Here is a 114,153-nt window from a genome sequence, read left to right on the forward strand (position 1 = left end):
CGGTCCACTCGGCCGTCGTGCCGACCGGGAGCGCCCGGTCGCCGACGAAGTCGACCGTCCTGTCCTTCTTGTCGTTCGTTCCGCCGCCCTTGCGGGTCAGGCCCTGGGGGAACGCGGAGGCGGGGACCGCGGTGCCCGTGAGGTCCACGCCGACCTCGTAGGAGATCTTCCCCTTGGTGCTGCGGCGCAGCGCGTCGAGGGGGCTGACCAGGCGGTCCTCGAAGCCGTACGCGCGCTCGCCCGACACTGATGTGGCGACCTGGCCGGCGGTCGGGCCGATGAGCGCGAGGTCGCGCAACGCCGGGCGGGACAGCGGGAGTCCGCCGTCGTTGGCGAGCAACACCGCGCCCTGGGTGGCCACTTCGCGGGCGACGCGGGCGCCGGCCTTGACGTCGATCTTCTTACGGGCGGGGACCCGGCTGCCGTCGAGCATGCCGAAGGCGTCGTAGCGGCCGAGGATGCGGGAGACGGCGGTGTCCAGGGCCGCCTCGGGGATGGAACCGTCCTTGATCGCCTTCTTCAGGGGCTCCCCGTAGAACGAGCCGTCCCACATCTGCATGTCCTGGCCCGCTTCGAGTGCGGCCGTGGAGTGGGTGGCGCCCCAGTCGGAGGTGACGAAGCCCTTGAAGCCGAGTTCGCCGCGGAGGATGTCGGTGAGGGTGGTGCTCTGCTCGGAGTTCCACTCGCCGTTGAGGTGGTTGTACGCCGACATCACCGAGGCGACTCCGGCGCGGACGACGGCCTCGAAGGCGGGCAGGTACAGCTCGTGAAGGGTGCGGTCATCGACGATGAAGTCGTACGAATTCTCCGGCTTCTCGCGGTCGAACTCGTGCAGGCGCTGGTTGTTGGCGAGGAAGTGCTTGGCCTGGGCGAGCATGCCCTGCGCCTGGACGCCCTCGACCTGGGCGGCGCCGATCAGGCCGTTGAGGTAGGGGTCCTCACCGGACTGGTCCTTGTTGCGGCTGAAGAAGGGCGTACGGGAGAGCTCGATCTGCGGGGCGAGCAGTACGTCCATGTCGAGGGTGCGGCCCTCGCGGCCCATGACCTCGCCGTACTCGCGGGCGAGTTCGAGGTTGAAGGAGGAGCCGAGCGTGGCGACCGGCGGGAGGCCGGTCGCGGACTTCGTGACGTTCACGCCCGCGGGGCCGTCGCTCAGGCGCAGCTCCGGTATGCCGAGGCGCTTGACGCCCGGCAGGTATCCGGCCTGACCCAGTCTTCGCGGATCGGTCGCGCCGTGCACGAGGCTGATCTTCTCGTCGAGGGTGAGGCGGGCGATGAGCCCCCGGACGCGGCGCGTGGCGGCGGCCGCGCCCGGGGAGGCGAGAGCTTGTGTTCCTCCGGCGGCGGTGGCGGGCGTCGCCGTGACGAGCGGGCCGGCGGCGGCCACGAACGCGAAGGCGGCTGCGGTGCCGCCCAGTTGCTTCATGAGTTCACGACGTGTGGTGGCAGACATGGCGAGATGGCCTCCGAACGCGGCTCTGGGCATGCCGAACTGGGTCGGCGACGCCAAGAGCTGAATGCGTCATCCGCGCCAGTGCGGTGTTGTGGGGCCTGAGTCTTGATTGGTTGAACGGTGAAGGTCAAGGCTCGTGCCAGCAAAACTTTGTGGGTCGTTCAGTTTTGTGGTGATGGGTGGGGAGCAGGGGTGGGCGGCCATGGCGGTGCGCGTCGGTGCGCGTCATTGCGACCTCGTGAACGCTGTGTCGCACGGGGAATAGGGGGGTGATCATGGCGGTCGTTCAGAGTGACGCGGATGCGGATCACGGTTCGAAGCGAGGGAGCACATGTCCAAGGCGTACGTATTCACGCGGTTCGGCGGCCCTGAAGTGGAGGCCTTTGTCGAACAGGACCCACCGGAGCCCGGTCCTGGGCAACTCCTGGTCGCCGTGCGGGCGGCGGGGGTCAATCCGGTCGACTGGAAGCTGCGCGCGGGCAAGCGGAGGCCGGGGTCGCCGACCGCCGAGTTCCCCGAGGTGCTGGGGAGCGAGGTCGCGGGCGTCGTCGTGGCGGTCGGTTCGGAAGTCGAAGGCTTCGCGGTCGGCGATGCGGTGTTCGGCAACCCGGACACGGGCGGTTTTGCCGAGTACACCCTCCTGCCCGCTTCCCTTGCCGCGCACAAACCGGAGGGCCTGACGTTCGCCGAGGCCGCCGCGCTGCCGGTCGCCGTGGCGACGGCGTACGACGGGGTGCGCCAGCTGGATCTGCCTGCTGGGGCCACCTTGCTGATCACCGGGGTCGGCGGCGGGGTGGGCGTGGCCGCGGCGCAGTTGGCGAGGCACCTCGGCATCCAGGTCGTGGGCACGGCGAGCGCGGGCAAGAAGGACTTCGTCGAGTCCCTGGGTGCGGTGCATGTGCCGCCGGGTCCCGACCTGGCGGAGCGCGTGCGGGCGGCGGCGCCGGGCGGGCGCGTCGACGCCATCTTCGACCTGGTGGGCGGCGAGGATCTCGTGGCCGTGGCATCCCTGCTGCCGCTCCCTGACCGCGAGGGGAAGCTGATCACGGCTGCGGCGAAGGAGACGGTCGGGGAGTTGGGCGGGGAGGCGGTCGCGCGGGCGCGGACCAGCGAGGTCCTGGACGCGGTGGCGCGGCTCGCCGTCGATGGGGTGCTACGGCCGCAGGTGACCGTCACGTACCCGCTGGAGCGGGCCGGTGAGGCGCTCCGTGCGGTGGAGGACGGGCATGCGCGGGGCAAGGTGGTCATCGAGGTGGGCGGGTGAGCGGCGTGACGGACCCCGGACTCGCGGCGCCGGGCCGCCGCGCCGCGGCCCCTGCTCCTGCTCCTGCTCCTGCTCCTGCTCCTGCTGTGATCCCTGCCTCCGCGGTCTCGCCTGCCGCACCCCCGCAAGGGCCGCATCCCTTGGACAACCCCGCCTACGCGGCGCTGAACGGGCCGCACGCGCGGTTCGCCGAGCGGCGGGGGCGCGTGGTGCGGTATCAGCGGGACGTGTCCCCGTGGCTGGGTCTGCCCGACGCTCCCGAGCCTGACGACTGGGCGGATCTCGCCGCGCTCGCGGGCCCTGGCGTCGAGGTGCCGCTGCCGGGTGTGCGGGTGGCGCTCCCCGCGGGATGGGAGTTGACGTTCGACATGGAGGGCGTGCAGCTGGTGGATGACGGGGTGGCTGCCGCGCCCGATCCGGAGGCCGTGCGGCTCGGGGCGGATGACGTGCCGGAGATGCTGGATCTGGTCGAGCGCACGCAGCCCGGCCCCTTCCTGCCGCGCACCGTCGAGCTCGGCACGTATCTCGGCATACGGCGTGGGGGCGCTCTCGTCGCGATGGCCGGGGAGCGGTTGCGTCCGCCGGGGTGGACGGAGATCAGCGCGGTCTGCACGGATCCGGGGCACCGGGGAGAAGGGCTTGCGTCGCGGCTGGTCCTGGCGGTGGCAGATGGGATCCGCTCCCGCGGGGAGACGCCGTTCCTGCATACGTCGGCGCGGAACACCGAGGCCATCCGCTTGTACGAGTCACTGGGCTTCCGGCTGCGCCGCAGGACGCGGTTCGTGGCGGCTCGGGTGCCGGGCTGAGGGTGTGGGGGGCGGGCGGGGCCGGGACGGGGGTGCGGTACTGGCCCGGGTGGGGGCGCGCCGGGACGGAAGGGGCGGTTCCGGCGGCCCTCCGCGTGTGCTGCGAGGCCCGTGGAACGTACTGGCACGGCCCGTGGAAAAGGGGAGGACGGAAGGGCGGTGGCGTTGGTAAATTCCGGATCATGGAACCCATCGGCGAGAAAGAGATTCGCGCGGCCTTCGTCAACTGCTCCAAGGGCGAGGCCCGCAGACTCACGCTCCCCGCGGGCTTTCCGGAGACCCCCTGGTCAGACCTGGACTTCCTCGGGTGGCGTGACCCCAAGGCCCCGGACCGCGGCTACATCGTGACGGAGCGGGACGGCGAGTACGTGGGCATCGCGTTGCGTGCCTCGACCGGCGCGCGCAAGAGTCTCTTGAAGTCCAGCATCTGCTCGGTCTGCGTGACCCCGCAGTCCGGCTCGGGCATCACCCTGCTCGTGGCGCCCCTCTCCGGCCCGGCGGGCCGGCAGGGCAACTCGGTCGGCATCTACATCTGCGCGGACCTCGCCTGCTCCCTCTACGTACGAGGCAAGAAGACCACGGCCCTGGCCCGCCGCTTCGAGGAGAGCCTCACGCTCGAGGAGCAGAACGCGCGCACCGTGGCGAACCTGCACGGCTTCCTCGACAAGGTCCTCGAGGGCTCGAGGTCGGCGGCCTGACCCTCAGGTCTGCCTGGGATCGACCACCTGCAGCGTGAGCGCTGCCGACGGTGCTGCGATCCCGGGGCCGCCCGCCTCGGCCCAGGCGATTATCTCGTCGACGGACTCGTCGTCCATGGCGAAGCCGATCCAGACGGCTCGCCCGCCTCTGCGGCGCCCTTCTCGTGAGGGCTGTACGACGATGATGTTCGCCTGACCGCAGGGCCCGAGGCACTCACTCGTCCGCACCGCGAACCGCCCCGCCGACTCCGCGGCGGCGGCCCGCATCCGCGCCAGCTGCCAGTCGTGGTCCGTGCCGGGGTGCTTGCGTACGTTGCCGCAGCAGCAGCCCCGGCATACGACGAGTGTGCAGGGGCGGGCGGCGGCGGATCCGATGGAGATGACGGGGCTCATCCATTGATCATCTCAGCCCTGTTGTCAGACCCTTGTGCCACGCTCGATCCATCGCGCCCGAGCAGGGGCACGGCAGAGGCACGCAGGAGAGGGAGAGCGCTCATGGCCATCCAATGGACCGTCACCATCGACTGCGCGCAACCGGGCGAGCTGGCCAAGTTCTGGGCCCTGGCGCTCGGTTACGCGGAGAAGCCGCCGCCGGCCGGCTTCGACAGCTGGGAAGCCTGGTTCGCGCACCACGACGTCCCCGAGGAGGAGTGGGACGACGGTGCCTATCTGTCGGACCCGGACGGCCATGGGCCCACCTTCTCCTTCCTCAAGGTCCCGGAGCCGAAGGTGGTCAAGAACCGGCTGCACCTGGACGTGCGGGTGGGCGGCGGCCGCGAGACGCCCCATGATGTCCGCTGGCCGCGGGTCATCGCCGCGATGGAGAGGCTGACCGCGGCCGGGGCAACGGTGATCCGGCTGCACGAGATGCAGGGAAAGCCCGACCACGTGGAAATGGCCGACCCTGAAGGCAACGAGTTCTGTTTGGTGTGACCCACGCCGCAGCATCACTGCCCGCCGCTTCGACTCACCCCAGGTACGCGAGCCCCGGGTGCACCGCCCCGTAGCCCTCCACCAACCGGCGCGCCACCGTCACGGAGTCCACCAGCGGGTGCAGGGCGAACGCCTTTACCGCCGTGGCGCGTGAGCCGCTCTCCGCCGCCGCGAGGATCTCCCGCTCCACCGCCTTCACCGCGCACACGAGTCCTGTCGCGTGACCCGGCAGCGGGTCCACCGCCATGGGATGGGCGCCGTTGGCGTCGACGGAGCACGGGACCTCGATCACCGCGTCGGCGTCCAGCGCCGAAAGGGTCGTGCGGTTGCGGACGTTGAGGATCAGCGTCGTCCGCTCGTCCCGCGCGATCGCGCGCATCAGCGCGAGGGCGACCTTCTCATAGCCACCGGATTCGAGGTCTTCGGCCGCTCGCTCGCCGACGCCCGCGGCTTCCCGGTTCTCGGCCATGTACGTGGCCTCCCGCTCCGCCCGCGTGGCGTCCCAGGCCTTCAGTGCCGAGGACACCTCCTCGTCACGGCCCAACTGCTCGTAGAAGCGCGCCTGCTGGTCGCGCAGGAACGCGCCCCTCGTCCGCTCCGCCTCCTGGTAGGCGCGGACCGCCTCACGGTTGAAGTAGTAGTAGTGCAAGTACTCGTTCGGGATGGCCCCCAGTGACTGGAGCCATTCCGCGCCGAAGAGCCGCCCCTCCTCGAACGACCCGAGCATCCGCGCGTCGGCGAGCAGTCGCGGCAGCTCGTCGCGGCCCGCGATCCGCAGGCCGCGCAGCCAGCCGAGGTGGTTGAGTCCCACGTAGTCGATGAACGCCTCGTCGGGGTTGCCGCCCAGCATGCGTGCCACGCGGCGCCCCAGGCCCACCGGCGAGTCGCAGATGCCGATGACGCGGTCGCCGATGTGCCGGGACATCGCCTCGGTGACCAGGCCCGCGGGGTTGGTGAAGTTGATGACCCAGGCGTCGGGGGCGAGCTGCCGCACGCGGCGTGCGATGTCCACGGCGACGGGCACGGTCCGCAGGCCGTACGCGATGCCGCCGGCGCCGACCGTCTCCTGGCCCAGGACACCCTCGGCGAGTGCCACCCGCTCGTCGGCCGCTCGTCCCTCCAGGCCGCCCACCCGGATCGCCGAGAAGACGAAGTCCGCGCCCCGCAGGGCTTCGTCGAGGTCGGTGGTGGCCGTCACGGCGGGCGCGTCCGGCACCCCGGCAGCCTGCTCGGCCAGCACACGGGCGACCGCGGAGAGCCGTCCCGCGTCCAGGTCGTGCAGGACGACCTCCGTGACCCGGCCTTCGGCGTGGTCGCCGAGGAGCGCGCCGTACACGAGCGGAACGCGGAATCCGCCGCCACCGAGAATGACCAGCTTCACGTCTCAACCACCTTCTGTCGGAACAGCCGTCGCCGGGACGTCGCAGCCGCCACCGGAACATCTGTCGACCTGTCAGAACTCACCCGTCGACAGAGGTCACGTTACGTACGATTGCCCGGCAGCGATCGACCCCCCACGGAGGTAGCGCACCGATGACACCCCTCAAGACGTCCGCGAAGGCATCCGCGGCCCTGCTCGGCGCCCTCGCGCTGACAGTGGCGACCGGCTCCGCGGCATCGGCCGACACAGGTCCCGGATCCCCCGGCGGCTGGCAGGAGACCGGCGTCTCGTCCGTGAACTCCCTGACCGGCAGCCAGGGCCTGGCCAGCCGCGCCGACGGCAGTCTCCTCTACCGGGGCCTCGCCTCGATCCCGCTCGACCTGCGGGCCAAGGGCTGGGGCCACGTCGGTGACCCGGACATAGCCGCCGGCCACACCGTCGACGCCTACCAGGGCGGCGACGACGCGAAGTCGAAGATGTTCGCGGTCACGACGCCGGGCGGGAAGCGCTACCTCTACGAGCACCAACTCGACGCGGGCGAGAAGCTGAACAACTCCTTCGCGGCCGTCGCGCCCGGAAACCAGTGGCTGGTGTCGGGCGAGTGGGGCGACCAGAACCGTCTCCAGGTCTTCCCCGCCCCGCTCCTCAACTCCTCGACCCCGCCCACCGGCGGCGCGCTCCCCCAGGCCGGTCAGATCTCGCTCGACAAGCCGGTGCGTGACATCCAGGGCTGCGACTTCGTCTCCGGCACCCGCCTCGTGTGCGCGTCCAACGACGCGTCGAAGGAGCTGTGGCCCGAGGACCGGCCCGTTCTCCAGGTGGACCTGGAGCGTGCGCTCGACGGGAAGCCCGTGACGGGCAAGGTCACGAGCCTGTTCGCCGTCCCGCAACGGAGCCTGTGCCAGGGCACGTTCGAGACGGAGGGCGTCGACTACGACTCCGAGCGTCGCACGCTGCGCGCCCAGGTCGTGCCGCCGGTGCCGTGCCTGGTGACGACGTCGGTCTACTCGTACAAGCCGACGACCGGCTGACCTGCACACACCCTCGACATGCCGGACGTGTGCGGAGGGGCCGGGCGGGGGATGGTCGCGATCATGACACAGCAACACCGGCACGAAGCCGTGTCCGAAACGCGCCCCGCCCAGCCCCGCCGCCCCCTACGGCAGCTGCTCGCCGCGTCGGTGGGCAACGCCGTGGAGTGGTACGACTGGTACGCGTACACGTTCCTCGCCACATACATCGCCGACCAGGTCTTTCCCAAGGGTTCGGGCAACTCCCTCGTACCGCTGCTCTCCACGTTCGCCGTCTTCGCCGTGGGCTTCTTCATGCGTCCGGTCGGTGGTCTGCTCATGGGCGCGGTCGCCGACCGGCGCGGCAGGCGGGCCGCGCTGACCGTCACGATCCTGCTGATGGGCGGGAGCAGTCTGCTGGTCGGTCTGACGCCGACGTACGCGTCCGTCGGGGTGCTCGCTCCGATCGTCCTGGTCCTGGCCCGACTGCTGCAAGGCCTGTCCGTGGGCGGTGAGTTCGCGGCGTCGACGACGTTCCTCGTGGAGTCCGCCGGGCCCGGCAGGCGCGGGCTCTTCTCCAGCTTCCAGTACGTGTCGACGAGCGTGGGCCAGCTCGCCGCGTCCGGCATCGCCGCGCTGCTCGTCGGCATGCTCTCCGAGGGGCAGATGGACGGCTGGGGCTGGCGGCTGCCGTTCGTGATCGGCGCGCTGCTCAGCCTGGTCGGCTTCTGGATCAGGCAGGGCGCCCAGGAGACCCATCAAGCACCCCAGGACGCGTCCGAACGCCCCGGTCTGTTCGACGCGCTGCGGAACTATCCGCGCCAGTCGCTGCTGATCTGCGGCATCACGGCCGGCGGCACGATCGCCTACTACACGTGGACGTCGTACCTGCCGACGTACGCCGAGCTGAACACCGACATCAGCAAGAGCCAGGCGCTGCTGTCCGGCACGCTGTCACTGGCGTTCTTCGCCTTGCTCCAGCCGCTCGGCGGGCTGCTCTCCGACCGTTTCGGCCGAAGGCCGCTCCTGCTCTTCTTCGGCATCGGCTTCGCCGTCCTGAGCGTGCCGCTGCTGCGGTCCCTGAACGGCTCGTTCGGCTCGCTCCTGATGGTGCAGTGCGCGGGCATGGTGCTGCTCACCGGTTTCACGTCCATCTCGGCGGCCGTGAACGCGGAGGTGTTCCCCGCGCACGTCCGCGCGGCGGGGATCGGCTTCCCGTACTCCCTCACCGTCGCCCTGTTCGGCGGCACGGCCCCGTACATGGGCACCCTGTTCAAGGAGATCGGAAGTCCCGGCCTCTTCCCCTGGTACGTGGCCGTGCTCTGCCTCGCGTCATCGGCGGTGTATCTCAAGCTCCCGGAAACAGCCCACAAGGAGCTGGAGCGCTAGTCACGGATCCATCACCACTCACGCGAACAACCTTCACAACTGGCCTTGCAGGACTAGCGTCGTGCCTCATTCCCGCATCAAGGGGGGCACCATGACCAACCCGTATCCCGCGCCACCGCCGATACCCAGGCCCACGCCCAAGTGGGCACGCAAACGCTTCGTGCTCCCCGCCCTCGCGCTGACCTTCATCATCGGCCTCGGGGCCGGTCTCGGTGACGACGGCGGCACCGGCACGAAGGCCGCCGCGAAAGAAGCACGCCCGACTTCCACCGTCACGGCGACGGCCACGGCCACGGCGACCGAGACGGCGAAGCCGAAGCCCGCCCCCACGGTCACCAAGACCGTCAAGGCCACGAAGACGGTGAAGGCCACCGTCACCGCCCAGCCGGAGGCGGCCGACCCCGGGTCGGGTGGCAGCGACTCCGGCACCGGCGGGGGCGGCAGCGTCTCCTACGGGAACTGCACCGAGGCCCGCGCCGCCGGAGCCGCTCCCGTGCACCGTGGCGATCCCGGCTACGGGCCTCACCTCGACCGTGACGGTGACGGGGTCGGCTGCGACACCTGAGGGGCCGTGCGGTCAGGCCGTGCGGGGCACCTCGGCGATGGAGCGGCCCGCCCACTCCGGGGCCGGTTCCGTAAGGGCCGTCAGGTGGGTGTGGATCGCCTCCGGGAAGGGGGCCGACCTGCCCGCGTTCTGGTCGACGTGGAGGGCGAGGAGCTCGGTGGTCGCCACGGGGGTCGCGTCCGGGGTGATGTCCGCTTCTGGCTCCTCCACCACGTACAGCTCGTGGGTGAAGCGGACCTTCTTGGCGTCCGCGCCCAGGACGCGGGAGCGGACGGCGAGGTGGGCGCCCTCCGCCACGTCGTCGAGGTAGCGGATGTGCGCCTCGACCGTGTAGAGGGAGCAGCCCGTGGACTCACGATAGCCCTCGTGCAGGCCCGTCTCGATCATCATGGCGTCGGTCGCGTAGCCGAAGACGAGGACGTAGAACGCCTCGCTCATATGGCCGTTGTAGTCGATCCACTCGGGCCGTACGGTCCGATGGAGCAGCGGCAGCGGCTCGACGGGCGTGGACTCGCTCACTTGGTGTCCTCCTTCGTGCGCTGCTGCGGCAGGCGTCCCGTCGCCCGCAGTACGTCGATTACTCCCTGGTCACGCTCGGCGACCAGGTCGGCGATGGTGCGGCCGTCCGCCGCGTCGTCGCAGCCGGCCACCACGGCGTCGTACAGCTTCTTGTCCAGCTCGGGTGCTTCCAGGCGCGTCCACGGCGACTTCAGGGACGGGCCGAAGTGGTCGAGCATGTGGGCCATGCCGCCCTCGCCGCCCGCGAGCGCGAAGGTGAGCATGGGGCCCATGAATGCCCAGCGCAGGCCGGGGCCTTCGGTGATCGAGTCGTCGATCTCCTTCACCGTGGCCTCGCCGTTGGCGACCATGTGCAGGGCCTCGCGCCAGAGCGCTTCCTGGAGGCGGTTGGCTATGAAACCGGGCACCTCGCTCGCCATGGTGATCACGGACTTGCCCGCGACCTCGTAGAAGCGGGAGGCCCACGTCACCGCGTGTGCGGCTGTCTTGTCACCGCCCACCACCTCGACGAGCGGGATGAGGTAGGGCGGGTTGAAGGGGTGTCCGACGACGAGGCGGCCCGGGTCCGCGGCCGTGGTCTGCATGTCGGTCATCGGGTAGCCCGAGGTGGAGGAGGCGATGACGACTCCGGCGGGCGCGGCCGCGTCGAGCTGAGCCAGCAGATCGCGCTTCAGCTCCAGCTTCTCGGGGGCACTCTCCTGCACGAACTGGGCGTCGGCGACCGCCTCTTCGAGCGTGGAGGTGACGGTGAGGCGGTCCGGTGACGCGGCCTCCGCGAGGCCCAGTTGCGTCAGCGCGGGCCAGGCCGCGTCGACCAGGCGGCGCAGTTTCTGCTCGGCGTCGGGGGCGGGGTCCCAGGCGGTGACCTCGTAGCCGCGGGCGAGGTAGTGGGCGACCCAGCCGCCGCCGATCACTCCGGCGCCGACACAGGCGATACGGCGTACGTCTTCGGGGGCGCAGGGGGCGGGGGGTGTGGTGACGGTGCCAGTCATGAGGGTGAAGGTCCTTGTATGTGGGGGGAGTTCAGGCGCGGGACTTGAGGCCGAGCTTCTGGCGCGCCTCGTCCGGCGTGGCGACGCGCGAGCCGAGGTTCTCGGTGATCTGCACGGCCCGCTCCACGAGTTGAGCGTTGCTGACCTTGTTGCCCTTGCCGAGGTAGAGGTTGTCCTCGAGGCCCACACGGACCTGACCGCCGAGCAGGATCGACTGGGCGACCCACGGCATCTGCATGCGGCCGAGGGCGAAGCTGGCCCACTGGGCGCCGTCGGGCAGCATGTTGACCATCGACTGGAGCACGCCGGGGTCGGCCGGGGCGCCCCACGGGATGCCCATGCAGAGCTGGAAGACGGTGGGGTTGTCGAGCAGCCCTTCCGCGAGCAGCTGCTTGGCGAACCAGAGCTGCCCGGTGTCGAAGATCTCCAACTCGGGCCGTACACCCAGCTCCTGGATGCGCTTGGCGCCTTGGCGGAGCATGTCGGGGGTGGAGATGTAGAGGTTGTCACCGAAGTTGAGGGAGCCGCAGTCGAGGGTGCAGATGTCGGGGAGCAGGTCCTCGACGTGCGGGAGGCGGTCGAGGCCGCCGACGAGGTCGGTGCCCGGCAGCTCGCCGAGCTCCTTCAGCGGCTCGACCGGGTCGATGACCAGGTCGCCGCCCATGCCCGCGGTGAGGTTGATGACGACGTCGGTGCCGGTCTCCTTGATGCGCTCGACGACCTCGCGGTACAGACGGGGGTCGCGCGAGGGGTCACCGGTCTCGGGGTCGCGTACGTGGATGTGCACGACGGCGGCGCCGGCCTCGGCGGCCTCCACGGCGGAGGTGGCTATCTGCTCGGGGGTGACGGGGACGTGGGGGCTCTTGCGTACCGTGTCGCCCGCGCCGGTGAGCGCGGCGGTGATGATGACGTCTTGGTTCACGGGCATGGCGAACTCTCCCTCAGGGGTGGGGTGTTGGAGGTACGGAGGTGCGAAGGAACTGCTGAGTTGCTGAAAGGAGCGGGGGTGCTTACGCGGGTCTCGGCGCGGCGAGTGTCGCGTCCACGTAGACGAGCAGTGCCTCGTGCATGTCGTCGGGGGTCGTGCCGTCGTCTCCCGGGGTCGAGGCGAGCACCTGGGTGGCGAGGCCGTCGATCAGCGCGGTGAGCCGGAGCGCGGCGGACTGCGGGTCGACGAGGCGGAACACGCCCTCGTCGACGCCACGCCGGATGACGTCGGCGACCGTCGAACGCCACTGCCGGTAGTAGTCGGCGTGCAGCCGTCCCACGGCGGTCGACCGGGCGGCCTCCGCCCACAGGTCCAGCCAGACGCTCCACTGCCAGCGCTGTTGCGGGGTGCGGGGCGTCTGGAGCTCGATCAGCTGGCGCAGTTCGTCGGCGGCGTCGCCCGCGTCGGCGACGCGGGCCGCCCGGCGGGCGGTGTCCTCGTCCATGCACCAGCGGACGGCGGCCTCGAGGAGGTCGTCGCGGCCGGGGAAGTGGTAGTGGATGGCGGCGGTGCTGGTGGCGCAGGCTTCGGCGATGTCCGCCACGCGTACGGCATGGAATCCGCGCTCGGCGATGAGCCGTACGGTCTCGCGGACGATCTGGAGCGGGCGCCCGCCGTCCGGAGCCGCGGCGGTGCGTTCCCGGCGGGCGGGGACTACGGCGCTCTGAGCACCCGGAAGCTGGGCGCCCGGAAGCTGGGTGCCCAGGAGCCAGCCCGCGTCCACGCCGCCGGTGTCGGCGATGCGGGCGAGCTCGGCGGCGGTGAAGCGGCGGGTGCCGCCGAGGGAACGGGAGAGCTTGGAGGGGTCCATCACGATGCGGCGGGCGAATTCGCGCTGGGTCGCTCCGGCGTCGGCGATGACCTTGCGGACCCTGTCCGCTACCTCGGGGTCTTGCTGCATGGGCGGTCACGCTACCCGGACGTTGCGGTGATCGCAATCTCCGTAGGCAAGGTTTCTGCAGGCTGGCTCGGGAATTGCGATACTGACTGACGTCTCAGTCACCACACGCTTCCCCAAGAGGAGCGAGCATGAGAGCGAGCAGCCGGAAGCACGCTCACCCACCCGCTCCCCCTGCGTTGCGGGGTAGACGGGTGGGTGAGCGGTCAGATCAGGTCCGGTCCTGCACCCCGGAGACGAACTCGTCCAGGTAAGGATCGGCGATCTTCACCGGCCCCAGCTGATGATGCTCGGCCGGATCCACCGTGATCGCGCGGGCCCGCTTCACGAGGGACTCCATCGCGGCCCGTTCCCGCGCGGCCCCCGCATCGTCCCCCTCCTGGGCGAAGGACAGCGCCGCGAGGCCGTGCCCCAGCGCGGCACCCCACAGCTCCGTCGCGTCCAGCCACTGCTTCGCGTCATGCATGAACAGTTCGTCCGGCACCCCGGAACGCAGTACCGCGGGGACCTTCTCGATCTCCCGGGCGGTGGGCCGCAGCGCCCGTACCGCCCCGGCGGGGTCACTCTCGTACCGCTTCCAGAACGCGTCCAGCTTCGGCCCGAGAACCGGGGACTGCGGCTGCCAGTTCGTCTCGCCGAAGGTGGGCGCCGCGTGGTTGAGGTCCACGAACGTCCGCACCGCGTCGGCGACCCGCTCGTCACCCCCGGCGAGATACAGCGCCGCCTGCCGGCCCGACCTCGCCCGCTCGTACCCGTGGTCGTTCCACGAGAAGTCGTTCATGGTGAAGACGGCGAGCTTGCTCGCCCCCTCCTGGTTCATCGGGTTGGACACGACCCCGCTGAGGTGGCCGGACAGACCGGGCTCGCGCTTGTCGTAGGGCGCGAGCAGCAGCCGCCCCGCCGTCCGCGCGAAGTCGTTGACGGGGTAGTTGTCCCAGACGAACACCTTGCGCCCGAAGAGCTCGGCGGCCTTCTCCGCCTGGGAGTTGGTGATCTCCGGCGGAACCACGTCCGTGCCCGTCCACATCACCTCGACGGCGCCGTCGAGCTCGGCGCGCATCGTCTGCTTGTACGCGGTGTCCGTGAGGTCCCCGTACTCCGTGGGCACCATCTGCAGCGGGTTGGCGTCCTCGTGCCGCGCGATGAAGTCCCGCTGGATGGCGTTGAGCAGCCCCACCTGGGCCTTGGCCGCCGGCCCGCGGCCGGGCTCGCCGAACGCCGCCTTGTCGGCGTCGCAGTTCCACTTGGTGTAGCTGATGTCGTCGAGCGGCACGGAGAAGGACCGCACCCCGAGGTCGTACATCGCCTGGAGCTTGGCCGTCAGTGCCTTGACGTCCGCCGGGTCCGAGTAGCAGATGGAGCCGCCCGGCGAGACCGCGAACGTGAAGCGGACATGGTTGGCCGTGGCGCGGTCGATCAGCCTGCCGAGTTCGGTGAGCTTGTCCGCCGGGTACGGCTCACGCCACTTCTCCCGGTGGTAGGGGTCGTCCTTCGGCGCGTACACATACGTATTGGCCTTGGTGTCGCCGAGGAAATCCATCTGGTCGAGCCGTTCGGCCTCGGTCCAGGGCGGTCCGTAGAAGCCCTCGATGCTGCCGCGCAGCGGCATGGAGGGGAAGTCGGAGACCTCGGTCCCCGCTATGCGCCCCTTGGTGATGAGCTGGCCGAGGGTCTGCGCCGCGTAGAACTGCCCGGTGGCGTCCTTGCCGCCGAGCACGACGGTGCGGTGCCGCGCCAGCAGCGCGTAGCCCTCCGCCTGCTCCGGCACCTTCGTCCCGCCGAGCGCCTTCGCGATGTCCGGCCGGGAAGCGGAGCCGAGCAGGATGGTCAGCGGCGCGCGGCCCGACGCCTTCGCGCGTACGTCGATGTCACGCACCCCGTGGGCGCGCAGCGTCTCGGTGACGCGGTCCCGAGCCGCCTCGTCCGTGTTGTCGGTGGCATCGCCGACGACGAGTTCGGCGCGCCGGGCGAGCGGCACGTCGCCACCCGCCCGGGCCATGTGCTGCGGGGTCGGGGAGACGACGGGGAGCGTGCGCGACACGGATTCCTCCTGCGTGGCCTTTCCCTGGGCCGGGGAAGGCGCGGCGGCCGCGGAGGCCAGCGGAACGGCCAGGACGGCCAGCGCGAGGAGCGCTGTTCGCGGTCTGAGCGTGCGAGAGGTGCGGGGCATGGGACCTCCGGGCTTCGGGGTGGGGTGCGGATGGGGTGCGGGGTGCCGACGGGGCTTCGGGGGGCGGTTCAGTCGCGCGTGTGCGCGCGGTACAGGTCGAGGTCGCCGTCGAGTTCCAGGGCGATGACCGTGCACAGCGGATCGAGGTGGTCGTCGGTGAGGTGGACGTACTCCCAGCCCGGTACGTCGCCGAGGCCTCCGACGCGCTCGTGCCTGACGGCGGTGTCCGTCCCGAGCACGCGGGCGGACATCACGCCGTTGCACACGCCCCGCAGCACCACGTACTCGTTGGGCCGGTCGAAGAGGAACAGATACAGGGTGCGACGGTCGGCGGCGAGCGTCGAAGGACCGTAGAAGTGGCCGTGCGGAAGGCCGCGTACCGTCCCGTAGACCGCTTCGGCGTGCCGCCCCGTCCACTCCCCCAGCGCTTCGAGGCGCCCGATCTGCTCGGGGAGCAGCGTGCCGTCCTCCTTCGGGCCGACGTCTAGGAGCAGGTTGCCGCCGCCTCCGACGGTCTCGACGAAGATGCGGACCAGTTGACGCGGTGACTTGTGGTGCGTGTCCTGCGGCTGATACCCCCAGGAGTCGTTGACCGTAAGGCACAACTCCCAGGGCTGGCGCGGAGGTTCGATCGGGACGCCCTGCTCCGGGGTGGCGTAGTCGCCGTGCCCGGTGAGGCGGCCGTTGACGACGGTGTGCGGGGACAGCGCCCGGATCTCCTCGGCGAGTTCCGCCATCCGCCACTGCTCGGGGCTGCGCTCCCACTCGCCGTCGAACCACAGCAGGTCCGGTGCGAAGCGTTCGAGGAGTTCCCGCACCTGTACGCGGTGGAAGGCGAGGAAGTCCGCCCACCTCTCCTCGGACTCCTCGCCGACGGCGGGCATGGAGTAGCGGTTGCCGCGTTCGGTGACGTCCTGGCCGTCGGGGCGCACGGTGGCGTAGTCGGGGTGGGACCAGTCCAGGTGCGAGTAGTAGAGGCCGACCTTGATGCCTCTGGCGCGCAGGGCGGCGACGTACGGGGTGATGAGGTCGCGGCCCGCAGGGGTGCGCTTGACGACGGAGAGGTCGTTCGCCGCCGTGTCCCAGAGGGCGACACCGTCGTGGTGCTTGGCGGTGAGGACGGCGTAGCGGGCCCCCGCGCGGACGAAGAGATCGGCCCACGCCTCGGGGTCGTAGGCGGACGCGGTGAAGCCGTCGAGCTGCGCCATGTACCGGTCGTAAGGGACCCGTCCGTCGAAGAACGACCAGGACTCGGCCACTCCGTCCACGCTGTAGATGCCCCAGTGGAGAAAGATCCCGAGCTTGGAGTCCGTGAACCACGGTTGCGTCATGGGCAGTTCTCCTCGTGGTGCGTGCGCGTCGGGTTGGCAGGTCGGCGACGTCGGCAGCGTTGGGGGCACCGGCGACGTTGGCAACGTTGGCAACGTTGTCTACGGGGCGGGGAAGGTTGCCGACGGTCGACGGCCACCGAGCTGAAGCGCTTGAGCGCCAGCAGGCTAGATCGAGAAAGATGCCGTATACAAGGGGGCGTCGGACGCCAAATTCCAGTGACGTCAAGGGCCTTGACCGGGTGGTGTTTCTGCTTCATCCTCCCCGCCGGCCGAGCGAGTTTGAACCGCGAGCATCACGCAATGGTGTGACGCTCCGGCGGTCACCGCATCGGTCACCTCCGCTCGGGTAGTGCTCCGCTGCCCGTAAGCGACCGTCGCGAGGAGAACGCCGTATGTCGCAGCCCTTTGAACTGCCCAGCTTCTACATGGTGCATCCCGCCCGTCTCAACCCCCATGCGGAAGAGGCGAGGGAGCACTCCGGGAAGTGGGCACGTGACATGGGGATGCTGGAGGGGTCGGGCGTCTGGGAGCAGCGTGACCTGGACGCCCATGACTACGCGCTGCTGTGCGCGTACACCCACCCCGACTGCGACGGCCCCGCGTTGTCCCTGGTCACCGACTGGTACGTGTGGGTGTTCTTCTTCGACGACCACTTCCTCGAACTGTTCAAGCGGACCCATGACCGTGAGGGCGGCAGAGCCTATCTGGACCGGTTGCCCGCCTTCATGCCGATGGACCTGTCCACGCCCGTGCCGGAACCGACCAATCCGGTCGAGGCGGGTCTCGCGGACCTCTGGGCGCGGACCGTGCCGTTCATGTCCCGTGACTGGCGGGCGCGGTTCGCCGAGAGCACGGAGAATCTGCTCAACGAATCCCTGTGGGAGCTCTCGAACATCAACGAGGGCCGGATCGCCAACCCCGTCGAGTACATCGAGATGCGCCGCAAGGTGGGAGGCGCACCCTGGTCGGCGGGGCTGATCGAGTACGCGACAGGCGCGGAGGTCCCCCCGGCCGTCGCCGGGTCCAGGCCGCTGCGCGTCCTCAAGGAGACGTTCTCCGACGCCGTCCACCTGCGCAACGACCTCTTCTCGTACCAGCGGGAGATCGAGGACGAGGGTGAACTCTCCAACGGCGTCCTGGTCCTCGAGAAGTTCCTGGACTGCTCCACGCAAGAGGCGGCTGATGCCGTCAACGACCTCCTGACGTCGCGGATGCAGCAGTTCGAGAACACGGCGCTGACCGAACTCGCCCCGCTCTTCGTGGAGACGGGGCTGCCCCCGAAGGAGTGCGCCGACGTCCTCGCGTACACCAAGGGACTCCAGGACTGGCAGTCCGGCGGCCAGGAGTGGCACATGGTGTCCAGCCGCTACATGAACAAGGGCGGCGCCACGCCTACGCCGCTGGACGGGCCCACCGGACCCGGCACGGCCGCCGCCGGGATCAAGGCGCTGATCGCCGCCACGGGCGCGGAGCGGCTGCGCGGCTACACGCACGTCCCCTTCCAGCGGGTGGGTCCCTCCGTGCTGCCCGACTTCAACCTGCCGTTCGAGACCCGCCTCTCGCCCCATCTGGAGGCGGCACGCCCCCGCGCCGTGGAGTGGGCGAGCCGGATGGGCATGCTCCGGCCCCAGCCCGGCGTGCCGAGCTCGGACATCTGGGACGCGCACAAGCTGCACGGCTACGACTTCCCGCTGTGCGCGGCCGGCATCCACCCGGAGGCCGACCTCGAAGCCCTCGACCTGGGCTCGCAGTGGCTGACCTGGGGGACGTACGGGGACGACTACTTCCCCGTGGTCTTCGGCAGGCCCCGCGACCTGGCGGGCGCGAAACTCTGCAACGACCGGCTCTCGCTCTTCATGCCGCAGGACTTCGCCGACATGCCGGCGGCGGCGAACGCGATGGAACGTGGCCTCGCGGACCTGTGGGTACGCACCGCAGGACCGATGGACGACGAGGCGCGCCGCACGCTGCGCACCGCCGTCGAGGTCATGACGGCCAGCTGGCTCTGGGAACTGGACAACCAGGCGCAGAACCGTATCCCCGACCCCGTCGACTACATCGAGATGCGCCGCCTCACCTTCGGCGCCCCGCTCACCCTGAGTCTGTGCCGCCTGGGCAACGGCCCGCAGGTCCCGCCGGAGGTCTACCGGAGCGGCCCGATCCGGAACCTGGAGAACGCGGCGATCGACTACTCGGCCCTGATGAACGACGTCTTCTCATACCAGAAGGAGATCGAGTACGAGGGCGAGATCCACAACGCCGTCCTCGTCGTCCAGAACTTCTTCGGCTGCGACTATCCGACGGGGCTCGGCATCATCGACGACCTGATGAAGTCGCGGCTGAGCCAGTTCCAGCACGTCGCCACGCACGAACTCCCCGTCCTCTACGACGACTTCGACCTGCCGCAGTCGACACGGGACATCCTCGACGGCTATGTGCGCGAACTGGAGAACTGGATGGCCGGCATCTACATCTGGCACCGGGACTGCCGCCGCTACCGCGAGGAGCACCTGTCGCACGGCCCGCTGCGCAGCCCGTCGGGATTCGGCATGGCGGCCGTACGACCGGACTGGCTGCGGGAGTTCGGGCTCGCCGTCGACCGGCAGACGGAAGGGGCAGCGGGCCCGGGGCAGGGCTGAGGCGGCCGGCCCCGGACCGGCGGAGGGTCAGGCGTCCCGCGGCTCCGGCAGGATCTGGCGCAGCCGCGGGTCGGGGTGATGGTCGCGGCGCCATTCCCGGGGGTAGCCGACCGAGACCTCCTGGAAGCGGACGCCGTCGTGCCAGGTGGTGCGGGGGATGTGCAGATGGCCGTAGACGACCGCCGCCGCCTCGTACTTCACGTGCCAGTCGGCGGTCAGCTCGGTGCCGCACCACAGGGCGAACTCGGGGTAGTGCAGGATCCGGGTGGGGTCGCGCACCAGCGGCCAGTGGTTGATCAGGACCGTGGGCAGGCCGGGCGTCCGCCGGGCGAGCATCTCCTCGGTGAACGCCACGCGGGCGCGGCACCAGTCGTCGCGGCCCAGATAGGGGTCGGGGTGCAGGAGCACCTCGTCGGTGCAGACGACGCCGGCCGCGTGCGCCGCCTCCAGCGCGTCCCGCTTCGCGTGCGTGCCTTCGGGACGGAACGTGTAGTCGTAGAGCAGGAACAGCGGGGCCACGGTGACGGGGCCGCCGTCGCCGCGCCACACAGGGTAGGGGTCTTCGGGGGTCACGGCGCCCAGGGAGCGGCACAGGTCCACGAGATGGCGGTAACGGGCCTCGCCGCGCAGCTGGTTCGGGTCGTCGCGTGGCGTCCACAGTTCGTGGTTTCCCGGTGTCCACACCACCTTGGCGAAACGGTCGGTGAGGGTACGCAGCGCCCATTCGACGTCGGCCATGCGCTCGGCGGTGTCCCCCGCGACGATCAGCCAGTCCTCGTCGGTCTCCGGGCGCAGGGACTCGAGGAATTTCCGGTTGTCGTCGTACGCGACATGCAGATCGCTGATGGCGTACAACTTCGGTTTCCTCTCGGGTACTTGTGTCACTCCGTGAGGCTAACCGCAGGGCTGACGCCGTGTGGCGTGATCAATGGTGTCCGTCCCCGCCGCCCTGCTGGATCTCCAGGTACTCCTCGGGTGTCGCCTTGGGCACCTGGGCCGTGGGACCGTACATGGCCCGACCCAGGCGTGCCCGCAGCCGTTCCCCCCTGGTGACCTTGCGGATCACGCCGTTCGCGTCGACCACGGGGCCTATCTCGTACGGCTTGGGCTGTTCGTGCGCGGTCAAGGTGTACAACTCGCCCTGGCTGAGCGGCACATGGACCTCCACGTACTCGCCGTGCGGCAGGCGTTTGATCGTGCCGCTCTCCCTGCCGTGCAGCGCCTTCTCGCGGTCACGGAGCTGCAGCCCCATGCACCATCGATGGGTCACGAAGAAGGCGAGCACCGGCCCGACGAAGACAGCGACCCGCACGAACCAGGTGATCGCGTTGATGGACAGATGGAACTGCGTGGCCCAGATGTCGTTGCCGCCGCCGACCATCAGGACGCCGAACAGCGTCAGCCACGCCACGCCGAGCCCGGTGCGCACCGGGGCGTTGCGCGGCCGGTCCGCGATGTGGTGCTCGCGTTTGTCACCGGTGACCCAGGCCTCGATGAACGGATAGACGGCAATCGCCGCCAGGATCAGCGGGAAGAGCATGAACGGGATGAAGACGCCCAGTTCGGCCGTGTGCCCCCAGGCGTTGATCTCCCAGGTTGGCATCACCCGGATCAGGCCCTCGGAGAAGCCCAGATACCAGTCGGGTTGGGCGCCCGTGGAGACCAGGTCGGGGCGGTAGGGCCCGATCACCCACACGGGGTTGATGGTGGCGATCGCGCCCATGAGCGCCAGGACACCGAAGACGAGGAAGAAGAAGCCGCCCGCCTTGGCGACGTAGATGGGCATGAAGGGCGCCCCGACCACGTTCTTCTCGGTCTTTCCCGGCCCGGCGAACTGGGTGTGCTTGTGGTAGAAGACCAGGATCAGGTGGGCGACGACAAGACCCAGCATGATCCCCGGCAGCAGCAGCACATGCACGCTGAAGAGCCGCGGAATGATGGCGTCGCCCGGGAACTCCCCGCCGAAGAGGAAGAGGGAGATGTACGTCCCCACGACGGGGATGGACAGGATCGCACCCTGCGCGAAGCGGATGCCGGTGCCCGAGAGCAGGTCGTCCGGGAGCGAGTAGCCGGTGAGGCCGGTGATGATCCCGAGGAACAGCAGCGTCCAGCCGAACAGCCAGTTGACCTCGCGCGGCTTGCGGAACGCGCCGGTGAAGAACACCCGCATCATGTGCACGAGCATGGCGGCCACGAAGACGAGCGCGGCCCAGTGGTGGATCTGCCGGATCAGCAGGCCGCCGCGCACCTCCATGCTGATGTCGACCGTGGACTCGAAGGCCTTGGTCACCTGGATGCCCTTGAGCGGGGTGTAGACACCGTCGTAGATCACCTCGGAGCCGCTCGGCTCGAAGAAGAGCGTCAGCCAGACCCCGGTGAGGATCAGGATCAGGAAGCTGTAGAGGCAGATCTCCCCGAACATGAACGACCAGTGATCGGGGAAGATCTTCCGCATCTGGCTCTTGGCCAGGGTATGGATGCCCAGGCGGCCGTCCGCCCAGTCGGCGACCCGCTCCCCCTTGCCGGCCGGAGCCGTGCGTTTGCTGTCCCGGGTGTGCTCGACGCTTCCACTCATGCGGCTACCCCCTCAGGCGGCTCCCAGGTTAGATCAAGGGGTTGCCGGAGCCAACAGGGCCTCGAACACCAGTAGTTGACGATCTAGGGGGCCGCAGGTCAGGCCCCCGCATGCGGCGGAGGTCACCTCACCGCGGCGCCTCCAACTCCACTTCCCGCACCAGATCCATCGCCCGCCCCAGAGTCGCGAGCCGTGCCTCCAGGCTCTCGCCCGCCGGGTAGAAGCGGACCGTGTCCACGCCCGCGTCGCGCCACACCCTCAGCCGCTCGCGGACCATGTCCTCCGTGCCGATGAGGGTGGTGGCGAGGACCATGTCGTCGGTGACCAGGGCGGCGGCGCCATCGCGGTCTCCGGACTGCCAGCGCTCGTGCACCTCGGCGGCGATGTCGGCCCAACCCTGCCTGCTGTAGGCGTTGTTGTAGTAGTTGGTGGTGGCGGAGCCCATGCCGCCCAGGCTGAAGGCGAGCTCCTTCTTGCGGCCCGCGACCATCGCGCGCAGGGCGTCCTCGTCGTCGGCGAAGGCCACTTCGGCACCCTGGCAGACGTTCAGTGCACCGCGGGTGCGGCCGGAGGCGGCCAGGCCCGCGTCGAGGTGGTCGAAGTAGGCCTCCTTCGCACCCTCGGGGACGAAGCTGGTGCCCAGCCAGCCGTCGGCGATCTCGCCGGTCAGGCGGAGCATCTTGGGCGAGAGCGTGGCCAGGTAGACGGGCAGTTCGTGCTCGGCGCGCATGGACAGACGCATGGGCCTGGCCTCGCCGTCGGGCAGCGGGAGGGTGAACTCCCGTCCCGCGTACGAGATCTTCTCCCCCGAGGCCGCCAGGCGGACGATCTCCACGGTCTCCCGCATGCGGGTGAGCGGCCGGGCGAACGGCACCCCGTGCAGGCCTTCGATCACCTGCGGCCCCGACGGACCGAGCCCGAGGATGAACCGCCCCTCGGAGATGTTCGAGAGGGTGATCGCCGCGCGGGCGATGGCCGCCGGGGTCCGGGTCGCGAGCTGGATGATGCCGGACCCGAGCAGCATGCGTTCCGTGCGCGCGGCCAGGTAGCCGAGCGGGGACGGCGCTTCGGAGCCCCACGCCTCCGCGACCCAGCAGATGTCCATCCCCAGCTTCTCGGCCTCGGTGACGAAGTCGACGGTCTCCCGCCAGTTCGCCCCGGACGCCTCGATGGTCGTCGACGTACGCATCAGGCGTCCGCCTTCCCGGCAGCCGCGCCCTCGGCCAGCTTCTTGATCGCGTCCAGCGTGGCCGCCATGTTCTGCTCGAACTCCCGCATCCGCACGTACACGATCTTCTGCTCCTTCTCCGGCATCCGCTCGATCGCGTACGACAGACCTGAGCGGCCCGGTCCCATCTGCATCCACTGGGTCAGTTCGGTGCCGCCGTCGTCCGCCGCCGTCAGGCTGAACCGCCAGACGGCGCTGGGCCGTTCGGGGTCCTCGACCGCCCAGGCGAACACGCGCGGGGCCTCGTGCTCCACGACGTACGACGTGGTCTCCCAGGCGCCGAACGACGCGTGCTCGCTGCGGCCGACGAACCGTGCGCCGAGCGCGGGCCGTGTCGTTCCGTCCAGCCAGTCGACCGACCGCAGTTCCGCGCTCAGGGCGGGCATCAGGGCGATGTCGGAGACGAGCTCCCACACGCGTTCCGGTGCCGCGGCTATCCGTGTGCGCACCTCGACCGTCGGCTTGTCCGCGTAGCGCGCACCTGTCCACTCCATCGTGGCTCGCCTCTCTGCTGTCATCTCTGTCTCTACCTCTGCCTCGCTGACCACGAGAGTTGCGTAGATAGACTCACTCGTCAAGGGTGAGCGGCCCGGTAGCGCGACAGGGGTTCAGCGGTTGAAGCGGTCCCGGATGTCCGGCCGTTCGGCGAGCCGTGCCGGGTAGCCGGGGCCGAGGCGTGGGTGCGTGTCCGCGGCCGACATGGGCTCCTTGCAGTGACCGCAGACCACCTCGGCCGCAGCCTCGTGCCCGCAGCGGTCGTGCTCGAAGACGACCGGCGGCCCTTCGTCACCGCTCAGCCAGCGGTTGCCCCAACTGTTCATCACGGCGAGCACACCGAAGAAGTCGCGGCCCTTCTCGGTCAGCACGTAGTCGTAGCGCACGGGCTCGCTCTGGTACGCGCGCTTCTCCATGAGCCCCTCGTCGACCAGGCGGCGCAGCCGGTCGGTCAGGGTGTTGCGCGCGATGCCGAGCTCCTGCTGGAAGGAGTCGAACCGCTTGATCCCGTAGAACGCCTCGCGCAGCACGAGCGGCGTCCACCAGTCGCCCAGCAGGTCCATGGTGCGGGCGATGGAGCAGGGCCAGTCGGCAAAGGAGGTCCGCCTCATGCCGCAAGGATACGAGAGGACGCCGTGGAGCCCGGTGGGTCTCGGAACCGGACCCAGCAGGCCGCGGCCGGTGCGGGGCCCTGGCGTCGCGCCGCACGTGACGTTCGACGCAAACGCGGCGGCAGCGTTGTGGAGGGGCCCGGCGGACTGATCAGCTGGCATAAGCAGACGCTTACCCGCCGGACCCGCTCATGCGCCCAGACCGCGCGGACCGCTCACCCGCACAAGCCGGAGGCCCCGATGCTCTTCACATCCGTGGACGATGTCGCCACGCGGCTCGCCGAGACGGGCTATCTGGCCTCCACGGCTGTCGCCACCACCGTCTTCCTGGCCGACCGCCTGGGCAAGCCGCTGCTCGTGGAGGGGCCCGCGGGCGTCGGCAAGACCGAGCTGGCCAAGGCCGTCGCCGAGGTCGCGGACGCCCGTCTGGTCCGGCTCCAGTGCTACGAGGGCGTGGACGAGTCCCGCGCGCTCTACGAGTGGAATCACGCCAAGCAGCTCCTGCGCATCACCGCGGGCCGCGACGAGTCCTGGGACGAGACGCGCACGGACATCTTCAGCGAGGAGTTCCTGCTCCCGCGCCCGCTGCTCACCGCCATCCGCGGGGACGAGCCGAAGGTGCTCCTGATCGACGAGACCGACAAGGCGGACGTCGAGGTCGAGGGGCTGCTCCTCGAAGTCCTCAGCGACTTCCAGGTCACGGTCCCCGAGCTCGGCACCATCACCGCCACCCGCCGCCCCTTCACCGTCCTCACCTCCAACGCGAGCCGCGAACTCTCCGAGGCGCTGCGCCGCCGCTGCCTCTTCCTCCACATCGGCTTCCCCGATGAGGAGTTGGAGCGACGCATCGTGCGCCTGAAGGTGCCCGGACTCGACGAGTCCCTCGCGCGGTCCGTCGTACGCGTGGTGGGCGCGCTGCGCGCGATGGACCTGCGCAAGGTGCCGTCGGTCGCCGAGACCATCGACTGGGCGCGTACGCTCATCGCCCTCGGCGCCGACTCCCTCGACGAGGACGTCGTACGTGACAGTCTCGGCGTCGTGCTCAAGCACCAGGACGACGTGCTGAAGGCTGCGGCCAAACTGGACCTGGACACCGTGTGACCGGGCCGGCCACCGGGGTTCCGGAGCGCCTCACCGCGCTCGTGCGGGCGCTGCGTGCGCACGGCATCCGGATCGGCACGGGCGAGACGGTGGACGCCGCCCAGGCCATCGAGGCGCTCGGCCTCACCGACCGGGAGCGGGTACGGGAGGGGCTCGCCGCAGCGCTGCTGCACGGCGAGAGGCAGCGGCCGGTCTTCGATCCGGTCTTCGACCTGTACTTTCCGCGCGGGATCGGAGCGCCGAAGGTGCCTGACCGCTCCGGGCAGGGCTTCGACAGGGACGACCTCCGCGACCGCCTGGCAGCCGCGCTCGCCGCCAACGACCGTGCCCTTCTTGCCCAGTTGGCGGCCGAGGCGGTCGACGGCATGGGCGGATACGGGACGCGGCCGGGTTCCGGAGGGACAGGTGGCTCGGACGGATGGTCCTCGCACCAGACGCTCTCCCGGCTCCGTCCGGAGACCCTGCTGGCCCGCGTCCTGGCCGGTGTCCGCCAGGGAACGGCCGAGGGCGAGTTCGCCGACCGGCTCACCGCCGACGAGATCCGCCGCCGCATCGAGGGCTTCCGCGCTCTCGTGGGCGACGAGGCCCGCCGCCGGGTCGCCGAGCGGCGCGGCGCGGACGTGATCGCCCGCCGGGCCATCGCCCCGACCGCCGACCGGGTCGACTTCCTCATCGCGGGCCGCGCCCAGCTCGACGAGCTCCGCAGGGCGGTCCAGCCACTGGCCCGCAAACTGGCGACGCGTCTGGCCGCGCGCCGCCGCCGTGCGTCCCGCGGCCACATCGACCTGCGCAGGACGCTGCGCGGCTCGCTGTCCACGGGCGGCATCCCGATGCGCCCGGTCCTGCGAAGGCGCCGCCCCGCACGCCCCGAACTGGTCCTCCTGTGCGACGTCTCCGGTTCGGTGGCGGGCTTCGCCAACTTCACGATGCTCCTTGTCCAGGCACTGCACGACCAGTTCAGCAAGGTGCGGGTGTTCGCCTTCGTCAACCGCGTCGACGAGGTCACCGACCTCATCGCGCGAGGCGCGGCGGACCCCGAGGGCCTGAGCGGCCGCATCATCTCGGGAGCCGCGGTGACCGGCCACCACGGCAGCAGCGACTACGGCACCGCTCTGGGCGAGTTCGCCGAGCGTTACACCGAAGCGGTCACCTCGCGCTCCACGGTCTTCGTGCTCGGCGACGCCCGGACGAACATGAGCGACCCGAACCTCCCCGCCCTGCGCACCATCGCCGCCCGCGCCCGCCGGGTGTACTGGCTCAACCCGGAGGGCCGCGCCCAGTGGCGGACGGGCGACTCGGCGGCGGGCACGTACGCCGAGCTGGTGGAGATGCACGAGTGCCGCAACGCACGGCAGCTGAGCGCGCTGATCGGGCGGTTGTTGCCGGTCTGAGCGGGAGCGCGGCCGACCGTAAGCTGGCCGGGCGGAATGTTCGGTGGCAGTGGCGAGGAGGACGCGTGACGGACGACGGGCTCGATGGGCTCAAGGAGCAGATCCGGGCTCGGATCGGTGAGGTGCGGGGGGAGCTTGTGGGGCTCAGCCGGCGCATCCACGCCCATCCGGAGATCGCGTTCGAGGAGCGGCAGGCCGCCGGGTCGTGTGCGGATGTGCTGCGCGGGCACGGGTTCGCGGTGACCGCTCCCGCGTACGGGCTCGAGACCGCCTTCGAGGCGACCATCGGTTCCGGGCCCGTGACCGTCGCGCTTGCCTGTGAGTACGACGCGCTGCCCGGCATGGGGCACGCCTGCGGGCACAATCTGATCGCGGCGGCGGGCGTGGGGGCCGCGCTCGGGCTCGCGCCGGTGGCCGATCAACTCGGGCTGAGCGTGCGCGTGTTGGGGACTCCCGCGGAGGAGAGCGGGGCCGGGAAGGCGCTGATGCTCGATGCCGGGGCCTTCGAGGGGGTCGACGCGGCGATGATGGTGCACCCGTGCCCGTTCGAGGTGGCCGACTTCCACTCGTACGCGATGGGGGCGCTCTCGGTGACGTACACCGGCAAGTCCGCGCACGCCGCGCTCAACCCGCAGGACGGCCGGAACGCGGCCGACGCGCTGACCGTGGCGCAGGTGGCCATCGGACTGCTCCGGCAGCAATTGCCCGGGGAGTGGAAGGTGCACGGCATCACCACCGAGGCCGGGACCGCGCTCAACGCGATCCCCGAGCGGGCGAGTGCCGCCTATGCGTTGCGGACGCCTTCCGTCGAGGAGCTGCGTGAGCTGCGGGAGCGCGTGGCCGACTGTTTCCGGGCGGGGGCGCTCGCCGCCGGATGCGCGGTGGAGCTGGAACAGCCCGCTCCCGACTATCTCGACTTCCGGTCCGACGCCGCTCTCGTCGCCCTGTGGGAGACCAACGCACGCGCACTCGGGCGGCCCGAACCGCAGCGCCGCGGGCCCTTCGCGTCCACGGACATGGGCAACGTCTCGCATGTCGTCCCGTCCATCCACCCGGTGCTCGACATCAGCGGGGGCGGCTGCGGCCCGCACCAGCCGGAGTTCGCCGCAGCGGCCGCCACGCCGACCGCCGAACAGGCTCTGATCGACGGGGCCGTGGGGCTCGCGTGGACGGCCGCGGACTTCGCGGTCAGCCGGACTGCTTGACCGTCTTGCCGGGAGCCCCCATGGTCGTCGTCCTCGCGGACGGTACGACCACCGGGGAGCCGTCCCCCGGCGCCCGGAGGATGTCCGCGTCGATCCCGTACAGCTCCTTGACCAGCTCGGCGGTCACCACCTCGCGGGCCGGACCGCTCGCGACGACCTTGCCCGCGTTCATGGCGATGACGGTGTCGGCGTAGCGGGCGGCGCTCGCGAGGTCGTGCAGGACCATGACGACGGTGCGGCCCGCGGCGGCCACCTCCCGTACCAGGGAGAGGACTTCGACGGCGTGCCCGAGGTCCAGGGCGCTGGTCGGCTCGTCCAGGAGCACGATCGGGGTCTCCTGGGCGAGGACCATCGCCAGCCAGCAGCGCTGGCGCTGACCGCCGGAGAGGTGGTCCAGGCGGCGCGTGGCGAGGTCGGTGGTGCCGGTGGCCTCCAGGGCCGCGCGCACGGCGTCCTCGTCCTCGCGCGACCACTGGCGGAACAGGCCCTGGTGGGGGTGGCGGCCGTAGCGGACGAGTCCGGCGACGGTGACCGCCTCGGGGGCCTGCGGGGACTGCGCGAGCAGCGCGATGCGGTGGGCCGCGCGGCGCTGGGTCAGCCGCCACACGTCCTCGTCCCCGGCGCGGACCGTTCCCGAACTCGGCTTGTGCAGGCGGGAGATGGAACGCAGCAGCGTCGACTTGCCGCAGCCATTGGGGCCGACGATGGCGGCGACCTGTCCGCTGGGGATGGTCAGGTCGACGCCGTCCACGGCGGCCGTGTGGCCGGGGTAGCCGGAGGTGAGCGCCTCGACGGTCAGTTGCACGGGGTCAGGCCTTTCCGGTCTGCTCGGAGTTCTTGCCGAAGAGGACCCACAGGAGGAAGGGTCCGCCAAGGACGCTGGTGATGACGCCGACGGGGATCTCCACGGGGGCGACGACCCGGCCGAGCGCGTCGGCGGCTCCCACGAGCGCCGCGCCGACCAGGGCCGAGCCGATGACCGGGACACGGGTGGGTCCGCTGAGCCGGCCAGCCACGACGGGTGCGGCGAGCGCGACGAACGCGATCGGCCCGCCGATGCCGACGGCCACACCGGACAGGGCGACGGCGAGGGCGAGGGTCACGGCACGGACGCGGCGGACGTTCACGCCGAGGGTGGCCGCCATGTCGTCGTCGAAGCGCAGGAGTTGAAGGCGGCCGCCGGCGACGAGGGACAGCGGCACGAGGACGAGCAGGATGACCGACAGTGGCGTGCCGACGCTCCAGTCCCGGCCGCTGAGCGAGCCGACGGTCCAGAGGAAGACGCCGCCCGCGGTGTTGTCGTTCTCGCGGGACATGACGAGGTCGGTGACGGCGCCGATGACGGTGGAGACGCCGATGCCGACGACGAGGATCCGGTATCCCCCGCTGCCCGCGCCGCCCGCGCAGGCGACGACGACCATGGCCGCGGCCGCGGCGCCGAGGGGCCCGAGCCACCAGTCCCCGATCATCCCGGTGGACGATCCGACGACGGAGGCGACGACGGCCGCGGTGGCGCCTTCGTTGACGCCGATGATGTCGGGGGTGGCGAGGCGGTTTCCGGCGAGCGTCTGCGTCAGGCACCCGGCGATGCCGAGCGCCGCGCCGACCATGAGCCCCACGGCGATCCGCGGGAGCCGGAAGTCCTGCACCAGCATGACGGTGGCGGAGTCGCCGGTTCCGAGCAGTCCGGAGAGGCTGTCGGAGAAGCTCATCCCGGTGGAGCTCGCGAAGGTGGCGAACGAGACGACCACCGCGATCACCAGCGTGAGCCCGACGGCGGCGAGGGCGCTGCGGTAGGGGAAGAGCCAGGAGAAGGTCCCGACGCGTACGGCGGTGGAGTCGGGCGGGGTGACGTCGGCCTGCTGCGCCCGCGCAGGTTCCGGAGTCCCGGCCTCCGGTATCTCTTGCGTACTCACGCGGCCACCCCCGCCGTCGACATCCGCTGCGACCGGGCGATCCAGATCAGCAACGGGCCGCCGATGAAGGCGAGCAGCACACTGACGGGGGTCTCCCAGGGGCGGATCACGACCCTGGCGAGGAGGTCGGCGGCGATCATCACGTTCGCCGCGACCAGCGCGGAGAGCACCAACTGGCCCGCCATCCGGGGGCCGGTGACCGCGCGCGCGGCGTACGGGGCGAGGAGGCCGAGGAACGCGATGGGGCCCGCGAGGGCGACCGCGGAACCCGCGAGGAGGGTCACCGCCGCCGCGACGATCAGGCGGATGCGACCCGGGTGGTGGCCCAGGGAGCGCGCGCTGTCGTCGCCGAGTGCGAGGGCGGAGAGCGGGCGCACGCAGGAGAAGGCGATGAGCAGTCCGACCGCGATCAGCGGGATCAGGGGGTAGGTCTCGGACGTCTTGATGCCGGCGAGGGACCCGATGGTCCAGTAGCGGTAGGTGTCGAACGTGGCCTGTTCGCCGAGGAGTACGTACGACGTCATGCCGTGGAAGGTCGCGCCGAGCGCCGATCCGGCGAGGACGAGCCGCAGCGGCGAACCCGCGGCCCTGCCGGACCCGGCGAGCAGCAGGACCACGGCGCTGGCGGCCATGCCGCCCACCAGGGCCCACACCAACACGCCGTAGGCCGAGGTCACTTCGAAGTATGTGAGACCGATCACGACGCCGAGCGCGGCGCCCGAGTTGACCCCGAGGAGGCCCGTCTCGGCGAGCGGGTTGCGCGTGACGGCCTGCAGGAGGCAGCCGGCCGCGCCGAGGGCGACGCCGACCAGGACGCCGGCGAGCGTACGCGGGAGGCGTACGTCCATGACGGCGAGCCGTATCTGGGCGTCGGCGCGCGCGGAGGGGTCCCCGGTGAGGAAGTCCCAGGCCCGGCTCATCGGCGTCGACCCGGACCCGATCAGGAGCGAGAGCAGGCCGAGGAGGAGGAGCAGGACAACGAGGGCGGCGGCCGCCCACAGCGTGGGGCGATGCATCTTCGCCAAGCCCGGTATCGGAGGTCTGGATCCGGACGTTGGGACCCGGCCCCCTTGCGCAACCAACATGAAGTTAGCCTAACCTAACCTTGACCTGGAGCCCCGAGTCGGGGTGGCGGCGAACTCCCTGTTCTTTCAGGGGTAATTCGTCATGCCCCGACACGGCCAGGAATAACCCTTATGTCCGGACTGACCGCCGGGCAACTGAAGCATGGAGATCACGGACATGTCCTCGAACCACTCCCCGCGTACCCGGCTGACCGCGGTTGCGGCCCTCACTCTGGCCTCCGCACTCACGCTTTCCGCCTGCGGTTCGGACTCGTCCGACGACTCCGACTCCAGCAGCAACGCCAAAAACGCCGCGAAGGCCGTCACCGTCACCGACGCCTCCGGTGCGGAGGTAAAGGTTCCGGCCAATCCCCAGAAGGTCATCGCGCTGAGCGAGATGGACCTGGACTCCGCCCTCGCCCTGAAGGTCAAGCCCGTCGGCCTCTCCGCGGGCAGAGGCCAGAAGGGCGCCCCCGAGTACCTGGCCGACCAGGCCAAGGGCATCCCGGTCGTCGGCGCGGTCACCGGACCCGACATCGAGAAGGTCCTGCAGGCCAAGCCGGACGTCATCCTCGCCGGGCAGCTCGCCGACCAGCAGGTGCTCAAGCAGCTGAAGGACATAGCCCCGACGGTCGTCACGATCGACAGGACCAAGGACTGGAAGAAGTCCCTGGAGATCACCGGCAAGGTGCTCGGCAAGTCCAACGAGGCGAGCACGTTCCTCAAGGACTACGACACCAAGGCCGCCGACGTGAAGAAGAACCTCGGCGACAACGCGGGGGCGAGCGTCTCCGTGGCGCGTTACTCCGCCAAGGGCACCGCCGTCATGCAGCAGGGCGTGTTCATCTCCGACGTCCTGAAGGACCTCGGCTTCAAGCGCCCCGGCATCCAGAACAAGAAGGGCGAGGGCCACTCGACGCCGCTCAGCGACGAGGACCTCAAGCAGATCGACGCCGACTGGCTGTTCATCGGCACCCTCGCCTCCGCCGGTCCTGACGCCGACCTCTTCAAGGAGCTGAAGGGCAAGGCCGCGTACAAGCAGCTCGACGCGGTCAAGAAGGACCACACGACCGAGATCGACGGCTCGAAGTGGACCAGCCTCGGTGGCGCGCAGGCCGCCGTCTCCGTCCTGGAGGACGTCGAGAAGGCGATGGGCAAGTGACTTCCGGCATAACCGACCCTGAGCTCGCGGGCCGGGTGGCTCTGGTCACCGGCGCGGGCCGGGGCATCGGTCAGGCAGTGGCCCGCGCGCTCGCCGAGCGCGGCGCGCGGGTCGTCGCCGCCGACCGGTCGCCCGACGTCAAGGAACAGGACGTCGAAGAGCGGCCGGCGGGCGGCGGCCGCGTCACCGGCATGGTCCTCGACGTCACCGACGCGGCTGCCGTGGACGCCGCGTTCGAGGAAGTCGAGCGCACCGTGGGGCCGTTGGACATCCTCGTGAACGTGGCGGGCATCCTCAGGCCCGCCCCGGTCGTCGAACTCACCGACACCGACTGGGCGGAGACCTTCGCCGTCAACACGAACGGCGTCTTCCACACCTCGCGCGCGGCGGCCCGCCGCATGACCGCGCGGGGCAAGGGCTCCATCGTGACGGTCGGTTCGAACGCCGCCGGGGTGCCCCGCACCCAGATGGCCGCGTACGCCGCGTCCAAGGCCGCCGCCACGATGTTCACCAAATGCCTCGGTCTTGAGGTCGCCCGCGACGGCGTGCGCTGCAACGTCGTGTCGCCGGGCTCCACCCACACCGACATGCAGCGGCAGCTGTGGACCGGCGACCACGAGCAGGCCGAGGCCCGGGTCATCGACGGTGATCCCGCCTCGTACCGGGTCGGCATTCCGCTCGGCCGGATCGCCGACCCCTCCGACATCGCCGAAGCGGTCGCCTTCCTGGTCTCCGACCGGGCCAGGCACATCACCCTGCACGACCTGTACGTGGACGGCGGCGCCACCCTGCGCGCCTGAAAGCCGCGCCGCCCTACCCTACTTGACGAGGAGTCATCCGTGACACCCCCCAACGACGTGGTCGCAGTCGCCGCCCCCACCACCCCCGGGGCCGTCGGCGCGGCGACCGCGCTGCTCGACGCCTACCGACCCGGCGACACCCGGTTCTTCGCGTCGCCCACCCGAACCCTCCTCGCCCACGGCACCGCCGCCGAAGTCCCCCACGACGAGCGGCCGTTGACGGAGCGGGTCGCCGCCACCCTGGACGCGCAGCTGCGCGCCGGCAACCAGGCGCCGATCGTGGTGGGCTCCATCCCCTTCGACCCCACCGAGCCCGCCGTGCTCACGGTGCCCGAGGCGGCACGCTGGGCGCCCGCCCTGCGCACCGACCCGCTCGTGGCGCTGCCCACGCCGCCGCCCGCCACGGCCGGCGGCTGGCGGGTGCGCGAGGTTCCGTCGGGCGCGGAGTACGCCGCGTCGGTCGAGGCCGCCGTGGCCCGCATGAAGAGCGGTGAGTTCGACAAGGTCGTCCTCGCCCGCACCCTGGAGCTGTCCACGGACGGCCCGCTCGACCTGCCCGCGATGCTTCAGCGCCTGGCACGGCGCGACCCGCGCGGTTACTCCTTCGCCGTGCCCACGGGCGCGGGCCGCACCCTGCTCGGCGCGAGCCCGGAGCTGCTCGTCTCCCGGCACGGCAACCGCCTGACCGCCAACCCGCTGGCCGGTTCGACGCCCCGCTCGGCGGACCTGGCCGAAGACGTGCGCCGGGCGGCCGCGCTGCTCGAATCGGCGAAGGACCTGCACGAGCACGCCGTCGTCGTGGACGCCGTGCACAAGGCACTCGCACCCTTCTGCACCGACCTCGACGTGCCGGAGCGCCCCACGCTGGTCCGCACCGCCACCATGTGGCACCTGTCGACGACCGTCACCGGCGAGCTGGCCGAACCAGCCACCTCCGCACTGGAGTTGGCCACCGCCCTGCACCCGACCCCGGCCGTGTGCGGCACCCCGACCGGACACGCCCGTGACGTGATCGGCGAGCTGGAGCCCTTCGGCCGCGGCCACTACACCGGCATGGTGGGGTGGAGCGACGCACGCGGCGACGGCGAGTGGGTCGTCACGATCCGCTGCGCGGAGTCCGATGAGACCGAGGACGGCAGCGGACGGCTGCGGCTCTTCGCGGGCGCGGGTGTCGTGGCCGACTCGTCGCCGGAGGCCGAACGCGCCGAGACCGGCGCCAAGTTCCGTACGTTCCTGGACGCGGTGGGGGTCGACCGATGACGACGACGGACAGCCGCACGGACGCGCCACCGATACCCGAGGTCTTCGCCGAGCGGTATCGCGCCGCCGGGTACTGGCGCGGCGAGACGTTCGGCGGCATGCTCCGCGAGCGTGCCGACGCGCACCCTGCCCGGGTCGCGGTCACCGACGGGGACCGCAACTGGACCTACGGCGAACTCGACGTACGGGCCGACCAGTTGGCGGCCGGGTTCGCGGCACGCGGCATCTCCAAGGGTGACCGGGTGGTCGTGCAGCTGCCGAACGTCGCCGAGTTCTTCGAGGTGATCTTCGCGCTCTTCCGGATCGGCGCCCTGCCGGTCTTCGCGCTGCCCGCGCACCGCGAGTCGGAGATCCACTACTTCTGTGAATTCACCGAGGCCGTCGCCTACGTCATCCCGGACAAGGTCGGCGGCTTCGACCACCGTGACCTGGCGTCCAAGGTTCTTGCCGACGTGCCCACGCTGCGTGACGTGTTCGTGGTCGGCGACCCGGGCGAGCACACGGCGCTCGCCGACGTGCCGCGCGAGCCGATCGAGATCGACGGGCCCGAGCCCTCCGACCTCGCGTTCCTCCAGCTGTCGGGCGGCAGCACCGGCGTACCCAAGCTGATCCCCCGCACCCACGACGACTACATGTACTCACTGTGGGGCTCGAACGAGCTCTGCGGGGTGACGGAGGACTCCGTCTACCTCGTGGCGCTGCCCGCGGCCCACAACTTCCCGCTGTCGTCGCCCGGTTCACTGGGCCTGCTGTACGCGGGCGGCCGTGTCGTGATGTGCCCGCAGCCCGACCCGGACACCGCGTTCCCGCTCATCGAGCGCGAGCGGGTGACGATCACCGGTCTCGTCCCGCCACTCGCCCTGGTGTGGACGGACGCGGGACGCACCACTCCGTACGACATCTCCAGCCTCGACGTGCTGCTCGTGGGCGGCGCGAAGTTCAGCGAGTCGGCCGCACGCCGGGTCGCCCCCGCGCTCGGCTGCACCCTCCAGCAGGTCTTCGGGATGGCGGAGGGTCTCGTCAACTACACGCGTCTGGACGACCCGGCGGAGACCATCGTCACCACGCAGGGCCGCCCGATCTCCCCGGACGACGAGATCCGCATCGTCGACGACCTCGACCAGGAGGTCCCGGACGGCCGGGCGGGCCACCTGCTGACCCGCGGCCCGTACACCATCCGCGGCTACTGGCGCGCGCCCGAGCACAACGCCCGCTCGTTCACCGCCGACGGCTTCTACCGCACCGGCGACATCGTGCGCCGCACCCCCACCGGGCATCTGGTGGTGGAGGGCCGGGCGAAGGACCAGATCAACCGCGGCGGCGAGAAGATCGCGCCGGAGGAGGTCGAGAACATCATCCTCGCCCACCCCCACGTCCATGACGTGTCGGTCGTCGCCGTTCCCGACGAGTACCTCGGCGAGCGGACCCTCGCGTACGTGATCCTGCGCGCGGACGCCGAACCGCTGAAGCCCGTCGTCATCAAGAAGTTCGTGCGGGAGCGCGGCCTCGCCGCGTACAAGGTCCCCGACCGGGTCGAGTTCGTGACCGCCTTCCCGCAGACCGGCATCGGCAAGATCAGCAAGAAGGACCAGCGGACGACCGCCGCGGCTCCCGGCAGTTGACCTCTGCCGCTCCGGGCAGTTGACCCCTGCCCGGCAGCACCCCGATGCACCCAGCTTTCCTGAGTTCCCGAAAGGCCCCACCATGGCGCTCCCCGCCGTCACGCCGTACCCGATGCCCTCGTCCGACGAGCTGCCCGACAACCGGGTCGCGTGGACCATCGACCCGCAGCGGGCGGTGCTGCTCGTCCATGACCTGCAGAACCACTTCCTGACCGCCTACACCCCCGACACCTCGCCGACCACCGAACTCCTCGCCAACGTCGGTGAGTTGGCGAAGTCGGCCCGCGCGGCCGGGATTCCCGTCCTGTACTCCGCGCAGCCCGGCGGCCAGACGCCGCAGGAGCGCGGCCTGCAGCAGGACTTCTGGGGTCCCGGGCTGCCCGACGACGAGCACGCCAAGGCCATCGCGGGCCCGGTCGCGCCGGAGCCCGGCGACACCGTGCTCACGAAATGGAAGTACAGCGCGTACGTCCGCACCGACCTCGAGGAGCGCATGCGCGAGGCGGGCCGGGACCAGATCGTCATCGTCGGCGTGTACGCGCACATCGGCGTCCTGATGACGGCCTGCGACGCCTGGATGCGGGACGTGCAGGCGTTCGTCGTCGCGGACGCCGTGGCCGACTTCTCCCGCGAGGACCACGACATGGCCCTGCGCTACGCGGCCGGCCGCTGTGCGGTCGTCACCACCACCGACGCGGTTCTGAAGGGGATCTGACATGGCGCTCAGCGTGGAACTCATACGGGCCGACGTCGCCGACGTCCTGGGCGAGGACCCGGCCGACATCCCCGTCGACGAGAACCTCGTCGACTACGGCCTCGACTCGGTGCGCATCATGTCGCTCATCGAGCGCTGGCGCCGCGAGCACGACATCACGGCCACGTTCGTGGACCTGGCCGAACAGCCCGCCATCGAGGCCTGGGCGCCGATCCTAGGGGCCTCGGCATGAGGCTCACCGCTGCCCAGTCGGGCATGTGGTTCGCGCAGGCGCTCGACCCGGGCAGTCCGGCCCAGAACACGGCCGAGTGCCTGGAGATCCACGGTCCCGTCGACCCGGCGCTGTTCGCGCGGACGCTGCGCCAGGTGGTGTCGGAGGCCGACGCCCTGCGCGTACGGATCATCGAAGGGGCCGAGGGGCCGCAGCAGTTGGAGGTCGTCGACCCGACGCTGCCGCTGAAGGTGCGCGACCTGCGCGCCGCGTCCGACCCGGACGCCGAGGCGCAGGCGTGGATGCGCGAGGACCTGGCCACGCCGTTCGACCTGGCGGCCGGGCCGCTGTTCGCACACGCGTTGTTCCGCGTCGGCGACGAGCGGTGGCTGTGGTACCAGCGGGTGCACCACATCGTGATGGACGGCTTCGGCTACTCGCTGCTCGCCCGCCGTACCGCCGAGGTCTACACCGCGCTCGCCGCGGGCGACGAGCCCGGCGACAGCCCCTTCGGGCGCCTCGAGGACTTGGTCGCCGAGGACACCGCGTACCGATCCTCGGAGACGTTCGAGACTGACCGGCGCTTCTGGGACGGCGCCTTCGCCGACCGCCCCGACGCCCCCAACCTGGCCGGGCGGACCGCGCTGCCCTCCCGCACCTTCCACCGGCGCAGCGCCCACCTCTCCCCCGAGGCGACCTCGCGGCTGCGGGAGTCGGCGTCCTCGATGCGGGCGACCTGGCCCGAGGTGCTCGTCGCCGCGCAGGCTCTGTACGTCTCCCGGGCCACCGGCTCGGCCGAGGTCGTGCTCGGCCTGCCGATGATGGGCCGCATGGGTTCGGTGGCCCTTCGCGTGCCCGGCATGGTGATGAACGTGCTGCCGCTGCGGCTCACCGTGACCCCGCAGGCCACCTTCGCGGAGCTGACCCGGCAGGTGGTGCTCGGCATCCGCGCCGCCCGCCGCCACCAGCGTTACCGCTACGAGGACATCCGCCGCGACCTGGGCCTCCTCGGCGAGGGCCGGTCCCTGGTCGGGCCGCTGATCAACGTCATGCCGTTCGACTACGGGCTGACCTTCGCCGGCGCCCGTACCGACGCCCACAACCTGTCGGCGGGCCCGGTCGACGACCTCACGGTCAACGTCTACGACCGCGCCGACGGCAGCGGCCTGCGCATCGACTACGACGGTAATCCCGCCCTGTACGAGCCGGACGAACTCGGCGTCCACCAGGCGCGGTTCATGGAGCTCCTGGAGCGCATCGCCGACGCGGGACCGCACACCCCGCTGGCCGAGCACACCATCGCACGGCGTGTGGAACTCTCCCTGGTGACGGAGGAGTTCAACGCCACCGCGCACCCGGTGCCGCCCACCACGCTGATCGGCCCGATCGAGGGCCAGGCCGTCCGCACTCCGGATGCCACCGCCCTGGTCTTCGGCGATCAGGAGCTCACCTATGCCGAGCTGAACGCCCGCGCCAACCGCCTCGCCCACCATCTCGTCGAGGTCGGCGTACGTCCGGGCGCGCTCGCGGCGGTCGCCGTGCCCCGCTCCCTGGACCTGGTGATCACGCTCCTCGCCGTGCTGAAGGCGGGCGGTGCCTACCTCCCGCTCGACCCGGACTATCCGGCGGACCGCCTCGCGTACATGCTTCAGGACGCGGGCCCGGCCTGCGTGATCGCCGACCGCGCCGACCGGGTGCCCACGTCGGGCGTGCCGGTCGTCGCCCTGGACAGCCTGGACACGACGCCGTACGGCTCGTACGACCCGCCGCGCGCGCTCACCCCGCACCACCCCGCCTATGTCATCTACACGTCCGGTTCGACCGGCCGCCCCAAGGGCGTCGTCGTGCCACACTCGGCGATCGACAACCGGCTTCGCTGGATGCAGGCGACGTACGAACTCGGCGCCGGTGACCGGGTTTTGCAGAAGACGCCGTCCGGCTTCGACGTTTCGGTGTGGGAGTTCTTCTGGGCACTGCGGGTGGGCGCGACACTCGTCGTCGCCGAGCCCGGCGGCCACAAGGACCCGGCGTATCTCGCGCGCGTCATCCGCGAACAGGGCATCACTGTCTGCCACTTCGTGCCGTCGATGCTTCAGGTGTTCCTGTCCGAGCCCGCCGCCGGGGACTGCACGGGCCTGCGGCACGTCTTCTGCAGCGGCGAGGCGTTGCCGCGTGAGACGGTGCGGGAGTTCGGGCGCGTGCTCGACGGCGTGCCGCTGCACAATCTGTACGGTCCGACCGAGGCCGCCGTCGACGTGACGTACCACCCGTGCGCCACCGACGCGACGGGCCCGGTGCCGATCGGCAAGCCCGTCTGGAACACACGCCTGTACGTCCTGGACGCGGCGCTCCAGCCGTGCCCGCCCGGCATCCAGGGCGAGCTGTACCTCGCGGGGACGCAGCTGGCGAGCGAGTATCTAGGGCGGCCCGAACTGACCGCGTCCCGTTTCGTCGCCGACCCCTACGGCCCGCCCGGCACCCGTATGTACCGCACGGGTGATGTGGCGCGCTGGACCATGCACGGCGAGATCGAGTACCTGGGCCGCACCGACCATCAGGTGAAGCTGCGCGGCCTGCGCATCGAACTGGGCGAGATCGAAGCCGAGTTGGCCGCCGATCCGGTGGTGGGCGCGGCCGGCGTCCTGGTCCGCGAGGACCGGCCCGGCGATCAGCGGCTCGTGGGCTACGTGACGCCCTCCGACAGCGGGTCCGACCCCGATCCCGAGGAACTGCGCGCCCGGCTCGCCCGTACGCTGCCGGACTACATGGTGCCGGGCGCGATCCTCGTCCTGGACGAGTTCCCGCTCAGCCCGAACGGCAAGCTGGACCGGCGTGCCCTGCCCGCTCCCGCCTTCGAGGGCTCCGGCGACGGCGGCCGGGTGCCGAGCGGCCACCGCGAGGAGACGCTCACGCGACTCTTCGCCGAGATCCTCGGCGTGCCTCAACTGGGCGTGGACGACGCCTTCTTCGACCTGGGCGGCACCTCGCTCCTCGCGGCCCGCCTGGTCGCCAGGGTCCGTGACACGCTGGGCGCCGAGCTCACCATCGGCACGCTCTTCCAGGCGCAGACCCCGGCGGCGCTCGCCGCCCTCCTGGACGCGGACCACAGCGCGGCCGACCACTCCCTGGACGTGCTGCTTCCACTCCGCGCGGGCGGCGACCGCACCCCCCTGTTCGCCTTCCACCCGGCGGGCGGCATGAGCTGGTGCTACTCGGGGCTGCTCTCGCGGCTCGACCCCGGGCAGCCGGTGTACGGACTCCAGGCGCGCGGTCTGCGCGGCGAGGGTGAACTCCCCTCCACCATGGAGGAGATGGCGTCCGAGTATGTCGAGGCACTGCGAGCGGTTCGGCCGCACGGCCCCTACCGGCTGCTCGGCTGGTCGGTCGGCGGTGTCCTCGCCCATACGGTCGCCGTACTCCTGCAAGAGGCGGGCGAGGAGGTCGAGTTGCTCGCGCTGCTCGACGCCTACCCCTCGGACCAGTGGCGCGACGCCGTGGTCCCGGAGGAGGCGGACGCACTGGCGGCGCTGCTGCGGATGGCCGGCTACGACCGTACGGACGAGATGACCCGCGAGGACGTCCTGGCCACGCTGCAACGCGAGGGCAGCGCCCTGGCGGGCCTGCCCGACCGGACGCTGTCGGCGGTCCTCGACATCGTGGTCAACAACGCCCGCCTGATGCGCGAGCACGACCACCGTCCCTTCGAGGGCGACGCCCTGTTCTTCACGGCGGCCGCGCCGCGCGCCGAGGACTGGCTGACGAGGGAGGCCTGGGCGCCGTACGTCACCGGTTCGATCGACAACCATGACGTGGACTGCCTGCACCCGGAGCTGACCCAGCCGCGCCGCCTCGACGAGGTCTGCGCCGTCCTCGCCGCCCGCCTCAAGGAGCTGGACCACGCATGACGACGACACCCGGCCCCTTCGACCCGGTCGCCCCCGTCACCCCTGTCGGCGCCGACACCGAGCCGACCCACCTCGTCCTGGAGAACGCGCTCAGCGAGCACTCCCTGTGGCCGGTCTTCCGCGCCGCGCCCGAGGGCTGGACCACGGCGTACGGCCCCGAGACGTACGGCCGCTGCGTCGCCCGCCTCCAGGATCCGCCCGCGTGACGGAGATCCAGCTGGTCCACCCGGCCCCGCTCGACGTGTCGCTCCTCGACGCGGAGGAGCGGCGCCGGGCGGCGGCGTTGCGGCGCCCCGCGGATCGGGAGCTCTACGCGGCGGCGCACACCGCACTGCGGCGACGGCTTGGTGCGTACCTCGGCATCGATCCGGCGGCGGTGGAGCTGGTGCGGCTGCCGTGCCCGCTGTGTGGTGCCCCGCACGGCCGTCCCGCGGTGGCCGGAGGAGCGGGCCCGCACTTCTCCCTCTCCCACACGGACGGCCTGGCCCTGCTCGCCTTCGCTGACCGCCCGGTCGGCGCCGACGTGGAGAGGCTCCCGTCCGCGAACACGGTGGCAGACGTGGCAGCGTCCCTGCACCCACAGGAACAGACGGAGCTGCGCGAACTCCCGCCCGCTGAAAGGCCCTTGGCCTTCGCCCGCTGCTGGACGCGCAAGGAGGCATGCCTCAAGGGCACGGGCGAGGGCCTCGCCGGCAACGGCATGGCAGCACTCCTGGTGGGCACAGGCACCACACCCCTCGATGTCCAAGGCTGGACGATACGAGACGTGGCGACCCCGAAGGGCTACACGGCAGCAGTCGCCACTGCGAACTCACCGGCGCCCTGAGCTTGCGGCAGGCCGCGTCCGCCGCCCAACTGGGCGCAACACCCTGCACTACATCCGGGACAGGGCCACGGAGGCTCCCGCCCACCCCGGGCCTACGCGGCAGCAGTCGTCGCCGAGGGCTCACCCGGGGACTCCGTGCCCAGTAGCCCGACCAGCCCGTCCGCGAGTTCCGTGCGCCAGCACAGGTAGTCGTGCCCGCCATTGAACTCGCGGTACACGGCGTCCTCGTAGCCCTTCTCCCGCAGGGTGGCGCGCAGCCTGCGCATCGCGGGGAGCGCGACCCACTCCTGCTCGCCGGCCGACAGCCAGAACCGCACGGGCAGCTTCTCGGTCTCGGCGATGCGGCCGGTCAGCCACTCGGAGCGTTCGAGGTCGGGGCCGTCCGGCCACCAGAAGGACCCCGACTGCGCCAGGACGCGGCCGAACCGCCCCGGCGCGATCACTCCGGCGTACGCGGCAGTGAGACCGCCCAGGCTCTGCCCCGCGACCACGGTCCGCGCCGGATCGGCGGTCAGAGAGAGGCGCTCACCCGCCCAGGGCAACAGCTCGGCCTGGAGGAACCCGACGAACCGTTCGTTGCAGGCGAGTTCGGCCCAGCGCTGGTCGGCGCTCAGGGATTCGGGCAGCAGCGCGGCCAGGGGCGGGATGCGTCCGTCGGCGATGAGGTTGTCCAGGAGGGCCGCGACATCCAGGCCCGGCTGCCACATCTCGCCGTCCATGAGCACGAGGACGGGCAGGTCCTCTCCGCCACCCGGCGGCTCGTAGAGGTGCACCTGGCGTTCGTTGCCGAGGAGTTCACTGCGGACGGTGTGGGTGCTGACGGTGCCGCGCGGGACGCCATCGCGACGCCGCCAGTCGTCACCTGCCGGCGCCTGCGGCAGCTCGACGCACGAGACCGGCTCACCACCCCAACGACGGGTGAGAGTAAGCGAGTTGAACGGGTCGTATCGCTGTTGCTGCCGCAGCCAGGGCCAGTATCCGGCGTCGTCGGGCCCGGGCCCGCCCCCCTCGTCCACGCACAGGCTGTACGTCGCCCGCCAGTCCGCCCGCATCCGGATCGACCAGTGCCAGATGTCCGTGCCGGGCACCCGCTTCATCAGGTTCGGGGCCATGTCACGCGGGTCGACGATCTTGTTCGGCATGACGAGGACGGCTCGGGTCACATCCGTGCCGCGCCACAGGAAGGTGACCACTCGGTACTCGTCGTCGCCCCGCGGATCCGGTTCGACGACCGGCGATCCACCCACGGCCCGCACCGCGTCCCAGAAGCCGCCTTGCTCCACGCCCTGCTCCACGGCTCGTCCGACCCACGCACTGACCGCACGCTCGACGGGCCTCGGCCGCGGGATGCGGGGCGGCCGACGGGTCGCCCCGGTGGGAGGAGCGGTGAGCGGCATGGGGGAGCCTCCAGGGGTTCACTGCGTACGCATAGCTAAGGGTGACCTTACTTGAGCTGTTCACCCTTGGGCGACCAGGGCCGGGCCACATCCACACGCCCGGGGGCCGGCGGTACATTGCCGCCTATGTCGATACCGAATCCCCAGCCCAACCAGCCCAACCAGCCGCAGCAACCCTCGCAGCCCAATCCGTACCAGCAGACCCCGAATCCGTACCAGCAGCCCCCGGGTGCGGTTCCGCCCCAAGGCTCGCCTCAGCCCTATGGCCAGCCGCCCGGCCCGTACGGCCAGCAGCCGGGCCCCTACGGCCAGCCGCCCGCACCGCCCGCGCCCCCGGCAGGCCCGCGCAAGCCCACGCCCGGCTGGGTGTGGGGCATCGGCGGCGTCGTGGTCGCGTCGGCCCTGTGGGCGGGAGCGCTCTTCGCCACCGGCAACCTCGGCTCCACCGGCGACGACAGCGGTGACGGAGCGAGGGCCGACCTCGCCGGATACCAGTACGCCAAGAACCTCTGCGATGTCTCCCCGCTCGACGCGTTCAAGGAGAAGTACGAGATCGACCTGGACACCACATCGACCAGCCACTACGGCACACGGCAGAAGGGGTTCGACCAGAGTTACTGCAGCCGCAAGCTCAAGGACCCGGAGGCGGACGCCGACTCGTATTCGAGCATCTACGTCTACTCGACCGCCCGCTGGCACAAGGCCACCGACCCGAAGGGCGAGTTCGCCTCCGAGCAGAAGGCCTACGAGGACCAGTCGCAGAAGACGTACACCTACAAGACCAAGGCCGTCAGCGGCATCGGCGACGAGGCGTACCTGGTGACCGACACGAGCGGTGACGACCTCAGCGGCATGACGCTCGCCGTGCGGGAGGGCTGGTTCACCATCGAGACGCGCTGGAGCTACTACGGCGGCACGGACGACAAGACCGAGCCGCCAACCGCTTCGGAGGTCGAGGAGATGCTCAAGTCCGACACACGCGCGGCGATGGACGGGCTCAAGAAGTGAGAGACGGGTCCAAGAAGTGAGGGACAGGTCCAGGAGCTCCTGAACTCAGCACAGGGGCGGGGCGGGGCGGACGAGGCCCGACTGGTAGGCGATGACGACCAGTTGGGCGCGGTCCCGGGCATCGAGCTTGGTCATGGCGCGCTGGACGTGGGTGCGTACGGTCAGCGGGCTGACGAAGAGCGCGTCGGCGATCTCGGCGTTGGACTTCCCCTCGGCGACCAGGGCCATCACTTCCCGCTCGCGGGCGGTGAGCACGGCGAGGCTCTCCGGCGGCACCAAATGGCCGCCGGGGTCGGGGGTGGCGAGGAAGCGGGTGATGAGGGCGCGCGTGGCCGACGGGGAGAGCAGCGAATCGCCCGCGACCACGGTGCGGATCGCGCCGAGCAGTTCGTCGACGCCCACGTCCTTGCCGAGGAATCCGCTCGCTCCGGCGCGCAACGCCTGAGCCACGTACTCGTCGGTCTCGAACGTCGTGAGGATGAGGACGCGCGTGGCGGCGAGGTCCGGGTCGGCGCAGATCCGGGCGGTCGCGGCCAGACCGTCCGTGCCCGGCATGCGGATGTCCATGAGGGCGAGGTCCGGGCGGTGGGTATGGGCGAGTTCGAGGGCTTCCTTGCCGTCGGTGGCCTCGGCGACCACCTCCATGTCGTCGCAGGAGTCGATCAGGATGCGGAAGGTCGCCCGGAGGAGGGCCTGGTCGTCGGCAAGCAGGACGCGGAGGGTCATGTGGTGCGGTTCTCTTCCGTGTTCTCGGGGTGCGGCGGCAGGTGGGCGGTGACTTCGAACCCGCCTTCGGGGCGATGACCGGCGTGCAGGTGACCGCCGACGGAGTGGGCGCGTTCACGCATGCCTATGAGTCCGAAGCCGAGCCCGCCGGCGGGTGCGGCGGGCGCCGTGTGCTGTCCGTCGTCGGTGACCTTGAGGGTCAGGCCGTCGGGCGCGTGGATCAGGTGGACGTACGCCGTCTCCGTGCGGGCGTGTTTGCTGACGTTGGTGAGCGCTTCCTGCACGATCCGGAACGCTGTCAGATCGACCGCCGCCGAGAGCGGCTGCGGATCGCCCTCCGTGGTCACGGTGACCGTGAGCCCGGTGGAGGCGAACGACGCGGTGAGGTCGGCGAGCCGGGCGAGCCCGGGGGACGGTTCCAGGGGGGTATCGGTGTCGCTCGCCTGGCGCAGCAGCCCCACGGTGGCCTTGAGCTCCCGCAGCGCCGTCGCGGTGGTGCCCGTGAGGTCGGTCAGGATCTGCTTGGCCTGGTCGGGGTGGGTGGCCGCGAGGTGCGCGGCCGTGCCGGCCTGGGCGTTGGCCAGGGTCAGATGGTGGGCGACGACGTCGTGCAACTCCCGGGCGATGCGCATGCGTTCGGCGTGCGCGGCGCGGGCCCCCAGGGACTCCAGGTAGGCACGGCGCAACTGGACACCGCTGCCGAACATGGCCGACAGAAGAATCCAGGCGATGGGGTTCAGCGTCTTGAGCAGGAGCGAGTGGTTGACGGTGTCCGCGAACAGGGCCGTGCCGCCCACCAGGACGGCGACGGCCAGCGTGTACCCACGGGTGACCCTGCGGTCGCCGCCGACGGCCAGCCAGTAGAGCGCCGCCATGACCGGGCCGAGGAGCAGGGGCGTGAGCAGGAACCCCATCGCGCTCGTGCCCATGGCGCAGACCGTGGTCACGGCGACGACGGGGCGGGGATGGCTGCGCTGCCACAGCAGGGCCGTGCAGGCGACGGCCGAGGCCAGTACGCCGGCCCACCACACGGGCCGGTCGGAGGGATTGGTGGTGCTGAGCATGCTGCCGGAGAAGGAGACGCCGAACAGCAGCAGCGCCACGGCCGCGTCGGCGGCGCGGGGATGGGCCTCCGCGTGGCGCTGCCAGCTGGTGAGCATCGAATCTCCGATCAGGGGTCTTGAGCCATCGTCGGCCACGCGGCGCCCCGAGGGGCGCAGGGCCGCCTCGTGTCCCGCACGGGACGGCCCTGCGTCGCACTGCTCGGCCACGTGATCCTTCACGCGGTTTGTCAGGTACGCACCGGCTCACGACCGGCCGGCCGGGCGGGGGCCGGTATGACGGCGGACCTGCGGCCGAGCGCCTCGCCCTCCACGTCGACGCGGGGCAGCAGCCGGTCCAGCGGGCGCGGCAGCCACCAAGCCGCCCTCCCGAGCAGGGCCAGAACGGCGGGGACGAGCGCCATACGGACGACGAACGCGTCGAACAGGACGGCCGCGGCAAGTCCGAACCCGATCGTCTTGATCATGGATTCGCCCGCGCCGATGAACCCGGAGAACACCGCCATCATGATCAGCGCGGCCGCCACCACCACACGCGCGCTGTACCGGAAGCCGCTGACGACGGCCTGACCCGGCCGGTCCCCATGCACGTACGCCTCGCGCATACGTGCGACGAGGAACACCTCGTAGTCCATGGCGAGCCCGAACACGATGCCCACCAGGAAGATCGGCATCAGGCTCATGATCGGGCCGGTCTGCTCGACGCCGATGAGCCCGGCGCCCCAGCCCCACTGGAAGACGGCGACGACCGTGCCGAGGGCGGCGCCGACCGACAGGAGGAAGCCGAGGGCCGCCTTGACCGGGACGAGGACGGAGCGGAAGACCACCATGAGGAGCAACACGGCCAGGCCCACCACAACGGCCAGGTACGGGATCAGGGCGTCCTGGACCTTCTGCGCCATGTCGATGTTCATCGCGGTGGAGCCGGTGACCTCGAAGGTAGCCCCCTGGGTGGTGGCCTCGATCGCGGGACGGTCGCCGCGGATGCCGTGGACGAGCTCCTTGGTCTTCTGGTCGGTGGGAGCGGCGGCCGGTACGGCGGTGAACATCGCGGTGTCACCGGTGGGGTTGAACTGCGCGGGCGACACGGACACCACCCCTTTCGTGGCGCCGACGCGCTGCTCGACCGTCGCCACCGCGGCCTTCGGGTCGGCCGCCCCCTTGGCGTCGACGACTATGGTCAGCGGTCCGTTGAACCCGGGACCGAAGCCGTCGGCGAGAGCGTCGTAGGCGCGGCGTTCCGTGGTCGAGGTGGGCTTGGCCTCGTCCCCCGGCATGCCGAGCCGGAGATCGAGCACCGGCAGGGCCAGCGCGCCGAGCCCAGCGACGGAGGCGAGCAGCACGGGGACGGGACGGCGCAGAACGAACCTGGCCCAGCGGCTGCCGCCGTTGTTCTCGCCACCGTCCTTTTGGAGGTTGCCGCGCCTGCGGGTGGAGCGGGAGAGCACCGCGTTCGGCCAGAGGCCGAGCAGGGCCGGCACGAGAGTGAGCGCGATGACGACGGAGACGACGACCGCCCCGGCGGCGGCCAGACCCATCTTGGTCAGCATCGGGATGCCGACCACCGAGAGCCCGGCCAGCGCGATGACCACGGTGAGCCCGGCGAAGACGACCGCGGAACCGGCCGTCCCCGCGGCCAGGCCCGCCGCCTCCTGGGGCGCGTGCCCCTTGGCCCTCTCCTCGCGGTAGCGGGAGACGACGAACAGGGCGTAGTCGATGCCGCAGGCGAGGCCGAGCATCGTGGCCAGCGTGCCGGTCGTCGCGGAGAGACCGAGCGCGCTGCCCAGGGCCAGGATCGAGGCCATGCTGACGCCGACGCCGATGATCGCGGTGAGCAGCGGAAGCCCGGCCGCGGCCAGCGATCCGAAGGTGATCAGCAGGACGACGGCGGCGATGGCGACGCCGATCCCCTCGGCCGCCCCGCCCGCCTCGGGCTGGGTGGCGAGCGCGTTTCCGCCCGCCTCGACGGTCAGGCCCGCGTCCCTGGCCTCCTCCATGGCGTGCTCGATGGCCGTCTTGCTCCGGTCGGTGAGGTCGTCGGCCTCCACCTTGTACGTGACCGTCGCGTACGCCGTCGAGTCGTCGTCGCTCACGGCCCGCGCCTTGAACGGATCGGCCGCATGGGCGACTTGGGGCCCCTCGGCCGCCTCGTCCACGAACCTCTCGATGGCCTCGCGGCTCTCGGTGGCGGTGACCTTCTGCCCCTCGGGGGCGACGAAGACGATGCGTGCGCTCGCCCCGTCGGCCGCGGCCCCGGGGAAGCGCTGCTCCATCAGGTCGAATGCCTTCTGGGACTCGATGCCGGGCATGGAGTTGCCCTCGTCCGGGGCGGCGGGCGCCGTGACCGCGCCGAAGCCGACGGCACCGAGGGCCGCCGCCCACAGCAGGGCGACGTACCAGCGCCGCCGGAAGGCCAGACGGCCAAGGCGATAGAGAAGAGTAGCCACGGGCAGAGGTCTCCAGATCTGATCTCGGGTACCTCCACAGGTTCGCCGGGCGCGGGGGGCCCGGTCGTCGTGCGCCTGCAGTCAATCCGGCGTACTGATCTGGCAGTACTCAGTCCCGTCTCGTCATACGTGGGAGTTACTTCCCCATACGTGGGAGTTGCTTCCCCGCGGGCCGAGGTGGTTCACGGTCGCGGCCAGGGGTGGCCCTCCAGGCGCTCGATGTCGCTGTTGAAGCGCTGGAGGAAGCCCGCGAACGCGTCCACGTCCTCCGCCGACCAGTCGTCCATGACCTTCTCGAGACCCTGGGTGTATTCAGCACGGTCGGCGTCGAGTTGCCGCGCCCCCTCGGCGGAGATGCGGAACTTGCGGGCCATGCCGCCGTCGGGGTCCGGGATGCGCTCGACGAGGCCGCCGCGCATCATCGCGGCGGTCTGCCGGTTCAGGGTGGAGGCGTCGAGGCCGAAGGCGTCGGTGAGCTGGCCGATCGACATCGGTCCGTCCATCTGGATGCGGCTGAGCAGGATGTACGCGCTGCGGTCGAGGCGCCCGCCGGATGAGCGTGTGCGGGGGTTGAACAGGTGTGAATGCCGTCCGAGCAGCATCGTCTCGAATTCGACCCGCCGCACGGGCTTCTCCGTGCGGCCGGCGGACTTGCTGTGGCGGCGACCGGGCTTTTCCATGAGGACATTCTACTCAGCATGTGCATCATGCACTTCATGTGCATAGCACATACGGCCTTGGCTTCGGGGAGGCATGACAAAACCCCACGGCCTCAAAGAGACCGTGGGGTTCTGACTGACTGGTGTCCGAGGGGGGACTTGAACCCCCACGCCCGATAAAGGGCACTAGCACCTCAAGCTAGCGCGTCTGCCATTCCGCCACCCGGACTAGGTGTCTGCCGTTCGCGGGGTGTTCCCCGCGGCGACATGGACAACAATACCAAGCTTTCGGAGTGCCTTTCACCTGCGTATCCGTACGTCGGCGGGCGGATGCCCGGTGACCCGATCCGCGGCGTCTACAGTCTCACCATGAGTGACGGGCTGGTTACGGAAGTGCTCAGTGGTGCGAAGGTGCGGCGGCCCCGGCTGCTGTCCCCGTTGCGGGAGCATCTGCGGGACACCATGTGGTTCGCGCCGACCGCCGGGCTTGTGGGAGCGCTGGTTCTGTGGGCCGTCGCGGCGGAGGTGGACGAACGGATCGTGGCGCTGCTGCAGGAGGACGGTGACTTCGACACCGTCCGGAGCCTGATGGGGATCGCCGACGACGCCAAGCCGGTGATCAACACCATCGGCTCGGCCATGATGACCTTCATCGGTGTCGTCTTCAGTATCTCGCTGGTGGCCGTCCAGATGGCCAGCGGGCAGTTCAGCCCGCGGGTGGTGCGGCTGTACGTCAGGTCGCGGATCACCAAGATCACGCTCACCGTCTTCCTGGCGACGTTCCTGTTCTCGCTGATGACGCTGACGTCCTTCGACAGCGAGAGCGACCCGCGGCTTCTGACGAGCGTGCCGCTGATCGAGTCGCTCGTGGCGATGGCGATGGTGTTCCTGAGCCTGCTGCTCTTCGTCGCGTACGTGAACGGCACCCTCCGCATGATGCGGATCAGCTTCGTCATCGACCGGATCGCCCGGGAGTCGTTCCGGGTGGCCGTGAAACACCCCGCCGAAGGCGCGGTAGACGACGAACGCCTCGGCCCCGCCACCGCCCGGATCACTCACGACGGGCGGGCCGGAGTGCTGCGGGACGTGAACATCGCCCGCGTCGTGCGTGCGGCCGGACGCCACGGTGTGGTGCTGCGTCTGCTACCGCGCATCGGTGACTTCGTGGTGCCGGGAACGCCGGTGTTCACCGTGCACGGCGGTGCGGCGCCGCCCCCGCGCGCGATGCGGTACACGGTGTCCGTCAGCGTGGAGCGCACCTTCCACCAGGACCTCGGGTTCGGCCTTCGTCAGCTCGCCGACATCGCGCTGCGGGCCCTCTCCCCCGCGGTGAACGACCCGACCACCGCCGTGCAGGCCCTTGACCGCATCATCCAGTTCCTGGCCTCGCTGGCCGGCCATCCGCTGGGCGCCCTGCGCCACCGTGACCGGCGCGGGGCCGTGCGCATGGTGCAGCCCGTACCGGACTGGACCGCGCTGGTGGATCTCGGGTTCGCCGAGATCCGGGGGTGCTCGGTCGGTAACCCGCAGGTCACCCGGCGCATGGTGGCCGGTTTCGACGACCTGCTGCGGCTCGCGCCGGAGGAACGCAGGCAACCGCTCCTGCGCCACCGAGAACTCCTCGCGCAGGCGGTGGAACGCACGGTCCCGGAGGCCGCGGACCGCGCGTTCGCACTGCTGCCGGACCGGCAGGGCATCGGCTAGGCAATCGACCCCCTGCCGGACCCGGGCTCACGCCATCAGGTGGTAACTCGGGAAGTTCCCCGGCGGCCGTTCCAGTGCCGGGCCGTGTGTGACCGCGCGCACCAGCAGCTCACCGCCGACGAACGCGCCGCGCCAGGACGCGCCGAAACCGCCGAACAGCTCGTCACGGTCACCGCGCGAGCGGGGCTTGCCGCGGCCCGTCTTGAACGCGCGGATCTGCGGCGCGAGGCGTTCGTACGTCGCGGTGTCGTCGGTCGACAGCGTGGCGACCAGCGCTCCGTTCGACGCGTTCATGGCGGCGAGCAGCTCCGCCTCCGTGTCGACCAGGACGATGGTGTCGACCGGGCCGAAGGGCTCCGCGTGGTGCAGCGGGGATGACGGGGGCGGGTTGAGGAGCGTGACGGGGTGGACGTACGCGTCGGTGTCCTGGCCCGGCAGGAAGGCATCCGCCGCCGACGCGCCGCGGTACAGCGGCACCGCGCCACGGTCGATGGCCTCCGCCACCTGGTCGCCCAGCTCCTTGGCCTTGGCCGCGTTGATCAGCGGACCGAAGTCCAGCTGTGGGAACGCGTCGTCGGCGTGCTCGACCGCCAGGGGGTGACCGACGCGGACGGTGCGCACGGCCGGCAGGTAGGCGGCGAGGAACTCGTCGAAGAGGGCTCGCTGGACGACGAAGCGCGGGTACGCCGTGCAGCGTTGCTTGCCGTAGTCGAAGAGCTTGGGGATGACCGCGCTGAGCGCGTCCCAGTCGCTGTAGTTCCAGATGCCCCAGGTGTTCAGTCCTTCCTGTTCGAGGATGTGCCGCTTGCCGAGGTCGGCGACGGCGGTGGCGACGGCGGCGCCCGTGTCACGTCCGCCGACGAAGGAGACGCAGCCGATCTCGGGTGCGCGGACCAGCGCTTCGGACAGCTCGCCCCCGCTGCCGCTCACGAGGGTGACGGGAATCCCCTCGCGGGCGGCCAGGGCGCACGCGAGGGTCAGACAGGCGACGCCGCCATCGGTCGGGGCCTTGGCGATGACCGCGTTGCCCGCGAGTGCCTGTACCAACACTGCGTGAACGAGCACGCTCATCGGGTAGTTCCAGCTCGCGATGTTGGACACCGGACCGTCCAGCGGGGTCCGGCCCTCGACCATCGGCTCGATGCCGTCGACGTACCAGCGCACACCGTCGATGGCCCGGTCGACGTCGGCCTGGGCGAGCCGCCAGGGCTTGCCGATCTCCCAGACGAGGAGGAGCGCGAGCAGTTCGCGGTGTTCGGTGAGGGCGTCGAGGGTGGCGGCGACGCGGGCGCGCCGTTCGTCCAGCGGGACGTGACGCCAGGCCCGGTGCTGGTCGAGTGAGGCGCGTACGGCCTGCTGGGCGGTGGCGGCGTCGAGGCGCGGCGGGCCCGCGATGGGGCTGCCGTCGACGGGGGACGTGGCGGGCAGGGTCCGGCCGTCCGCCTGCCAGGTGCCGTTCCAGAGATTCAGTACGCGGTCGTCGCGGAATGCCTCGGGCGCGACGGCGACGCAGCGTCGCCAGGCGTCGGCCCAGGCCGTGCCGGCTTTGAGGACGCGGGGGTGGGTGAGGGTGGGTGCCATTCGGGGTTCTCCGCTCACGGTGCACAAGTCGGGGCGGGAGGTGCATGGCTCGCGCGGGTGCCGCTCGGTTCGCGGTCCGCGCGTATGTGCTGGGGGACGGTAGTGCAGTCAGCGCCTGTCACCTATGAGTGACATCACGCCCCGAGTTGGTTGAGAACGAGGCGGGCCGTTTCCGTCGGTGTGGCGCCGACCCGTACTCCTGCCGCTTCCAGCGCCTCCTGCTTCGCGCGTGCGGTGCCGGACGAGCCCGAGACGATGGCTCCCGCGTGGCCCATGGTCTTGCCCTCGGGTGCGGTGAAGCCGGCGATGTAGGCGACGACGGGCTTGGTGACGGCCTGTTGGATGTAGGTGGCCGCGCGTTCCTCCGCGTCGCCGCCGATCTCTCCGATGAGGACGATCAGTTCGGTGTCGGGGTCGTCCTCGAAAGCGGCGAGGCAGTCGATGTGTGTGGTGCCGACGACGGGGTCGCCGCCGATGCCGACGCAGGTGGAGAAACCGATGTCGCGCAGCTCGTACATGAGTTGGTAGGTGAGCGTGCCGGACTTCGACACCAGGCCGATGCGTCCGGACTTGGTGATGTCGGCGGGGATGATGCCCGCGTTGGCCTGGCCGGGGGTGATGAGCCCCGGGCAATTGGGGCCGACGACGCGTGTGCCGCGCTCCTTGGCGTAGGCGTGGAAGGCGACGGAGTCGTGTACGGGGATGCCCTCCGTGATGACCACGGCGAGGCCGATCCCGGCGTCGGCGGCCTCGACGACCGCCGCCTTGCAGAAGGCGGGCGGCACGAAGACCACGGTGACGTCGGCGCCCGTGGCCTCGATGCCTGCACGGACGGATCCGAAGACGGGGACGGCCCGGTCGTCGAAGTCGATGGTGCGGCCGGCCTTGCGGGGGTTGACGCCCCCGACGACGTCCGTCCCGGCCGCGAGCATGCGGCGGGTGTGCTTCATGCCCTCGGCGCCGGTCATGCCCTGGACGAGGACCTTGCTCTCCTTGGTGAGGTAGATCGCCATGTCCCGGCTCCTTAGGCTGCGTTGGTGTGACCGGCGAGTTCAGCGGCTCGGCGTGCGGCGCCGTCCATCGTGGTGGCCTGCTGGACCAGGGGGTGGGAGCGGGCGTCGAGGATGGCGCGGCCGCGTACGGCGTTGTTGCCGTCGAGTCGGACCACCAGCGGCTTGGTCAACTGGACGGATTCCAGGGCCTGGACGATGCCGTCGGCGACGGCGTCGCATGCGGTGATGCCGCCGAAGACATTGACGAAGACGGACTTGACCGCGGGGTCGGAGAGGATGACGGAGAGCCCGTCGGCCATGATCTGGGCGGAGGCACCGCCTCCGATGTCGAGGAAGTTCGCGGGGCGCGCTCCGCAGCCCGCGACCACGTCGAGGGTGGACATGACGAGGCCCGCGCCGTTGCCGATGATGCCGACCTCGCCGTCGAGCTTGACGTAGTTGAGGCCCTTGGAGGCTGCGGCCGACTCCAGCGGGTCGTCGTGGGCGGAGTCGTCGGTACCCCAGCGGGCCTGGCGGAAGCGGGCGTTGTCGTCCAGGGTGACCTTGCCGTCGAGGGCGAGGATCTCTCCCTGGGCGGTCCGGACGAGGGGATTCACCTCTACGAGGAGGGCGTCTTCGCGGATCAGTACCTGCCACAGCTTGACCAGGACGCCGGCGGTGGCCTCGGGCAGTCCCGCCGCGGCAGCGATCTCGGCGGCCTTCGCATCGGTTACCCCTTCCGCCGGGTCGATCTCCACGCGCGCGACGGCCTCCGGCCGGCTCGCCGCCACCTCCTCGATCTCCATGCCGCCCTCGGCGGACGCGATCGCGAGGAAGCGCCCCGCCGCGCGGTCCAGTACGTACGAGACGTAGAACTCGGCTTCGATCTCGACGGGTTGGGCCACCATCACCTTGTGCACGGTGTGGCCCTTGATGTCCATGCCGAGGATCTGGCGTGCGGTGATCTCGGCGGCGGCCGCGTCCGCGACCACCTTCACGCCGCCCGCCTTGCCGCGTCCGCCGGTCTTCACCTGGGCCTTGACGACGACGCGTCCGCCCAGGCGTTCGGCGCCCGCGCGCGCTTCCTTCGCCGTGTCGGCGACATCCGCTCGCGGCACCAAGATGCCGTGTTCCTCGAAGAGTTCTCTTGCCTGGTGCTCGAACAGGTCCATTCCGGCTCCTGACGCCTTGTCGTTCCGGGGAGCGAACCCCCCGCCTCCGAAAAGTGCCGCACGCCCCCTGGACACCACTGACCGGATGCGGGATAACAAGCTTCATACAGTATTCGTCGACTGTATGCAATCTACCGCGAGAGCACCTACGAGCAGCGTGTGAGCGCTCCAACTCCCCTACGAAGGGACAGGACTTCGCCATGCCCGACGGCAGCAGCGACACGAACCAAACCCACATCTCCGGTGGGCATCTGGTTGCCAAGGCACTCAAAGCAGAGGGTGTGGAGGTCATCTACACCCTGTGCGGCGGCCACATCATCGACATCTACGACGGCTGCGTCGACGAGGGGATCGATGTCGTCGACGTACGCCACGAGCAGGTCGCCGCCCACGCGGCCGACGGCTACGCGCGCCTCACCGGAAAGCCCGGATGCGCCGTGGTGACGGCAGGCCCCGGAACGACGGACGCCGTCACGGGCGTCGCGAACGCCTTCCGCGCGGAGTCCCCCATGCTGCTGATCGGCGGCCAGGGAGCGCACACCCAGCACAAGATGGGCTCACTCCAGGACTTGCCGCACGTCGACATGATGACGCCCATCACCAAGTTCGCCGCGACGGTGCCGGACACGGCGCGCGCCGCCGACATGGTATCGATGGCCTTCCGCGAGTGCTTCCACGGCGCTCCGGGACCGTCCTTCCTGGAGATACCGCGCGATGTGCTCGACGCCAAGGTGCCGGTGGACAAAGCCCGGGTGCCGCAGGCCGGGCAGTACCGTGCGTCGACCCGCTCCACCGGTGACCCCGAGGCCGTCGAGAAGCTCGCCGACCTGCTCGTGCACGCCGAGAAGCCCGCGATCCTGCTGGGCAGCCAGGTGTGGACGACTCGGGGCACCGCATCCGCCATCGAACTCGTGCGGACCCTGAATGTGCCCGCCTACATGAACGGCGCGGGCCGCGGGACCCTGCCGCCCGGCGACCCGCACCACTTCCAGCTCTCGCGGCGGTACGCCTTCTCCAACGCCGACCTCATCGTCATCGTGGGGACGCCCTTCGACTTCCGTATGGGCTACGGGAAGCGGCTCTCCCCGGACGCCACGGTCGTGCAGATCGACCTCGACTACCGCACCGTCGGCAAGAACAGGGACATCGACCTGGGCATCGTCGGTGACGCCGGGCTCATCCTGAAGTCGGTCACCGAGGCCGCCTCCGGACGTCTCAACGGAGGCGCCTCCAAGCGCAAGGAGTGGCTCGACGAGCTGCGTGCCGCCGAGCAGACAGCGATCGAGAAACGGCTGCCGAACCTGAAGTCCGACGCCTCGCCCATCCACCCCTACCGCCTCGTCAGCGAAATCAACGACTTCCTTACCGAAGACTCGATCTACATCGGCGACGGCGGCGACATCGTCACCTTCTCCGGGCAGGTCGTGCAGCCCAAGTCGCCCGGCCACTGGATGGACCCCGGACCGCTCGGCACGCTCGGCGTCGGCATCCCCTTCGTGCTCGCCGCCAAGCAGGCGCGGCCCGACAAGGAGGTGGTGGCCCTCTTCGGAGACGGCGCCTTCTCGCTGACGGGATGGGACTTCGAGACCCTCGTCCGCTACAACCTGCCCTTCGTCGGGATCGTCGGCAACAACTCCTCGATGAACCAGATCCGTTACGGCCAGAAGGCCAAGTACGGCGAGGAGCGCGAACGGATCGGCAACACCCTCGGCGACGTCCACTACGACAAGTTCGCCCAGATGCTCGGCGGCTACGGCGAAGAGGTACGCGACCCCGCCGACATCGGCCCGGCGCTGCAGCGGGCGCGCGAGTCGGGCAAGCCCTCGCTGATCAACGTCTGGGTCGACCCGGACGCGTACGCCCCCGGGACCATGAACCAGACCATGTACAAGTGAGGAGCCCGCGCGATGACGACCAAGGCTCTTGAGGGCGTACGCGTCCTCGACATGACACACGTCCAGTCCGGGCCCTCCGCCACCCAGCTGCTCGCCTGGCTCGGTGCGGACGTGGTGAAGCTGGAGGCGCCCTCCGGAGACATCACGCGCAAGCAGCTGCGTGATCTCCCGGACGTCGACTCCCTCTACTTCACGATGCTCAACTGCAACAAGCGGAGCATCACCCTCAACACGAAGACCGAGCGGGGCAAGGAACTCCTGACGGAGCTGATCCGGCGCTCCGACGTGATGGTCGAGAACTTCGGTCCCGGCGCCGTGGACCGGATGGGCTTCACCTGGGAACGCATCCAGGAGATCAACCCGCGGATCGTCTACGCCTCGATCAAGGGCTTCGGAGAGGGCCCCTACACCAACTTCAAGGCCTACGAAGTGGTGGCGCAGGCCATGGGCGGCTCCATGTCGACCACCGGCTTCGAGGACGGTCCGCCGCTCGCCACCGGCGCCCAGATCGGCGACTCCGGGACCGGCATCCACGCCGTGGCCGGCATTCTCGCCGCCCTCTTCCAGAGGGAGAACACCGGTCGCGGGCAGCGCGTGAACGTGGCCATGCAGCACGCCGTGCTCAACCTGTGCCGGGTCAAGCTGCGCGACCAGCAGCGCCTGGCGCACGGACCGCTCGCCGAGTACCCGAACGACGACTTCGGGGACGAGGTGCCGCGCTCGGGCAACGCGAGCGGCGGCGGGCAGCCCGGCTGGGCGGTCAAGTGCGCGCCCGGCGGCCCGAACGACTACGTGTACGTCATCGTGCAGCCCGTCGGCTGGCAGCCGCTCACCGAGCTCATCGGGCGTCCCGAGCTGGCGGAGGACCCCGAGTGGGCCTCTCCGGAGTCGCGGCTTCCCAAGCTCGGCAAGATGTTCCAGCTGATCGAGGAGTGGTCCTCGACGCTCCTCAAGTGGGAGGTCCTGGAGCGGCTGAACGCTCACAACATCCCCTGCGGCCCGATCCTCTCCACCAAGGAGATCATCGAGGACGCCTCGCTGGCCGCGAACGAGATGGTCGTCGAGGTCGCGCATTCCCAGCGCGGCTCCTTCACCACGGTCGGTTCCCCGTTGAAGCTGTCGGACTCCCCCGTCAACGTGGTCAGTTCGCCGCTTCTCGGCGAGCACAACGCGGAGGTCTTCGTCGGTGAGCTCGGCCTCGGTGACGAGGAACTGCGTCTGCTCAAGTCGAACGGAGTGATCTGATTGATGGCCGAAGACCGCGCACTGACGGTGCGGGCGCTCCTCGACTCGGTGCGCGCGGAGGGGCGGTCCTCCCTGACGGCTCCGGAGGGCAAGATCCTCGCGGACGCGTACGGGATCGCCGTACCGGGCGAGGAGCTGGCGACGGACGTGGACGAGGCGGTGGCGCACGCGGCTCGCTTCGAGGGGCCCGTCGTCATGAAGATCGTCTCCCCCGACATCCTGCACAAGACCGACGCGGGTGGCGTCATCGTCGGCGTGGAGGGGGCCACCGACGTACGGGCCGCCTTCTGCGAGATCGTGAAGAACGCGCGCGCGTACGCGCCAGAGGCACGTATCGAGGGTGTGCAGGTGCAGGAACTGCTCCCCTCCGGGCAGGAAGTGATCGTCGGGGCGGTGACCGACTCGACGTTCGGGAAGGTCGTCGCCTTCGGGCTCGGCGGCGTACTCGTCGAGGTCCTCAAGGACGTCACCTTCCGGCTCGCGCCGGTCGACGCGGACGAGGCCGCCTCGATGCTCGACTCCATCCGTGCCGCGGAGGTCTTGCGCGGCGTGCGGGGAGCGCCCGCGGTGGACCGGTGGGCCGTCGCCGAGCAGATACGCCGGGTGTCCCAACTGGTGACCGACTTCCCGGAGATCGCCGAGGTGGACCTCAACCCGGTCATCGCCACCCCGGAGGGCGCGATCGCCGCGGACATCCGCGTGATCCTCTCCGAAGGGGTCACGAAACCGCGCCGTACGTACACGCGTGAGGAGATGCTCACGTCGATGCGGCGGCTGATGGAGCCCCGTTCCGTCGCCGTGATCGGCGCCTCCAACGAACCGGGCAAGATCGGCAACTCGGTGATGCGCAACCTCATCGACGGCGGCTTCTCCGGCGAGATCCATCCGGTGAACCCCAAGGCCGATGACATCTTGGGCCGCAAGGCGTACAAGAGTGTCACGGACGTTCCCGGTGAGGTGGATGTGGCGGTCTTCGCGATCCCCGCAAAGTTCGTGGCGTCGGCCTTGGAGGAGGTGGGTCGCAAGGGCATCCCCAACGCGGTCCTGATCCCCTCCGGGTTCGCCGAGACCGGTGAACAGGGCCTCCAGGACGAGATCGTGGAGATCGGCGAGCGGCTCGGAGTGCGACTGCTCGGCCCGAACATCTACGGCTACTACTCGACGTGGCACGACCTGTGCGCCACGTTCTGCACGCCGTACGACGTCAAGGGCGGGGTCGCCCTGACGAGCCAGTCCGGCGGCATCGGGATGGCCATCCTCGGCTTCGCGCGCACCACGAAGACGGGCGTTTCGGCGATCGTCGGCCTCGGCAACAAGTCCGACCTGGACGAGGACGACCTCCTCACCTGGTTCGGCGAGGACCCCCACACGAAGTGCATCGCCATGCACCTGGAGGACCTCAAGGACGGGCGTGCCTTCGTGGAGGCCGCACGGGCGACCGTCCCGAAGAAGCCGGTCGTGGTCCTGAAGGCCGGACGTACGGCCGCCGGGGCGAAGGCCGCCGGATCGCACACGGGCGCTCTGGCGGGCGATGACGCCGTGTACGACGACATCCTCAGGCAGGCGGGCGTGATCAGGGCGCCGGGGCTCAACGAGATGCTGGAGTACGCGCGCGCGTTGCCGGTGCTCCCCACCCCGCAGGGCGACAACATCGTGATCATCACGGGCGCCGGCGGCTCCGGGGTGCTGCTCTCCGACGCGGTGACCGACAACGGGCTGCGCCTCATGGAGATCCCCGACGACCTGGACGCGTCCTTCCGGGCCTTCATCCCGCCCTTCGGGGCGGCGGGGAACCCCATCGACATCACCGGGGGCGAGCCGCCGTCGACGTACGAGGCGACCATCAGGCTCGGCCTCGAGGACCCGCGTATTCACGCGCTCGTCCTGGGTTACTGGCACACCATCGTGACCCCTCCCATGGTCTTCGCCGAACTGACGGCCCGCGTGATCGCCGAGTTCCGTGAGCGCGGCATCGAGAAGCCCGTCGTGGCATCCCTGGCGGGCGACGTCGAGGTGGAGGAGGCCTGCCAGTACCTCTTCGAGCGGGGCGTCGTGGCGTATCCGTACACCACGGAGAAGCCGGTCGCCGCGCTCGGCGCGAAGTACCGGTGGGCCCGAGCGGCCGGCCTGTTGGGGGGGCGGTCGATGAGGTGACCGGTGTTGGGTCCTGCCGGCGGTGCGCGTCGGCAGGACCCGGGGCCCGTGCGCACACGAAAGGTATTGGACAGGGGGCGCTGGCCAGGATCTTTTCGACGCAAGGGGTGCTGAACCAACATGACGACAACTGACATATCCACAGCCGTCCCATTCAGGGAGGTGACGGACGCCAACGGCCGGATGTACCGGGTCGGCGAGACCGACATCGACATCATGGGCCGTAAGCGCAAGTGGATGGTCATCCTGCCGTGGATCGGCATGATGGGCATCAGCTCGGCCGAGTACGCATTCGCCTCTGCCGAGGACACCCTGCACACCGCGCATTCCTGGGGCGACACCCATATCTTCTGGATGCTGGGCGTGTGGGTCTTCTTCCAGGCCGCGGTGGCCTTCCCCGCGGGCAAGCTGCGTGAGAGCGGAAAACTCCCGGCACGCTGGGCGATGATGTGCGGCGCCGTCGGAACACTGCTGGGCTATCTGTCACTGGCGTTCGCGCCGCATGTCATCGTCGCCTACATCGGCTTCGGCATGTTCAGCGGTATGGGCGCCGGCATGGTGTACGCGACCTGCGTGAACATGGTCGGCAAGTGGTATCCCGAACGAAAGGGAGGAAAGACCGGATTCGTCAACGGCGGATTCGCCTATGGCTCGGTGCCGTTCGTGTTCATCTTCACCGGTTACATGGACCTGACGAACTTCCGCTGGGTGCTCGTGTCCGTCGGCCTCTTCCTCGCGGCGATGGTGGCCGTGGCGGGCTACTTCTTCAGGGACCCGCCGAAGAACTGGTGGCCGGCCGACGTGGACCCGCTGCGGCCGCCGACGGACCCGCGGGCCAGGCGCGCCATGGCGATGAACCCGCCCGCCGTGCGGCAGTACACACCGAAGGAGGCGTGGCAGACCGGCCGGGTGGCCCTGATGTGGTTCTGCCTCTTGTGCACATCGGGCGTGAACATCTTCGGCATCGCGTTCCAGGTGGACATCGGAAAGGAAGCAGGATTCGCCGGCGGAATCGTCGCCACGGCCATGTCCCTGAAGGCCATCGTGAACGGCACGGGCCGAGGCGTCATCGGCTGGCTCTCGGACCTCTACGGACGTAAACGCTGCCTGATATTCGTCTGCATCGTCCTGGGCCTTTCCCAGTACGGCATCCTGTGGTCGGCGAACATCGAGAACCTCCCGCTGTTCCTGGTCTTCTCCAGCATCTCCGGCTTCGGAGGCGGCGCCATCTTCCCGATGTTCGCGGCGATGACGGCGGACTACTTCGGCGAGAACAACAACGCCTCCAACTACGGCCTGGTCTACAGCTCCAAACTGGTCTCGGGGCTTCTCGGCTCCGGTATGGGTGCCGTCGTGGTGAGCAACTGGGGCCACACCGGGGCCTTCACCCTGGCCGGCTCCATCTCCCTGTTCGCAGGCTTCATCGCGCTCTTCCTCTCCCAACCGGGAAGGCCCAACGACAAACGCATCAAACCCAACCCCCAACCCCTCGGCGAAGAAATGGCCTGACGACACACTCAGCACTCCGACAGACGCCAAACAGCTCTCGCCGCGCACCTGTTGCGCGGCGAGAGCTGTTTGTGCGTGCGGTCAGCGCTTCTTGCGCAGTGCCGCCAGGTTGTCGTAGCCGATCTTCGCGAGCTTCAGGGACTGCCCGGCGTCGGTGGCACTGGGCGCGTTGTCCTGCTCGACCATGGGGTTGTGGTAATTCTTCTCGCCCACACGGCTGAAGAAGGTGCGGTAGTCGATGACACCCTCACCGAAGGCCACCATGTCGTAGCCCTGGCCGCTCGTGTCGTTGCGCGTGCCGTCCTTGGCGTGGAACAGCGGGAAGCGCTTGTTGTTGCGGCTGACGAGCCCGGCCGGGTCGAAGACCTTCTTCCGCTGCGAGCCGTCGTGCGCGGTGTACGTGTGGAACTTGTACTGCGCGACGTGCGCCCAGTAGACGTCCATCTCCAGCCAGACCGACCTCGGGTCCGTGGCCTTGAGGAAGTACTCCAGTTTGCGGATGCCGGAGCTGCGGGTCGGGCGGCCCTGCGCGTCGAGCGGACCGCCGTCGAGCAGGAAGCCGTACGCCGCGTCGTGGTTGTGGGTGTAGAGCTTGATGCCGGCCTTGCGCGCGATGGCGCCCATGGCGTTCCACTTGTCGGCGGCGACGTCCCAATCGGCCTTGTAGGAGCTGTTGGTGGGGTCACCGCCGGTGCCCATGTGGTCCATGCCGAGGATGTTGGCGATCTCCAGGTGCTTCTTGAACGTGTCGATGTCGGGCTGCGTGAGCGGCCATGACCCCGGTATGAAGCCGTGGTTGCCCTGGGCTCGCAGGCCGTACTCGTCCAGCCACGAGCGCAGCAGTTTGGCGCCGGCGACGGACTCCAGGCCGGCCCCGCCGGGTGCGTTGGCGTGCTGGCCGTAGCCCGCGAACTCCACCTGCTTGTACCCGTGGCGGGCCAGCTCCTTGAACACCTCGCGGAAGCCGGAGGGAAGGGCGCTGGCAAGCGGGTCGCGGCCGGTCGCGTCACGCACCGTGTAAAGGATGATTCCGCGCTTCTTCGCGGGCACCAGTTCGCGGCCGTGGCCGTGGCCATGGCCGCCCTTGGTCTGCGGCTGCGCGAAGGACGGTGCCGCGCCGAACACGGGCGCGGCGATCGCACCCGCGCCGACGGCGGTGCACGTGCTGAGGAAACGGCGGCGGTTGACGCCGAGACGCTGTCTGAGGGCCTCGTCGGCGGCGGGAGTCTCGTGGATGTCGGTCACGGGTGCCTCTCTTGGGCTCTTCGACCTGCGGGCGGATGCCACTGGCGTGTTGTCAGTGACGTGTGTTTCACTCTCTGTAACTGCTCCTGACCGGGCGGGTGGTGGGGCGAGGTGTGTCTCAGCCCAGGCCGGCCAGGTCGAGGAGGAGGGATTTCACGGCGGTGGCCGCGATCCGGTCGGGAAACGCATGGGGGGTGGAGCTGATGATGAGCGGACCGTCGTCGTCGCTCAGGGGAAGGCGGCCGTGGCTGCCTCGAATAGGTGACGCGTCCAGGGGCACGACCGCCATGCGATAGCGCATGCCGAGCTTCTTGCGGGCCAGCGCGGACGCGGCCTTGACGCGGACGTAGGGGTCCTCGGGATCCATGAAGAGCTCGACCGGGTCGTAGCCGGGTTTGCGATGGATCTCGACGAGCTGCGCGAAGTCGGGCGCGCGGTCGTCGTCGAGCCAGTAGTAGTACGTGAACCAGGCGTCCGGCTCCGCGACGGCGACGAGTTCGCCGGAGCGCGGGTGGTCCAGGTGGTGGGCCTTCTTGCCCTCGTCGTCGAGGAGTTGCTCGATGCCGGGCAGGTCGGCGAGTGCCTGGCGTGTGACCTCCAGGTCCTCGGGCCTGCGCACGTAGATGTGGGCGATCTGGTGATCCGCGACGGCGAAGGCGCGCGACGTCATGGGATCCAGGTACTCCATGCCGTCCTGCGTGTGCACTTCGAGCAGACCGGCACGGCGCAGGGCGCGGTTGATGTCGACGGGGCGGTCCACGCGCGTGATGCCGTACTCGGACAGGGCGACGACGGTGCGGCCCTCGGCCTTCGCCTCGTCGAGGAGGGGGGCGATGGTCGCGTCGAGTTCGGCGGCGGCCTGATGGGAGCGCGGGTCGTCGGGACCGAAGCGCTGCAGGTCGTAGTCGAGGTGCGGGAGGTAGCAGAGGGCCAGGTCGGGGTGGCGGGTGCTGATGATGTGACGCGTGGCGTTCACGATCCAGCGGCTGGAGACGATGTCGGCGCCGGGGCCCCAGAAGTGGAACAGGGGGAACGTACCGAATTTTTCGGTGAGTTCGTCGTGCAGGGCCGGGGGCCGGGTGTAGCAGTCGGGTTCCTTGCGGCCGTCGGCGTAGTAGACGGGACGGGGGGTGATGGTGATGTCGGTGTCGGCGCCCATGGCGTACCACCAGCAGATATTCGCGACGGTGTAGCCGGGGTGCGCGCGACGGGCGGCGTCCCACAGTTTGTCGCCGGCGACGAGTCCGTTGTGCTGGCGCCACAGGAGTACGTCGCCGAGTTCGCGGAAGTACCAACCGTTGCCGACGATGCCGTGCTCGGCGGGCGTGGTGCCGGTGAGGAAGGTGGACTGTGCGGCGCAGGTGACGGCGGGCAGGACCGTGCCGAGCGGGGCCCGGGAGCCGGACTGTCCGAGGGACTTGAGGTGCGGCATGTGGTCGAGGAGACGGGGGGTGAGGCCGACGACGTCCAGGACGAGGAGGGGTGTGGGGCTCATGGCAGTTCCTTCAGGCCGAGGTCCGTCAGGAGATCGCGGGCGAGGGTGAGCTCGGCGGCGATGCCGTCGGCGAGCTGGGGGCGGGAGCGCGGGCGCAGCTCGGGCGGCAGCGCCTGCCAGGTGTAGGTCTCGACCTCGAGATGCCGGGTGCGGGGGTCGGGGCCGCCGACCAGGAGGGCGAGGGTGTCCTTGAGTACGGGGAGCGTGGAGGTGAGGGGCGGCGCGGGAGGCGCGTGCAGGGGGACGTGGAAGTGGGCGCGCCAGGGCGCCATCTCGGGCAGTGCGTCACCGGCGAGGGATTCACCGAGGTCGTCGGTGCCGCGCAGTCCTTCCGCGGTGCGGGTGCGGGTCTGGTGCAGGAAGCGGGGTTCGTCGAAGGCGGCGAGGGCCTCGCGGACCGCGGGGAGATGGGGGTGTTCGGCGTGCAGGGCGGCGGAGAGCTGGGACTTGACGACGGGGATGCCCGCGACGGCGAGCGCGTCGAGCGCGGTCCGCGGGTCCTCGAAGGAGGTGGCGAGGTGACAGGTGTCGACGCAGACACCGATGCGGTCGTGGCCGATCGCGGTGAGGGGGGCGATCGCGTCGCCCGTGGTCTCCACGGTGCAGCCCGGCTCCGGTTCGAGTCCGATGCGGATCGACTTGCCGGTCAGCTCCGCGAGCGCGTCGAGGCGTTGGGCGAGCGCGGTGAGTGCGGTGCGGGCGGCCTCGGCGTGCGTGGTGTCGAACGGGGTGCGCCAGGCGAGGGGAAGGGTGGAGATGGTGCCCTCGGTGACGTCGTCCGGGAGGAGGGCGGCAAGGAGCCGGGCCAGGTCGGTCGTGTGGGACAGCCGCTCGGGGTCGGTCCAGTCCGGCTTGTAGACGCGGTACTTGACCTCTTCCGCACCGAACCCTTCATACGGGAAGCCGTTGAGGGTGACGACCTCGAGGCCGCGCCGGTCGAGTTCGCAGCGCAGGCCACGCAGCGCGGCCGGATCGGTGACCAGGGCGCGCGCGGCGTCCTTGGCGAGCCACAGGCCGATGCCGAGGCGGTCCCTGCCGAGCCGTTTGCGTACGGGCTCGCAGTGGTCGCGGAGTTGGGCGAGGACGCCGTCGAGGGTCTCGGCGGGGTGGACGTTGGTGCAGTAGGCGAGGTGGACGACGCTGCCGTCGGGGTGCCGGAAGCGCATGTCTCACTCCCCGCCGCGAAGGATGGAGTTGCCCTCGTGGGTGCCTTCGGTGTCCGTGACGTCGAGCGCGAGGCGGCCGCTGAGTCCGTAGAAGGCGACGGGGTTGCGCCAGAGCACCAGGTCGACGTCGTCCTCGCTGAATCCGGAGGCGAGCATGGCGTCGGCGACCTTGCGGGTCTTGAGCGGGTCGCTCTTGCCCCAGTCGGCGGCCGAGTTGACCAGGACCCGCTCGGGCCCGTGGTCGCGCAGGATGGCCACCATCCGGTCCTCGTCCATCTTGGTGTCGGGATAGACGGAGAAGCCGAGCCAGCAGCCGCTGTCCTTGGCCTCCTTGACCGTGGTCTCGTTGAGATGGTCGACGAGGACCCGGTCCAGGGGCAGCGCGGACTCCCTGACGACGTCGAGGGTGCGGCGCAGCCCCGCGAGCTTGTCGCGGTGCGGGGTGTGGACCATCGCGGGCAGTTCGTGGTCGGCGGCGAGCTGGAGCTGGGCGGTGAGCGCGGCGTCCTCGGCGGGGGTCATGGAGTCGTAGCCGATCTCGCCGACGGCCACGACGTTGTCCTTGACGAGATAGCGGGGCAGCTCGTCGAGGACGGGGGTGCAGCGGGGGTCGTTCGCCTCTTTGGGGTTGAGGGCGATGGTGCAGTGGTGGGCGATGCCGTACTGGGCCGCGCGGAAGGGCTCCCAGCCGAGGAGCGAATCGAAGTAGTCGAAGAAGGAGGCGGGCGAGGTGCGGGGCTGGCCCAGCCAGAACGCGGGCTCGACGACGGCGCGGACGCCTGCGGCGTACATGGCCTGGTAGTCGTCGGTGGTACGGGACGTCATGTGGATGTGGGGGTCGAAGATGCGCATCAGGACTCCTGCTCCTCGCCGGTGGAAGGGGTCGTGGGGGCCGGGGGCGCCACTGCGGCCGAGGGGGCCGTAGGAGCGGTCAGGGCCAGGACGCGGTGCAGATCGCCGGGGACGGTGCGGCCGGCGGCGGTGCGTTCGCCGGCGTAGTCGCCGAGCATGCGGGCGAGCTCGGCGTCGGCGGTGGCCCTGCGGTCGAGTTCGGCGACGGCTTCCACGGGGACGCCGGTGAACAGGCACTTCAGGACCGCGTGACGCCAGTCGTGCGGGGGGAGGTGCCGGGCGGCGTACGGGCCGACGGCGGCGGCGACGAGCCGGGTGTCGTTGGTGCGCAGGGCATCCTCGACCAGGGGCAGCGCCTCGGGGCCCGGGACCAGGTGGGGCAGGGCGTGCAGGACGGCGCGGCGTTCGGCCGCGGTGCCCTGCTCGTAGACGCGGGTGAGGGTGGCCGGGTCCGCTCCGGCGGCGTGCAGGAGCAGTACGCGGGCGGCGTCGGCGTGGTCCTGGCCGCAGCGGCGTCCGGCTTCGGCGAAGCGAAGCTCCCAGGTGGGGGTGGTGCTCTGGGCCGGCCGGCCGCGGTGGGCGGCGGCCTCCGCGGTGGCCTGGTCCAGCCAGGCGCGGGCGGCGCCGGGGAGAGCGGCCTCCAGACGGGTGCGGAGGTCGTCGATGACGGGGGCTTCGGTCATGGGGTTCCTCCTCCGGCCGGGGTCGGGATCGGCGCTGTGCGGGTCGCTTCGGTGGCCGCCTTGTGCAGGAACTCGATGGAGTGGGAGGCGAGTTGTGGGCCCGCGTGGGAGTGGCGGGGCAGTTCGACGACGGTGAGGCCCCGGTAGCCGGTGGAAGCCAGTGCTTCGAGGACGGGCGGGAAGTCGATCTCGCCGTCACCGAACGGGAGGTGTTCGTGCACGCCGCGGCGCATGTCCTCGATCTGGACGTGCCGCAGCCAGGGTGCGGCGGCGCGTACGCAGTCGGCGGGTGACTGCGGTTCGAGGCACTGGCAGTGGCCGATGTCGAGGGTGAGGCCCAGGTTCTCGGGGTCGCCCAGTTCATGGCGGAGCCGGTGGAAGTCGGCGAGGGTGGAGAGGAGGTGGCCGGGCTCGGGTTCGATGGCGAGGGGCACGCCGGCGCCGGACGAGGCGTCGAGGACCGGGCCGAGGGCTTCGGCGAGCCGCTGCCAGGCGGTGTCCTCGGGGGCGCCTTCGGGGGTGATGCCGCTGAAGCAGTGCACGGCGTGGGCGCCGAGGTCGGCGGCGACCTGGACGGCACGGATCAGCAGGCGGACACGGGCGGCGCGTGCGTCCGGGTCGGGGTCGAGGAGGGAGGGGCCGTGCTTGCGGCGCGGGTCGAGCACATAGCGGGCGCCGGTCTCGATCGTCACGGTCAGACCGAGGCGTTCCAGGCTGCGGGCCACGTGGCGGGTGCGGGTGGCGAGGTCGCTGGCGAGGGGGTCGAGGTGCATGTGGTCGAGGGTGAGTCCGACGCCGGCGTAGCCGAGGTCGGCGAGGAGGCCGAGGGCGTCATCGAGCCGTAGGTCGGTCAGGCCATTGGTGCCGTAGCCAAAACGGAAGGGGCCCGGAGCAAGCTGCGGGACGTCTGTCCGGTCCGTGGTCTCCCTCATGTCACGCTCACCTTCCGGCCGAACTTGCGGGCCGCCGGGGCCAGTGCGGCGGTCAGGAGGGCGGGGCCCAGGGCGCCGTCGAGCCGCACGCCGGTCGGGCCTGTCACGCCTGTCACGCCGTTGGTGCCGTAGCCGAAGCGGAAGGGGCCCGGAGCAAGCTGCGGGACGTCTGTCCGGTCCGTCGTCTCCGTCATGTGACGCTCACCTTCCGGCCGAACTTGCGGGCCGCCGGGGCCAGTGCGGCGGTCAGGAGGGCGGGGCCCAGGGCGCCGGTGCGGGCGGAGAGCGCGGCCTGGAGCGGGATCATGGCTCGGATGCCTCCGCCCACGGCCCGCTGGGTGAGCTGGGGCGACGGGTTGAGCGCGGCGTGGAAAAGGGGCCGCGCCGCGGTAGCCGCGTAGGTGACGGCTAGCGCGGCCTGGACGGCACCGCGAGCTCCGGCCCGCCAGGCGCTTCCGGACCGCCCCGAGGCGAGGCCGGTCACGCCGCCGGGGTGCCAGGCTCGGCCCCACGTCTGTCCCACCGCCTGCGCCACCGGGCGGCCCCGTGACGCCACCCTCGGGGTGAAGCCCGGCAGACCGCGGGTGGCTGCTCCGCCGCGGTCTGCCGGGAGTCGGGAGGCGCCGATGCCGGCGCTCGTACCGGTGTGGGCGCTCGAGCCGGTGCCTCCGCTCGAGCCGGAGACGGCGGAACCACGGCGGCCGCCCCAGTTCCCTCCGCTCGTCCCGCTGTCGGCGGAACCACGGCTGCCGCCCCCGATCCCCCCGCTCGGGACAAGCAGTCGCGTGAGCGCGGCTGTCGCGGCGAGTGCGGCCAGGGGTGCGGCCGTCGAGCCGCCCTGCGCCTCGCGGCGTGAGACCGCGGTCACCGCGAGGGTGTGGGCGCCAAGAACGAGGGCGGTGGGCACGGCAGCACGAAGAGCTGGACCCGAACCCCGCAGACCGGCGCTCGGCACCCCCACCGACGGCCGCGAAAGTACCCCCATCGACGACGCAGAAGTAGCCGCCGCCCCCACCGACACCGGCGACAGCACCCCCGTCGACGACGCAGAAGCACCCGCCGCCCCTGCCGACGGCGCCGACATCGCCCCCGCCGCCGACGCGGAAGTAGCCGCCGCCCCCAGCAGCAGATCGAGGGAGCGAGCCGCTGCCATGGCGGCCGGGCCTGCCGGGGTGTGTTTCAGGCCCAGGTCGTAGGCCCATACCGTGGCCGCCAGGGCGCCCGCCACCGCCAGAGCCGGGCGGCCCGCGGCGGCGGCGAGTGCGAGGCCCCCCGCGGTCAGAGCCGCCGCCGCGCCGAGTGCGACCGGTGGAGCGATGCGGCCGGACGGCAGCGGACGGTGCGGGCGTTCGACCGCGTCCTCCTCCCGGTCCGCCCAGTCGTTGAGGGCCATGCCCGCTTCGTAGAGGGAGAGGGAGGCGGCGATGGCCAGGAGAGTGCGGCGGTTGGGGGCAAGGCCCGTCGCCGCCGCACCGGCCAAGGCGTCGCCCGGGACGGTGAACAGGGCGGAGACGCGCAGCAGTTCGGCCCAGTCGCGGCCCGTCCCCAGTGAAGTGCCGCCGGTGGTTCCGGGATCAGTGCCCTTCACGCACTCACCCCCCGCAGCCGCGACGCGAAGCCCACGAGCGCCTCGTACTGCTCGGCCAACGCCGACGAGGAGCCGTCGTCCGGGTCCTTGAAGTAGAAGCCGAGCTCGCCCAACGGGCCGGTCAGCCCCACCTCGTGGGCGCGGGCCGCCAGGCGGGCCAGGTCCAGGATCAGAGGCGCCGCCAGGGCCGAGTCGCAGCCCTGCCAGGTCGTCTGCAGGACCATCCGCGCGCCGAGGAACCCGTCGAACGCGATGTGGTCCCAGGCGGTCTTCCAGTCGCCGAGCGACGGGACGTCGTCGATGTGGACCTCGCCCTCCGGGGCGGAGCCCAGCGTGTCGGCGAGGACCCGTTCCTTGCCCGCGTTCTTCGCCGCGGCCGCGGCCGGGTCCGCGAGGGCGGCGCCGTCGCCGCCCCCCAGGAGGTTCGTGCCGGACCAGGCGCGGACGGCCAGCGCACGCTGGGCGAACATCGGGCCGAGGACCGAGCGGAGGAGGGTCTGGCCCGTCTTGCCGTCCCGGCCCGCGTGAGGGAGCCCGGACGAGGACGCCGTGGACGCGAGTGCCGGGTGGTGCAGGCCCGCCGACGGGGTGAAGTTCACGTAGGGGCAGCCCGCCCGCAGCGCCGCCGCCGCGTAGAGGGAGCTGGCGGGCAGTCGCCCCGCGCCCTCCGCGGGCACCGGTTCGGTGGATGCCACGTTCACCACCACCGCACGGGCGAGCCCCCGGCGTCGTACGAAGTCCCGGAGGTCGGCGGCGAAGGACTCGATCAGTTCCTCGTCCGTCCTGGTGTCGAAGTCCCCGCGGCGCGGCCCGCCCATGCGGATCTCCGCGTCCGCCGCGGCGAGTTCGGCGCCCACCGCCGAGGGGACGCCGTGCGGGAGCACGCCCCCGGCGGCCAGCTGCTCCGCACGTTTGGGCAGCGGGCACTCCACGGTGTCGTGGCCGCCGAAGACGAGCGACGACAACGTTGGCAGACCACAGTCCGCGAACGGCGGGGTCTCGGTGATCATGCCGGTCGGCGGGTGCAGCCCGGCCGTCACGGCAGCGCACCCCGCGACGGCCGTCGTGGCGACCGAACCGCGCGCTCCGATCAGCCACACCCCGGTCGGCCCGCCACCCGAAGAGCCGGGTGAACCAGAAGAACCAGGAGAGGAAGAGTTGGACATGGCTGCCTCCTGTCGTACACGCGGCGAACCCGCGGGGGATGGGACGACGGACGGGGATAAGACGGCGGGCGGAGGTCCGGCGTCCTCCGCCCGCCGCCGTCTAGCGGCCCACGCCGGACGCGGTGCGGGCCGGCAGGTCCTTCACCCGGATGTCGCGGAAGGAGACCTGGTCTTCGGCACCGTGGTTCTGGATGCCGATGTGACCGTCCTTGAGGCTCCTCGCCGGATCCGTGTTGGTGAAGTCGTTGATCTTCACTCCGTTGAGGTAGATCCGAAGGCGTTCGCCCTCGACCCGGAGCTCGTACGTGTTCCACTCCCCCGCCGGATTCAGCGCCTTGTCGCGCTTCTTCAGGTCGGCGGACTTGAAGCCGTAGACGGATCCCGTGGTCTTCTCCGGGACGTCGGTGGCGTCGATCTGGATCTCATAGCCGTTGTTCACGGCCGACCAGGGGTCGTCGGAGGGCGGGAAGCCCACGAAGATCCCCGAGTTGTCGTCGCCGTCCATGCGCCAGTCCAGCTTGAGGGAGTAGGAGCCGAGCTCCTTCGCCCCGTCGTACCAGAGCATGCCCATGCCGCCGACGGTCGTCAGGGTCCCGTCCTTCTCGTTCAGTTCGAACGATCCGGGACCCGCCTGCTTCCAGGCCTCGAGGGACTTCGCCGTGCCGTCGAAGACGGGCGTGTAGCCCTTCTCCGGCCGGCAGTCGGCCTGTGCCGCACCCGCCGCCCAGCGGATTCCGCCGAGCAGATGGGTGCGGAACGCGGGATCGGCGAAGGACTCCTTGGTGTGGCCGCTGCCCGTGTAGAAGGAGCGGCCGCCCTGATAGTCCTGGCACCAGGCGATGGGATGGTCGCCCGACATGGAGCCGCCCGAGTAGGACGACTCGTCGAGTGAGGCCAGGACATGGGCGCGGTCACGGGGGTTGGAGCGGTAGTTGTACCACTCGTCGGTCCGTTCCCAGGTCCCCGGCAGATGTGCCGTGGCCGGGTGCCCATGGTCCTCGACCTGCACCTTCGCGGGCTGGATCGCGGGGTGCGACTGGAAGTACGCGCCCGCGAGTCCGCCGTAGAAGGGCCAGTCGTACTCGGTGTCGGCGGCGGCGTGCACGCCCACGTACCCGCCGCCCTTCTTGATGTAGCCCTCGAACGCCGCCTGCTGCTTGCCGTCGAGGACGTCGCCGGTCGTGGAGAGCCAGATCACCGCGTCGTACCGCGCGAGGTTCTTGGCCGTGAAGGCCTTGGCGTCCTCGGTGGCGTCGACCGTGAAGCCGTTCGCCGTGCCCAGCTCCTTGAGGGCCGTGATGCCCTCGGGGATCGAGTCGTGGCGGAAGCCCGCGGTCTTCGAGAAGACCAGGACCTTCTCGCCCGCCACCGAACCCGACGGCACAGCACCGGAGGGTTCCGGCCTGGAGGCCGCGGGGCCCGATACGCAGCCGATGAGCAAGGCGGCCGTAGCGGTGGCGATGGTGATGCGTGCGGATGCCCGCATGGTGGGGTGACCCCTTCCTCAGCGCGTGGTGAAGGTGAAGTCGTCGACCTCGTACAGGGCTCCGGAGCCCTTGCCCTTGAAGACCAGGAAGAGCGTCGTCGTGTTCTTGGGCGCCTTGCTGATGGCGGTGCTCACATCCGCGTACGTCTCCCATCCGCCGGTGGGTGCGACCTTGGCCTTGCCCAGGAGCCTGCCGGTGGCCGATCCGCTGCGGACCTCGAGCGTGCCGCCCTGGCCGGCCGACGCGACGCGCGCGGTCAGCTTGGTGACGTTGCCGAGGATGTAGGGCTTGAAGGAGATCCAGTCGCCGTTGTTGATCTCGCCGACCGTCTTGCCTCCGTGTGCCGGGGTGTGGTTCACCACGGAGATGCCCTTGGAGTCGTTGTAGTGCTCGCCCTGGCGGTGCTTGGGCTGGACGACGTTCTGGTCGTGGGTGGTCAGCGCGGGCTGGCCGTTGGCGCCCTTGTCGGTGTACTCGGCGTCGAAGACCCCGAAGATGTTGGCGTTCGGGTCGTGCTCGCCGTCCGCGGACGTCTGGAGGGTGCCCTCGCAGCCGTTGGCCGAGGTCACCGGGTGACCGTGGCTGTCATGGCCGAGGATGTGGGTGACCTTGACCTTCGTGCAGTCGATCGGGCCGTCCTCCTTGTCGGTCACCTTGACCTTGAAGGGGATCTTGTCGCCGAAGGTGAACAGCTGCCCGTCGCCCGGGAGTTCCAGGGTCACCTTGGGCGCGGTGTTGCCGACGGTGACGTGCGCGCTGGCGGAACCGGTGCGCCCGGTGGAGTCCTTGACGGTCACGGTCGCGGTGTAGACGCCGTTCTTCTTGTACGTGTACGTGGGGTTCTGCTGGGTCGACTTGCCGCCGTCGCCGAAGTCCCACGCGTAGGTCAGGGTGCCGCCGTCGGCGTCCGTGGCCTTCGCGGTGAACTTGGTCGTGAGCGGGGCCTGGCCGCTGGTCACGGAGGCGCTGGCCTCGACGACCGGTGAGTGGCCGTCCGTGGCGTTCTCGATGCGGAAGAGGCCGGAGTTCTCGTCGCCGCCGAACCAGGCCGTGCCGTAGTCGAGGACGTACAGCGCGCCGTCGGGGCCGAACTCCATGTCCATGATCTGCGTGCCGGTCCACGGGAAGGGGTTGATGGACTGGACGGTGCCGTCCGCGCCGTGCTCGATGCGCTTGATCCAGCGCCGTCCGAACTCGCCGGCGAAGAAGTCGCCGTCGTACGCCTCGGGGAACTTCACCGGGGAGGTGTTGGCGGCGTCATAGCGGTAGACGGGGCCCGCCATCGGGGACTCGGAGCCGGAGCCGAACTCGGGGACGGAGCCTCCGTCGTACGGGATCCAGGCTTCCTGCGCGGCCGGCAGGTCGGTCAGGCCGGTGTTGTACCGGGAATCGTTCTTCGGCGCGGCGCAGTCGAAGGCGGCGCCGGAGGTCTGCGTGGCGAAGTCGTAGTCGATGTAGGCGTCGTTCTTGCCGGTGCAGTAGGGCCAGCCGAAGTTGCCCGGCTTGGTGACGCGGGCGAACTCGACCTGGCCCGCGGGGCCGCGCTTGGGGTCGGCCGCGCCGGCGTCGGGTCCGTAGTCACCTACGTAGACCGTTCCGGTGGGCTTGTCGACGCTCATGCGGAAGGGGTTGCGGAAGCCCATCGCGTAGATCTCGGGACGGGTCTTGTCCGTGCCCGGTGCGAAGAGGTTGCCGTCCGGGACGGTGTACGAGCCGTCGTCGGCGACCTTGATGCGCAGGATCTTGCCGCGCAGGTCGTTGGTGTTGCCCGCGCCGCGCCGGGCGTCGAAGGCAGGGTTGCGGTCAGCGCGCTCGTCGAGCGGCGAGAAGCCGTCCGAGGCGAAGGGGTTGGAGTCGTCGCCCGTCGAGAGGTAGAGGTTGCCGTCCTTGTCGAAGTCGATGTCGCCGCCGACGTGGCAGCAGATGCCGCGGCTCGCGGGGACGTCGAGGACCTTCTTCTCGCTGGCGTTGTCGAGGGTGCCGTCGGTCTTCAGGACGAAGCGGGAGAGGCGGTTGACGCCGTCGAACTTCTTGAAGTCCTCGGCGGTGCCGGTCTCCGGGGCGTCGCCGGCGGGGGTGTCGAGCGGGGGCGCGTAGTAGAGGTAGATCGCGCGGTTCTCGCTGAACTTCGGGTCGAGGCCGACGCCTTGGAGGCCCTCTTCGTCGTGCGTGTAGACCGGTATCTTGCCCGCGATCTTGGTGTTGCCCGCGGCGTCCGTGAGGCGGAGCGTTCCGTCGCGGGAGGTGTGCAGGACGGAACGGTCGGGCAGGACGGCGAGTGTCATGGGCTCGCCGGTCTCGGGCTCACCCTTGGCGAGGGTGACTTGCTGGAAGTCCTCGGCCGCGGCGGCCTTCCCGGTGGCCGCCTTGTCCGCCTGGGCCTGGGCGGCGCGGACGGCCTCCGGGTCGGCGGCGTTCGCGGTGGGGGCGGTGAGGCTGAGGGTGGCACCGGCCAGCAAGGTGCCGGTGAAGAGCGCGAGGGTCTTGCGAAGGCTGCGGGTGTTACGGAGTCTGAGGCGTTTCCTGTGCACGGAGTTCCTCCGGAAGGGGGACGGTCGTACGCGGGTGTGGTGCGAAGCGGGCGCTGGGCGCCGGGGTGCGCCGTCACCCCGGAAGGTTTCATGTCCTGTACACATCAGGGACGGTAGCCACGTTTGTCTTGGACGGAAAGCCCTTGCACAGCAATGAAGTTCAGCTTTTTCCTTGTCCAGGACAAAGTGGCTCCGCGCCACTGCCGCTCGTGGCGGCTCAGTTCCCGCCGAACGCCGCGTCGAACGACGCCGTCGGCGGCTCGAAGTCGAACGCCTTGAGGCTCTTCAGCGCCTCGGGCGCCCCCTGGAGGCGGTCCATCCCCGCGTCCTCCCACTCGACCGAGACCGGACCCTCGTACGCGATCGAGCGCAGCATCCGGAACACGTCCTCCCAGGGGACGTCCCCGTGGCCGGCCGACACGAAGTCCCAGCCGCGGCGCGGGTCGCCCCACGGCAGGTGCGAGCCCAGGCGTCCGTTGCGGCCGTCCAGGCGGCGCCGGGCCTCCTTGCAGTCGACGTGGTAGATGCGGTCCCGGAAGTCGTAGAGGAAGCCGACCGGGTCCAGGTCCTGCCACACGAAGTGCGAGGGGTCGAAGTTCAGGCCGAACGCCGGGCGGTGGTCGACCGCCTCCAGGGCGCGCTGCGTCGTCCAGTAGTCGTACGCGATCTCCGAGGGGTGCACCTCATGGGCGAAGCGCACGCCCTGTACGTCGAAGACGTCGAGGATCGCGTTCCAGCGCTCGGCGAAGTCGTCGTAGCCGCGCTCGATCATCGACTCCGGCGCGGGCGGGAACATCGCCACCAGATGCCAGATCGCCGAGCCCGTGAAGCCGACGACCGTGTCGACGCCGAAGGCGGCCGCCGCGCGCGCCGTGTCCTCCATCTCGCGGGCGGCCCGCTGCCGTACGCCCTCGCCGTCCCCGTCGCCCCAGATGCGGGCGGGCAGGATCGCCTGATGCCGCTCGTCGATGATCGCGTCACAGACGGCCTGCCCGACCAGGTGATTGGAGATGGCCCAGCACTTGAGGCCGTACTTGTCGAGGAGCTGACGGCGCGAGTCCAGGTAGGAGCTGTCGCTCAGCGCCTTGTCGACCTCGAAGTGGTCGCCCCAGCAGGCGAGTTCGAGGCCGTCGTAGCCGAAGTCGCGGGCGAGCCGGCAGACCTCCTCCAGCGGCAGGTCGGCCCACTGGCCGGTGAAGAGCGTGAAGTCGCGGGGCATTGACCGGGCCTCCTCAGTCAGGCGTTCAGGAAAGTGATCAGGCGGAGAGGGAAGAGACGGGTGCGGACGCGATCGGGGTGTAGACCGAGTTCTTCGCCGCGCTCTCCTCCACCGCGGCGAGCACCCGCTGCACCGAGAGACCCGCGGCGAAGGACGGCTCGGGTTGCTCGCCGGTGGCGACCGCGTGCAGCAGGTCGCGCGCCTGGTGCACGAACGTGTGCTCGTAGCCGAGTCCGTGCCCCGGCGGCCACCAGGCCTCCAGGTACGGATGGCCCGGCTCGGTCACCAGGATGCGGCGGAAGCCCGAGGACGCGGCCGGCTCCGTGTGGTCGTGGAAGGAGAGCTCGTTCAGGCGCTCCAGGTCGAAGGACAACGACCCTTCGGAGCCGTTGAGTTCGAGCTTCAGGGCGTTCTTGCGGCCCGCGGCGAAACGGGTCGCCTCGAAGGAGGCGAGGGCACCCGAAGGGAAGCGTCCGGTGAAGACCGCCGCGTCGTCCACCGTGACCTGACCGAGCGCGCCGCCTCCCTCCGCGGTGAGCCCGCTCGACGCCCCGTCGAGCAGCGGACGCTCCCGTACGAACGTCTCCGTCAGCGCCGAGACGCCCGCCACCGGCTCCCCCACCAGGAACTGCGCGAGGTCCACGATGTGCGCGCCCAGGTCGCCGAGCGCACCCGAACCGGCACGGTCCTTGCGCAGCCGCCAGGTGAGCGGGAAGCCGGGGTCGACCAGCCAGTCCTGGAGGTAGGTGAGCCGGACGTGCCGCAGCGTGCCGAGCCGGCCGTCGGCGACCATCTGCCGGGCCAGGGCGAGCGCGGGGACCCGGCGGTAGTTGAAGCCGACCATCGCCACCTGCCCCCGCGCACGGGCCCGCTCGGCGGCCTCGACCATCGCCTCGGCCTCCTCGACGGTGTTCGCCAGGGGCTTCTCGCACAGCACGTGCTTGCCCGCGTCCAGCGCCGCGATCGCGATCTCCGCATGGCTGTCGCCGGGGGTGCAGATGTCGATGAGATCGATGTCGTCACGGGCCACGAGGGCGCGCCAGTCGGTCTCCGCCGTCGCCCACCCGAGGCGGTCCGCCGCGGCACGCACGGCGACGGCGTCGCGTCCGCAGACCGCCGACAGGACCGGTTGCACCGGCAGGTCGAAGACGCGTCCGACAGTGCGCCAGCCCTGGGAGTGGGCGGCGCCCATGAAGGCGTATCCGACCATGCCCACTCCCAGGGGCCGCTTCCCTGTCCCGGCCTCGTGTTCCGTCTCACGCATGCGGTACTCCTCCTCGTAAATGCTCGGTGGGGGGTGCGGACGCGCGGATCACTTGAAGCCGGTGGACATGTACTTGCCGACGTTCTCCTTGTCGACCACGGCCGAGTAGAGCGTGATGAAGGCCGGGATCTCGAACTCGGCCATCCCGCTGACGCCCTTGCCCTGGCCGAGCGCACGCGCCAGGTCGATCGCGGAGGCCGCCATCGTCGGCGGGTAGAGCACGGTGGCCTTGAGGACGCTGTCGTCGGACTCGATGGCCTGCATCGCGGAGAGCGCACCGGCGCCGCCGACCATCAGGAAGTCGTCGCGGCCCGCCTGCTTGATGGCGCGCAGGGCGCCCACGCCCTGGTCGTCGTCGTGGTTCCACAGGGCGTCGAAGTTCTTCTGGGCCTGCAGGAGCTGGGACATCTTCTGCTGTCCCGACTCGACGGTGAACTCGGCGGCCTGCCGGGCGACCTTCTCGATGTTCGAGTAGTTCTTCAGGGCGTCGTCGAAACCCTTGGAGCGCTGCTTCGTCAGCTCGAGGTTGTCGAGGCCCGCGAGCTCGACGACCTTGGCGTTCTTCTTGCCCTTGAGCTTCTCGCCGATGTAGTGCCCGGCGTTGAGACCCATGCCGTAGTTGTCGCCACCGATCCAGCAGCGGTAGGCCTGCGGCGACGCGAAGACCCGGTCGAGGTTGACGACGGGGATGCCCGCCTTCATGGCCTTCAGGCCGACCTGGGTGAGGGCCTTGCCGTCGGCCGGCAGGATCACCAGGACGTCGACCTTCTTGTTGATCAACGTCTCGACCTGGCCGATCTGGGCGGCGGTGTCGTTCGATCCCTCGGTGGACTCGAGCGTGACGTCCGAGTACTTCTTCGCCCGCTCCTTGGCGTTGTCATTGATCGCGTTGAGCCAGCCGTGGTCGGCCTGCGGACCCGCGAAGCCGATGGTGACCTCCTTGCCGGGCTTGTCGTCGGCGACCGGCTGGTCCTTGCTGTCGGAACCCTCGTCCTTGGGTTCATTGCTGGTGCACCCCGTGATGAGGGCACCGGTCGACAGGGCGGCGGCTCCGAAGAGCAGTCCTCTGCGGCTCGCGAATGGGGATGTGTCTGGCATGGCGGTGAACCCTTCGGGTCTGCGGGTCAGGGATCGGGGATCAAATGAGGCAACGCGTCAATGAGTTGAGGCCGTACGTCGCTGGACGAGCACCGCGGCGACGATGATCGCCCCCTTGGCGATCTGCTGGACGGCGGTCTCCAGGTTGTTGAGCGCGAAGATGTTCTGGATCGTGATGAAGATCAGTACGCCGAGCACGGAGCCGATGATGGTGCCCCGGCCGCCGCTGAGCAGGGTGCCCCCGATGATCGCGGCGGCGATGGCGTCGAGCTCGTAGAGGTTGCCGTTGGTGTTCTGGCCCGACCCGGAGAGGATGATCAGCATGAAGGCCGCGATGCCGCAGCAGAGGCCGGAGAGCAGGTAGAGATAGAGACGCTGCCTGCGTACGTCGATGCCGGCGAGGCGGGCCGCTTCCGCGTTGCCGCCGACCGCGACCGAGCGCCGGCCGAAGGTGGTGCGGTTCAACAGCAGCCAGCCGACGACGGTGACGGCCGCGAAGACCAGCACGAGCGGCGGGATGCCGAGGATGTAGGAGTCGCGCTCGCCGAGCTTCAGCACACTGTCCACGGTGACCATTTGGGTCTTGCCGTCGGTGATCTCCAGCGCGAGGCCCCGGCCCGCGGCCAGCATGGCGAGCGTCGCGATGAACGGCACCATGCCGCCGTACGCGATGAGCATGCCGTTGACGAGGCCGCAGGCCATGCCGACGATCACCGCGGTGAACAGGATGCCCGCGAAGCCGTACTCCTGGGTGGCGACCGTCGTCGCCCAGACGGAGGCGAGGGCGACGATCGCGCCGACGGACAGGTCGATGCCGCCGGAGATGATCACGAAGGTCATGCCGACCGTGACGACGCCGATGACGGACGCCTGGGTGAGGATCAGCTGGACGTTGTCGGTGTCCAGGAACGAGTCGGGCTGGGTGATGCCGCCGATCAGGATCAGGACGGCGAGCACCCCGAGCAGGGACAGCGTCCGCACGTCGGCACGTGCGACGACGGTCCGCAACGGGCTTGTGCCGTCCGCCGGTTGACTCTTCGATGCGGCGGGCCGTGGCGGCGATGCGGGCTGCGTCATGACGCCGGGCTCCCTTCGAGTACGAGGTCGAGTACGCGGTGTTCGTCGAGGTCACGGGCGGGCGCCGTATGGACGACGCGGCCCTCGCGAAGGACCAGGACACGGTCGGCGAGGCCCAGGACTTCGGGCACTTCGCTGGAGACGAGCAGGACGGCGAGGCCGTCGTCGGCGAGCCTGCGGATCACGGAGTACAGCTCGGCGCGGGCGCCGATGTCCACGCCGCGGGTCGGCTCGTCGAGCAGCAGGACGCGACAGCCGCGGAGCAGCCAGCGGGCCAGTACGGCCTTCTGCTGGTTGCCGCCGGAGAGCGTGCGCACGGGAGCGGTGGGGTTGTCGGGGCGCAGCGAGAGCTCGCGGGTCGCGCTCTGCGCGGCCTTCCGCTCGGCGCCGCGGTCGAGCCAACCACCGCGCGAGAAACGGGACATGGAGGAGACCGACACGTTGTTGGTGACGGACTCCAGCATCAGCAGGGCCTGCGCCTTGCGCTCCTCGGGGGCGAGCCCGAGACCGGCGCGGACGGCTGCTCGCACGCTTCCGGGCTTCAACGTCTTGCCGCTCATGGTTACTTGACCTGCCGACGGCTTGCGCGCGCCGTAGATCGTCTCCAGGATCTCGGAGCGTCCGGAGCCGACGAGACCGGCCAGGCCGACGATCTCGCCGGGGCGCAGATCGAGGTCGAGGGGCTCGAACTCGCCGCCGCGGGCGAGGCCACGGACCGTCAACACCGGTTCGGCGAGCGGTGGTTCCACGGGCCGGTCGGGGAAGACGTACTCGACGTTGCGGCCGGTCATCATGGCGACGACCTCGCGGGTCGGGGTCTCCTTGGCGGGAAGTCCGACCGCCACCGCGCGGCCGTCCTTGAGGACGGTGACGCGGTCGCCGATGCGGCGGATCTCTTCGAGACGGTGGGAGATGTAGACGACGGCGACGCCGTCCGCGGTGAGATCACCGACGATGCGGAAGAGGTTGTCGACCTCGTCGGGGTCGAGGGCTGCGGACGGCTCGTCCATGACGATCAGGCGCACTTCGTGGGAGAGCGCGCGGGCCATGGACACGATCTGCTGCTGGGCGGCGGAGAGATCACCGACAAGCGTCCCCGGATCGATCTCCCCATGCCCAAGTCGCTTGAGCAGAGCACCAGTTGATGCTTTGGCGTCCTTGCCGCGCACCACGAAACCCGCCGTCGTCGGTTCATGTCCGAGGTGGACGTTCTCGGCGACCGACAGGCCCTCCACCAGGTCGAGCTCCTGGTAGATGGTGGCGATACCGAGGCGCATGGCGGCGATCGGCGACTTGAGCGCGGTGCGCTCGCCGCGCCAGGTGATCTCGCCGTCGTCGGGCTGGTGGGCCCCGGCGAGGACCTTGATGAGCGTGGATTTCCCGGCGCCGTTCTGGCCGAGCAGGCAATGCACTTCGCCGGCCTGGACCTGGAGGTCGACGCCGTCGAGGGCGCGGACGCCGGGGAACGACTTGGTGATGCCGGACATGGTGAGCAGCGGTGGTTCTGGTGCCATGACGGTTCCCTTGGGCGACTGGGGTATCCCCTGCTCGAGCGCAGCCGAGAGCTTGGGGAAGGCCGACGATTTCGGGCAGGGCAGAGCAGGGCGCTGTGCTGGGTGGGATGTTTCGAGGTGGAGGTGCGGGGTGCGCGCTGGTTCGATCGGGTTCCTACGGACCGGCCGTCAGGCCGGTGAGAACAGGTGGTCGCTGATGAGCCGGGCGCCGCCGATGACGCCTGCGGTCGGCCCCAACTCCCCCAGGACGATGGGGAGGTTGCCGGTCGCCAGGGGCAGCGACTGGCGGTAGACCTGGGTGCGGATGGCGGCGAGCAGCGTGTGGCCGAGGCCGGTCACACCGCCGCCGATCACCACGAGGCCCGGGTTGAAGAAGCTGACGAGGCCCGCGATGACCTGCCCGGTGCGGTTGCCGCCCGCACGGATGAGGTCGAGTGCGGTGGCGTCACCGGCGGCGGCCGCCGCGGAGACGTCGACCGCGCTGAGCTTCCCGGCGGCTTCCAGGCGGGCCGCGAGCTCCTGGGAGAGCCCTTGACCTGCGGCGTCCTCCGCGTCGCGGGCGAGTGCCGCACCGCTGAAGTACGCCTCGAGACAGCCCTTGTTGCCGCAGGCACAGGGCCGCCCGTCCGGTTCGACCTGGATGTGGCCGATGTCGCCCGCGCTGCCGGTCACCCCTCGGTAGACCTCGCCGCCGACGACGATCCCGCAGCCGATGCCGGTGCCGATCTTGACGCAGAGGAAGTCACCCACGGAGCGTGCGACGCCCGCGTGCTGTTCCCCCATCGCCATCAGGTTCACGTCGTTGTCGACCATGACGGGACAGCCCAGGTCCTGGCTGATGGCCTCCCGTACGGGGAAGCCGTCCCACCCCGGCATGATCGGCGGGGCGACCGGCACCCCCTCGGGGAAGCGGACGGGACCCGGGACGCCGATGCCGGCGCCGTCGAACCCTTCCGCGAGCCCGGATGCCTTCAACTTGGCCGCCATGGCGAGGACTTGCTCGAAGACGGCGACGGGGCCTTCGCGCACGTCCATGGGCTGGTTGATGTGGCCGAGGACCTCCAGCTCGGCGTTGGTCACCGCTACGTCGACCGAGGTCGCGCCGATGTCCACACCGAGGAAGCGGAGGGCGGGGGCCAGGCGGATGTTGTGGGAGCGGCGGCCGCCGCGCGAGGCGGCGAGTCCGTCGGCGACCACGAGTCCGGTCTCCAGGAGCCGGTCCACCTCGACGGCCAGCTTCGACCGCGAGAGGTCGACCTGATCGCCCAGCTGGGCACGGGAGTTGGGCCCTCCGTCACGCAGCAGTCGCAGCAGTCGCGCCTGGTGCGCATTGGCGGGTCGAGCCGTCATACGTCTCACGCGCCCCTCCCCGCCTCATCGGGCAACTCATGCCATCACGCCCGGCGTTCGTTCTTCTCTCCGGGCTTTCGAGGGGAACGTAGCAGCGCCTGCCGGGAGTGGGAAGAAGTTGCGCACGAATTACCCATGACTTTCTCCAGTCACAGGACAAAGGGGCGGACAGACGTGTCCCGCGCATGACCTCCGGGCTGTGCACGGCGGGCGGCGCCCGCGCCGTGGCTCGCCCGCCGCACGTGGGCGGCTCCTTCGTCGTCGTACGGACCGAGGTCCACGACGACGAAGGGCGCCTCGCCGGGCAGACCACGCGGACCCAGGCGGTCCTGGCGGACCGGCGGGGCTGACGCGTCACGCGTCGCGGTCGCGCCGATGGTAGGTCTCGCGGGTGTGCTCGGTGTGCGCGCGCATGATCTCCGTGGCCCGGCCCTCGTCGCGCTCGGCGATCGCCGCGATCAGCCTGCGGTGCTCGATCCAGGACTGCTTGCCGCGCTGACGGGCCACCGGCGTGTAGTACCAGCGCACACGGCGGTCCACCTGTCCGGCGAGTTCGGCGAGGACGACATTGCCGGCGAGCTCCATGACCTTGGCGTGGAAGGCCGCGTTCGTGGCCACCACCAGGTCCACCTCGCCGTCGGCGACGGCCTTCTCGCCCTTGTCGCACAGCTCTTCCAGGGCGGTGATCCCCGCGGTGCCCGTGTTGGCCGCGGCGAGCCGGGCCGCCTCCGCCTCCAGGAGCGTGCGGACCGTGAGCAGCTGGTCCGCCTCCTCCTCGGTGGGCTCGTGCACGAACGCGCCCTGGGCGGGCCGCAGATCGACCCAGCCCTCGGTGTTGAGCCGCTGCAGCGCCTCGCGCACGGGCTGCCGCGACACCCCGAGGTGCCCGGCCAGTTCACTCTCCACGAGGTGCTGGCCCGGCTGGAGCGCGCGGGTCGTGATGAGTTCGAGCAGCGCTTCGTAGACCCGCTCCCGGAGCGGACCAGGGCGTTCCAGCTTGGGCACCGCCCCCTGCGGCAGTCCTGTGGACAACATCGCGGTCCCCTCCTCGACGATTGCCTTTTGTCTACAGTCTACTGAGCACAATGGCCAGCGCCAGGGGGAGTCGTTCCGGTCACACCGCTCGACGCGCGGTGTCCCGCCGCGCCGACGGCGGTCCCGCCGCCTTACGGGCAGCGGATGACCTGGCCCGCGTACGACAGGTTCCCGCCGAAGCCGAAGAGCAGCACCGGGTCCCCGTGGTTGATCTCGCCGCGCTCCACCAGCTTGGACAGGGCGAGCGGGATGCTGCCCGCCGAGGTGTTGCCGGAGTTCACGACGTCGCGCGCGACGACCGCGTTGACCGCGCCGATCCGCTCGGCGAGCGGCTCGATGATGCGCAGGTTGGCCTGGTGCAGGACGACCGCCGCCAGGTCCGCCGGGGTGAGACCGGCCCGCTCGCAGGCCTTGCGGGCGAGCGGCGGCAGCTGCGTCGTCGCCCAGCGGTAGACGCTCTGGCCCTCCTGCGCGAACCGCGGGGGCGTGCCCTCGATCCGGACGGCGTTGCCCATCTCGGGCACCGAGCCCCAGAGCACGGGTCCGATGCCGGGCTCCTCGCCCGGGCCGCACGCCTCGACGACGGCCGCGCCCGCACCGTCCCCGACCAGCACGCATGTGGTGCGGTCCGTCCAGTCGGCGACCTCCGACATCTTGTCCGCGCCGATCACCAGGGCACGGGTGGCGCCCCCGGCCCGTACGGCGTGGTCGGCCGTGGCGAGCGCGTGCGTGAAGCCCGCGCAGACCACGTTGATGTCCATGGCGGCCGGCGAGGGGATGCCGAGGCGGGCCGCCACCCGCGCCGCCATGTTCGGCGAGCGGTCGATCGCGGTGGAGGTGGCGACCAGGACCAGGTCGATGGCGTCGGGCGCCAGGCCCGCCGCGGCGACGGCCTTGGCCCCCGCGTGCGCGGCGAGCTCGTCGACCGGCTCGTCGGGTCCCGCGATGTGCCGGGTGCGGATGCCCACGCGGGAGCGGATCCACTCGTCGCTCGTGTCGACCATGCCCGCCAGATCCTCGTTGGTCAGGATCTTGGCGGGCTGGTAGTGGCCGACGGCGGCGATGCGTGAGCCGTGCATGAACGGGTCCCCCTTGTTGCCGGAGATGCGGGACCGTCCAGTCTGCTCAGCGACTCACCAGTAACAGGACGCGTAAAGCGACAGGAATCGGGCGATGGGTTTGGCAACTTCTCATCATCACGTCACCCGGTGAAGAGCTGGGTGGCCTTGTGTACGAGCTCATACACCCCATATGCGAGCGGAACCCCCACCCAGGCCCAGGCGGCGACGATCAGCGCCCGGCGGCGGGGCGGATCACTTGGCGGCGTGCTGGTCGGTGCCGTCATGGGCTGCCTCCCTCGGGGCGGGGATGTGGTGGCGGGCGTGGACAGGGCGGACGAACTCGTTCGCCACGAAGCCGACGACAAGCAGTCCGATCATGATCGTGAGGGAGAGGCCGTAGAGCCCCGCCCCGCTCTTGCCCGCCTCTTCCTGGCGGTCGGCGACCCAGTTGACGATCAGCGGGCCGAGAACGCCCGCCGTCGACCAGGCCGTGAGGAGACGGCCGTGGATCGCGCCGACCTGGTAGGTCCCGAACAGATCCTTCAGATACGCGGGGATCGTCGCGAACCCGCCTCCGTAGAAGGAGAGGATCACCAGCGCGCAGACGATGAAGAGCGGCTTCGAGCTGTCCCCGAAGAGGACGATCAGGAGATACATCAGCGCGCCGACGCCCAGATAGACGCGGTAGACGTTCTTGCGGCCGATCAGGTCCGACGTCGACGACCAGCCGATGCGTCCGGCCATGTTCGCCGCGGAGAGCAGGGCCACGAAACCCGCCGCCGCGGCGGCCGACACCGGTGTCGAGGTGTCGGCGAAGAAGTCGGTGATCATCGGCGCCGCCTTCTCCAGGATGCCGATGCCCGCGGTCACGTTCATGCAGAGCACGAGCCACAGGCACCAGAACTGGGGGGTCCGCACGGCCGCCTGCGCGGACACCTGCGGTCCGTCGAGCACACCGGGGGCACCGGGCGTCCGCGCCCCCTCCGTACGCGGCACCCGCACCAGGAACACGCCGAGCGACATGAAGACGGCGTACGTGAGGCCGTGCACGAGGAAGGCGAGGGCGATGCCGTCGTTGTCCGAGCCGAAGGAGTCCAGCATCTGCGCGGACCACGGAGACGCGATGAGCGCGCCACCGCCGAAGCCCATGATCGCGATGCCGGTCGCCATGCCGGGACGATCCGGGAACCACTTGATCAGTGTCGACACGGGCGAGATGTAGCCGATGCCCAGACCGATGCCGCCGACGAAGCCGTAGCCGTAGACGATCAGCCAGTACTGGCTGATCGCCGCGCCGAGTGCCGCGATCAGGAAGCCGGAGGAGAAGCAGACGAGGGCGACCGTCATGGCCCAGCGCGGGCCGTTGCGCTCGACGAGGGTGCCGCCGAAGGCCGCCGAGAGGCCGAGCATCACGATGCCGAGCTGGAAGGGGAGCGCGCTCTGGGTGCCGCTGAGGTGGAGTGCTGATTCCAGTGGGGGTTTGAAGACGCTCCAGGCGTAGGCCTGGCCGATGGAGAGGTGTACGGACAGTGCGGCGGGCGGTACGAGCCAGCGGCTCCATCCCGGGGGTGCGACGGGGGGCCTCATGATCCCGAACAGTAGGAAGCCGGGAGGGGAGTTGGGAAGAGGCACGCGAGATTCCGTCGACGGTATGCAATGTGGCGCGCAACCCCTTGCTGGCCCAACTTCCATACTGTAGACAATATTCCATCGACAGTCATGGCATCCGAGGGCGGACCCTCGCCTCGCCGGCCCCATGCGATGTCGACCCCGAGCCTTCTTCGGATCCCTCAACCGAACGGAGCGCGCCACCGTGAAAGTCGCAGTCCTCGGCGCCGGTGCGATCGGCGCCTACGTCGGAGCCGCGCTGCACCGCGCCGGTGCCGACGTCCATCTCGTCGCCCGTGGACCGCATTTGGCGGCCATGAGGCAGCACGGAGTACGAGTCCACAGCCCGCGCGGCGACTTCACCGCGCGGGCCCACGCCACCGACGACCCGGCCGACATCGGCCCCGTCGACTACGTCTTCCTGGGCCTGAAGGCCAACTCGTACGCGGCGTGCGGGCCGCTGATCGAGCCGCTCCTGCACGACAGCACGGCGGTCGTGGCCGCGCAGAACGGCATCCCCTGGTGGTACTTCCACCGGCACGGCGGCCCGCACGACGGCCATCGCGTCAGCAGCGTGGACCCCGAGGGCGCGGTCAGTGCGGTGATCGCGCCCGAGCGGGCCATCGGCTGTGTGGTGTACGCGGCGACCGAGCTCGAAGGCCCCGGCGTCGTACGGCACTTGGAGGGCACGCGGTTCTCCGTCGGCGAACCCGACCGATCGCGCTCCGAGCGCTGTCTCGCCTTCAGCGAGGCCATGCACGCGGGCGGCCTGAAGTGCCCCGTAGAACCCGAGCTGCGCGGCGACATCTGGATCAAGCTGCTCGGCAACATCTCCTTCAACCCGATCAGCGCGCTCTCCCGCGCCACCATGCGAGAGATGTGTCTGCACGGCGGCACGCGCCGCGTCATCGAGATCATGATGAACGAGACGCTCGCCGTCGCCGCGGCGCTCGGCTGCCGCCCGGACATCTCCGTGGAGCGGCGCCTGGCGGGCGCCGAGCGCGTCGGTGACCACCGCACCTCCACGCTCCAGGACCTGGAGCGCGGCAAACCCCTTGAACTCGACGTGCTGCTCGCGGCCGTCGTGGAGCTCGCGGAGATCACCGGGGTCCCGGTGCCGACGCTCCGAACCGTCCACGCCATCTCGGATCTGCTGGCCGACCGCATGAGGAGCGCGGCATGAGCGGGAACACGAGGAGCGCGCCATGAGCGAGAACACCTGGAGCGTGCCATGAACAGGAAGCGGGACCGGGTGCCCACCACGTACACCCGGCTCACCCACCCCCTCGTACGCGACTCACGCGACGAGCCGTTGCGCCGGGCCACCTGGGAGGAAGCCCTGACCCGGACGGCGGCCGGGCTGCAGGCCGCACGCGGCGCGTTCGGGATGTTCTCCTGCGCCCGCGCGACCAACGAAATGAACTACGTGGCGCAGAAGTTCGCCCGCGTGGTGATGGGCACGAACAACGTCGATTCCTGCAACCGCACCTGCCACGCCCCGAGTGTCGCGGGTCTCTCCGCGGCCTTCGGGTCGGGCGGCGGCACGTCTTCCTACGAGGAGGTCGAACACACCGACCTGATCGTGATGTGGGGCTCCAACGCCCGCTTCGCGCACCCGATCTTCTTCCAGCACGTCCTGCGGGGGATCAGGAACGGCGCCCGCATGTACGCCGTCGATCCGCGCCGCACCAAGACCGCCGAGTGGGCGGAGAGCTGGCTCGGTCTGAACGTCGGCACGGACATCCCGATGGCGCACGCGATCGGCCGCGAGATCATCCACGCGGGCCTGGCCAACCAGGCGTTCATCGAGCGGGCGACGTCCGGATTCGAGGACTACGCGGCCCTGGTCGAGCCATGGACCCTGACGCTCGCCGAGAAGGTGACCGGCGTACCGGCCGCCGCCATCAAGGAGTTGGCGCACGCCTACGCCCGGGCCGAACGGGCCCAGCTGTGCTGGACCCTCGGCATCACCGAGCACCACAACGGCACGGACAACGTCCGCGCGCTGATCAACCTCTCGCTCCTGACCGGCCACGTGGGGCGCTACGGCTCGGGCCTGCAGCCCCTGCGCGGGCAGAACAACGTGCAGGGCGGCGGCGACATGGGCGCGATCCCCAACCGCCTGCCCGGCTTCCAGGACATCCTCGACCCCGGCTCGCGGATGAAGTTCGAGACGGCCTGGGACACGGTCATCCAGCCGCGCTACGGGCTGACTCTGACGGAGATGTTCGAGGCGATGGAAGAGGGTTCGCTCAAGGCCGTCTACTGCATCGGCGAGAACCCCGCGCAGTCGGAGGCGGACAGCGAGCAGGCGGTGCGGCGGATGCGGGCCCTGGACTTCTTCGTGGTCCAGGACATCTTCCTCACCAAGACCGCCGAGCTGGCCGATGTCGTGCTGCCCGCGACCGCCGCCTGGGCGGAGACCGACGGCACGACGACCAACAGCGAGCGGCGGGTGCAGCGGGTGCGCAAGGCAGTGCGGCCGCCCGGCGAGGCGCGCGAGGACATCGACATCCTCTGCGACCTCGCCGAACGGCTCGGTCACGACTGGAAGTACGCGGACGCGCAGGCGGTCTGGGACGAGCTGCGGTCGGTGTCGCCGGACCACTTCGGCATGACGTACGACCGCCTCGAGTCCCTGCAGGGCATCCAGTGGCCCTGCCCATCGGAGGATCGGGTCGAACCGACGTACCTGCACGGGCGGTTGTGGGACGCGGACCCGGAGCGGCGCGGCATGCTCGCGCCCTTCGGGCTCGTCGCGCACGACCCGCCGGTCGACCTCACCGACGACTCGTACCCGATCCGGCTGACGACGGGACGGCGGCTCGACTCGTACAACACCGGTGTGCAGAGCGGGAGTTTCGCCTCGCCGCTGCGGCGGGGCGAGTACGTCGAGCTGTGCCCGGAGGACGCGGAGCGTTACGGGGTCGTGGTCGGCGAACAGGTCCGTGTGTCGTCCCGGCGCGGAGCGGTGACGGCGCCCGTGTGGGTGGACCCCGGGCTGCGTCCCGGCCTGGCCTTCATGACCATGCACTTTCCCGACGAGGTCGACACCAACCAGCTCACGATCGAGGCCAATTGTCCGATCGCGGGCACGGCGGAGTTCAAGGCGTCGGCGATACGAATCGACAAGCTGGCCGTGCCGGCGACGTGAGGTGACGTATGGATCTGCACTTCGGTGACAGCAAGCCGACGGACGAGGAGCGGGAGGCCGTCGACGCGGTGCTCGGTCCGCCCGAGTCGGCGTGGGAGGGTTCCGCCGACCGTAGCGACGCGGACCTGCGGTGGGCGCGGGGAGGCCGTGCGGCGCGGGAGCGGCGGGATGAGCTGTTGCCGGGGTTGCACGCGCTCAACGACCGCGTGGGGTGGGTGAGCGAGGGGGGTCTGGACTACCTCTGCCGGCGTCTTATGGTGCCGCCGGCGGAGGGGTACGGGGTGGCGACATTCTACTCCATGCTCTCGGTGCGGCCCCGTCCGGCGACGGTGGTCCGGGTGTGTACGGATCTTGCGTGCGGGGGTGGGGCGGAGCTGTGCGGGGAGGTTTCGGCGCGGCTCGGCCCTGCGGCCGGGGTGGCGGTCGAGGCCTCACCCTGCCTGGGGCTGTGCGAGCGGGCTCCGGCTGCGTTGGTGGTGCGGGCCGGTGTGCCTCCGGCGGTTCTTTCCCCAACCCCGCCCCTTCCCGAAATCGCGGCTCCGCCGCCTGGGGTGGCCGCCCATCGCCTTGACGGCTCGTCCTCAAACGCCGGACAGGCTGAAACCCTCCCGCCCGGCCGCGCGGCGGGGCCGCAAATGTCACAGCCGGGAAGGGGCGGGGTTGGGGAAAAGACCTACGTCACCGCAACCCTCGCCCCCGCCGCACCCGACGCCCTCACCCAAGCCGCCCTCGCCCCCGAATCCGCCCCCTCCGAGCCCCCCGCGGCCCTCGCCGTCCCCCAAGCGGGTCAAGACGGCCTCCTGCTCCTCAGCAGGATCGGCAAGGTGGACCCCACCTCCCTCGACGACTACCGCGCCCACGGCGGCTACACCGCACTCCGCACCGCCTTCGACATCGGCCCCGCCGCCGTCATCCGCGAAGTCACCGACTCCGGCCTCCTCGGCCGAGGAGGCGCCGCCTTCCCCACGGGAAGGAAGTGGCAGGCCACCGCGTCACAGCCCGACCACCCCCACTACCTCGTCTGCAACGCGGACGAATCGGAGCCCGGCACCTTCAAGGACCGGGTGATCATGGAGGGCGACCCGTACTCCCTCATCGAGTCGATGACCATCGCGGGGTACGCGACGGGCGCCCACCTCGGCTACCTCTATCTCCGCGGCGAGTATCCCCGCGCGCTCCAGAGGCTGACCGACGCCATCACCCAGGCACGCGCGCGTGGCCTTCTCGGGGACGACGTCCTCGGGCAGGGGTACGCCTTCGACATCGAGATACGGCGGGGCGCCGGCGCCTACATCTGCGGGGAAGAGACCGCCCTCTTCAACTCCATCGAGGGGTATCGAGGGGAGCCGCGGTCCAAGCCGCCCTTCCCCGTGGAGAAGGGGCTCTTCGGCAAACCCACCGCCGAGAACAACGTCGAGACCCTCGTCAACGTCCTCCCCATCCTCACCATGGGCGCGCAGGCCTACGCCGCCATCGGGACCGACACATCCACCGGGCCCAAGCTCTTCTGCGTCTCCGGCAGCGTCGAACGCCCCGGCATCTACGAGCTCCCCTTCGGCGCCACCCTCGGCGATCTCCTCACCCTCGCCGGAATGCCGGACAACCTGCGCGCGGTCCTCCTGGGCGGCGCGGCCGGCGGCTTCGTACGGCCCGACGAGCTGGACATCCCGCTCACCTTCGAGGGGACGAGGGAGGCGGGCACCACCCTCGGCTCCGGTGTCGTCCTCGCCCTGGACGACACCGTGCCGCTCCCCCGCGTCCTGCTCCGCATCGCCGAGTTCTTCCGGGACGAGTCCTGCGGCCAGTGCGTGCCCTGCCGGGTCGGCACCGTCCGGCAGGAGGAGGCCCTGCACCGCATCGTCGAGCGGACAGGGGCCGAAGCCGCCGGTGACATCGCTCTCCTGCGCGAGGTGGGGCGGACCATGCGGGACGCCTCCATCTGCGGGCTCGGCCAGACCGCGTGGAACGCCGTGGAATCCGCCATCGACCGCCTGGGGGCGTACAAGTGACCGCCGTACCGCTGGGAATCCCGCGCCGCCTCGTCGAGTTCACGCTGGACGGGCAGGACGCCAGAGTGCCCGAAGGGGCGACGCTCCTGGACGCCTGCCGCGCCGCGGGCAAGGACGTACCGACCCTCTGCGAGGGCGACACGCTCACCCCGAAGAACGCCTGCCGGGTGTGCGTCGTGGAGGTCGAGGGCGCCCGTACGCTCGCCCCGGCCTGCTCACGCCGGGCCGAGCCGGGCATGACCGTCCTCACCGACACCGAGCGCACCCGGCACAGCCGGAAGGTGGTGCTCGAACTGCTCGCCTCGTCCGTCGACATGTCGACCACACCGAAGGTCGCGGGCTGGCTCAAGGAGTACGACGCCAAGCCCGACCGCTTCGGCCCGGACGCCGCCCGCCTGAACGAGGAGCCCAGGGTCGACAACGACCTCTACGTCCGCGACTACGACAAGTGCATCCTCTGCTACAAGTGCGTCGACGCCTGCGGCGACCAGTGGCAGAACACGTTCGCCATCTCCGTGGTGGGCCGCGGCTTCGACGCCCGGATCGCCGTCGAGCACGACGGGCCGCTGACCGACTCCGCGTGCGTGTACTGCGGGAACTGCATCGAGGTCTGCCCGACCGGAGCGCTCAGCTTCAAGTCGGAGTTCGACATGCGGGCCGCCGGGACCTGGGACGAGGAGCGGCAGACCGAGACGACGACGGTGTGCGCCTACTGCGGAGTCGGCTGCAATCTGACCCTGCACGTGCAGGACAATGACATCGTGAAGGTCACCTCACCGCACGACAATCCGGTGACCCACGGCAACCTCTGCATCAAGGGCCGCTTCGGCTACCAGCACGTACAGAACCGGGACTGATCGACATGGGACGAGTCACGGAGCGCCGCCGCGTCATCCGCATCAGGGACGGGGCCGTCACCGAGCGGCCGGACACCCTGGTCGCGGAGGAACCGCTGGAGATCAGGCTCAACGGAAAGCCCCTTGCCATCACCATGCGCACGCCGGGTGATGACTTCGCACTCGCGGCGGGCTTCCTGGTGAGCGAGGGGGTGCTCGGCTCGGCGGACGAACTCCAGTCGATCGTCTACTGCGCCGGGGCCACGGCGGACGGTGTCAACACGTACAACGTGGTCGACGTGAAGACCGCTCCCGGGCTCGTCCTGCCCGACATCAATCTCGAACGCAACGTCTACACCACCTCGTCCTGCGGCCTGTGCGGCAAGGCGAGCCTGGACGCGGTCCGTACGACGGCCCGCTGGGCGATCGACGACACGGACGGCGGCGCCACTCCCCCGGTCCGGCTCGGGACCGACCTGCTCGCGTGCCTCCCCGACCGGCTGCGCGCGGCCCAGCGGGTCTTCGACCGGACCGGGGGTCTGCACGCGGCGGCGCTCTTCTCGGAGGACGGCGAGCTCCTCGACATACGGGAGGACGTGGGCCGGCACAACGCGGTCGACAAGCTCGTCGGGCGTGCCCTGCAGGACGACCGCCTGCCGCTGTCGCGCGCGCTCCTCCTGGTGTCGGGGCGCGCCTCGTTCGAGCTGGCGCAGAAGGCGGTGATGGCGGGCATCCCGGTGCTCGCCGCCGTCTCCGCGCCGTCGTCCCTCGCCGTCGACCTGGCCGCCGAGACGGGCCTGACCCTGGTCGGCTTCCTGCGCGGCTCCTCCATGAACGTGTACGCGGGCGAGCACCGGATCGCCGTGCGGGCCGCGGCCTCCCAGGGCTGACCGGCCGCTCCCCGCTGCACGGCGGCGGGGCCCCGACCGGCGGGGAGCGCCCCCTGCGCCGGCGGGGTCCCGGTCCCGCTCCCTCTGCTGCCCCGTCCGGGTTCCGGCCCCTGACCAGGCCGCGTCCATTCGTGCCACGCACGCTTCTTGTGGGGTGTCGAGCCGTCCAAGTAGCGTCTGAGGCGCGAACGTTGGACGTGGGATGTCAGGATGTCCAGTCACCTCGAAGGGTGGGCCGCGCCATGCCATCAGCTCTCCGTTTACGCCTCAGATCCCTGCGCACCGCCACGGCCGCGCTGACCGTCGTCGCCGTCGGGACGCTGCTGCCCGGGCCCACGGCGCAGGCGGCGCCGGACGACCGGGCGGCGGGGTTCGAGCAGCAGGTGCTTTTCAAGGCCTCGCAGGATCCCGGGTATGCCTGTTACCGCATTCCCGCCGTGGTGAAGACGGTCAAGGGCACGCTCCTCGCCTTCGCGGAGGGGCGGGTGAACGACTGCAGTGACGCGGGTGACATAGACATCGTCGTCAAGCGGTCGCACGACGGCGGCCGCACCTGGGGGCCGCTCCAGGTCGTCAACGAAGGCGCCGGTGACACGCACGGGAACCCCGCGCCGATCGTCGACCGCAGGACCGGCCGCATCGTCCTCGCGGAGACGTACAACACGGGCCGCACGGACGGGCAGAACTGCGCCATACCGTGTGACCGCACCCCGCACATGCAGTACAGCGACGACGACGGCCGCAGCTGGTCGGCGCCGCGCGACCTGAGCGACCAGATCCTGCCGGAGGACTGGAACTCCTGGTACGCGACCGGGCCCGTGCACGGCCTCCAGCTGACCCGCGGCCGGCACGCGGGACGGCTCGTCTTCACCGCCAACACCGAGACATGGGACGGCAGTCGGGTCACCGCGAACCACGCGGCCCTGATCGTCAGCGACGACGGCGGCGACAACTGGAAGATCGGCGCCAAGGACTCGTACCCGATAGCGCAGGACGGCACGTTCCGGCAGAAGCCGTCGGAGATGACCATCACGGAGCGCCCGGACGGCGCGCTCTACGTCAGCGGGCGCGAGCAGGACGGCACCGACCTCGGGCATCGCACCCACACGATCAGCCGCGACGGAGGTGGCTCCTTCGTCTCGCCCTTCAAGGCCATCCCCGACCTCTACACGCCCCAAGTGCAGGGTTCCTCGCTCCAGTTCGGCAAGCGGATGCTGCTCGCCTGCCCGGGCGACCCCGACCGCCGGCGCACGATGCAGATCCGCTCGTCCTACGACGGCGGCCGCACCTGGGACAGCGTGGACCGCGGGACGACGGTCACCACGGACTGGTCCGGCTACTCGGACATGGTGCGGGCCGACGGCGAGCACGTGGGCCTGATGTACGAGGGCGGGGCGGTCGACGCCCGCGACGAGATCCGCTTCGCGCGCTTCACCGAGGACTGGCTGCAGCCGCGCCGGGGCCCGGACCCGACGACCAGCGACCGTGCGCCGCGCGCGAAGCCCGCGGCCGTGCTCGGCGGGGCGTCCACCACCGACGGCCGGTTCGGCAAGGCCATCGCCCTCGACGGCCGGGACGACGCCGTACGCCTGCCCTTCCGGGGTCAACTGCCGCTCGGGACGAAGGACTTCACCGCGTCTATGTGGTTCCGGTACTCCGCGACCAGTGGTGAGCAGCCGCTGCTCTGGATGGGCGGCATCGGCACCAACCAGCCGCAGGTGTGGCTGCGCGGTGAGCCCGCGAGCAACCGGGTCACGGGCCTGATCACCACGCGTCAGGGCTCCACTCCCCCGAAGTCCGCGTCCGTGCGCACCACGGGTGCCTACAACGACGGCCAGTGGCACCACATCACCCTGCGGCGGGGCGGCGGGCAGCTCACCCTCTCCGTCGACGGCACGCGGATCACCGCCGCGGACGTCCCGGGCACCGTCACCCGCACCTCCGGGTACGGGTTCCACGTCGGCCAGCGGGTCGACAGCCGAGCTCACTTCAGTGGTTCCATCGACGAAGTGCGCGTCTACGACCGCGCGTTGAGCGATGCCGAGCTGACCTCGCTCGGCGAGGACGGCGCGGCCGAGGCGCCTGTGACGAGGGACACCGTCGCATGGCTCCCCATGGACCACATCCGCGCGAGCAACTAACGTCCCGCACGTGTCCGACGACCAAGGTCCACGCCGGGGCCGGGGCGCGCGCAGGACGTGGCTCGTCCTGCTGCTCGCCCTGGTCTGCGCGGCCGTGCTGCTCATCGCCCTCCCGGACGACGACCGGGAGGGCGGCGACGCATGTCGGGCACGCACCGTCTCGTCCTGGACCGCCGACGACGAGGTCACCGACGCCTTCGCCCGCTACGGCGACGACACCGCGCGGGCGGACGACTGGACCGGCGGCGACGGCACGCATTCGGTGCGCCTGCCCGACGGGCGGCTCCTCTGGCTGTTCTCCGACACCTTCCTCGGCCAGGTGCACGCGCCCCCGAACCCGGCGGGCCAGCCGCACACCTGGCGTGACGCGACCGCGCCCATGGTCCGCAACTCGGGTGTGGTGATGTCGCGTTCGGGCTCCCTGCAACGCACCCTGCCCGCCCCCCTCTTCGCCGACCCGGCTCCCCAGCAGTGGCGCTGGCCGGTCGCCGCGAAGGTGGAGCCCCGCTCCCCCGGCTCGTCCGAGAAGGTCGTCCGCGTCCTGCTGTGGACCCGCTCCACCGGCACGGGCCCGTGGATCTACGGAGTGCCGCACGCCACCGAGGTCGCCACGCTCTCCCTGCCCGACCTGCGCGTCGAGGGCATCGTCAAGGTCTCCGACCAGAGTTCCGTGCCGGACCTCGACAAGCGTGTCCTGTACGGCACGACGACGGTGGACGACGGCGACTGGACGTATGTCTTCGGCGGCAACGACGGCAAGGCGGTCTCGCGCCCCGCCTCGCACGCGTACGTGGCCCGCGTCCCCAAGGGCAGGCTGGCCGAGCCCGGCGCGTGGCGGTACTGGGACGGCGAGGACTGGACGGAGTCCGGGAAACCGCGGGCCGTGCTCGGTGACGGCGAACGCAAGGGGGTGGGCAGCGCGTTCACCGTGGTGCGTGTGAAGGGGACGTACGTCCTGTTCACGATGGCCGCGGGGGCGGAGGGCCTGACCAAGGTGACCTCCTACTGGGCGTGTTCGCCGACAGGCCCCTGGCATGGCCCCGCCAAGGGCTTCGCGCCGCCCCTGCCGAAGGACGGCGCGGCCCGGCAGGACACGGCGGCGTACAACCCCCAGGCCCATCCCGCGCTCAGCGACGACGGGCGGCTGCTGCTCAGTTACGACGTCAACTGGCTGGACGCGGCGCCAGCGAGCGCGCAGGCGAACGTCAGCCGGAACGTGTCGCTGTACCGACCGCGGTTCGTGTCCGTTCGGCTGGCGACGGCTCGGTGACGGAATCCTCGGCGTCCACGGCGACCTCGGGGTCGCGCGAGCGCCGCTTGGCGATCACCGCGCAGACCATCAGCTGCATCTGGTGGAAGAGCATCAGCGGCAGCACGGCGAGCGAGGCCTCGGCCCCGAACAGGACGCTCGCCATGGGCAGTCCGGCCGCGAGGGACTTCTTCGACCCGGCGAACTGGATGGCGACGCGGTCGCCGCGGCCGAACCCGAGCCGCTTGGCGCCGTACCAGGTGAGGGTGAGCATCACGGCAAGCAGCACCGCCTCCACGCCGAGCAGCGCGCCGAGCCGCAGCGGCGTCACCTGGTGCCAGATGCCCTGCACCATGCCCTCGCTGAACGCGGTGTAGACGACGAGCAGGATCGAGCCGCGGTCGACGAGGCCGAGCACCTTCTTGTTCCGTGTGATGAAGCCGCCGACCCACCGGCGCAGGAACTGACCGGCGAGGAACGGCACGAGGAGCTGCAGCACGATCTTGAGGACGGAGTCCGCGGAGAACCCGCCCCCGCTGTTGCCGAGCAGGGCGGCCGCGAGCAGTGGCGTGAGGACGATGCCGGCCAGCGAGGAGAAGGAGCCCGCACAGATCGCCGCGGGGACGTTGCCGCGCGCCATGGAGGTGAAGGCGATCGACGACTGGATCGTGGACGGCACGAGCGTCAGGAAGAGGAACCCGCTGTAGAGGGCGGGCGTCAGGACGTACGGGACGAGCGCCTCGGCCGCGAGACCGAGCAGCGGGAAGACCAGGAACGTACAGGCCAGGACGGTGGTGTGCAGCCGCCAGTGCTTGAGCCCGTCAAGTGCCTCGCGGGTGGATAGCCGCGCCCCGTAGAGGAAGAACAGGAGCGCCACGGCCCCGGTCGACGCGCCACCGGCGACATCGGCGCCCACGCCGCGCGCGGGCAGCAGCGCGGCGACGCCTACTGTGCCGAGCAACGCCAGGATGTAGGGGTCGATCGGCATCCAGGTGGGCCAGCTCGGGCGTTTCACTTCGCTCCAACGGTTCGGTTCATGTCGTGCCCTCTCGATGATCCTCCTGATCACCGCGATCGGGAATCCCGGATACCGCTCTGACTGTCATCACGTTCCGCGATAGCCTCGGGATCATGTACGACCCCGCCCAGCTCCGTACGTTCCTCGCGGTGGCCCAGACGTTGAGCTTCACCCAGGCCGCCCGGCGCCTGGGGCTGCGCCAGTCCACGGTGAGCCAGCACGTGCGCCGCCTGGAGGACGCCACCGGGCGCCAGCTCTTCGCGCGCGACACGCACTCGGTGGAGCTGACCGAGGACGGCGAGGCCATGCTCGGCTTCGCGCGACGGATCCTGGAGGTGCACGAGCAGGCGACGGCGTTCTTCACCGGCACGCGGCTCGGGGGGCGGCTGCGGTTCGGCGCGTCGGAGGACTTCGTCCTGACCCGGCTCACCGACATCCTGGAGTCGTTCCGGCACGATCACCCCGACGTCGACCTGGAGCTGACGGTCGAACTGTCCGGCACGCTGCACGAGAAGCTGGACGCGGGCCAACTCGATCTCGTCCTGGCCAAACGGCGCCCGGAGGACCCGCGCGGCGAACTTGTCTGGCATGACGAACTGGTGTGGATCGGCGCCGAGCGGCTGCGCCTCGACCCCGACAGACCGGTGCCGCTCATCGTGTACCCGCCGCCGGGCATCAGCCGCGCCCTCGCCCTGGAAGCCCTGGAGCGGCGCGGCCGTGCCTGGCGGATCGCCTGCACGAGCGGCAGCCTGAACGGCCTGGTCGCCGCGGCCCGCGCGGGGCTCGGCGTGATGGCGCACTCGCACGGCCTGATCCCGCCCGGTCTGGTCCGTGTCCCGGAGCGGGCCGGCCTCCCGGAGCTCGGCGCTGTCGACTTCGTGCTCCTGCACGGGGAGCGTCGGGCCTCGGCGCAGGGCGCGGCGGACGCACTCGCGGCATCGATCCTCGCGGGCGGCGACCGACTGCACCGACGGCGTCAGCGGGGATAGGGAACTCAGCGGGGATAGGGCCGGTACGTGAGCTGTTTGACGCGGCGCATGAACGGCGCCGTCTCGACGTGCTGGACGCCGTCGAGCTGCCCCAGTTTCCCGCTGAGGTAGGCGTAGAGCGCCGGGATGTCCCGGGTCACGGCCGTCGCCATGATGTTGGAGGGCCCGGCCACGGCGGTGGCGTGGGCGATCTCGGCGTGGGAGGCGAGGGCCTTGCCGACCGAGTCCATGGCCCAGGGTGCGGTGGTGATCCAGAGCATCGCCCCGACGTGCAGGCCGATGAGGGCGTTGGCGTACTCGATGTCGATGTAGAGGGCGCCGGACGCGATCAGCGCGCCCAGGCGTCTTTTGACGGCCGACTCCGAACGCCCGGTGGCCTGCTGGAGTTCCGGGTAGGTCGCGCGGCCGTCCTGTTCGAGGGCGGCGACGAGCGGCTCGTCCTCCGGCTCGATCCGCTGGGGCGCCTTGGCGCGGGCGCCGGAGGTGGCCTGCCCGGCGCGCAGGGCCGCGATCTGGTCGTCGCCGAGCGGCCCGTGCTTCATCAGCCAGCCGTCCGGGCCGCCGAAGAACCGGTGCAGCATCTGCTGGGCGCGGATGTCCACGATGTGCGGGGTGCGCGGGAGCTTGGCGAGCAGCAACTCGTCCTGGTCGGTGCGGGTGCGCGGCCTGGTGCAGCAGACGACTTCGGTGCCGCCGGAGGTGAGGCCGATCCAGGAGGTATCGGAGCGGCGCGCCAGGGCGGTGGCGATGGCGTCCGCGCCGTCGGGGGCGCAGCGAAGGCGCAGCATCCATTGGTCCTGGCCGAGCTTCTCGTGGTCCCGGACGGCGACGATCCGCAGGCTGCCGTCGGACACCAGCCTGCGGTAGCGGCGGGCGACGGTCTGGTCGGAGACCCCGAGGACGGCGGCGATCTTGCTGAAGGGCGCGCGCCCGTCGAGCTCCAGGGCCTGCAGGAGCTTGACGTCGAACGGGTCCGGAGCGTCCGGGGTGGCGGATTCCATCGCTGCACTGCCCATCGATGTCGGATTCCTTCGGTCTCACGCGTCTGATGATTTGGATCGTCCGGCCGGGCTCCATCGTACGAGGCACGCACACACGCGTCGTACACATCGCACGAGGAGAACCGAGAATGCGTACATGGGGGCCGCTCACAGCGGTATGCCTGGGGACGTTCATGCTGCTGCTGGACGTGACCATCGTGGTCGTGGCACTGCCCGACATGGCGAGAGCGCTCGACGCCTCGCTGAGTGATCTGCAATGGGTCATCGACGGCTACGCCCTGGCGCTCGCCGCGCTGCTGCTCGGGGTCGGCGCCGCGGCGGACGTGCTCGGCAGGCGGCGGCTCAACGTGGTGGGCACGGCGCTCTTCGCGCTCGCCTCGCTGGGCTGCGGGCTCGCCACGAACGCGGAGGTCCTGGTGGCCGCCCGCGCCGTGCAGGGCCTGGGGGCGGCCGCGATGTTCGCGACGACGCTGCCGCTGCTCGGCGCCGCCTACCGGGGGCGGGACCGGTCGGTCGCGCTCGGGGTCTGGGGCGCGGTCAGCGGGGCCGCGGCGGCGCTCGGGCCGATCGTCGGCGGGCTGCTCACCGAGGGGCCCGGCTGGCGGTGGATCTTCTTCGTGAACCTGCCGGTGAGCGTCGCATCGATGTGGCTGACGCTGCGCGTGGTGCCGGAGTCGAAGGGCCAGGCGGGTCGCCGGGTCGACTGGGCGGGCACGGTGACGTTCGCGCTGTTCGCGGGCGCGCTGACGTACGGGGTGGTGCGGGCCGGGTCGGAGGGCTGGTCGTCCGTGCCCACCGTGGTGACCCTCGCGGTCTCGCTGCTCGCGCTCGTCGCGTTCGTGGCCGTCGAACGCCGGGTGGCGCACCCGCTGCTCGATCTGCGGCTCCTGCGCATGCCCGCGTTCACGGGCGTCCTGGTCGGCGCGATCGGTTACAACGCTGCCGCGTTCGGCCTGATGCCCTACCTCTCGATCTGGCTGCAGACCGTGCTCGGCATGAGCCCGGTGACCGGCAGCCTTGTCATGCTGCCGCTTGCCGCGACCTCGTTCGTCGTGGCCGCGCTCGGCGGGAGGCTGCTGCACGGGGTGTCCGCGCGGCTGACCATCGGCGTGGGCCTGCTCCTGATCGGCGCGGGCGGCATCGCCCTCGCGGTGCTCGACGCGGGGTCCTCGTGGGGTTCGCTCGTGCCGGGCCTGACGCTCGCGGGCGTCGGCACCGGCCTGGTCTCGCCCGCCCTGGGGGGCGCGGCCCTCGCGGCCGTGCCGCCGGCGAACGCGGGGATGGCGGGTGGCGCGGTCAACACGTTCCGGCAGCTCGGGTACGCGGTCGGCGTGGCCGCCTTCGGCACCGTGCTCACCTCGCGGATGCAGGACTCGCTCGGCCACGACGCGGCGCACACCGTCGCGGGCGGCGGCGCGTCGGCGGTGCGGGGCACGCTTTCCGAGCAGGCCGTGCGGTCGGCGTTCGCCTCCGGCCTGAACGGGGCCGCGGTCGTCGCGGGCGTGGTGGGCCTGGCGGCGGGAGCGGCGGTCCTCGTCATGGTGCGGTCAGCGCGCTCAGCACCGGAGGCACCGGCAGCACCGGCAGCACCCCAGGCCCCGGAAGTGATCGTTCCGGCCGCCGCCGGGCCGGTCTCCGAGAGGAATCCACAGCCGTAACCGCTGCGTACAGATTCGGTGGAGATTACGCCACCGAAACTTACTGAACCGTAAGTATTCTGTCCCGCCTCTCCCCTTGTGGCCGCATTTCACCGGCTGACCAGCGTGGATGGTACGTACCGAGGGGTCGGTCACCCCTCTCCCGCCGGGCTGCGGGGTGGGGTACCGTCACCGGCGCTGTGCGGAGCGCCACAAGGAGCATCATTGCGCGAGTTCACGAACCCTCCGATGGCGTCGGCGCCGCTGGTGGGCGGCCTTGCCGACGTGGTGTTCGACCATGCCCTCCGGGACCCGCTCCACATCGCCTTCGGCCGTAAGACCGACGGCGAGTGGCGTGACGTCACATCGGCGGAATTCCGCGACCAGGTGATGTCCCTCGCCAAAGGGCTGCTCGCCCAGGGCGTGCGCTTCGGTGACCGCGTCGCCATCATGTGCCGCACCCGCTTCGAGTGGACGCTCTTCGACTACGCGCTCTGGACGGTCGGCGCCCAGGTGGTGCCGATCTACCCCACGTCCTCCGCCGAGCAGGTCTTCTGGATGCTGCACGACGCGCAGGTGTCGGCCGCCATGGTCGAGCACGAGGACCACGCGATGACGATCGGCTCGGTGATCGACCGGCTGCCGCAGCTGCGCAGGCTGTGGCAGCTGGACGCCGACGCCGTGGAGGAGCTGTACCGGGCCGGTCAGGACATCGACGACGAGGTGGTCAACCGCCACCGGCGCGCCGTCACGCCCGACTCCATCGCCACGATCATCTACACCTCGGGCACCACGGGCCGCCCCAAGGGCTGCCTGATCTCCCACGCGAACTTCATGTTCGAGGCGGATACGGTCATCGAGCGCTGGGAGCCGGTCTTCCACTCCCGGCGCGGCGACGAGGCGACCACGTTGCTCTTCCTGCCGCTCGCGCACGTCTTCGGGCGCATGGTGCAGGTCGCGGCGGTCCGCGGCGGGGTCAAGCTGGGCCATCAGCCGAGCCTGAACGCGGCGGCGCTCATCCCGGATCTGGCCGCGTTCCGCCCCTCCTTCATCCTGGCCGTGCCGTACATCTTCGAGAAGGTCTTCAACGCGGCGCGGCGCAAGGCCGAGAAGGACGGCAGGACCGGCCCCTTCGACAAGGCCGTGGAGTGCGCCGTGCGGTACGCGGACGCGATGGAGGCCAAGGCCTTCGGCACCGGTCCGGGACCCTCGGCGGCCCTGCGCATGCAGCACTCGCTCTTCGAGAAGCTCGTCTACGCCAAGGTGCGCGACGCGATGGGCGGACGCGTCCGGCACGCGATGTCGGGCGGCTCCGGGATGGACCGGCGACTCGGCCTGTTCTTCGCGGGCGCGGGCGTCGAGATCTACGAGGGCTACGGCCTGACGGAGTCGACCGCCGCCGCCACCGCCAACCCGCCCGAGCGCACCCGCTACGGCACGGTCGGCCAGGCCATCCCCGGCACCACCGTCTACATCGCGGAGGACGGCGAGGTCTGGCTGAACGGCGACAACGTCTTCCAGGGCTACCTCAACGACCCCAAGGCCACCGACGCGACCCTGCACGAGGGATGGCTCGCCACCGGCGACCTGGGCGCACTCGACGAGGACGGCTACCTCACGATCACCGGGCGCAAGAAGGAGATCCTGGTGACGTCCGGCGGCAAGAGCGTCTCGCCGGGGCAGCTGGAGGAGCGGGTGCGCGACCATCCGCTGGTCGCGCAGTGCATCGTGGTGGGCAACGACCGCCCGTACATCGCGGCGCTCGTCACCCTGGACGGCGAGGCCGTCGAGCACTGGCTGAACATGCGCCGCAAGCCGCCGATGTCCCCGACCGACCTGGTGCGCGACCCGGATCTGGAGACCGAGGTGCGGCGCGCCGTGGTGGCCGCCAACACCCTTGTCTCCCAGGCGGAGTCGATCCGTACGTTCCGGATACTGGCCCACCAGTTCACCGAGGAGCACGGACTCCTCACCCCGTCGCTGAAGTTGAAGCGCAAGGCGATCGAGAACGCCTACTCGGCGGAGGTCGAGGCTCTTTACCGGGCGTGAGGTGAGCGCGGCGCGTTTCTGACGGTTCATCAATTACCGCCGCGTCGGTTATTGACGGTTCATCAGGTCCCGCACAGAATCAGCCCCACTTCGACGGAGGGGGCTCGAACCGTGTCGCGATCGATCCGCACCATCACCGCCACCGTGGCCGCACTGCTGCTCGCCACCGCCTGCAACTCCGCCTCCAACAGCAGTGATTCGAGCGGCGACAAGGCAGGCGGCTCCGTACGCGGCGTGAGCGCCGACTCCATCAAGGTCGGCGGCATCGTCTCCATGACGACCGCGAGCGGCTACAGCAAGAAGGACACCGACCTCGGCGCCAAGGCGCGCTTCGACCGCGTGAACGCCGAAGGCGGCGTACACGGACGCAAGATCGACTATCTGGGCGCCGAGGACGACGGCCAGGACCCGGGCAAGAACCTCGCGGCGGCGCGCAAACTCGTCCAGCAGGACAAGGTGTTCGCGGTGTCACCGATGAGCTCGGTCACCTTCTCCGGCGCCGACTTCCTCCAGAAGCAGAAGGTCCCCACCTTCGGCTGGGGCACCATCCCGCCCTTCTGCGGGCCGAGTTACATGTACGGCTACGGCGGCTGCATGGTCCCGATGCCGGGCGGCACGATCACACAGAGCTGGCCCGAGGGCCTGAAGAAGGTGACGGACGGGTCGAAGGGCAAGTCCGTGGCCATCCTCGCCAACGACAACGACGCGGGCACCTTCGCCATCCGCACCTACAAGCAGAGCTTCGCGGCGGCCGGCTACAAGGTGACGTACGCCAAGTCGACCGTGCCCGCGACCTCCGTGCCGAGCGACTGGTCGGCGTACACCAAGGAGATCCTGCGCTCGGACGGCGGCAAGGCGCCGGACGTGGTCGTCTCCGTGATGCAGACCCCGTACAACATCGGCCTGTTCACGGCCGTCAAGCGCTCCGGCTTCAAGGGCGTGATCACCGACCCGACCGACTACGACCCCGGTCTGCTCGCCAAGAGCGCGACGAAGAAGGCGCTCGACGGAGTGCACATCCTGCTCGCCTTCCAGCCGTTCGAGCAGAACACGGCGGCCATGAAGCAGTTCAAGGCGGACATCAGGAAGACGGCGGGCAAGGACGTCCCGCTCAACATGCACATGATGACCGGCTACATGTCGGCCGACCTCTTCCTCGCCGTCGCCGAGAAGGCCGGCAAGGACCTGACCGTCGACTCCTTCCAGCAGGCGGCGAACGGCTTCTCCGACCAGGACACGATGGTCGGCGACCGCAGTCTGCCCAAGGGACAGAAGGAGTCGTTCGGCTGCGGCGCCCTCGTGCAGCTGAAGGGCGGGAAGTACTCGGTGTCCGCGCCCTTCAAGTGCTATGACCCCATCCCCTTCAAGTAGAAGGGCGGGGCAATCGTGTCCGACCTGCTGGGATTCGTGCTGAGCGGTCTCGTCTCCGGCGCCCTGTACGCGCTGCTCGCGACGGGGCTCGTCCTGTCCTACTCCGCCTCCGGTCTCTTCAACTTCGCCCACGGAGCGACCGCCTACCTCTGCGCGCTCGCCTTCTACGAACTCCACTCCGGCTTCGGCTGGCCCGCCGTACCGACAGCCCTGCTCCTCGTCTGCGTCGTGGCGCCCGCGCTCGGCTGGGGACTCGACCGGCTGATGTTCAGGAAACTGGCGCGGGTGGGCGAGACCGCGCAGATCGTGGCGACCATCGGTCTGCTCGTCGCGCTGCCCGCGCTCGGCCTGTGGGTGGTGGAGCTCCTCGAGGACGCGGGCGCGTCCGTCAAGCCGGCCGAGAACCAGTTCGGACTGCCGGGCGTGGGCCCGAGCCCCGCCAAGAACTGGCAGCTCATGGACGGTGTGGGCATCGACTCCGACCAGCTGATCACCTGGGTCGCGACGGCCGTGGTCGCGATCGGCCTGTGGATCCTGATGCGGCACACCCCGCTGGGGCTCCGGCTGCGGGCCGCGGTGGACAACCGCTCGCTGGTGGAGCTGCGGGGCATGAGCGCGGACCGCCTCTCCTCGGTGGCCTGGATGCTGTCGTCCGGCCTCGCGGGCCTGGCGGGTGTCCTCGCGACGCCCCTGCTCGGCCTCTCGTCGCACGACTTCACCCTCTTCCTGTTCGTGTCGGCCACGGCCGCGGTGCTCGGACGCTTCATGTCGATCCCGCTCGCCTTCGCGGGCGGCCTCGGCCTGGGCGTCCTGCAGAACCTGGTCGCCGGGTACGCGGACTTCGCGGAGAAGATCACCGGTTTCCGCACGGCGGTTCCCTTCCTGATCCTCTTCGCCGGGCTGCTCCTCATGGCACGGCGCCGGCGGACGGCGGGCACGGCGGCGGTGGACGCGCCGCCGATCGACTATCTGGCGGGGAAGTCGTGGATGCGGCGCTGGGGGCCGTGGGCCGCCGGGGGCGTGCTGCTCGCGCTCTCCTTCTACACGGTGACCACCCCGTTCTGGAGCGGGATCCTCGCGCAGGGCCTGGCGATCTCCCTGGTCTTCGTCTCCTTCACCGTGGTGACGGGCCTCGGCGCGATGGTGTCCCTGGCGCAGGCGACGTTCGTGACGGGCGCGGCCCTCGTGGCGGGCCTGCTGATGAGCCATGGGTGGCCGTTCATCGCCGCGGCGCTCGTGGGGACATGCGGGGCGGCGGTGCTCGGCGCCCTCGTCGCGCTGCCCGCGCTGCGCCTCGGCGGCCGGTCACTGGCGCTCGCCACGCTTGCGCTGGCCTTCCTCGCCGATCAAGTCCTCTTCCAGATGGGGTGGTTGCGCAACGGCGACACCGGGTGGGAGATCCCGCGCGCCGTCTTCGGCCCCGTCGACCTGAGCGACGACCGGGCGATGGGCGTGGCGATGGTCGTCCTCGTCACGGTGGCCGTGGCCGCGCTGAGCGCGCTGCGGGGGTCGGCGACAGGGCGGGCCATGCTGGCGGTGCGGTCCGCTCCGGCGGCGGCGATGGCCTCCGGGGTCTCGGTGGTGCGGACGAAGCTGCTCCTGTTCACGCTGTCGGCCGGGCTCGCGGGGTTCGGGGGCGTCATGTACGCGTCGTACAACACCCGCATCACGGCCACCGACTTCACCGCGATGACAGGCCTCGTGTGGCTGGCGGTGGTGGTGGCAGCGGGAGTGCGCAGGCCGCAGTTCGCGGTGGTGGCGGGGCTGGTCTTCGCGATCATGCCGCACCTGATCGCCGACTACGTCACGGAGTCGGTGCAGCTGCCGGTGATCCTGTTCGGGTTGGCGGGGTTGGCGTTGGCCAATGATCCGGACGGGTATTGCGCGGCGGTCTCGGTGCGGATGCATCGCAGGCGCGTACGGGTGGTGAGGGCTGAGGCCGCCTCCGGCGGGGACCTTCCCCAAGCCCGCTCCTCCCCGAAACCTGGGGCTCCGCCCCCGGACCCCCGTATCGGCCTGCGGCCTCGTCCTCAAACGCCGGACGGGCTGGACCATCCAGCCTCTGCGGCGGAAGAAGCCCTCACCCTCCACGACGTCCACGCCGGATACGACGGCGCCCCCGTACTCCACGGGGTGGACCTCACCGTCCACCCGGGCGAGATCGTCGCCCTCCTCGGCCCCAACGGCGCGGGCAAGTCCACGACGTGCAAGGCCGCCGCCGGGCTGATCACCCCCGCCAAGGGGCGGATCCTCGTGGCCGGGGACGACGCCACGCACCGCGGCCCCGTCCACCGCTCCCGGGCGGGAGTCGTCCTCGCCCCCGAGGGCCGCGGCATCTTCCCCGCCCTCACCATCGAGGAGAACCTCACCCTGCACCTGAAGGAGGGGCATGCCCGCGACGCCGTCTACGACCGCTTCCCCGGCCTCGCCGCACGGCGCAAGGTCACCGCGGGCTCTCTCTCCGGAGGAGAACAGCAGATGCTCGCCCTCGCACCCCTCCTCCAGCGCCCGCCCAAGGTGCTGATCGCGGACGAACCGTCCCTCGGCCTCGCCCCCCGCGTGGTCGAGGAGGTCTTCCGGCTGCTCGCCGAACTCCGGGACTCCGGTACGGGGTTGCTCCTCGTCGAGGAGAAGGCCGCCGAGATCCTCGACGTCGCCGACACCGTCGCCTACCTCGCGCAGGGCCGGGTCTCCTGGTGCGGCCCGCGCTCCGAGGTCCGGGCCGACCAGCTGACCGAGGCCTACCTGGGCATGGCCGCGCGGGACCGGACCGAAGGAGTGGGCAGGCCATGAGCGAGCGCGTCCTCGAAGCCGCAGGCATCGGCGTTCGTTTCGGCGGCATCCACGCCCTCACCGACGTGGACCTGAGCCTCGGCCCCGGCGAGGTCTGCGGCCTGATCGGCCCCAACGGGGCCGGAAAGACCACCCTGTTCGACGTCGTGTCCGGCATCCGCCGCCCCGACCAGGGGCGCGTCCTGCTCGACGGCGCCGACGTCACCCGCCGCTCCCCCGTGTGGCGCGCCCGCCACGGCATGCGCCGCACCTTCCAGCGCCAGCAGCTCTTCGGACAGCTCACGGTCTGCGACAACCTGCTCGTCGCGCAGGAGTGGCGCGGGGGCGGCGGCGGGTTCGCCGCGGATCTGCTGGCGGCGCCCACGCGTCGTACGCACGAGAACGCAAGACGCGCCCGTGCCTCAACCGTGCTGCGGGAGTGCGGACTTGAGGCCCTGACCGACGACTACGCGGGCGCGCTGCCCGTCGGCCGGGCCCGCATGGTGGAACTGGCACGCGCGGTGGCGGACCCGCCCAGGGTGCTCCTCCTCGACGAGCCCGCCTCCGGCATGACGGCCGACGAGCGCGCCCAGCTTTCGGCGGTCATCCGGCACCTCGCGGACGAGGAGAACTGCGCCGTCCTCCTCGTGGAGCACAACGTCGCCTTCGTGATGGAGCTCTGCGCCCGCGTGGTCGTCCTCGACCTCGGTCATGTCCTGGCCGAGGGCACGGCGGCCGAGGTGCGCGCGGACCCCAGGGTGCGCGACGCGTACCTGGGGACGACACCGGACTAGGCCGTGCCCGGCCGGCGGCGGGGCCACACGGATCGGCCACCGGATGTTCAGCGAACCACTCACCGGACGTTCACATAAGTATTCCGTGTTCAAAGATGTGCAATAGAGTCGTGCATATGGGAGTGGTCAAGGAATGCGGCACCGTACGTGATCGTTGACCATGGGAGTACCACCCGACGACTTAAGGATCGAGAGCTCGTGAGCAAGGTCCCCCCGATCATCCTGAACAACGGCGTCGAGATGCCGCAGCTCGGTTTCGGTGTCTGGCAGGTCCCGGACGACGAGGCCCGGTCGGCCGTCACGACGGCGCTGGAGGCCGGGTACCGCAGCATCGACACCGCGGCCATCTACGGCAACGAAGAGGGCACCGGCAAGGCCATCGCCGCCTCCGGCATCGCCCGCGAGGAGCTCTTCGTCACGACGAAGCTCTGGAACACCGACCAGGGATACGACTCCACGCTGCGGGCCTTCGACACGTCCCTGGAGAAGCTCGGCCTCGACCACGTGGACCTGTACCTGATCCACTGGCCGCTGCCCTCCAAGGGTCTCGCCGTGGACACGTACAAGGCCTTCGAGAAGATCCAGGCCGACGGCCGCGCGAAGTCCATCGGCGTCTCGAACTTCCTGCCCCAGCACCTGGAGCAGCTTCTCGCCGAGACGTCGGTCATCCCCGCCGTCAACCAGATCGAGCTCCACCCGCACCTCCAGCAGCACGCCTCCCGCGAGTTCCACGCGGAACAGGGCATCGCCACGGAGGCCTGGTCCCCGCTCGGCCAGGGCAAGGGCCTCCTGGAGGTCCCGGCGATCATCGCCATCGCCCAGAAGCACGGCCGCACGCCGGCCCAGGTCGTCCTGCGCTGGCACATCCAGCTGGGCAACGTGGTGATCCCCAAGTCCGTGACCCCGTCCCGGATCAAGGAGAACATCGACGTCTTCGGCTTCGATCTTGACCCCGAGGACATGGCGGCGATCAGCGCACTGAACGAGGACCGGCGGCTGGGTCCGGATCCGGCCACGTTCGACGTCGCCTAGTCAGCGGACTTCGCGAAGGGCGTCGCTCCCCGGTGCATCGGGGAGCGACGCCCTTCACCTGTTTCTGCCCACCTAGCCCTTGACCCCCACATGCACCGTCTGCGCCGACAGCAGGAACACGTCGGGCCTGTGGTGCAGGCTCTGTTCGTCGTCGGCGTCCAGGAGGCGGTCGACCGTGGTCAGGTCGTCGGGGGCCAGGGTGTCCTCGTGCATGTCGCGGCGGCGGGAGAGCTCGGAGATGATCTGGGCGCGGGCCGCTTCGGAGACGGGGGCCGGCAGGTCCAGGAGGAAGGTGCGGGTGCCCGCGTGGCGCAGGCCCGCTTCCTTGAGGAGCGTGGGCCAGTCCTCCGTGACCGCCTTCGCGCCCGGCAGGTCCGCGCGCATGCGCGTGAACCACTCGTCGTCCGCCAGGTCGAAGCGCGTCTGGAGGCCCGGCCGGCCGAAGCCGATGTCCCGGGGCAGGCTGCGCTGGTTCAGGCCGCCCTCCAGGAGTGCGATCGCGCCGCCGGGTGCGAGGCGGTCGGCGAGGGCGGCCAGCGCCGCCTCCTGGTCGCCGACGTGGTGCAGGGCCCTGCCGATCCAGAGAAGGTCCGCGAGCGGCAACTCGCCGATTCCCTCCGGGAGTTCCGCGTGCAGGGTGCTGAACCGGTCCGTCAGGTTCTCCCTGGCCGCCCGCTCCCGTGCGCGGTCAAGGAGGGGCTCCGCCGCGTCCACCGCGATGACCTCCGCCTTCGGGAAGGTCTCCGCGAGAAGGAAGGTGATGGACCCCGAGCCGCTGCCGACGTCCGCGATCAGGGCAGGCTCCGGCTGCCAGGTGCGCAGCCACGCGGCGATCTCGCGGTTCTGCGGGGCGGCGAGCTCCGCGTTCCGTTCCAGCATCGGGCCCATGGTGGCCCAGTCGATGTCCTCGTGGTGGTGGCCGTGCTTGTGGCTGTGCTCGTGGTCGTGAGCCATGGTTCTGCCGCCGCCTTCGCATGTCGGGGTGGTGGGGTCGGAGCCATGTCCAGCCTGCGCCGTCGCCCCCTCCCCGGCCAGTCGTCTTGCGGTTTCGGCAAACGCGGTGGGCTGACCCGGTCAGGAGTAGCGGGCGTGCAGCTTCTTCGCCGTTGCCGCCAACCGCGCGCGCAGTTCCGGTGGTTCGAGCACCTCGATGTCCGCTCCCAGTCGGAGGAAATCGTCGTGGGCGTGGGCCACGGACTCGATGGGCAGCACCGCCCTGATCCAGTCTTCGCCGTCGCCGCAGCCGGGTTCGGTGTGGCCCGTCTCCTCGGCGGCGCGGGCCGCGGGGCCCGTCAGGCGTGACACCGCGTGCGGCGCCAGGCGTACGACCGCCTCGCCCTGCCGCAGCCGCGCGTGGAAGGACTCCTGGTACGACGTCCAGTACGTTGCCAGGCCGAAATGTGGGGGGACTTCGAACTGGCCCTGAGTGGAGGTCAGTTGGATGATCTGGTCGACTCGGTACGTGCGCGGCTCGCCCGCTTCGGTTGCCGCCGCCACCACGTACCAGCGGCCCGCCTTCAGGACCAGGCCGTACGGTCGCAGACTGCGCTCCACCTCGGTGGGGGCCCGCCAGCGGCGGTAGCGGACGTGCAGGACACGGCTGTTCCATACCGCGTCGGCGACAGCGGTCAGGTGGGGTACGTCGTCGGCGCGCGCGTACCAGCCGGGCGCGTCCAGGTGGAAGCGGGCGCCGACCCGGTCGGCGTGCGGGCGCAACTCCGCCGGGAGCGCTGCGCGCACCTTGAGCTGGGCGGCGGCGAGGACCGGGCCGAGACCCAGCTCCGCGGCGGGGCCCGGCGCGCCCGCCAGGAAGAGCGCCTCGGCCTCCGGCACGGTCAGGCCGGTGAGGCGGGTGCGGTAGCCGTCCAGGAGCCGGTAGCCGCCCGCGTGGCCCGCGTCCCCGTAGAGCGGGATCCCGGCGGTGTGCAGCGCTTCGACGTCCCGGTAGACCGTGCGGACCGACACTTCCAGTTCGCCGGCGAGCTGGGCGGCCGTCATCCGGCCCCTGGTCTGGAGCAGCAGGAGGATCGAGACGAGCCGGTCAGCCTTCACGGCGACACCTCCCCCACATCTTCCGGGCACCTGGCGAACTTCACTGACACCAGATGTCAGTGAAGCGGGCCTAGCGTCCCTGGCATGCCCTTTCAGGAGAAACTGCGGCACTCGCCGCCGCCCGTCGAGGTGGCGGGCCGCCGCGTCAAGCGCTATCACGTCACCGCCGACCCGGCGGGCATCGAGCCCGGCGTCGAGAAGGCGGCGTACGAGATCCTGCCCCGGCTCCTTCCCGAGCCGGACGGGACGCCGCCCGCGACGTTCGTCGTGCTGCACCGGGGCGGGGACAGCGGCGCCTACCTCAACGCGTACAGCTGGGTGTGGGACAACGTCCTGCACTGCCGCGTCGCCGTCGCGGGCCAGCCCGCGCTCGGCTGCCCCGACCAGGACCCGACGCACTTCATGCTCCTCGACCGGCCGCTGATCGGCTGCGTCTGGGAGCTGCCGCCCCTGCTGCACGAACGCGACGCGTGGGTACGGCACGTGCTCGCCCCCGAGCTTCCCCGCCTGCCCGACCTGGACGCCTACATCGCCGACACCCTGCCCGACGGCACCACAGGAGACCACCGCTCATGAGCAGCCCTGACGACAGCGGCCCGCACGACTTCGACTTCTTCTTCGGCGACTGGGACGTCGCACACCATCGCCGGACGGACTTCCTCGACCCTGCGAGCGAGTGGGAGGAGTTCGCTGCCGTCAGCCGCTGCTGGAGCCTCTTCGGCGGGGCGGCCAACATCGACGAGATGGACTGCCCCACTGAGGGCTTCATGGGCCTGACCCTGCGGCTCTTCGACCGGGAAACCGAGCAGTGGTCGTTGAACTGGTCGTCGAGCCGCAGCGGCAAGCTCTTCCCGCCCGTGTACGGACGCTTCGGGGCGAACGGCCGCGGCGAGTTCTACGGAAACGACGAGCACGACGGCAAGGCCGTCCGGGTGCGCTTCGTCTGGTCGGGCATCTCCGCGAGCACCGCCCGCTGGGAGCAGGCCTTCTCCGTCGACGAGGGGGAGTCCTGGCTGATCAACTGGACGATGCGGTTCACCCGGCAGGCGGCTTCCCAAACGACGCGAGTGTGAACCGCGGTTCGGGGCGCGGGTCTTCCTGGTCGGGAAGGGCAGCGAGGCCCTTCGCGAGCCGAGCGGCCAAGGGGCTGTCGGGCGGGACGCGCGTGAACCAGCCCCGGCCGAGGTCGTCGGCCGTGGAGCGGGGTGTGCGGCCCTGACCGTGACCCCGGAAACGGGCACCGCCGGCCGGCGTCAGGCCCCGCGCCGCCGCGTACGCCTCGACCGCCTGGGCGCGGTCGACCGCGGGACCCACCGGACGCGGGGCCAGCACGGCGTCGATGTCGCTGCCCACGTCGTGCGCGGCGGCCTTGTCGACGGTCGTGACGAACACACCGCCGGGCCGGAGCACTCGGGCGCACTCGGCGACGACCGCCGCTGCCTCATCGGCACCGGACAGGAGATGGAGCAGCCACACCGCACACACCGCGTCGAACGAGTCGTCGGGGAAGGGGAGTTGACGGCTGTCGCCCAGGACGACGGAGCCCGGCAGCCGCCCCGACGCCATGCGGGCCATGTTGTGCGCGGAGTCCACCCCAGTCACCCGCAGGCCCGCCCCGGCGAGGCTCCGGGTGACAAGGCCCGTGCCGCAGGCGACGTCCAGGAGGGTGCGGGCGTGGGGCGGCAGCAGACCGAGGACGGCGGCGGCAGCGGCGGCGGCGCGCGGCTCTCCGCCCCGCGACGCGTCGTAACGGTCGGCCTCCTTGCCGTAGTCCAGCATCCGCTCAGACCGCTCCGTGCCCGACCGCCAACTCCTCCACACGGGCCGCGAGTTGGAAGTCGCGCACCGTGAGAGCGCCGCCCACGCTGTGCGTGTTCACGGACAGGGTGACCGTGTCGTAGCCCAGCGTCAGCTCGGAGTGGTGGTCGAGCTCCTCCTGGATCTGCGCGATGTGCACGACCATCGCCGTCGCGGCGAAGTGCGAGCCGAGCCGGAAGGAGCGGGTGATCCGGTCGCCGGCGAGCGCCCAGCCGGGCAGCTCCGCGAGCCGCTCCTCGACGTCCTTTTGTGACAGCGGTTCGAGTGACATGGACGCGCCCTTCTCATGGACACCGGCGTATGTGTGCACGTACATCCCTCAGCCTGCCACATCGCCTCCCGCGAGGCCCTGATCAGGCCACTCGGTCGAGCCCCTTCGATTACTGTCCGGGTATGACAACTGCCGTGTCCACCAAGGAAAGCACCGGCGTCGGCCCCCTCCTGCGCGGCTGGCGCGAGCAGCGCAAGATGAGCCAGCTGGAACTGGCGCTACGCGCCGACTCCTCAGCGCGGCACATCAGCTTCATCGAGACCGGCAGGTCACGCCCGAGCGAGGAGATCGTGCTGCGCCTCGCCGAGCACCTCGACGTACCCGTGCGGGACCGCAACTCGCTGCTCCTGGCGGCCGGTTACGCACCCCGCTTCCGGGAGACCCCGATGGACGACCCCTCGATGGGCGTCCTGCGGGAGGGCCTCGAACGACTCCTGCGCGGCTACGAGCCCTATCCCGCCCTCGTCGTCGACGCGGCGTACGACGTGGTCGCCGCGAACCGCGGCATCGCGATGATCCTCGACGGCATCCCGGAGCACGTCCTGCAGCCGCCGCTGAACGCCATGCGGCTCACGCTCCACCCGGAGGGCCTCGCCCCCAGGATCCGCAATCTGCGTGAGTGGCGTGGGCATCTGCTGCACCAGATGGAGCGGCAGATCGCGTTGCAGCGTTCGGACGCGCTGCGAGCGGTGTACGAGGAGGTGGCGGCGTACCCGGTGGAGGACCCCGGTGTCGACGTGTTCGATGCCGAGGGGCCGCAGAGTGGCGTTCCGTACTTCGCGCTGCCTCTGCGCATCGAGCACGACGGGCACCTGCTGTCCTTCATCTCGTCGATCTCGACCTTCAACACGCCCATGGACGTGACGGTCGCCGAACTGGCCATCGAGACGCTCCTCCCGGCCGATCCGGCGACGGTCAAGTACCTCCAGTCGGCGTCCTGAGCCCTACGCCGAGCCCCGCGCCGAGAAGAGCCCTACGCCCTCAGGGCCCGCAGCGCCGCGTACTGCAGGGCGGCGAAACACCCGACGGTCAGAGCCTGGAGCGGGATCCACACGGCGCCAGCGGTGGTGGGCGAGAGCCAGGCGATCAGGGCGACGACACTGAGCACCGCCCAGGCCGCGTTCGCCTCGATCACCCCCTGGACGGCAGCCGTGGGCGGGCTCTTGCGTGAGGCGAGGTAGCCGACGCCCACGCCGTACAGAGTGAGGAAGACGCCCAGGCCGAGCAGGAGCCCCGCGTCGACGCCGAGGAAACGGCCGAGCGGGCCCGAGGCGGCCGCGTACGCGAGGCCGTTCCCGCCGGTCACGACCGCGTCGAGGGCGAGGAAGCGGCGCAGCATCGTCTTCGCGTCGTTCGTGCGGGCGAGTGCGCTGAGCGGGTGTGCGAGGTACGTCGACATGGGGTGCTGCCTCCGAGCGGCGGTAGGGAGAGAGGGCCGGATCCGGGCCGGAGTGCGCCGGACCGGATCCGGTGAGACCAGCCTGCCGGGCCCGCGGGCGGGGGTCGATTACCTCAGAAGTAAGGGCGGCGACCCCGGAGCACCCCTGTCGCCGCACGCCGACGCGCGCCACACACCCCCGCAACCCGTACGGCGGCCACTGCCGTGTGCCCCCGTCACCCCGCACCTAAGTTCGTTGAAAGGCAGACCTAGGGAGCTCAAGGGTGACAGAGACGACCGAGCCCGGCGCCGCGCTGCTGCGTGCGGGAAAGTTCTTCCGCCGCGGCACCGCCGCCCCCGACCTGCACAGCATCGGACTCGTCGGCGGCCGGGACGCGGACGCCTTCTACCGGGACCGGTGGAGCCACGACAAGGTCGTGAACTCGACGCACGGCGTGAACTGCACGGGCTCCTGCCGCTGGAAGGTGTACGTCAAGGACGGCATCATCACCTGGGAGACCCAGCAGACCGACTACCCCTCCGTCGGCCCCGACCGCCCCGAGTACGAGCCGCGCGGCTGCCCGCGCGGCGCCGCGTTCTCCTGGTACACGTACTCGCCGACCCGGGTCCGCTACCCGTACCTGCGGG

General features: G+C 70.6%; 98 protein-coding genes and 1 tRNA gene (2 of these 99 only partly in view). 45 read left to right on the forward strand and 54 right to left on the reverse strand.

Annotated elements, in window-relative coordinates; all coding sequences use genetic code 11:
- On the reverse strand, positions 1–1,453 hold the 5' portion of the coding sequence (locus ACWGIH_RS00975) for a beta-glucosidase (protein ID WP_453443897.1). Its footprint begins 1,148 nt before the window's first position; the window shows 1,453 of its 2,601 coding nt (coding positions 1–1,453); the start codon lies at positions 1,451–1,453; its stop codon lies beyond the left edge, outside the window.
- Positions 1,454–1,784: 331 nt separating this feature from the next.
- On the opposite strand from ACWGIH_RS00975, the gene ACWGIH_RS00980 reads away from it, so the two are divergent.
- From ACWGIH_RS00980 to ACWGIH_RS00990, 3 genes are all read left to right on the forward strand, one after another.
- Complete coding sequence (locus tag ACWGIH_RS00980) at positions 1,785–2,717, forward strand: NADP-dependent oxidoreductase (protein ID WP_453443895.1); 933 nt, start codon at positions 1,785–1,787, stop codon at positions 2,715–2,717.
- An 89-nt stretch (positions 2,718–2,806) separates the two neighbouring features.
- Complete coding sequence (locus ACWGIH_RS00985; RefSeq protein WP_453444049.1) at positions 2,807–3,523, forward strand: GNAT family N-acetyltransferase; 717 nt, start codon at positions 2,807–2,809, stop codon at positions 3,521–3,523.
- A 182-nt stretch (positions 3,524–3,705) separates the two neighbouring features.
- A complete protein-coding gene (locus ACWGIH_RS00990; protein ID WP_453443894.1) occupies positions 3,706–4,221 on the forward strand; it encodes an FBP domain-containing protein in 516 nt (171 codons plus the stop codon).
- 3 nt (positions 4,222–4,224) lie between these two features.
- Here the strand turns inward: ACWGIH_RS00990 and ACWGIH_RS00995 are convergent, their stop codons facing one another.
- Positions 4,225–4,614 (reverse strand): (2Fe-2S) ferredoxin domain-containing protein, encoded by a 390-nt coding sequence (locus ACWGIH_RS00995; RefSeq protein WP_453443892.1) that lies wholly within the window; start codon positions 4,612–4,614, stop codon positions 4,225–4,227.
- Positions 4,615–4,716: 102 nt separating this feature from the next.
- On the opposite strand from ACWGIH_RS00995, the gene ACWGIH_RS01000 reads away from it, so the two are divergent.
- Positions 4,717–5,154, forward strand: coding sequence for a VOC family protein (locus ACWGIH_RS01000; protein ID WP_453443890.1), 438 nt, complete (start codon positions 4,717–4,719; stop codon positions 5,152–5,154).
- A gap of 34 nt (positions 5,155–5,188) precedes the next feature.
- Here ACWGIH_RS01000 and ACWGIH_RS01005 read toward each other — a convergent pair whose 3' ends face one another.
- On the reverse strand, positions 5,189–6,535 hold the full coding sequence (locus ACWGIH_RS01005; protein ID WP_453443888.1) for a 6-phospho-beta-glucosidase: 1,347 nt from the start codon (positions 6,533–6,535) through the stop codon (positions 5,189–5,191).
- 152 nt (positions 6,536–6,687) lie between these two features.
- On the opposite strand from ACWGIH_RS01005, the gene ACWGIH_RS01010 reads away from it, so the two are divergent.
- From ACWGIH_RS01010 to ACWGIH_RS01020, 3 genes are all read left to right on the forward strand, one after another.
- Positions 6,688–7,566 (forward strand): hypothetical protein, encoded by an 879-nt coding sequence (locus ACWGIH_RS01010; RefSeq protein ID WP_453443886.1) that lies wholly within the window; start codon positions 6,688–6,690, stop codon positions 7,564–7,566.
- Positions 7,567–7,629: 63 nt separating this feature from the next.
- On the forward strand, positions 7,630–8,934 hold the full coding sequence (locus tag ACWGIH_RS01015; protein ID WP_453443884.1) for an MFS transporter: 1,305 nt from the start codon (positions 7,630–7,632) through the stop codon (positions 8,932–8,934).
- 91 nt (positions 8,935–9,025) lie between these two features.
- Positions 9,026–9,499, forward strand: a complete 474-nt coding sequence (locus ACWGIH_RS01020; protein WP_453443882.1) for an excalibur calcium-binding domain-containing protein — start codon at positions 9,026–9,028, stop codon at positions 9,497–9,499.
- A gap of 12 nt (positions 9,500–9,511) precedes the next feature.
- Here the strand turns inward: ACWGIH_RS01020 and ACWGIH_RS01025 are convergent, their stop codons facing one another.
- From ACWGIH_RS01025 to ACWGIH_RS01050, 6 genes are all read right to left on the reverse strand, one after another.
- Positions 9,512–10,018: a thioesterase family protein gene (locus tag ACWGIH_RS01025; protein WP_453443880.1), complete on the reverse strand. Its 507-nt coding sequence runs from the start codon at positions 10,016–10,018 to the stop codon at positions 9,512–9,514.
- Positions 10,015–11,010 (reverse strand): 3-hydroxyacyl-CoA dehydrogenase NAD-binding domain-containing protein, encoded by a 996-nt coding sequence (locus ACWGIH_RS01030; protein WP_453443878.1) that lies wholly within the window; start codon positions 11,008–11,010, stop codon positions 10,015–10,017. Before ACWGIH_RS01030 ends, ACWGIH_RS01025 begins: the two co-directional genes overlap by 4 nt.
- Positions 11,011–11,041: 31 nt before the next feature.
- A complete protein-coding gene (locus ACWGIH_RS01035; protein WP_453443876.1) occupies positions 11,042–11,938 on the reverse strand; it encodes a 3-keto-5-aminohexanoate cleavage protein in 897 nt (298 codons plus the stop codon).
- Between the two features lie 82 nt (positions 11,939–12,020).
- Positions 12,021–12,899: a TetR family transcriptional regulator C-terminal domain-containing protein gene (locus ACWGIH_RS01040; protein ID WP_453443874.1), complete on the reverse strand. Its 879-nt coding sequence runs from the start codon at positions 12,897–12,899 to the stop codon at positions 12,021–12,023.
- A 208-nt stretch (positions 12,900–13,107) separates the two neighbouring features.
- A complete protein-coding gene (locus tag ACWGIH_RS01045; RefSeq protein ID WP_453443872.1) occupies positions 13,108–15,066 on the reverse strand; it encodes a beta-N-acetylhexosaminidase family protein in 1,959 nt (652 codons plus the stop codon).
- Between the two features lie 68 nt (positions 15,067–15,134).
- Positions 15,135–16,397 carry an alpha-L-fucosidase gene (locus tag ACWGIH_RS01050; protein WP_453443870.1) on the reverse strand — a complete coding sequence of 421 codons (1,263 nt, stop codon included), beginning with the start codon at positions 16,395–16,397 and terminating at the stop codon, positions 15,135–15,137.
- A 392-nt stretch (positions 16,398–16,789) separates the two neighbouring features.
- On the opposite strand from ACWGIH_RS01050, the gene ACWGIH_RS01055 reads away from it, so the two are divergent.
- Entirely contained in the window at positions 16,790–19,036 is a 2,247-nt protein-coding gene (locus ACWGIH_RS01055; protein ID WP_453443868.1) for a terpene synthase family protein, read from the forward strand.
- Between the two features lie 27 nt (positions 19,037–19,063).
- On the opposite strand, the gene ACWGIH_RS01060 is transcribed toward ACWGIH_RS01055, so the two are convergent.
- The 5 genes from ACWGIH_RS01060 to ACWGIH_RS01080 all read right to left on the reverse strand — a co-directional run bounded on the left by ACWGIH_RS01060 (position 19,064) and on the right by ACWGIH_RS01080 (position 23,945).
- Entirely contained in the window at positions 19,064–19,921 is an 858-nt protein-coding gene (locus tag ACWGIH_RS01060) for a metallophosphoesterase family protein (RefSeq protein ID WP_453443866.1), read from the reverse strand.
- Positions 19,922–19,961: 40 nt separating this feature from the next.
- On the reverse strand, positions 19,962–21,611 hold the full coding sequence (qcrB, locus tag ACWGIH_RS01065; protein ID WP_453443864.1) for a cytochrome bc1 complex cytochrome b subunit: 1,650 nt from the start codon (positions 21,609–21,611) through the stop codon (positions 19,962–19,964).
- Positions 21,612–21,738: 127 nt separating this feature from the next.
- The gene (locus ACWGIH_RS01070) at positions 21,739–22,800 is read right to left on the reverse strand and encodes an LLM class flavin-dependent oxidoreductase (protein ID WP_453443862.1); all 1,062 of its coding nucleotides are present in this window, start codon (positions 22,798–22,800) and stop codon (positions 21,739–21,741) included.
- On the reverse strand, positions 22,800–23,333 hold the full coding sequence (locus tag ACWGIH_RS01075) for an SRPBCC family protein (protein WP_453443860.1): 534 nt from the start codon (positions 23,331–23,333) through the stop codon (positions 22,800–22,802). The genes ACWGIH_RS01070 and ACWGIH_RS01075 overlap by 1 nt, the downstream gene beginning before the upstream one ends.
- A 114-nt stretch (positions 23,334–23,447) precedes the next feature.
- Positions 23,448–23,945 (reverse strand): winged helix-turn-helix transcriptional regulator, encoded by a 498-nt coding sequence (locus tag ACWGIH_RS01080; protein WP_453443858.1) that lies wholly within the window; start codon positions 23,943–23,945, stop codon positions 23,448–23,450.
- A 240-nt stretch (positions 23,946–24,185) separates the two neighbouring features.
- Here ACWGIH_RS01080 and ACWGIH_RS01085 point away from each other — a divergent pair, with 240 nt between their 5' ends.
- The 3 genes from ACWGIH_RS01085 (at position 24,186) to ACWGIH_RS01095 (ending at position 27,642) form a co-directional block, all read left to right on the forward strand.
- Positions 24,186–25,046: an AAA family ATPase gene (locus tag ACWGIH_RS01085; RefSeq protein WP_453443856.1), complete on the forward strand. Its 861-nt coding sequence runs from the start codon at positions 24,186–24,188 to the stop codon at positions 25,044–25,046.
- A complete protein-coding gene (locus ACWGIH_RS01090) occupies positions 25,043–26,437 on the forward strand; it encodes a vWA domain-containing protein (RefSeq protein ID WP_453443854.1) in 1,395 nt (464 codons plus the stop codon). Before ACWGIH_RS01085 ends, ACWGIH_RS01090 begins: the two co-directional genes overlap by 4 nt.
- A gap of 101 nt (positions 26,438–26,538) precedes the next feature.
- Entirely contained in the window at positions 26,539–27,642 is a 1,104-nt protein-coding gene (locus tag ACWGIH_RS01095; protein ID WP_453444047.1) for an amidohydrolase, read from the forward strand.
- Here the strand turns inward: ACWGIH_RS01095 and ACWGIH_RS01100 are convergent.
- From ACWGIH_RS01100 to ACWGIH_RS01110, 3 genes are read right to left on the reverse strand one after another with little or no spacing between them, the layout of a single operon-like run.
- Positions 27,626–28,447, reverse strand: coding sequence for an ABC transporter ATP-binding protein (locus ACWGIH_RS01100; RefSeq protein WP_453443852.1), 822 nt, complete (start codon positions 28,445–28,447; stop codon positions 27,626–27,628). The genes ACWGIH_RS01095 and ACWGIH_RS01100 overlap by 17 nt on opposite strands.
- A gap of 4 nt (positions 28,448–28,451) precedes the next feature.
- Entirely contained in the window at positions 28,452–29,558 is a 1,107-nt protein-coding gene (locus ACWGIH_RS01105) for a FecCD family ABC transporter permease (RefSeq protein WP_453443850.1), read from the reverse strand.
- Complete coding sequence (locus tag ACWGIH_RS01110; RefSeq protein ID WP_453444046.1) at positions 29,555–30,574, reverse strand: FecCD family ABC transporter permease; 1,020 nt, start codon at positions 30,572–30,574, stop codon at positions 29,555–29,557. The genes ACWGIH_RS01105 and ACWGIH_RS01110 overlap by 4 nt, the downstream gene beginning before the upstream one ends.
- A 226-nt stretch (positions 30,575–30,800) precedes the next feature.
- Here ACWGIH_RS01110 and ACWGIH_RS01115 point away from each other — a divergent pair, with 226 nt between their 5' ends.
- The 9 genes from ACWGIH_RS01115 (at position 30,801) to ACWGIH_RS01155 (ending at position 41,123) form a co-directional block, all read left to right on the forward strand.
- The gene (locus tag ACWGIH_RS01115; RefSeq protein WP_453443848.1) at positions 30,801–31,784 is read left to right on the forward strand and encodes an ABC transporter substrate-binding protein; all 984 of its coding nucleotides are present in this window, start codon (positions 30,801–30,803) and stop codon (positions 31,782–31,784) included.
- Positions 31,781–32,584 (forward strand): 2,3-dihydro-2,3-dihydroxybenzoate dehydrogenase, encoded by an 804-nt coding sequence (locus ACWGIH_RS01120; protein WP_453443846.1) that lies wholly within the window; start codon positions 31,781–31,783, stop codon positions 32,582–32,584. Before ACWGIH_RS01115 ends, ACWGIH_RS01120 begins: the two co-directional genes overlap by 4 nt.
- 39 nt (positions 32,585–32,623) lie before the next feature.
- Positions 32,624–33,844, forward strand: a complete 1,221-nt coding sequence (gene dhbC / locus ACWGIH_RS01125; RefSeq protein ID WP_453443844.1) for an isochorismate synthase DhbC — start codon at positions 32,624–32,626, stop codon at positions 33,842–33,844.
- On the forward strand, positions 33,841–35,466 hold the full coding sequence (locus tag ACWGIH_RS01130) for a (2,3-dihydroxybenzoyl)adenylate synthase (protein ID WP_453443842.1): 1,626 nt from the start codon (positions 33,841–33,843) through the stop codon (positions 35,464–35,466). Before dhbC ends, ACWGIH_RS01130 begins: the two co-directional genes overlap by 4 nt.
- Positions 35,467–35,548: 82 nt before the next feature.
- Positions 35,549–36,181: an isochorismatase family protein gene (locus ACWGIH_RS01135; protein WP_453443841.1), complete on the forward strand. Its 633-nt coding sequence runs from the start codon at positions 35,549–35,551 to the stop codon at positions 36,179–36,181.
- Position 36,182: 1 nt separating this feature from the next.
- Entirely contained in the window at positions 36,183–36,413 is a 231-nt protein-coding gene (locus tag ACWGIH_RS01140) for a phosphopantetheine-binding protein (protein ID WP_453443839.1), read from the forward strand.
- Entirely contained in the window at positions 36,410–40,297 is a 3,888-nt protein-coding gene (locus tag ACWGIH_RS01145; protein WP_453443837.1) for an amino acid adenylation domain-containing protein, read from the forward strand. The genes ACWGIH_RS01140 and ACWGIH_RS01145 overlap by 4 nt, the downstream gene beginning before the upstream one ends.
- A complete protein-coding gene (locus ACWGIH_RS01150; RefSeq protein ID WP_453443835.1) occupies positions 40,294–40,503 on the forward strand; it encodes an MbtH family NRPS accessory protein in 210 nt (69 codons plus the stop codon). The genes ACWGIH_RS01145 and ACWGIH_RS01150 overlap by 4 nt, the downstream gene beginning before the upstream one ends.
- Entirely contained in the window at positions 40,500–41,123 is a 624-nt protein-coding gene (locus ACWGIH_RS01155; protein WP_453443833.1) for a 4'-phosphopantetheinyl transferase family protein, read from the forward strand. The genes ACWGIH_RS01150 and ACWGIH_RS01155 overlap by 4 nt, the downstream gene beginning before the upstream one ends.
- A 92-nt stretch (positions 41,124–41,215) precedes the next feature.
- Here the strand turns inward: ACWGIH_RS01155 and fes are convergent, their stop codons facing one another.
- On the reverse strand, positions 41,216–42,520 hold the full coding sequence (fes, locus tag ACWGIH_RS01160; RefSeq protein ID WP_453443831.1) for an enterochelin esterase: 1,305 nt from the start codon (positions 42,518–42,520) through the stop codon (positions 41,216–41,218).
- Positions 42,521–42,646: 126 nt separating this feature from the next.
- Here fes and ACWGIH_RS01165 point away from each other — a divergent pair, with 126 nt between their 5' ends.
- Entirely contained in the window at positions 42,647–43,528 is an 882-nt protein-coding gene (locus ACWGIH_RS01165; protein WP_453443829.1) for a hypothetical protein, read from the forward strand.
- A 45-nt stretch (positions 43,529–43,573) separates the two neighbouring features.
- Here the strand turns inward: ACWGIH_RS01165 and ACWGIH_RS01170 are convergent, their stop codons facing one another.
- The 5 genes from ACWGIH_RS01170 to ACWGIH_RS01190 form a co-directional block, all read right to left on the reverse strand.
- Positions 43,574–44,254: a response regulator transcription factor gene (locus tag ACWGIH_RS01170; protein WP_453443826.1), complete on the reverse strand. Its 681-nt coding sequence runs from the start codon at positions 44,252–44,254 to the stop codon at positions 43,574–43,576.
- Entirely contained in the window at positions 44,251–45,414 is a 1,164-nt protein-coding gene (locus ACWGIH_RS01175) for a sensor histidine kinase (protein WP_453443824.1), read from the reverse strand. The genes ACWGIH_RS01170 and ACWGIH_RS01175 overlap by 4 nt, the downstream gene beginning before the upstream one ends.
- A 131-nt stretch (positions 45,415–45,545) precedes the next feature.
- The gene (locus tag ACWGIH_RS01180) at positions 45,546–47,762 is read right to left on the reverse strand and encodes an MMPL family transporter (protein WP_453443823.1); all 2,217 of its coding nucleotides are present in this window, start codon (positions 47,760–47,762) and stop codon (positions 45,546–45,548) included.
- A 182-nt stretch (positions 47,763–47,944) separates the two neighbouring features.
- Positions 47,945–48,442: a MarR family winged helix-turn-helix transcriptional regulator gene (locus tag ACWGIH_RS01185; RefSeq protein WP_453443821.1), complete on the reverse strand. Its 498-nt coding sequence runs from the start codon at positions 48,440–48,442 to the stop codon at positions 47,945–47,947.
- 120 nt (positions 48,443–48,562) lie between these two features.
- Positions 48,563–48,650: transfer RNA gene (locus ACWGIH_RS01190), tRNA-Leu, on the reverse strand.
- A 140-nt stretch (positions 48,651–48,790) separates the two neighbouring features.
- On the opposite strand from ACWGIH_RS01190, the gene ACWGIH_RS01195 reads away from it, so the two are divergent.
- A complete protein-coding gene (locus ACWGIH_RS01195; protein ID WP_453443820.1) occupies positions 48,791–50,125 on the forward strand; it encodes a DUF2254 domain-containing protein in 1,335 nt (444 codons plus the stop codon).
- A 27-nt stretch (positions 50,126–50,152) separates the two neighbouring features.
- Here ACWGIH_RS01195 and ACWGIH_RS01200 read toward each other — a convergent pair whose 3' ends face one another.
- From ACWGIH_RS01200 to sucC, 3 genes are all read right to left on the reverse strand, one after another.
- Positions 50,153–51,706, reverse strand: coding sequence for an aldehyde dehydrogenase family protein (locus ACWGIH_RS01200; RefSeq protein WP_453443818.1), 1,554 nt, complete (start codon positions 51,704–51,706; stop codon positions 50,153–50,155).
- Positions 51,707–51,840: 134 nt separating this feature from the next.
- Positions 51,841–52,719 carry a succinate--CoA ligase subunit alpha gene (sucD, locus tag ACWGIH_RS01205; protein WP_453443816.1) on the reverse strand — a complete coding sequence of 293 codons (879 nt, stop codon included), beginning with the start codon at positions 52,717–52,719 and terminating at the stop codon, positions 51,841–51,843.
- Positions 52,720–52,730: 11 nt separating this feature from the next.
- Complete coding sequence (sucC, locus tag ACWGIH_RS01210) at positions 52,731–53,870, reverse strand: ADP-forming succinate--CoA ligase subunit beta (RefSeq protein ID WP_453443814.1); 1,140 nt, start codon at positions 53,868–53,870, stop codon at positions 52,731–52,733.
- A 200-nt stretch (positions 53,871–54,070) separates the two neighbouring features.
- On the opposite strand from sucC, the gene ACWGIH_RS01215 reads away from it, so the two are divergent.
- From ACWGIH_RS01215 to ACWGIH_RS01230, 4 genes are all read left to right on the forward strand, one after another.
- Positions 54,071–55,765 (forward strand): thiamine pyrophosphate-binding protein, encoded by a 1,695-nt coding sequence (locus ACWGIH_RS01215; RefSeq protein WP_453443812.1) that lies wholly within the window; start codon positions 54,071–54,073, stop codon positions 55,763–55,765.
- A gap of 12 nt (positions 55,766–55,777) precedes the next feature.
- Positions 55,778–57,010, forward strand: coding sequence for a formyl-CoA transferase (gene frc, locus ACWGIH_RS01220; protein WP_453443811.1), 1,233 nt, complete (start codon positions 55,778–55,780; stop codon positions 57,008–57,010).
- 3 nt (positions 57,011–57,013) lie between these two features.
- Positions 57,014–59,164, forward strand: a complete 2,151-nt coding sequence (locus tag ACWGIH_RS01225; RefSeq protein WP_453443809.1) for an acetate--CoA ligase family protein — start codon at positions 57,014–57,016, stop codon at positions 59,162–59,164.
- Between the two features lie 120 nt (positions 59,165–59,284).
- Positions 59,285–60,673 (forward strand): OFA family MFS transporter, encoded by a 1,389-nt coding sequence (locus ACWGIH_RS01230; RefSeq protein ID WP_453443807.1) that lies wholly within the window; start codon positions 59,285–59,287, stop codon positions 60,671–60,673.
- A gap of 81 nt (positions 60,674–60,754) precedes the next feature.
- Here the strand turns inward: ACWGIH_RS01230 and ACWGIH_RS01235 are convergent, their stop codons facing one another.
- The 17 genes from ACWGIH_RS01235 to ACWGIH_RS01315 all read right to left on the reverse strand — a co-directional run bounded on the left by ACWGIH_RS01235 (position 60,755) and on the right by ACWGIH_RS01315 (position 81,340).
- On the reverse strand, positions 60,755–61,918 hold the full coding sequence (locus ACWGIH_RS01235) for a sugar phosphate isomerase/epimerase family protein (RefSeq protein WP_453443805.1): 1,164 nt from the start codon (positions 61,916–61,918) through the stop codon (positions 60,755–60,757).
- A gap of 118 nt (positions 61,919–62,036) precedes the next feature.
- Positions 62,037–63,413, reverse strand: a complete 1,377-nt coding sequence (locus tag ACWGIH_RS01240) for an alkaline phosphatase family protein (RefSeq protein ID WP_453443804.1) — start codon at positions 63,411–63,413, stop codon at positions 62,037–62,039.
- Complete coding sequence (gene eboE / locus ACWGIH_RS01245) at positions 63,410–64,579, reverse strand: metabolite traffic protein EboE (protein WP_453443802.1); 1,170 nt, start codon at positions 64,577–64,579, stop codon at positions 63,410–63,412. Before eboE ends, ACWGIH_RS01240 begins: the two co-directional genes overlap by 4 nt.
- A gap of 3 nt (positions 64,580–64,582) precedes the next feature.
- Positions 64,583–65,431, reverse strand: coding sequence for a TatD family hydrolase (locus tag ACWGIH_RS01250; RefSeq protein WP_451212419.1), 849 nt, complete (start codon positions 65,429–65,431; stop codon positions 64,583–64,585).
- Complete coding sequence (locus ACWGIH_RS01255) at positions 65,431–66,114, reverse strand: EboA domain-containing protein (RefSeq protein ID WP_453443800.1); 684 nt, start codon at positions 66,112–66,114, stop codon at positions 65,431–65,433. Before ACWGIH_RS01255 ends, ACWGIH_RS01250 begins: the two co-directional genes overlap by 1 nt.
- Positions 66,111–67,046, reverse strand: a complete 936-nt coding sequence (locus ACWGIH_RS01260; protein WP_453443799.1) for a sugar phosphate isomerase/epimerase family protein — start codon at positions 67,044–67,046, stop codon at positions 66,111–66,113. Before ACWGIH_RS01260 ends, ACWGIH_RS01255 begins: the two co-directional genes overlap by 4 nt.
- A complete protein-coding gene (locus ACWGIH_RS01265) occupies positions 67,043–67,240 on the reverse strand; it encodes a hypothetical protein (RefSeq protein ID WP_453443797.1) in 198 nt (65 codons plus the stop codon). Before ACWGIH_RS01265 ends, ACWGIH_RS01260 begins: the two co-directional genes overlap by 4 nt.
- On the reverse strand, positions 67,237–68,634 hold the full coding sequence (locus ACWGIH_RS01270; protein ID WP_453443795.1) for an SCO3242 family prenyltransferase: 1,398 nt from the start codon (positions 68,632–68,634) through the stop codon (positions 67,237–67,239). The genes ACWGIH_RS01265 and ACWGIH_RS01270 overlap by 4 nt, the downstream gene beginning before the upstream one ends.
- Positions 68,631–69,800, reverse strand: coding sequence for an inositol-3-phosphate synthase (locus tag ACWGIH_RS01275; protein ID WP_453443793.1), 1,170 nt, complete (start codon positions 69,798–69,800; stop codon positions 68,631–68,633). The genes ACWGIH_RS01270 and ACWGIH_RS01275 overlap by 4 nt, the downstream gene beginning before the upstream one ends.
- 100 nt (positions 69,801–69,900) lie before the next feature.
- The gene (locus ACWGIH_RS01280; protein ID WP_453443791.1) at positions 69,901–71,286 is read right to left on the reverse strand and encodes a ThuA domain-containing protein; all 1,386 of its coding nucleotides are present in this window, start codon (positions 71,284–71,286) and stop codon (positions 69,901–69,903) included.
- A gap of 18 nt (positions 71,287–71,304) precedes the next feature.
- Positions 71,305–73,818 (reverse strand): PQQ-dependent sugar dehydrogenase, encoded by a 2,514-nt coding sequence (locus ACWGIH_RS01285; RefSeq protein ID WP_453443790.1) that lies wholly within the window; start codon positions 73,816–73,818, stop codon positions 71,305–71,307.
- A 217-nt stretch (positions 73,819–74,035) separates the two neighbouring features.
- A complete protein-coding gene (locus tag ACWGIH_RS01290) occupies positions 74,036–75,037 on the reverse strand; it encodes a sugar phosphate isomerase/epimerase family protein (protein ID WP_453443788.1) in 1,002 nt (333 codons plus the stop codon).
- Between the two features lie 37 nt (positions 75,038–75,074).
- The gene (locus tag ACWGIH_RS01295) at positions 75,075–76,301 is read right to left on the reverse strand and encodes a Gfo/Idh/MocA family protein (protein ID WP_453443786.1); all 1,227 of its coding nucleotides are present in this window, start codon (positions 76,299–76,301) and stop codon (positions 75,075–75,077) included.
- 48 nt (positions 76,302–76,349) lie between these two features.
- A complete protein-coding gene (locus ACWGIH_RS01300; RefSeq protein ID WP_451212399.1) occupies positions 76,350–77,399 on the reverse strand; it encodes a substrate-binding domain-containing protein in 1,050 nt (349 codons plus the stop codon).
- 57 nt (positions 77,400–77,456) lie between these two features.
- Positions 77,457–78,476 carry an ABC transporter permease gene (locus tag ACWGIH_RS01305; RefSeq protein ID WP_453443784.1) on the reverse strand — a complete coding sequence of 340 codons (1,020 nt, stop codon included), beginning with the start codon at positions 78,474–78,476 and terminating at the stop codon, positions 77,457–77,459.
- On the reverse strand, positions 78,473–79,990 hold the full coding sequence (locus ACWGIH_RS01310; protein WP_453443782.1) for a sugar ABC transporter ATP-binding protein: 1,518 nt from the start codon (positions 79,988–79,990) through the stop codon (positions 78,473–78,475). Before ACWGIH_RS01310 ends, ACWGIH_RS01305 begins: the two co-directional genes overlap by 4 nt.
- A 168-nt stretch (positions 79,991–80,158) precedes the next feature.
- Entirely contained in the window at positions 80,159–81,340 is a 1,182-nt protein-coding gene (locus ACWGIH_RS01315) for an ROK family protein (RefSeq protein ID WP_453443781.1), read from the reverse strand.
- 185 nt (positions 81,341–81,525) lie between these two features.
- Between ACWGIH_RS01315 and ACWGIH_RS01320 the strand changes: the two genes are divergently transcribed.
- On the forward strand, positions 81,526–81,690 hold the full coding sequence (locus ACWGIH_RS01320) for a hypothetical protein (RefSeq protein ID WP_453443779.1): 165 nt from the start codon (positions 81,526–81,528) through the stop codon (positions 81,688–81,690).
- 4 nt (positions 81,691–81,694) lie between these two features.
- Here the strand turns inward: ACWGIH_RS01320 and ACWGIH_RS01325 are convergent, their stop codons facing one another.
- The 4 genes from ACWGIH_RS01325 to ACWGIH_RS01340 form a co-directional block, all read right to left on the reverse strand.
- The gene (locus tag ACWGIH_RS01325; protein ID WP_365816007.1) at positions 81,695–82,375 is read right to left on the reverse strand and encodes a GntR family transcriptional regulator; all 681 of its coding nucleotides are present in this window, start codon (positions 82,373–82,375) and stop codon (positions 81,695–81,697) included.
- Positions 82,376–82,506: 131 nt separating this feature from the next.
- On the reverse strand, positions 82,507–83,454 hold the full coding sequence (locus tag ACWGIH_RS01330) for a beta-ketoacyl-ACP synthase III (RefSeq protein ID WP_453443777.1): 948 nt from the start codon (positions 83,452–83,454) through the stop codon (positions 82,507–82,509).
- A 122-nt stretch (positions 83,455–83,576) separates the two neighbouring features.
- Entirely contained in the window at positions 83,577–83,720 is a 144-nt protein-coding gene (locus ACWGIH_RS01335; RefSeq protein WP_453443776.1) for an MFS transporter small subunit, read from the reverse strand.
- On the reverse strand, positions 83,689–85,023 hold the full coding sequence (locus tag ACWGIH_RS01340) for an OFA family MFS transporter (RefSeq protein WP_453443775.1): 1,335 nt from the start codon (positions 85,021–85,023) through the stop codon (positions 83,689–83,691). Before ACWGIH_RS01340 ends, ACWGIH_RS01335 begins: the two co-directional genes overlap by 32 nt.
- 226 nt (positions 85,024–85,249) lie before the next feature.
- Here ACWGIH_RS01340 and ACWGIH_RS01345 point away from each other — a divergent pair, with 226 nt between their 5' ends.
- The 7 genes from ACWGIH_RS01345 to ACWGIH_RS01375 all read left to right on the forward strand — a co-directional run bounded on the left by ACWGIH_RS01345 (position 85,250) and on the right by ACWGIH_RS01375 (position 95,344).
- Positions 85,250–86,227: a 2-dehydropantoate 2-reductase gene (locus tag ACWGIH_RS01345; RefSeq protein ID WP_453443773.1), complete on the forward strand. Its 978-nt coding sequence runs from the start codon at positions 85,250–85,252 to the stop codon at positions 86,225–86,227.
- Between the two features lie 48 nt (positions 86,228–86,275).
- Positions 86,276–88,198 (forward strand): molybdopterin oxidoreductase family protein, encoded by a 1,923-nt coding sequence (locus tag ACWGIH_RS01350; RefSeq protein ID WP_453443772.1) that lies wholly within the window; start codon positions 86,276–86,278, stop codon positions 88,196–88,198.
- 8 nt (positions 88,199–88,206) lie between these two features.
- Positions 88,207–90,207 (forward strand): NADH-ubiquinone oxidoreductase-F iron-sulfur binding region domain-containing protein, encoded by a 2,001-nt coding sequence (locus tag ACWGIH_RS01355; protein ID WP_453443770.1) that lies wholly within the window; start codon positions 88,207–88,209, stop codon positions 90,205–90,207.
- The gene (locus ACWGIH_RS01360; RefSeq protein WP_453443768.1) at positions 90,204–91,064 is read left to right on the forward strand and encodes a 2Fe-2S iron-sulfur cluster-binding protein; all 861 of its coding nucleotides are present in this window, start codon (positions 90,204–90,206) and stop codon (positions 91,062–91,064) included. Before ACWGIH_RS01355 ends, ACWGIH_RS01360 begins: the two co-directional genes overlap by 4 nt.
- A gap of 5 nt (positions 91,065–91,069) precedes the next feature.
- Positions 91,070–91,933: a formate dehydrogenase accessory sulfurtransferase FdhD gene (fdhD, locus tag ACWGIH_RS01365; protein ID WP_453443766.1), complete on the forward strand. Its 864-nt coding sequence runs from the start codon at positions 91,070–91,072 to the stop codon at positions 91,931–91,933.
- Positions 91,934–92,175: 242 nt separating this feature from the next.
- Positions 92,176–94,074: an exo-alpha-sialidase gene (locus ACWGIH_RS01370; protein WP_453443765.1), complete on the forward strand. Its 1,899-nt coding sequence runs from the start codon at positions 92,176–92,178 to the stop codon at positions 94,072–94,074.
- A gap of 10 nt (positions 94,075–94,084) precedes the next feature.
- A complete protein-coding gene (locus ACWGIH_RS01375) occupies positions 94,085–95,344 on the forward strand; it encodes a DUF4185 domain-containing protein (protein ID WP_453443763.1) in 1,260 nt (419 codons plus the stop codon).
- Here the strand turns inward: ACWGIH_RS01375 and ACWGIH_RS01380 are convergent.
- Positions 95,280–96,338 carry a bile acid:sodium symporter family protein gene (locus ACWGIH_RS01380; protein WP_453443761.1) on the reverse strand — a complete coding sequence of 353 codons (1,059 nt, stop codon included), beginning with the start codon at positions 96,336–96,338 and terminating at the stop codon, positions 95,280–95,282. The two genes, ACWGIH_RS01375 and ACWGIH_RS01380, sit on opposite strands and share 65 nt — an antisense overlap.
- 116 nt (positions 96,339–96,454) lie before the next feature.
- Between ACWGIH_RS01380 and ACWGIH_RS01385 the strand changes: the two genes are divergently transcribed.
- Positions 96,455–97,330, forward strand: a complete 876-nt coding sequence (locus ACWGIH_RS01385) for a LysR substrate-binding domain-containing protein (protein ID WP_453443759.1) — start codon at positions 96,455–96,457, stop codon at positions 97,328–97,330.
- A gap of 5 nt (positions 97,331–97,335) precedes the next feature.
- Here ACWGIH_RS01385 and ACWGIH_RS01390 read toward each other — a convergent pair whose 3' ends face one another.
- Entirely contained in the window at positions 97,336–98,346 is a 1,011-nt protein-coding gene (locus tag ACWGIH_RS01390; RefSeq protein ID WP_453443757.1) for an Lrp/AsnC family transcriptional regulator, read from the reverse strand.
- A 113-nt stretch (positions 98,347–98,459) separates the two neighbouring features.
- Between ACWGIH_RS01390 and ACWGIH_RS01395 the strand changes: the two genes are divergently transcribed.
- The 6 genes from ACWGIH_RS01395 to ACWGIH_RS01420 all read left to right on the forward strand — a co-directional run bounded on the left by ACWGIH_RS01395 (position 98,460) and on the right by ACWGIH_RS01420 (position 107,986).
- Complete coding sequence (locus ACWGIH_RS01395; protein WP_453443755.1) at positions 98,460–99,989, forward strand: MFS transporter; 1,530 nt, start codon at positions 98,460–98,462, stop codon at positions 99,987–99,989.
- A gap of 204 nt (positions 99,990–100,193) precedes the next feature.
- The gene (locus tag ACWGIH_RS01400) at positions 100,194–102,017 is read left to right on the forward strand and encodes an AMP-dependent synthetase/ligase (protein ID WP_453443753.1); all 1,824 of its coding nucleotides are present in this window, start codon (positions 100,194–100,196) and stop codon (positions 102,015–102,017) included.
- A 111-nt stretch (positions 102,018–102,128) separates the two neighbouring features.
- Positions 102,129–103,388: an ABC transporter substrate-binding protein gene (locus ACWGIH_RS01405; RefSeq protein ID WP_453443751.1), complete on the forward strand. Its 1,260-nt coding sequence runs from the start codon at positions 102,129–102,131 to the stop codon at positions 103,386–103,388.
- Between the two features lie 15 nt (positions 103,389–103,403).
- On the forward strand, positions 103,404–106,181 hold the full coding sequence (locus tag ACWGIH_RS01410) for an ABC transporter permease subunit (protein ID WP_453443749.1): 2,778 nt from the start codon (positions 103,404–103,406) through the stop codon (positions 106,179–106,181).
- Positions 106,178–106,954 (forward strand): ABC transporter ATP-binding protein, encoded by a 777-nt coding sequence (locus ACWGIH_RS01415; RefSeq protein WP_453443747.1) that lies wholly within the window; start codon positions 106,178–106,180, stop codon positions 106,952–106,954. Before ACWGIH_RS01410 ends, ACWGIH_RS01415 begins: the two co-directional genes overlap by 4 nt.
- A 240-nt stretch (positions 106,955–107,194) precedes the next feature.
- Complete coding sequence (locus ACWGIH_RS01420; RefSeq protein ID WP_453444045.1) at positions 107,195–107,986, forward strand: aldo/keto reductase; 792 nt, start codon at positions 107,195–107,197, stop codon at positions 107,984–107,986.
- A gap of 72 nt (positions 107,987–108,058) precedes the next feature.
- On the opposite strand, the gene ACWGIH_RS01425 is transcribed toward ACWGIH_RS01420, so the two are convergent.
- Complete coding sequence (locus ACWGIH_RS01425; RefSeq protein WP_453446050.1) at positions 108,059–108,940, reverse strand: methyltransferase; 882 nt, start codon at positions 108,938–108,940, stop codon at positions 108,059–108,061.
- A gap of 120 nt (positions 108,941–109,060) precedes the next feature.
- Positions 109,061–110,038: a helix-turn-helix transcriptional regulator gene (locus ACWGIH_RS01430; RefSeq protein ID WP_453446048.1), complete on the reverse strand. Its 978-nt coding sequence runs from the start codon at positions 110,036–110,038 to the stop codon at positions 109,061–109,063.
- A gap of 84 nt (positions 110,039–110,122) precedes the next feature.
- On the opposite strand from ACWGIH_RS01430, the gene ACWGIH_RS01435 reads away from it, so the two are divergent.
- Entirely contained in the window at positions 110,123–110,614 is a 492-nt protein-coding gene (locus ACWGIH_RS01435) for a hypothetical protein (protein WP_453446047.1), read from the forward strand.
- Positions 110,611–111,111: a hypothetical protein gene (locus ACWGIH_RS01440; RefSeq protein WP_453446045.1), complete on the forward strand. Its 501-nt coding sequence runs from the start codon at positions 110,611–110,613 to the stop codon at positions 111,109–111,111. Before ACWGIH_RS01435 ends, ACWGIH_RS01440 begins: the two co-directional genes overlap by 4 nt.
- Here the strand turns inward: ACWGIH_RS01440 and ACWGIH_RS01445 are convergent.
- Both ACWGIH_RS01445 and ACWGIH_RS01450 read right to left on the reverse strand, forming a co-directional pair.
- Entirely contained in the window at positions 111,074–111,817 is a 744-nt protein-coding gene (locus ACWGIH_RS01445) for a class I SAM-dependent methyltransferase (RefSeq protein WP_453446043.1), read from the reverse strand. The genes ACWGIH_RS01440 and ACWGIH_RS01445 overlap by 38 nt on opposite strands.
- Before the next feature lie 4 nt (positions 111,818–111,821).
- Positions 111,822–112,127 (reverse strand): 4a-hydroxytetrahydrobiopterin dehydratase, encoded by a 306-nt coding sequence (locus ACWGIH_RS01450; RefSeq protein WP_453446042.1) that lies wholly within the window; start codon positions 112,125–112,127, stop codon positions 111,822–111,824.
- A 122-nt stretch (positions 112,128–112,249) separates the two neighbouring features.
- Between ACWGIH_RS01450 and ACWGIH_RS01455 the strand changes: the two genes are divergently transcribed.
- Positions 112,250–113,068 (forward strand): helix-turn-helix domain-containing protein, encoded by an 819-nt coding sequence (locus ACWGIH_RS01455; protein WP_453446041.1) that lies wholly within the window; start codon positions 112,250–112,252, stop codon positions 113,066–113,068.
- A 32-nt stretch (positions 113,069–113,100) separates the two neighbouring features.
- Here ACWGIH_RS01455 and ACWGIH_RS01460 read toward each other — a convergent pair whose 3' ends face one another.
- On the reverse strand, positions 113,101–113,526 hold the full coding sequence (locus tag ACWGIH_RS01460) for a hypothetical protein (RefSeq protein WP_453446039.1): 426 nt from the start codon (positions 113,524–113,526) through the stop codon (positions 113,101–113,103).
- A 263-nt stretch (positions 113,527–113,789) separates the two neighbouring features.
- On the opposite strand from ACWGIH_RS01460, the gene ACWGIH_RS01465 reads away from it, so the two are divergent.
- Positions 113,790–114,153, forward strand: the beginning of a protein-coding gene (locus ACWGIH_RS01465; protein ID WP_453446037.1) for a nitrate reductase subunit alpha. Its footprint extends 3,329 nt past the window's final position; only the first 364 of its 3,693 coding nucleotides appear in the window; it begins with the start codon at positions 113,790–113,792; its stop codon lies off the right edge, out of view.

The organism is Streptomyces sp. NPDC054872, assembly GCF_053610705.1.

What these genes read in the sequence shown, in the direction of transcription:
- ACWGIH_RS01340 (WP_453443775.1), bottom strand. Translation starts at nt 85,023, where the DNA reads ATGAGGCCCCCCGTCGCACCCCCGGGATGGAGCCGCTGGCTCGTACCG.
- ACWGIH_RS01215 (WP_453443812.1), top strand. Translation starts at nt 54,071, where the DNA reads ATGCCCGACGGCAGCAGCGACACGAACCAAACCCACATCTCCGGTGGG.
- ACWGIH_RS01070 (WP_453443862.1), bottom strand. Translation starts at nt 22,800, where the DNA reads ATGCGTACGTCGACGACCATCGAGGCGTCCGGGGCGAACTGGCGGGAG.
- ACWGIH_RS01030 (WP_453443878.1), bottom strand. Translation starts at nt 11,010, where the DNA reads ATGACTGGCACCGTCACCACACCCCCCGCCCCCTGCGCCCCCGAAGAC.
- ACWGIH_RS01305 (WP_453443784.1), bottom strand. Translation starts at nt 78,476, where the DNA reads ATGACGCAGCCCGCATCGCCGCCACGGCCCGCCGCATCGAAGAGTCAA.
- ACWGIH_RS01250 (WP_451212419.1), bottom strand. Translation starts at nt 65,431, where the DNA reads ATGCGCATCTTCGACCCCCACATCCACATGACGTCCCGTACCACCGAC.
- ACWGIH_RS01325 (WP_365816007.1), bottom strand. Translation starts at nt 82,375, where the DNA reads ATGTTGTCCACAGGACTGCCGCAGGGGGCGGTGCCCAAGCTGGAACGC.
- ACWGIH_RS01255 (WP_453443800.1), bottom strand. Translation starts at nt 66,114, where the DNA reads ATGACCGAAGCCCCCGTCATCGACGACCTCCGCACCCGTCTGGAGGCC.
- fdhD (WP_453443766.1), top strand. Translation starts at nt 91,070, where the DNA reads ATGGGACGAGTCACGGAGCGCCGCCGCGTCATCCGCATCAGGGACGGG.
- ACWGIH_RS01355 (WP_453443770.1), top strand. Translation starts at nt 88,207, where the DNA reads ATGGATCTGCACTTCGGTGACAGCAAGCCGACGGACGAGGAGCGGGAG.
- ACWGIH_RS01045 (WP_453443872.1), bottom strand. Translation starts at nt 15,066, where the DNA reads ATGCCCCGCACCTCTCGCACGCTCAGACCGCGAACAGCGCTCCTCGCG.
- ACWGIH_RS01055 (WP_453443868.1), top strand. Translation starts at nt 16,790, where the DNA reads ATGTCGCAGCCCTTTGAACTGCCCAGCTTCTACATGGTGCATCCCGCC.
- sucD (WP_453443816.1), bottom strand. Translation starts at nt 52,719, where the DNA reads ATGGCGATCTACCTCACCAAGGAGAGCAAGGTCCTCGTCCAGGGCATG.
- ACWGIH_RS00995 (WP_453443892.1), bottom strand. Translation starts at nt 4,614, where the DNA reads ATGAGCCCCGTCATCTCCATCGGATCCGCCGCCGCCCGCCCCTGCACA.
- qcrB (WP_453443864.1), bottom strand. Translation starts at nt 21,611, where the DNA reads ATGAGTGGAAGCGTCGAGCACACCCGGGACAGCAAACGCACGGCTCCG.
- ACWGIH_RS01020 (WP_453443882.1), top strand. Translation starts at nt 9,026, where the DNA reads ATGACCAACCCGTATCCCGCGCCACCGCCGATACCCAGGCCCACGCCC.
- ACWGIH_RS01420 (WP_453444045.1), top strand. Translation starts at nt 107,195, where the DNA reads ATGCCGCAGCTCGGTTTCGGTGTCTGGCAGGTCCCGGACGACGAGGCC.
- ACWGIH_RS01080 (WP_453443858.1), bottom strand. Translation starts at nt 23,945, where the DNA reads ATGAGGCGGACCTCCTTTGCCGACTGGCCCTGCTCCATCGCCCGCACC.
- ACWGIH_RS01195 (WP_453443820.1), top strand. Translation starts at nt 48,791, where the DNA reads ATGAGTGACGGGCTGGTTACGGAAGTGCTCAGTGGTGCGAAGGTGCGG.
- ACWGIH_RS01200 (WP_453443818.1), bottom strand. Translation starts at nt 51,706, where the DNA reads ATGGCACCCACCCTCACCCACCCCCGCGTCCTCAAAGCCGGCACGGCC.
- ACWGIH_RS01335 (WP_453443776.1), bottom strand. Translation starts at nt 83,720, where the DNA reads ATGACGGCACCGACCAGCACGCCGCCAAGTGATCCGCCCCGCCGCCGG.
- ACWGIH_RS01035 (WP_453443876.1), bottom strand. Translation starts at nt 11,938, where the DNA reads ATGCCCGTGAACCAAGACGTCATCATCACCGCCGCGCTCACCGGCGCG.
- frc (WP_453443811.1), top strand. Translation starts at nt 55,778, where the DNA reads ATGACGACCAAGGCTCTTGAGGGCGTACGCGTCCTCGACATGACACAC.
- ACWGIH_RS01170 (WP_453443826.1), bottom strand. Translation starts at nt 44,254, where the DNA reads ATGACCCTCCGCGTCCTGCTTGCCGACGACCAGGCCCTCCTCCGGGCG.
- ACWGIH_RS01460 (WP_453446039.1), bottom strand. Translation starts at nt 113,526, where the DNA reads ATGTCGACGTACCTCGCACACCCGCTCAGCGCACTCGCCCGCACGAAC.
- ACWGIH_RS01425 (WP_453446050.1), bottom strand. Translation starts at nt 108,940, where the DNA reads ATGGCTCACGACCACGAGCACAGCCACAAGCACGGCCACCACCACGAG.
- ACWGIH_RS01395 (WP_453443755.1), top strand. Translation starts at nt 98,460, where the DNA reads ATGCGTACATGGGGGCCGCTCACAGCGGTATGCCTGGGGACGTTCATG.
- ACWGIH_RS01265 (WP_453443797.1), bottom strand. Translation starts at nt 67,240, where the DNA reads ATGACGGAGACGACGGACCGGACAGACGTCCCGCAGCTTGCTCCGGGC.
- ACWGIH_RS01110 (WP_453444046.1), bottom strand. Translation starts at nt 30,574, where the DNA reads ATGCATCGCCCCACGCTGTGGGCGGCCGCCGCCCTCGTTGTCCTGCTC.
- ACWGIH_RS01015 (WP_453443884.1), top strand. Translation starts at nt 7,630, where the DNA reads ATGACACAGCAACACCGGCACGAAGCCGTGTCCGAAACGCGCCCCGCC.
- ACWGIH_RS01440 (WP_453446045.1), top strand. Translation starts at nt 110,611, where the DNA reads ATGAGCAGCCCTGACGACAGCGGCCCGCACGACTTCGACTTCTTCTTC.
- ACWGIH_RS01390 (WP_453443757.1), bottom strand. Translation starts at nt 98,346, where the DNA reads ATGGGCAGTGCAGCGATGGAATCCGCCACCCCGGACGCTCCGGACCCG.
- ACWGIH_RS01050 (WP_453443870.1), bottom strand. Translation starts at nt 16,397, where the DNA reads ATGACGCAACCGTGGTTCACGGACTCCAAGCTCGGGATCTTTCTCCAC.
- ACWGIH_RS01450 (WP_453446042.1), bottom strand. Translation starts at nt 112,127, where the DNA reads ATGTCACTCGAACCGCTGTCACAAAAGGACGTCGAGGAGCGGCTCGCG.
- ACWGIH_RS01040 (WP_453443874.1), bottom strand. Translation starts at nt 12,899, where the DNA reads ATGCAGCAAGACCCCGAGGTAGCGGACAGGGTCCGCAAGGTCATCGCC.
- ACWGIH_RS01150 (WP_453443835.1), top strand. Translation starts at nt 40,294, where the DNA reads ATGACGACGACACCCGGCCCCTTCGACCCGGTCGCCCCCGTCACCCCT.
- sucC (WP_453443814.1), bottom strand. Translation starts at nt 53,870, where the DNA reads ATGGACCTGTTCGAGCACCAGGCAAGAGAACTCTTCGAGGAACACGGC.
- ACWGIH_RS01145 (WP_453443837.1), top strand. Translation starts at nt 36,410, where the DNA reads ATGAGGCTCACCGCTGCCCAGTCGGGCATGTGGTTCGCGCAGGCGCTC.
- ACWGIH_RS01115 (WP_453443848.1), top strand. Translation starts at nt 30,801, where the DNA reads ATGTCCTCGAACCACTCCCCGCGTACCCGGCTGACCGCGGTTGCGGCC.
- ACWGIH_RS01415 (WP_453443747.1), top strand. Translation starts at nt 106,178, where the DNA reads ATGAGCGAGCGCGTCCTCGAAGCCGCAGGCATCGGCGTTCGTTTCGGC.
- ACWGIH_RS01370 (WP_453443765.1), top strand. Translation starts at nt 92,176, where the DNA reads ATGCCATCAGCTCTCCGTTTACGCCTCAGATCCCTGCGCACCGCCACG.
- ACWGIH_RS01000 (WP_453443890.1), top strand. Translation starts at nt 4,717, where the DNA reads ATGGCCATCCAATGGACCGTCACCATCGACTGCGCGCAACCGGGCGAG.
- ACWGIH_RS01175 (WP_453443824.1), bottom strand. Translation starts at nt 45,414, where the DNA reads ATGCTCACCAGCTGGCAGCGCCACGCGGAGGCCCATCCCCGCGCCGCC.
- ACWGIH_RS01385 (WP_453443759.1), top strand. Translation starts at nt 96,455, where the DNA reads ATGTACGACCCCGCCCAGCTCCGTACGTTCCTCGCGGTGGCCCAGACG.
- ACWGIH_RS01310 (WP_453443782.1), bottom strand. Translation starts at nt 79,990, where the DNA reads ATGGCACCAGAACCACCGCTGCTCACCATGTCCGGCATCACCAAGTCG.
- ACWGIH_RS01295 (WP_453443786.1), bottom strand. Translation starts at nt 76,301, where the DNA reads ATGCGTGAGACGGAACACGAGGCCGGGACAGGGAAGCGGCCCCTGGGA.
- ACWGIH_RS01230 (WP_453443807.1), top strand. Translation starts at nt 59,285, where the DNA reads ATGACGACAACTGACATATCCACAGCCGTCCCATTCAGGGAGGTGACG.
- ACWGIH_RS01350 (WP_453443772.1), top strand. Translation starts at nt 86,276, where the DNA reads ATGAACAGGAAGCGGGACCGGGTGCCCACCACGTACACCCGGCTCACC.
- eboE (WP_453443802.1), bottom strand. Translation starts at nt 64,579, where the DNA reads ATGCGCTTCCGGCACCCCGACGGCAGCGTCGTCCACCTCGCCTACTGC.
- ACWGIH_RS01010 (WP_453443886.1), top strand. Translation starts at nt 6,688, where the DNA reads ATGACACCCCTCAAGACGTCCGCGAAGGCATCCGCGGCCCTGCTCGGC.
- ACWGIH_RS01185 (WP_453443821.1), bottom strand. Translation starts at nt 48,442, where the DNA reads ATGGAAAAGCCCGGTCGCCGCCACAGCAAGTCCGCCGGCCGCACGGAG.
- ACWGIH_RS01455 (WP_453446041.1), top strand. Translation starts at nt 112,250, where the DNA reads ATGACAACTGCCGTGTCCACCAAGGAAAGCACCGGCGTCGGCCCCCTC.
- ACWGIH_RS01275 (WP_453443793.1), bottom strand. Translation starts at nt 69,800, where the DNA reads ATGTCCAACTCTTCCTCTCCTGGTTCTTCTGGTTCACCCGGCTCTTCG.
- ACWGIH_RS01320 (WP_453443779.1), top strand. Translation starts at nt 81,526, where the DNA reads ATGACCTCCGGGCTGTGCACGGCGGGCGGCGCCCGCGCCGTGGCTCGC.
- ACWGIH_RS00980 (WP_453443895.1), top strand. Translation starts at nt 1,785, where the DNA reads ATGTCCAAGGCGTACGTATTCACGCGGTTCGGCGGCCCTGAAGTGGAG.
- ACWGIH_RS01225 (WP_453443809.1), top strand. Translation starts at nt 57,014, where the DNA reads ATGGCCGAAGACCGCGCACTGACGGTGCGGGCGCTCCTCGACTCGGTG.
- ACWGIH_RS01330 (WP_453443777.1), bottom strand. Translation starts at nt 83,454, where the DNA reads ATGCACGGCTCACGCATCGCCGCCGTCGGCCACTACCAGCCCGCCAAG.
- ACWGIH_RS01085 (WP_453443856.1), top strand. Translation starts at nt 24,186, where the DNA reads ATGCTCTTCACATCCGTGGACGATGTCGCCACGCGGCTCGCCGAGACG.
- ACWGIH_RS01445 (WP_453446043.1), bottom strand. Translation starts at nt 111,817, where the DNA reads ATGCTGGACTACGGCAAGGAGGCCGACCGTTACGACGCGTCGCGGGGC.
- ACWGIH_RS01075 (WP_453443860.1), bottom strand. Translation starts at nt 23,333, where the DNA reads ATGGAGTGGACAGGTGCGCGCTACGCGGACAAGCCGACGGTCGAGGTG.
- ACWGIH_RS01280 (WP_453443791.1), bottom strand. Translation starts at nt 71,286, where the DNA reads ATGCGGGCATCCGCACGCATCACCATCGCCACCGCTACGGCCGCCTTG.
- fes (WP_453443831.1), bottom strand. Translation starts at nt 42,520, where the DNA reads ATGCCGCTCACCGCTCCTCCCACCGGGGCGACCCGTCGGCCGCCCCGC.
- ACWGIH_RS01130 (WP_453443842.1), top strand. Translation starts at nt 33,841, where the DNA reads ATGACGACGACGGACAGCCGCACGGACGCGCCACCGATACCCGAGGTC.
- ACWGIH_RS01240 (WP_453443804.1), bottom strand. Translation starts at nt 63,413, where the DNA reads ATGAGCCCCACACCCCTCCTCGTCCTGGACGTCGTCGGCCTCACCCCC.
- ACWGIH_RS01300 (WP_451212399.1), bottom strand. Translation starts at nt 77,399, where the DNA reads ATGCCAGACACATCCCCATTCGCGAGCCGCAGAGGACTGCTCTTCGGA.
- ACWGIH_RS01315 (WP_453443781.1), bottom strand. Translation starts at nt 81,340, where the DNA reads ATGACGGCTCGACCCGCCAATGCGCACCAGGCGCGACTGCTGCGACTG.
- ACWGIH_RS01435 (WP_453446047.1), top strand. Translation starts at nt 110,123, where the DNA reads ATGCCCTTTCAGGAGAAACTGCGGCACTCGCCGCCGCCCGTCGAGGTG.
- ACWGIH_RS01165 (WP_453443829.1), top strand. Translation starts at nt 42,647, where the DNA reads ATGTCGATACCGAATCCCCAGCCCAACCAGCCCAACCAGCCGCAGCAA.
- ACWGIH_RS01290 (WP_453443788.1), bottom strand. Translation starts at nt 75,037, where the DNA reads ATGCCCCGCGACTTCACGCTCTTCACCGGCCAGTGGGCCGACCTGCCG.
- ACWGIH_RS00990 (WP_453443894.1), top strand. Translation starts at nt 3,706, where the DNA reads ATGGAACCCATCGGCGAGAAAGAGATTCGCGCGGCCTTCGTCAACTGC.
- ACWGIH_RS01260 (WP_453443799.1), bottom strand. Translation starts at nt 67,046, where the DNA reads ATGAGGGAGACCACGGACCGGACAGACGTCCCGCAGCTTGCTCCGGGC.
- ACWGIH_RS01140 (WP_453443839.1), top strand. Translation starts at nt 36,183, where the DNA reads ATGGCGCTCAGCGTGGAACTCATACGGGCCGACGTCGCCGACGTCCTG.
- ACWGIH_RS01135 (WP_453443841.1), top strand. Translation starts at nt 35,549, where the DNA reads ATGGCGCTCCCCGCCGTCACGCCGTACCCGATGCCCTCGTCCGACGAG.